At 45.2% G+C, this 100,046-nt stretch carries 93 protein-coding genes, 17 tRNA genes and 1 other RNA gene; 43 read left to right on the top strand and 68 right to left on the bottom strand.

From position 1 onward, the window contains the following. Positions 1 to 267 precede the first annotated feature (267 nt). From rplS to ffh, 5 genes are all read right to left on the bottom strand, one after another. On the bottom strand, positions 268 to 621 hold the full coding sequence (gene rplS, locus AB4154_RS18395) for a 50S ribosomal protein L19 (RefSeq protein WP_004735514.1): 354 nt from the start codon (positions 619 to 621) through the stop codon (positions 268 to 270). Positions 622 to 680: 59 nt separating this feature from the next. Further along, positions 681 to 1,421 (bottom strand): tRNA (guanosine(37)-N1)-methyltransferase TrmD, encoded by a 741-nt coding sequence (trmD, locus tag AB4154_RS18390; RefSeq protein WP_017061056.1) that lies wholly within the window; start codon positions 1,419 to 1,421, stop codon positions 681 to 683. 26 nt (positions 1,422 to 1,447) lie between these two features. Then, entirely contained in the window at positions 1,448 to 2,002 is a 555-nt protein-coding gene (gene rimM, locus AB4154_RS18385; RefSeq protein ID WP_017063236.1) for a ribosome maturation factor RimM, read from the bottom strand. A gap of 24 nt (positions 2,003 to 2,026) precedes the next feature. Then, entirely contained in the window at positions 2,027 to 2,275 is a 249-nt protein-coding gene (gene rpsP / locus AB4154_RS18380) for a 30S ribosomal protein S16 (protein ID WP_004410028.1), read from the bottom strand. Between the two features lie 212 nt (positions 2,276 to 2,487). Continuing rightward, positions 2,488 to 3,882 (bottom strand): signal recognition particle protein, encoded by a 1,395-nt coding sequence (ffh, locus tag AB4154_RS18375; RefSeq protein ID WP_010435884.1) that lies wholly within the window; start codon positions 3,880 to 3,882, stop codon positions 2,488 to 2,490. 200 nt (positions 3,883 to 4,082) lie between these two features. Here ffh and AB4154_RS18370 point away from each other — a divergent pair, with 200 nt between their 5' ends. Then, complete coding sequence (locus AB4154_RS18370; RefSeq protein WP_019825854.1) at positions 4,083 to 4,877, top strand: inner membrane protein YpjD; 795 nt, start codon at positions 4,083 to 4,085, stop codon at positions 4,875 to 4,877. Between the two features lie 127 nt (positions 4,878 to 5,004). Next, positions 5,005 to 6,276 (top strand): HlyC/CorC family transporter, encoded by a 1,272-nt coding sequence (locus AB4154_RS18365; protein WP_017063233.1) that lies wholly within the window; start codon positions 5,005 to 5,007, stop codon positions 6,274 to 6,276. Between the two features lie 115 nt (positions 6,277 to 6,391). Here AB4154_RS18365 and luxS read toward each other — a convergent pair whose 3' ends face one another. The 22 genes from luxS to pncC form a co-directional block, all read right to left on the bottom strand. Further along, positions 6,392 to 6,910 carry an S-ribosylhomocysteine lyase gene (gene luxS / locus AB4154_RS18360; protein ID WP_372123755.1) on the bottom strand — a complete coding sequence of 173 codons (519 nt, stop codon included), beginning with the start codon at positions 6,908 to 6,910 and terminating at the stop codon, positions 6,392 to 6,394. Between the two features lie 24 nt (positions 6,911 to 6,934). After that, the gene (locus tag AB4154_RS18355) at positions 6,935 to 7,585 is read right to left on the bottom strand and encodes a hypothetical protein (protein WP_017629422.1); all 651 of its coding nucleotides are present in this window, start codon (positions 7,583 to 7,585) and stop codon (positions 6,935 to 6,937) included. 10 nt (positions 7,586 to 7,595) lie between these two features. Further along, positions 7,596 to 9,164 carry a glutamate--cysteine ligase gene (gene gshA, locus AB4154_RS18350; protein WP_017068871.1) on the bottom strand — a complete coding sequence of 523 codons (1,569 nt, stop codon included), beginning with the start codon at positions 9,162 to 9,164 and terminating at the stop codon, positions 7,596 to 7,598. 99 nt (positions 9,165 to 9,263) lie between these two features. Next, complete coding sequence (locus tag AB4154_RS18345) at positions 9,264 to 12,122, bottom strand: pitrilysin family protein (RefSeq protein ID WP_017063228.1); 2,859 nt, start codon at positions 12,120 to 12,122, stop codon at positions 9,264 to 9,266. Positions 12,123 to 12,131: 9 nt separating this feature from the next. Then, a complete protein-coding gene (locus AB4154_RS18340; protein WP_017059555.1) occupies positions 12,132 to 12,593 on the bottom strand; it encodes a YqaA family protein in 462 nt (153 codons plus the stop codon). Between the two features lie 6 nt (positions 12,594 to 12,599). Next, positions 12,600 to 13,553 carry an NADP-dependent oxidoreductase gene (locus AB4154_RS18335; RefSeq protein WP_102319878.1) on the bottom strand — a complete coding sequence of 318 codons (954 nt, stop codon included), beginning with the start codon at positions 13,551 to 13,553 and terminating at the stop codon, positions 12,600 to 12,602. 171 nt (positions 13,554 to 13,724) lie between these two features. Then, positions 13,725 to 14,855 (bottom strand): sodium ion-translocating decarboxylase subunit beta, encoded by a 1,131-nt coding sequence (locus AB4154_RS18330; protein WP_019825842.1) that lies wholly within the window; start codon positions 14,853 to 14,855, stop codon positions 13,725 to 13,727. Positions 14,856 to 14,864: 9 nt separating this feature from the next. Continuing rightward, entirely contained in the window at positions 14,865 to 16,640 is a 1,776-nt protein-coding gene (gene oadA, locus AB4154_RS18325) for a sodium-extruding oxaloacetate decarboxylase subunit alpha (protein WP_017059560.1), read from the bottom strand. A 31-nt stretch (positions 16,641 to 16,671) separates the two neighbouring features. Beyond that, on the bottom strand, positions 16,672 to 16,929 hold the full coding sequence (locus AB4154_RS18320) for an oxaloacetate decarboxylase subunit gamma (RefSeq protein ID WP_004741884.1): 258 nt from the start codon (positions 16,927 to 16,929) through the stop codon (positions 16,672 to 16,674). Positions 16,930 to 17,304: 375 nt separating this feature from the next. Continuing rightward, positions 17,305 to 17,381, bottom strand: a tRNA-Arg gene (locus AB4154_RS18315). A gap of 81 nt (positions 17,382 to 17,462) precedes the next feature. Next, positions 17,463 to 17,539, bottom strand: a tRNA-Arg gene (locus AB4154_RS18310). A 57-nt stretch (positions 17,540 to 17,596) separates the two neighbouring features. Beyond that, positions 17,597 to 17,673 (bottom strand) — tRNA-Arg (locus AB4154_RS18305). A 58-nt stretch (positions 17,674 to 17,731) separates the two neighbouring features. Then, a tRNA-Arg gene (locus AB4154_RS18300) sits at positions 17,732 to 17,808 on the bottom strand. A gap of 82 nt (positions 17,809 to 17,890) precedes the next feature. Continuing rightward, positions 17,891 to 17,967 (bottom strand) — tRNA-Arg (locus tag AB4154_RS18295). A gap of 80 nt (positions 17,968 to 18,047) precedes the next feature. Then, positions 18,048 to 18,124: transfer RNA gene (locus AB4154_RS18290), tRNA-Arg, on the bottom strand. A 67-nt stretch (positions 18,125 to 18,191) separates the two neighbouring features. Further along, a tRNA-Arg gene (locus AB4154_RS18285) sits at positions 18,192 to 18,268 on the bottom strand. A gap of 89 nt (positions 18,269 to 18,357) precedes the next feature. Then, positions 18,358 to 18,450 (bottom strand) — tRNA-Ser (locus AB4154_RS18280). Positions 18,451 to 18,924: 474 nt separating this feature from the next. Then, a complete protein-coding gene (gene csrA, locus AB4154_RS18275; protein ID WP_004415691.1) occupies positions 18,925 to 19,122 on the bottom strand; it encodes a carbon storage regulator CsrA in 198 nt (65 codons plus the stop codon). A gap of 92 nt (positions 19,123 to 19,214) precedes the next feature. After that, positions 19,215 to 20,396, bottom strand: a complete 1,182-nt coding sequence (locus tag AB4154_RS18270) for an aspartate kinase (RefSeq protein ID WP_017063224.1) — start codon at positions 20,394 to 20,396, stop codon at positions 19,215 to 19,217. Between the two features lie 220 nt (positions 20,397 to 20,616). Then, entirely contained in the window at positions 20,617 to 23,199 is a 2,583-nt protein-coding gene (gene alaS, locus AB4154_RS18265; RefSeq protein WP_017063223.1) for an alanine--tRNA ligase, read from the bottom strand. A 332-nt stretch (positions 23,200 to 23,531) separates the two neighbouring features. Next, the gene (gene recA / locus AB4154_RS18260; RefSeq protein ID WP_017056586.1) at positions 23,532 to 24,572 is read right to left on the bottom strand and encodes a recombinase RecA; all 1,041 of its coding nucleotides are present in this window, start codon (positions 24,570 to 24,572) and stop codon (positions 23,532 to 23,534) included. A 139-nt stretch (positions 24,573 to 24,711) separates the two neighbouring features. Then, on the bottom strand, positions 24,712 to 25,209 hold the full coding sequence (gene pncC / locus AB4154_RS18255) for a nicotinamide-nucleotide amidase (RefSeq protein WP_372123817.1): 498 nt from the start codon (positions 25,207 to 25,209) through the stop codon (positions 24,712 to 24,714). Between the two features lie 121 nt (positions 25,210 to 25,330). On the opposite strand from pncC, the gene mutS reads away from it, so the two are divergent. Further along, a complete protein-coding gene (gene mutS / locus AB4154_RS18250) occupies positions 25,331 to 27,892 on the top strand; it encodes a DNA mismatch repair protein MutS (protein ID WP_017059026.1) in 2,562 nt (853 codons plus the stop codon). 140 nt (positions 27,893 to 28,032) lie between these two features. Here mutS and rpoS read toward each other — a convergent pair whose 3' ends face one another. The 13 genes from rpoS to rlmD all read right to left on the bottom strand — a co-directional run bounded on the left by rpoS (position 28,033) and on the right by rlmD (position 42,305). After that, positions 28,033 to 29,013: an RNA polymerase sigma factor RpoS gene (rpoS, locus tag AB4154_RS18245; RefSeq protein WP_017059027.1), complete on the bottom strand. Its 981-nt coding sequence runs from the start codon at positions 29,011 to 29,013 to the stop codon at positions 28,033 to 28,035. A gap of 98 nt (positions 29,014 to 29,111) precedes the next feature. Next, a complete protein-coding gene (gene nlpD / locus AB4154_RS18240) occupies positions 29,112 to 30,026 on the bottom strand; it encodes a murein hydrolase activator NlpD (RefSeq protein WP_229648155.1) in 915 nt (304 codons plus the stop codon). A 35-nt stretch (positions 30,027 to 30,061) separates the two neighbouring features. Continuing rightward, positions 30,062 to 30,688, bottom strand: coding sequence for a protein-L-isoaspartate(D-aspartate) O-methyltransferase (locus tag AB4154_RS18235; protein WP_017633213.1), 627 nt, complete (start codon positions 30,686 to 30,688; stop codon positions 30,062 to 30,064). Beyond that, positions 30,689 to 31,432: a 5'/3'-nucleotidase SurE gene (gene surE / locus AB4154_RS18230; protein ID WP_372123751.1), complete on the bottom strand. Its 744-nt coding sequence runs from the start codon at positions 31,430 to 31,432 to the stop codon at positions 30,689 to 30,691. It abuts the gene before it with no gap. Between the two features lie 81 nt (positions 31,433 to 31,513). Then, complete coding sequence (gene truD, locus AB4154_RS18225; RefSeq protein ID WP_372123748.1) at positions 31,514 to 32,560, bottom strand: tRNA pseudouridine(13) synthase TruD; 1,047 nt, start codon at positions 32,558 to 32,560, stop codon at positions 31,514 to 31,516. Positions 32,561 to 32,582: 22 nt separating this feature from the next. Next, positions 32,583 to 33,062, bottom strand: a complete 480-nt coding sequence (gene ispF, locus AB4154_RS18220; RefSeq protein ID WP_004739053.1) for a 2-C-methyl-D-erythritol 2,4-cyclodiphosphate synthase — start codon at positions 33,060 to 33,062, stop codon at positions 32,583 to 32,585. 2 nt (positions 33,063 to 33,064) lie between these two features. Next, positions 33,065 to 33,766 (bottom strand): 2-C-methyl-D-erythritol 4-phosphate cytidylyltransferase, encoded by a 702-nt coding sequence (ispD, locus tag AB4154_RS18215; RefSeq protein WP_017059032.1) that lies wholly within the window; start codon positions 33,764 to 33,766, stop codon positions 33,065 to 33,067. Continuing rightward, complete coding sequence (gene ftsB / locus AB4154_RS18210; RefSeq protein ID WP_010435786.1) at positions 33,766 to 34,047, bottom strand: cell division protein FtsB; 282 nt, start codon at positions 34,045 to 34,047, stop codon at positions 33,766 to 33,768. Before ftsB ends, ispD begins: the two co-directional genes overlap by 1 nt. A gap of 401 nt (positions 34,048 to 34,448) precedes the next feature. After that, on the bottom strand, positions 34,449 to 35,747 hold the full coding sequence (eno, locus tag AB4154_RS18205; protein WP_017059033.1) for a phosphopyruvate hydratase: 1,299 nt from the start codon (positions 35,745 to 35,747) through the stop codon (positions 34,449 to 34,451). An 81-nt stretch (positions 35,748 to 35,828) separates the two neighbouring features. Next, positions 35,829 to 37,469, bottom strand: a complete 1,641-nt coding sequence (locus AB4154_RS18200; RefSeq protein WP_017063214.1) for a CTP synthase — start codon at positions 37,467 to 37,469, stop codon at positions 35,829 to 35,831. Between the two features lie 150 nt (positions 37,470 to 37,619). Then, on the bottom strand, positions 37,620 to 38,417 hold the full coding sequence (gene mazG, locus AB4154_RS18195; RefSeq protein WP_017068693.1) for a nucleoside triphosphate pyrophosphohydrolase: 798 nt from the start codon (positions 38,415 to 38,417) through the stop codon (positions 37,620 to 37,622). Between the two features lie 210 nt (positions 38,418 to 38,627). Next, entirely contained in the window at positions 38,628 to 40,850 is a 2,223-nt protein-coding gene (gene relA, locus AB4154_RS18190) for a GTP diphosphokinase (protein WP_372123745.1), read from the bottom strand. Positions 40,851 to 40,985: 135 nt separating this feature from the next. After that, positions 40,986 to 42,305: a 23S rRNA (uracil(1939)-C(5))-methyltransferase RlmD gene (gene rlmD / locus AB4154_RS18185; RefSeq protein ID WP_372116633.1), complete on the bottom strand. Its 1,320-nt coding sequence runs from the start codon at positions 42,303 to 42,305 to the stop codon at positions 40,986 to 40,988. A gap of 165 nt (positions 42,306 to 42,470) precedes the next feature. Between rlmD and barA the strand changes: the two genes are divergently transcribed. Continuing rightward, positions 42,471 to 45,284 (top strand): two-component sensor histidine kinase BarA, encoded by a 2,814-nt coding sequence (barA, locus tag AB4154_RS18180; RefSeq protein WP_372123742.1) that lies wholly within the window; start codon positions 42,471 to 42,473, stop codon positions 45,282 to 45,284. Between the two features lie 125 nt (positions 45,285 to 45,409). Here the strand turns inward: barA and acpS are convergent, their stop codons facing one another. The 11 genes from acpS to rpoE all read right to left on the bottom strand — a co-directional run bounded on the left by acpS (position 45,410) and on the right by rpoE (position 54,672). Beyond that, on the bottom strand, positions 45,410 to 45,790 hold the full coding sequence (gene acpS, locus AB4154_RS18175) for a holo-ACP synthase (protein ID WP_017059039.1): 381 nt from the start codon (positions 45,788 to 45,790) through the stop codon (positions 45,410 to 45,412). A gap of 69 nt (positions 45,791 to 45,859) precedes the next feature. Next, positions 45,860 to 46,597 carry a pyridoxine 5'-phosphate synthase gene (gene pdxJ, locus AB4154_RS18170; protein WP_017059040.1) on the bottom strand — a complete coding sequence of 246 codons (738 nt, stop codon included), beginning with the start codon at positions 46,595 to 46,597 and terminating at the stop codon, positions 45,860 to 45,862. After that, positions 46,594 to 47,322: a DNA repair protein RecO gene (recO, locus tag AB4154_RS18165; protein ID WP_019826299.1), complete on the bottom strand. Its 729-nt coding sequence runs from the start codon at positions 47,320 to 47,322 to the stop codon at positions 46,594 to 46,596. Before recO ends, pdxJ begins: the two co-directional genes overlap by 4 nt. A 102-nt stretch (positions 47,323 to 47,424) precedes the next feature. Continuing rightward, a complete protein-coding gene (gene era / locus AB4154_RS18160; protein ID WP_017059042.1) occupies positions 47,425 to 48,396 on the bottom strand; it encodes a GTPase Era in 972 nt (323 codons plus the stop codon). Further along, entirely contained in the window at positions 48,389 to 49,066 is a 678-nt protein-coding gene (gene rnc / locus AB4154_RS18155; protein WP_017066012.1) for a ribonuclease III, read from the bottom strand. Before rnc ends, era begins: the two co-directional genes overlap by 8 nt. Positions 49,067 to 49,092: 26 nt before the next feature. Beyond that, positions 49,093 to 49,989 carry a signal peptidase I gene (lepB, locus tag AB4154_RS18150; protein ID WP_017068697.1) on the bottom strand — a complete coding sequence of 299 codons (897 nt, stop codon included), beginning with the start codon at positions 49,987 to 49,989 and terminating at the stop codon, positions 49,093 to 49,095. Positions 49,990 to 50,086: 97 nt separating this feature from the next. Beyond that, positions 50,087 to 51,880 carry a translation elongation factor 4 gene (lepA, locus tag AB4154_RS18145; protein ID WP_017059045.1) on the bottom strand — a complete coding sequence of 598 codons (1,794 nt, stop codon included), beginning with the start codon at positions 51,878 to 51,880 and terminating at the stop codon, positions 50,087 to 50,089. Between the two features lie 137 nt (positions 51,881 to 52,017). Next, positions 52,018 to 52,488, bottom strand: a complete 471-nt coding sequence (locus tag AB4154_RS18140; RefSeq protein WP_372123739.1) for a SoxR reducing system RseC family protein — start codon at positions 52,486 to 52,488, stop codon at positions 52,018 to 52,020. Continuing rightward, positions 52,485 to 53,447 (bottom strand): sigma-E factor regulatory protein RseB, encoded by a 963-nt coding sequence (rseB, locus tag AB4154_RS18135; RefSeq protein ID WP_017059047.1) that lies wholly within the window; start codon positions 53,445 to 53,447, stop codon positions 52,485 to 52,487. Before rseB ends, AB4154_RS18140 begins: the two co-directional genes overlap by 4 nt. After that, a complete protein-coding gene (locus AB4154_RS18130) occupies positions 53,444 to 54,067 on the bottom strand; it encodes a sigma-E factor negative regulatory protein (protein WP_017063205.1) in 624 nt (207 codons plus the stop codon). Before AB4154_RS18130 ends, rseB begins: the two co-directional genes overlap by 4 nt. A 26-nt stretch (positions 54,068 to 54,093) precedes the next feature. Next, a complete protein-coding gene (gene rpoE, locus AB4154_RS18125; RefSeq protein WP_008223963.1) occupies positions 54,094 to 54,672 on the bottom strand; it encodes an RNA polymerase sigma factor RpoE in 579 nt (192 codons plus the stop codon). Positions 54,673 to 55,061: 389 nt separating this feature from the next. Here rpoE and nadB point away from each other — a divergent pair, with 389 nt between their 5' ends. Then, positions 55,062 to 56,678 carry an L-aspartate oxidase gene (gene nadB / locus AB4154_RS18120; protein WP_017059049.1) on the top strand — a complete coding sequence of 539 codons (1,617 nt, stop codon included), beginning with the start codon at positions 55,062 to 55,064 and terminating at the stop codon, positions 56,676 to 56,678. A 135-nt stretch (positions 56,679 to 56,813) separates the two neighbouring features. Here the strand turns inward: nadB and AB4154_RS18115 are convergent, their stop codons facing one another. Further along, on the bottom strand, positions 56,814 to 57,233 hold the full coding sequence (locus AB4154_RS18115; RefSeq protein WP_372123736.1) for a protein YgfX: 420 nt from the start codon (positions 57,231 to 57,233) through the stop codon (positions 56,814 to 56,816). After that, complete coding sequence (locus AB4154_RS18110; RefSeq protein ID WP_004735374.1) at positions 57,181 to 57,441, bottom strand: succinate dehydrogenase assembly factor 2; 261 nt, start codon at positions 57,439 to 57,441, stop codon at positions 57,181 to 57,183. The genes AB4154_RS18115 and AB4154_RS18110 overlap by 53 nt, the downstream gene beginning before the upstream one ends. 167 nt (positions 57,442 to 57,608) lie before the next feature. On the opposite strand from AB4154_RS18110, the gene ygfZ reads away from it, so the two are divergent. The 3 genes from ygfZ (at position 57,609) to AB4154_RS18095 (ending at position 59,810) form a co-directional block, all read left to right on the top strand. Continuing rightward, positions 57,609 to 58,580, top strand: coding sequence for a tRNA-modifying protein YgfZ (gene ygfZ, locus AB4154_RS18105; RefSeq protein ID WP_372123734.1), 972 nt, complete (start codon positions 57,609 to 57,611; stop codon positions 58,578 to 58,580). Between the two features lie 4 nt (positions 58,581 to 58,584). Continuing rightward, complete coding sequence (locus AB4154_RS18100; RefSeq protein ID WP_372123731.1) at positions 58,585 to 59,046, top strand: aminoacyl-tRNA deacylase; 462 nt, start codon at positions 58,585 to 58,587, stop codon at positions 59,044 to 59,046. Positions 59,047 to 59,603: 557 nt separating this feature from the next. Then, a complete protein-coding gene (locus AB4154_RS18095) occupies positions 59,604 to 59,810 on the top strand; it encodes a DUF1107 domain-containing protein (protein ID WP_004735370.1) in 207 nt (68 codons plus the stop codon). Between the two features lie 111 nt (positions 59,811 to 59,921). Here the strand turns inward: AB4154_RS18095 and AB4154_RS18090 are convergent, their stop codons facing one another. The 3 genes from AB4154_RS18090 to AB4154_RS18080 are packed head-to-tail and all read right to left on the bottom strand — an operon-like array spanning position 59,922 to position 62,935. Continuing rightward, entirely contained in the window at positions 59,922 to 61,145 is a 1,224-nt protein-coding gene (locus AB4154_RS18090) for an FAD-dependent 2-octaprenylphenol hydroxylase (protein ID WP_017063203.1), read from the bottom strand. A gap of 11 nt (positions 61,146 to 61,156) precedes the next feature. Next, positions 61,157 to 62,335, bottom strand: a complete 1,179-nt coding sequence (gene ubiH, locus AB4154_RS18085) for a 2-octaprenyl-6-methoxyphenyl hydroxylase (RefSeq protein WP_017059054.1) — start codon at positions 62,333 to 62,335, stop codon at positions 61,157 to 61,159. Positions 62,336 to 62,359: 24 nt separating this feature from the next. Next, complete coding sequence (locus AB4154_RS18080; protein WP_136973763.1) at positions 62,360 to 62,935, bottom strand: YecA family protein; 576 nt, start codon at positions 62,933 to 62,935, stop codon at positions 62,360 to 62,362. Positions 62,936 to 63,243: 308 nt separating this feature from the next. Here AB4154_RS18080 and zapA point away from each other — a divergent pair, with 308 nt between their 5' ends. The 5 genes from zapA to serA all read left to right on the top strand — a co-directional run bounded on the left by zapA (position 63,244) and on the right by serA (position 66,625). Continuing rightward, positions 63,244 to 63,552 carry a cell division protein ZapA gene (gene zapA, locus AB4154_RS18075; RefSeq protein ID WP_004735366.1) on the top strand — a complete coding sequence of 103 codons (309 nt, stop codon included), beginning with the start codon at positions 63,244 to 63,246 and terminating at the stop codon, positions 63,550 to 63,552. A gap of 11 nt (positions 63,553 to 63,563) precedes the next feature. Continuing rightward, positions 63,564 to 63,747: non-coding RNA, 6S RNA (ssrS, locus tag AB4154_RS18070), on the top strand. A gap of 6 nt (positions 63,748 to 63,753) precedes the next feature. Further along, positions 63,754 to 64,353, top strand: a complete 600-nt coding sequence (locus tag AB4154_RS18065; protein ID WP_017059056.1) for a 5-formyltetrahydrofolate cyclo-ligase — start codon at positions 63,754 to 63,756, stop codon at positions 64,351 to 64,353. 124 nt (positions 64,354 to 64,477) lie between these two features. After that, the gene (gene rpiA, locus AB4154_RS18060) at positions 64,478 to 65,134 is read left to right on the top strand and encodes a ribose-5-phosphate isomerase RpiA (RefSeq protein ID WP_017059057.1); all 657 of its coding nucleotides are present in this window, start codon (positions 64,478 to 64,480) and stop codon (positions 65,132 to 65,134) included. 261 nt (positions 65,135 to 65,395) lie between these two features. After that, complete coding sequence (serA, locus tag AB4154_RS18055) at positions 65,396 to 66,625, top strand: phosphoglycerate dehydrogenase (RefSeq protein WP_017059058.1); 1,230 nt, start codon at positions 65,396 to 65,398, stop codon at positions 66,623 to 66,625. A gap of 112 nt (positions 66,626 to 66,737) precedes the next feature. Here the strand turns inward: serA and AB4154_RS18050 are convergent, their stop codons facing one another. Both AB4154_RS18050 and AB4154_RS18045 read right to left on the bottom strand, forming a co-directional pair. Then, positions 66,738 to 67,451, bottom strand: coding sequence for an oxidative stress defense protein (locus AB4154_RS18050; RefSeq protein WP_017059059.1), 714 nt, complete (start codon positions 67,449 to 67,451; stop codon positions 66,738 to 66,740). Positions 67,452 to 67,562: 111 nt separating this feature from the next. Further along, positions 67,563 to 68,459 (bottom strand): LysR family transcriptional regulator ArgP, encoded by an 897-nt coding sequence (locus tag AB4154_RS18045; protein ID WP_017068706.1) that lies wholly within the window; start codon positions 68,457 to 68,459, stop codon positions 67,563 to 67,565. A 142-nt stretch (positions 68,460 to 68,601) separates the two neighbouring features. Here AB4154_RS18045 and AB4154_RS18040 point away from each other — a divergent pair, with 142 nt between their 5' ends. Next, complete coding sequence (locus AB4154_RS18040; protein WP_372123728.1) at positions 68,602 to 69,231, top strand: LysE/ArgO family amino acid transporter; 630 nt, start codon at positions 68,602 to 68,604, stop codon at positions 69,229 to 69,231. A 96-nt stretch (positions 69,232 to 69,327) separates the two neighbouring features. On the opposite strand, the gene mscS is transcribed toward AB4154_RS18040, so the two are convergent. The 5 genes from mscS to tkt form a co-directional block, all read right to left on the bottom strand. Continuing rightward, on the bottom strand, positions 69,328 to 70,194 hold the full coding sequence (mscS, locus tag AB4154_RS18035; RefSeq protein ID WP_017063201.1) for a small-conductance mechanosensitive channel MscS: 867 nt from the start codon (positions 70,192 to 70,194) through the stop codon (positions 69,328 to 69,330). A 377-nt stretch (positions 70,195 to 70,571) separates the two neighbouring features. Next, on the bottom strand, positions 70,572 to 71,648 hold the full coding sequence (gene fbaA / locus AB4154_RS18030) for a class II fructose-bisphosphate aldolase (RefSeq protein ID WP_010435694.1): 1,077 nt from the start codon (positions 71,646 to 71,648) through the stop codon (positions 70,572 to 70,574). Positions 71,649 to 71,803: 155 nt separating this feature from the next. Next, positions 71,804 to 72,967, bottom strand: a complete 1,164-nt coding sequence (locus tag AB4154_RS18025; protein WP_017059064.1) for a phosphoglycerate kinase — start codon at positions 72,965 to 72,967, stop codon at positions 71,804 to 71,806. A 166-nt stretch (positions 72,968 to 73,133) separates the two neighbouring features. Beyond that, positions 73,134 to 74,183 carry an erythrose-4-phosphate dehydrogenase gene (epd, locus tag AB4154_RS18020; RefSeq protein ID WP_032545627.1) on the bottom strand — a complete coding sequence of 350 codons (1,050 nt, stop codon included), beginning with the start codon at positions 74,181 to 74,183 and terminating at the stop codon, positions 73,134 to 73,136. A gap of 213 nt (positions 74,184 to 74,396) precedes the next feature. Then, the gene (tkt, locus tag AB4154_RS18015) at positions 74,397 to 76,391 is read right to left on the bottom strand and encodes a transketolase (RefSeq protein WP_048605833.1); all 1,995 of its coding nucleotides are present in this window, start codon (positions 76,389 to 76,391) and stop codon (positions 74,397 to 74,399) included. Between the two features lie 357 nt (positions 76,392 to 76,748). Here tkt and metK point away from each other — a divergent pair, with 357 nt between their 5' ends. The 9 genes from metK to AB4154_RS17970 all read left to right on the top strand — a co-directional run bounded on the left by metK (position 76,749) and on the right by AB4154_RS17970 (position 83,723). After that, positions 76,749 to 77,903 (top strand): methionine adenosyltransferase, encoded by a 1,155-nt coding sequence (metK, locus tag AB4154_RS18010; protein ID WP_017062234.1) that lies wholly within the window; start codon positions 76,749 to 76,751, stop codon positions 77,901 to 77,903. Positions 77,904 to 78,271: 368 nt separating this feature from the next. Further along, entirely contained in the window at positions 78,272 to 79,069 is a 798-nt protein-coding gene (locus AB4154_RS18005) for a DUF2189 domain-containing protein (RefSeq protein ID WP_017062235.1), read from the top strand. A gap of 80 nt (positions 79,070 to 79,149) precedes the next feature. After that, positions 79,150 to 79,650 carry a SprT family zinc-dependent metalloprotease gene (locus AB4154_RS18000; RefSeq protein WP_017062236.1) on the top strand — a complete coding sequence of 167 codons (501 nt, stop codon included), beginning with the start codon at positions 79,150 to 79,152 and terminating at the stop codon, positions 79,648 to 79,650. A 96-nt stretch (positions 79,651 to 79,746) separates the two neighbouring features. Continuing rightward, a complete protein-coding gene (locus AB4154_RS17995) occupies positions 79,747 to 80,478 on the top strand; it encodes an endonuclease (protein ID WP_017063198.1) in 732 nt (243 codons plus the stop codon). Positions 80,479 to 80,631: 153 nt separating this feature from the next. Continuing rightward, positions 80,632 to 81,363, top strand: a complete 732-nt coding sequence (gene rsmE / locus AB4154_RS17990) for a 16S rRNA (uracil(1498)-N(3))-methyltransferase (protein ID WP_017062238.1) — start codon at positions 80,632 to 80,634, stop codon at positions 81,361 to 81,363. A 9-nt stretch (positions 81,364 to 81,372) separates the two neighbouring features. Continuing rightward, complete coding sequence (gene gshB, locus AB4154_RS17985) at positions 81,373 to 82,323, top strand: glutathione synthase (protein ID WP_004735482.1); 951 nt, start codon at positions 81,373 to 81,375, stop codon at positions 82,321 to 82,323. 116 nt (positions 82,324 to 82,439) lie between these two features. Continuing rightward, positions 82,440 to 83,003: a YqgE/AlgH family protein gene (locus AB4154_RS17980; RefSeq protein ID WP_017062239.1), complete on the top strand. Its 564-nt coding sequence runs from the start codon at positions 82,440 to 82,442 to the stop codon at positions 83,001 to 83,003. Between the two features lie 60 nt (positions 83,004 to 83,063). After that, positions 83,064 to 83,486 (top strand): Holliday junction resolvase RuvX, encoded by a 423-nt coding sequence (gene ruvX, locus AB4154_RS17975; RefSeq protein ID WP_004735480.1) that lies wholly within the window; start codon positions 83,064 to 83,066, stop codon positions 83,484 to 83,486. 99 nt (positions 83,487 to 83,585) lie between these two features. Continuing rightward, entirely contained in the window at positions 83,586 to 83,723 is a 138-nt protein-coding gene (locus tag AB4154_RS17970; protein ID WP_170791814.1) for a hypothetical protein, read from the top strand. A gap of 74 nt (positions 83,724 to 83,797) precedes the next feature. Here the strand turns inward: AB4154_RS17970 and AB4154_RS17965 are convergent, their stop codons facing one another. Continuing rightward, the gene (locus AB4154_RS17965; RefSeq protein WP_372123726.1) at positions 83,798 to 84,907 is read right to left on the bottom strand and encodes a PilT/PilU family type 4a pilus ATPase; all 1,110 of its coding nucleotides are present in this window, start codon (positions 84,905 to 84,907) and stop codon (positions 83,798 to 83,800) included. Between the two features lie 14 nt (positions 84,908 to 84,921). Next, entirely contained in the window at positions 84,922 to 85,959 is a 1,038-nt protein-coding gene (locus tag AB4154_RS17960) for a type IV pilus twitching motility protein PilT (RefSeq protein ID WP_017062242.1), read from the bottom strand. A 26-nt stretch (positions 85,960 to 85,985) separates the two neighbouring features. On the opposite strand from AB4154_RS17960, the gene AB4154_RS17955 reads away from it, so the two are divergent. The 7 genes from AB4154_RS17955 (at position 85,986) to hemW (ending at position 90,836) form a co-directional block, all read left to right on the top strand. After that, positions 85,986 to 86,690, top strand: a complete 705-nt coding sequence (locus AB4154_RS17955) for a YggS family pyridoxal phosphate-dependent enzyme (RefSeq protein WP_017062243.1) — start codon at positions 85,986 to 85,988, stop codon at positions 86,688 to 86,690. A gap of 78 nt (positions 86,691 to 86,768) precedes the next feature. Further along, positions 86,769 to 87,587, top strand: a complete 819-nt coding sequence (proC, locus tag AB4154_RS17950) for a pyrroline-5-carboxylate reductase (protein WP_017063196.1) — start codon at positions 86,769 to 86,771, stop codon at positions 87,585 to 87,587. Between the two features lie 76 nt (positions 87,588 to 87,663). Then, a complete protein-coding gene (locus AB4154_RS17945) occupies positions 87,664 to 88,221 on the top strand; it encodes a YggT family protein (protein WP_017067798.1) in 558 nt (185 codons plus the stop codon). A 29-nt stretch (positions 88,222 to 88,250) separates the two neighbouring features. Further along, positions 88,251 to 88,541 carry a DUF167 family protein YggU gene (gene yggU, locus AB4154_RS17940; protein WP_102427900.1) on the top strand — a complete coding sequence of 97 codons (291 nt, stop codon included), beginning with the start codon at positions 88,251 to 88,253 and terminating at the stop codon, positions 88,539 to 88,541. 28 nt (positions 88,542 to 88,569) lie between these two features. Continuing rightward, positions 88,570 to 89,001 carry a DUF4426 domain-containing protein gene (locus AB4154_RS17935; RefSeq protein WP_017062246.1) on the top strand — a complete coding sequence of 144 codons (432 nt, stop codon included), beginning with the start codon at positions 88,570 to 88,572 and terminating at the stop codon, positions 88,999 to 89,001. Between the two features lie 48 nt (positions 89,002 to 89,049). Beyond that, on the top strand, positions 89,050 to 89,649 hold the full coding sequence (locus tag AB4154_RS17930) for an XTP/dITP diphosphatase (protein WP_017062247.1): 600 nt from the start codon (positions 89,050 to 89,052) through the stop codon (positions 89,647 to 89,649). Then, positions 89,649 to 90,836: a radical SAM family heme chaperone HemW gene (hemW, locus tag AB4154_RS17925; RefSeq protein WP_017062248.1), complete on the top strand. Its 1,188-nt coding sequence runs from the start codon at positions 89,649 to 89,651 to the stop codon at positions 90,834 to 90,836. Before AB4154_RS17930 ends, hemW begins: the two co-directional genes overlap by 1 nt. Before the next feature lie 117 nt (positions 90,837 to 90,953). Here hemW and glsB read toward each other — a convergent pair whose 3' ends face one another. Then, the gene (gene glsB / locus AB4154_RS17920) at positions 90,954 to 91,874 is read right to left on the bottom strand and encodes a glutaminase B (RefSeq protein ID WP_372123725.1); all 921 of its coding nucleotides are present in this window, start codon (positions 91,872 to 91,874) and stop codon (positions 90,954 to 90,956) included. A 349-nt stretch (positions 91,875 to 92,223) separates the two neighbouring features. Then, on the bottom strand, positions 92,224 to 92,943 hold the full coding sequence (trmB, locus tag AB4154_RS17915) for a tRNA (guanosine(46)-N7)-methyltransferase TrmB (protein ID WP_008223608.1): 720 nt from the start codon (positions 92,941 to 92,943) through the stop codon (positions 92,224 to 92,226). 165 nt (positions 92,944 to 93,108) lie between these two features. Here trmB and mutY point away from each other — a divergent pair, with 165 nt between their 5' ends. From mutY to AB4154_RS17850, 13 genes are all read left to right on the top strand, one after another. Further along, positions 93,109 to 94,164, top strand: coding sequence for an A/G-specific adenine glycosylase (gene mutY, locus AB4154_RS17910; protein WP_372054658.1), 1,056 nt, complete (start codon positions 93,109 to 93,111; stop codon positions 94,162 to 94,164). Between the two features lie 28 nt (positions 94,165 to 94,192). Further along, on the top strand, positions 94,193 to 94,465 hold the full coding sequence (locus AB4154_RS17905) for an oxidative damage protection protein (protein ID WP_137001321.1): 273 nt from the start codon (positions 94,193 to 94,195) through the stop codon (positions 94,463 to 94,465). Between the two features lie 69 nt (positions 94,466 to 94,534). Further along, on the top strand, positions 94,535 to 95,668 hold the full coding sequence (gene mltC, locus AB4154_RS17900; RefSeq protein ID WP_372123723.1) for a membrane-bound lytic murein transglycosylase MltC: 1,134 nt from the start codon (positions 94,535 to 94,537) through the stop codon (positions 95,666 to 95,668). A 103-nt stretch (positions 95,669 to 95,771) separates the two neighbouring features. Next, a tRNA-Phe gene (locus tag AB4154_RS17895) sits at positions 95,772 to 95,847 on the top strand. Between the two features lie 74 nt (positions 95,848 to 95,921). Then, positions 95,922 to 95,997, top strand: a tRNA-Thr gene (locus AB4154_RS17890). Positions 95,998 to 96,004: 7 nt separating this feature from the next. Beyond that, a tRNA-Phe gene (locus tag AB4154_RS17885) sits at positions 96,005 to 96,080 on the top strand. Between the two features lie 56 nt (positions 96,081 to 96,136). Further along, positions 96,137 to 96,212: transfer RNA gene (locus AB4154_RS17880), tRNA-Asn, on the top strand. A 382-nt stretch (positions 96,213 to 96,594) separates the two neighbouring features. Further along, positions 96,595 to 98,220 carry a methyl-accepting chemotaxis protein gene (locus tag AB4154_RS17875; RefSeq protein WP_372123721.1) on the top strand — a complete coding sequence of 542 codons (1,626 nt, stop codon included), beginning with the start codon at positions 96,595 to 96,597 and terminating at the stop codon, positions 98,218 to 98,220. 235 nt (positions 98,221 to 98,455) lie between these two features. After that, positions 98,456 to 98,531: transfer RNA gene (locus tag AB4154_RS17870), tRNA-Phe, on the top strand. A 56-nt stretch (positions 98,532 to 98,587) separates the two neighbouring features. Next, a tRNA-Thr gene (locus AB4154_RS17865) sits at positions 98,588 to 98,663 on the top strand. A gap of 24 nt (positions 98,664 to 98,687) precedes the next feature. Beyond that, positions 98,688 to 98,763, top strand: a tRNA-Asn gene (locus AB4154_RS17860). Positions 98,764 to 98,799: 36 nt separating this feature from the next. Further along, a tRNA-Thr gene (locus tag AB4154_RS17855) sits at positions 98,800 to 98,875 on the top strand. A gap of 29 nt (positions 98,876 to 98,904) precedes the next feature. Then, positions 98,905 to 98,980: transfer RNA gene (locus AB4154_RS17850), tRNA-Asn, on the top strand. A gap of 344 nt (positions 98,981 to 99,324) precedes the next feature. Here AB4154_RS17850 and AB4154_RS17845 read toward each other — a convergent pair. Next, complete coding sequence (locus AB4154_RS17845; protein WP_017060180.1) at positions 99,325 to 99,720, bottom strand: DUF2391 family protein; 396 nt, start codon at positions 99,718 to 99,720, stop codon at positions 99,325 to 99,327. Between the last annotated feature and the right edge of the window lie 326 nt (positions 99,721 to 100,046).

Raw genomic sequence — 100,046 nt, 5'->3', positions numbered from 1 at the left:
GAGTAGCGAGTAGCGAGTAAATTTTGAAGGGTTGGCGTTTAACGTCAATCCTTTTTTATTGCCTATAACACGGCGCTAGTAGAGATTCCCTACTCCTTCCTTCGTCAGTCTAGGGAATGACGGTTAAATATGAGTTTCGTCTGGTTTGTCATCCTCAAGAGTGAGGTACGAGCGAATTGGGGATCTCTTACCTGCTAAGCTCCAAATAACAGACACAAAAAAGCGGAGCCAAATGGCTCCGCTTTTATCGATAGAATGCAAAAAGAATTACTTCTTAGTAAGCTTCTCTTTAATACGAGCTGACTTACCAGAACGCTCACGTAGGTAGTACAACTTGGCACGACGTACTGCACCACGGCGTTTAACTTCGATGCTATCAACCATTGGAGAGTGAGTTTGGAACGCACGCTCTACGCCTTCACCGTTCGAGATCTTACGAACTGTGAATGCAGAGTGTAGACCACGGTTACGAATAGCGATTACAACGCCTTCGAAAGCCTGTAGACGCTCACGGTCACCTTCTTTTACCTTAACCTGAACTACAACAGTGTCACCTGGTGCGAATTTAGGAAGGTCTGATTTTAGTTGCTCTTCTTCAAGAGCCTTGATGATGTTGCTCATTTGTATAAATTCCTAGAATAAACTGATACTAAATTTAATAGGTTACTGCTTGCTTTTCGTTAAGAGCGTTGCTCTTTAATGAATTCAGCCAGTAATTGTTCCTGTTCGTCAGTCAGAGCTAGGTTTTCCAGGAGTTCTGGTCTTCTTAGCCAAGTTCGGCCCAACGATTGTTTTAATCGCCAGCGACGAATATCCTTATGGTTTCCAGACTTGAGTACCGATGGCACATCTTTATCGTCTAGCACCTCAGGGCGCGTATAATGGGGACAATCTAGCAAACCATTTGCAAAAGAATCTTCTTCTGCTGAAGCGAAATCTCCAAGTACACCCGGAACAAACCGAGATACTGAATCAATCAGCGTCATGGCTGGCAGTTCGCCACCCGTCATCACAAAATCTCCAATCGACCATTCTTCGTCAACTTCAGATTGAATGATGCGCTCATCTACCCCTTCGTAGCGACCACAAATAAGAAGTAAATTCTCGTTTGTTGCCAGCTCTTCAACACCTTTCTGGTCGAGTTTACGACCTTGAGGTGAAAGATAGATAACTTTCGTCTTTCCCGGTGCTGCTTGCTTGGCCGTTGTGATAGCGTCGCGCAAAGGCTGAACCATCATTAACATGCCAGGACCACCACCGTAAGGTCTGTCATCAACAGTGCGATGTTTATCATGAGTGAAATCACGAGGATTCCATGTCTCAATAGATAAAAGACCTTTTTTAACCGCTTGACCTGTTACTCCAAAATCAGTAACAGAACGGAACATTTCAGGAAAAAGGCTAATAATGCCAACCCACATGTGTTCTCTCGCTCTGTAATTTGGAGTTAGAATCCAGGATCCCAGTCAACTTCGATCCGGCGAGCTTCGCGATCAACTTTCTTGATCACTTGCTCTTCAAGGTACGGTACTAACCGTTCCTTTTGGCCAAAAGCATCTTTAAGATTTGCTTTGATTACTAGAACATCGTTCGAGCCAGTTTCTAATAGGTCAGTGACCTCACCAAGGTCGTAACCTTTAGTGGTAAAAACTTGCATACCGAACAATTCGCGCCAGTAGAATTCATCTTCTGACAATTCAGGTAACGAAGCAGGGTCAATAGCAATTTCAAAGTTAGTCATCAGTTGCGCGTCTTCACGAACATCTAATCCCGCTAGCTTACATACATAACCTTGGCCATGACGTTTCCAGCTCTCAACTTTGTACTCAACCCACTTACCCTTTAGGTTTAAATACCAAGGGCTGTAATCAAATATGCTTTCAGCATTGTCTGTGTAGGAGAACACTTTGAGCCAGCCACGAATACCATAGGTAGACCCAAGTTTACCCATGACAATTCTATTATTTTGCTCGCTCATAGTTTCTTTACCCTTCATCGACATAAGCTATTTCTCTTTAAAAAAGAATTAAGCCGCTTTTTGAGCGTCTTTAACTAGCTTAGCTACACGATCAGATAGAGATGCGCCTTGACCAACCCAGTGGTTAACACGATCTAGGTCTAGACGTAGACCTTCTTCTTGACCTTGAGCTGTAGGGTTAAAGAAACCTACTTTCTCGATGAAACGGCCAGTTGCAGCGTTACGGCTATCCGCAACTACGATTTGATAAAATGGGCGCTTCTTTGCACCGTGACGTGCCAAACGAATGGTTACCATGTCGTCCTCTTTGCTTTCTTAATAAAATAATTAACCCCAAGTATAAGTAAATAGCTTGGGGTCTCGTGCCAAATTAAAGCCCCGGAATTTTACTCTTATTCCGGTGCAATGCAAGGGCTTTAGCTATTTTTTCACCAACATAGCTGCCGTACACTTTCTGTGACACGGCTAACACTATGAAAAGTAACGTAGCTAAAGCTTACATTTGTAGATTATCGACCAAACGGGTTAAAGCCACCACCCATTCCGCCCATACCTCCACCGCCGCCCATCATGCCTTGCATGTTGCGCATCATGCCTTTCATGCCACCTTTCTGCATCTTCTTCATCATCTTCTGCATTTGGGTGAACTGCTTAAGCATACGGTTTACATCTTGTACCTGTGTACCAGAACCAGCGGCAATACGCTTTTTGCGTGAGCCTTTGATTAGGTCAGGGCGTTGACGCTCTTTCATGGTCATAGAGTTGATGATCGCTTCCATCTGCTTGAACATCTTGTCATCAACTTTATCTTTAACGTTATCTGGTAGCTGAGACATGCCTGGAAGCTTATCCATCATGCCCATCATTCCGCCCATGTTTTGCATCTGACCTAGCTGTTCACGGAAGTCTTCAAGGTCAAAGCCTTTCTTCTCTTTGAACTTCTTAGCCAGTTTCTCTGCTTTCTCGGTATCAACGTTTTTCTGTAGGTCTTCAATAAGAGACAGTACGTCGCCCATACCTAAGATACGAGAAGCAACACGATCTGGGTGGAACGGTTCTAGTGCGTCAGTCTTTTCACCAACACCCAAGAATTTAATCGGCTTGCCTGTGATATGACGAACAGACAGAGCAGCACCACCACGCGCATCACCATCAACTTTCGTCAAGATAACACCGGTTAGTGGTAGCGCATCACCAAAAGCTTTTGCAGTGTTCGCAGCATCTTGACCTGTCATTGCATCAACAACGAACAGTGTCTCGACTGGTTTAATTGCAGTATGAAGCTCTTTGATCTCGCCCATCATCTCTTCATCGATAGCCAAACGACCAGCAGTATCGACAAGTAGCACGTCGTAGAATTTCTTCTTCGCGTGGTCGATTGCAGCGTTTGCAATATCAAGAGGCTTTTGATCAGCTGAAGATGGGAAGAAGTCTACGCCAACATCGCTTGCTAACGTTTCAAGCTGTTTGATCGCCGCTGGACGGTAAACGTCGGCAGACACAACCAAGACTTTCTTCTTGTCACGCTCAGTTAGAAGCTTAGATAGCTTACCTACCGATGTGGTTTTACCCGCACCTTGTAGACCCGCCATTAAGATAACGGCTGGCGGCTGCGCTGCTAGGTTAAGAGCCTCGTTAGACTCACCCATCACCGCTTCAAGTTCAGCTTGAACGATCTTAATGAATTCTTGACCAGGCGTTAGAGATTTAGAAACCTCAACACCCACAGCGCCTTCTTTTACGCGCTTAACAAAATCGCGGACAACGGGCAGTGCAACGTCGGCTTCAAGTAGCGCCATACGTACTTCACGCAGCGTCTCTTTAATGTTGTCTTCGGTCAGACGACCTTTACCGCTGATGTTCTTCAGCGTTTTGGATAGACGATCCGTTAAATTATCAAACATAGTTTTCTCTTCGCTCAAAACTGCGACTATTACTGTGAGTATACATTAGCGCGGATTAGAGTCATACCCGTTGTAGAGCGTTAATCATCCGTGCTTGTGATGTGAGACATTATTCACTTGGAATTGAATGAGGTTCGCCATAGCCCCAAAGAGCGATGCGAGGTATAATTCGCCAATTAGTAATCATTAAAATGGATACCATGGACAGTCTTATTGCGATCGCAGCAGCCTTTCTTTATACAATGGCAATTTCCACGATCATTCCAGGTCTCGTGCACCAAACAGGAATCCGTGTAAAAACGGTGTTTATCAGCGCATTACTTGCTCTAGCTTTCCATGCTTGGTTGCTTGGCGATTTGATTTTTAATGCCAGTGGCCAAAACCTCAGTATCTTGAACGTTGCTTCATTAATCAGTTTAATCATATCTGTGGTAATGAGCGGTGCCATGCTCAAAACCCGTCTGTGGTTTATCTTACCCGTCGTCTATAGCTTCGCTGCGCTGAACTTGATGGCTGCCACTTTTCTTCCAAGCACCTTCATCAAACATCTAGAGAATGACCCAAAACTGCTCGTGCACATATCTTTGGCTCTATTCTCATACGCAACGTTAACTATCGGCGCGCTATACGCCCTGCAACTTGCTTGGCTAGATCACAAACTTAAAAAGAAAAAAGCCTTAGTGATAAACCCTAACCTACCTCCTTTAATGATGGTGGAAAGACAGCTTTTCAAGATCATTCTGATTGGTAATGGCTTATTAACGGGTACTTTGTTGACGGGTCTCATCTTCGTGCAAGATATGTTTGCTCAAGGAAAAGCACACAAGGCTGTGTTGTCTTTTATCGCTTGGGTTATCTACTCCATTCTTCTATGGGGTCACTATCAGAAAGGTTGGCGAGGACAGAAAGTCACTTGGTTCGCACTGGCCGGCGCCAGCATGCTCACATTGGCCTACTTCGGTAGCCGCTTCGTCCAGGAAATCATCCTGAACTAGTCTGTAAAATAAAGGCAAGGTCTCACATACCTTGCCTTTAAAATATTGAGTGCAATACATTCAATTGACATCTCGACCATGTTCGGTCATAAATTAATCAAGATACACAAATAGGAAAAGAATAGTTTTGGACGACATATCAACGGGTATCTTATTTGCGCTACTCGCGTGTCTCATTGTAATTTCTGGTTATTTCTCTGGTTCCGAAACGGGCATGATGTCCCTGAACCGCTACCGTTTAAAGCACTTGGCCAATACGGGTCATAAAGGTGCCAAACGTGTAGAAAAACTTCTGAACCGCCCAGACAGATTGATTGGCCTCATCCTCATCGGCAACAATCTCGTCAACATTCTTGCATCTGCGATCGCTACTATTCTTGGTATGCGCATCTACGGGGATATCGGTGTGGCTATCGCTACTGGTACCCTGACTCTCGTGATCCTAGTATTCGCCGAGGTAACCCCAAAGACCATCGCTTCTCTATTTCCTGAACGTGTCTCTTACGCGAGTAGTATCCTTTTGATGATACTGATGAAGGTGCTATCACCATTGGTGATCTTAGTGAACTTCATTACCAACGGCTTCATTCGTATCTTAGGCGTTAAAGCCAGCCATGATGCAACCGACCACTTGAGCTCCGAAGAGCTTAGAACCGTGGTAAATGAAGCCGGTAGCTTAATCCCTCAACGTCACCAAGATATGTTGGTGTCTATTCTGGATTTAGAGCACGTCACCGTGAACGACATCATGGTGCCGCGTAATGAGATTACTGGTATCGACATCAATGACGACTGGAAATCGATCGTTCGTCAACTTACCCACTCGCCTCATGGTCGCGTAGTGCTGTACCGTGACCAAATAGATGAAGTGGTCGGCATGCTTAGGCTGCGTGAAGCTTACCGTCTGATGCTTGAAAAGAACGAATTCAATAAAGAAACCCTGTTGCGTGCCGCGGATGAGATCTACTTTATTCCTGAAGCGACACCACTCAATATTCAACTGCTTAAGTTTCAACGCAATAAGCAGCGCATCGGTTTGATTGTTGATGAGTATGGCGACATCAATGGTTTGGTTACATTAGAAGATATTCTAGAAGAGATCGTAGGTGAGTTTACCACCTCAATCACCCCAAGCTTATCTGAAGAGATTACTCCGCAAAGCGATGGCAGCTTCTTGATTGAAGGCAGTGCCAATATCCGAGATATCAACAAAGGCTTACAGTGGGCACTGCCTACCGATGGCCCAAGAACGCTGAATGGTTTGATACTGGAACATCTTGAAGATATTCCTGAGAGTCACCTGAGTGTTCAGGTTGCCAGCCACCCAATGGAAATTGTTGAGCTTGAAGAGAACCGCATCAAACTGGTTCGCGTGTTCCCACAGATCGTGAACGGCTAACTGAGTTATCACTGAATCTCTGTCTCGCCCTAAAATACGTTGACGAAAAAGGCCCGGTTCATTGAACCGGGCCTTTTAGTATCTAACTCGCCCTATCTAGGGTAGCTATCAATGACTAGTCGGTCTTAAGCTCTTGCAGCATAGACTCTGGCAGTGCCAGTTCATCATTCTTGTTTACAGAGATGCCTGCAGCGATGATCGCATTCGCGATCTCTTTCGCTTCATCCAAAGAGTGCATTGCCGCGGTACCACATTGGTATTCGTTCAGCTCAGGGATCTTATTCTGGTTCTCAACTTTCAGTACGTCTTGCATCGCTGCCAACCAACCGTCAGCCACTTGTTGTTCTGTAGGCGTACCAATCAGGCTCATGTAGAAACCAGTGCGACAGCCCATCGGTGAGATATCGATGATCTCTACATCTGAACCGTTCAATTGATTACGCATGAAACCAGCATATAGGTGCTCTAGAGTATGGATACCTTTCTCAGATAGGATGTCTTTGTTTGGCGCAGTAAAACGCAGGTCAAACACAGTGATGGTATCCCCTTTTGGGGTTTGCATTGTTTTAGCAACACGAACGGCAGGTGCGTTCATGCGTGTGTGATCAACAGTGAAACTATCTAATAAAGGCATTGCTCTTCTCCATGACGGCTGGCTTTAGAAAAACCAGCTTCGATTGTCTTCTAGTTCTTTGCGGCACTGTTTCAGCTGCCATCCATAATCTTTTGCTTGCTGTTCGACTTTGCGCGCCACCTTAATTAGCGATGGCTTGCTGTTGTATGACTTACGCTTATAACCACCACGGCCTTCATGATAAGCCAGGTATTGGTTATATGGGTCCCATAGTGAGATGCCCAATTGACGACGCGTCTCGCTGGTATACCAACCGATGAACATCAATGCATCATCAAAGTTGGTTCTTGAACCACCGTTATTGGTCGCCTTTTGGAAGTCTTCCCAAGCAGGATCTTGAGCTTGTGCATAACCGTAGGCACTGCTTACACGCCCCCACGGTATAAAGCCAAGAATGTAATCTTTAGGTGGGCGCGCATCATGACGATAGCTACTCTCTTGTTTCACAAAAGCCATCGCAACGTTAATCGGCGTTCCCCATTCTTCTTGCATATCCAAGGCATCTTCATACCATGAAGGGTGCTCTCGAAAGATGCTACACAAATTATCTTGCTGCTTTGGCGGTGGCGTTGCACATCCAACCAACAGGCTAGAGACAACACCAACAGTCACTACAGGTAACCATTTACTACTCACTCGAGTAGGCTGACCTAATAAGGCTTGCTTCCTTTCCACCAAAGTCTCGCTATGCTTTTAAATACGAAAAATAATCCGCTAAGAAGCTATCAAAATCTTGAGTGCTTGCTTCTTCACTTTGTTGCTGAGCAATCACAGAACGTTGAACTTCTGCTTCCATCAACTCAGCTGAATATACTTTGTATTGATGAGCTTTGTGTTGCTGAGCGTACGTTTTACCTAACGCGCAACCCACTTTACCTAAGCCGCCCAATTTTTTGGTCTCTTCTAGCAACTGGCCAGAAATAGTTAGCTCAGGGTTATCAATCCAAGCCTCAAGCGTATCGCATGTTTCTTGGTATGCACGACCGCCTTGTTCTGCGTCCATCATTTCGGCAATAGAGCGTAGATCTTTAAATACACGCTTCGCCCAATCTTGCAGAGACAAGCGCTCGCCATGACAACCAATTTGCAGCTCTAGACCAGCTTGACGACCTTCTAAGATCACCTTGTTCCAGTTGTCGCGCCAGCACTCAAGTTCGCAGTTATCCATCTCAGCAGAGTCTGTTAGTACACTCCACGTTAGGAATAGATCCAAGAAGCGAACTTGCTGTTCGGTGATACCGATTGAGCTGAATGGGTTTACATCGAGAGAACGCACCTCGATGTACTCAACACCGCCGCGAGCCAACGCTTCAGATGGCTTCTCACCACTTTTCGCCACACGCTTAGGACGGATTGGAGCGTAAAGCTCATTCTCAATTTGCAGTACGTTGCTATTTAGCTGACGGTATTCACCATCAACCTTAGTGCCAATTTCGGCGAATTCTTCTGATGGCGTACGAATCGCTTGATTCAAACCTTCAAGGTACTGACCCAGGCTGTTGAAGCCAATCTTCAATACACTTTGCGCACTGTTCGTGTAGCCAAGGTCGCTCAGGCGCAGTGCCGTTGCTTTTGGCAGATACAATGTCTCACCAACCTTTTCAAAAGGTAGGTTTGTTTCTCTTCCTTTGATGAAAGAAGAACATAGCGCAGGTGAAGCACCGAAGAAGTATGGGATTAACCAACCAAAGCGGTAGTAGTTACGAATCAAACCGAAGTAAGCATCTGACTTAGATTCACAACGCGCTTCTTCAGTTTGCTCTCCAAACAGGCTATCCCAAAAGCTTTCTGGGAAAGAGAAGTTGAAGTGAACACCAGAGATAATCTGCATCAGGCTACCGTAACGACGTTTTAGGCCTTCACGATATAGGGTCTTCATCTTACCGTTATTCGAGGTGCCGTATTGCGCTAGCTGAATGTAATCTTCACTGCCAACGTAACAAGGCATAGAAAGCGGCCATAGTTTTTCGCCGTCTAACTTGGTTTGCGTGAAGTGGTGGATATCAGACAACTGATTCAAAAGCGTCGGAACGTCGTTAGAAACAGGCGTGATAAATTCCAGTAGCGACTCAGAGAAATCGGTCGTTACCCATTCGTTCATCAACGCAGATCCCAAAGCCTCAGGGTGCGGCCCAGTAGCAAGGTGCCCATCTTCCGTGTAGCGTAATGTTTCCCTTTCAACACCACGACCAAATTGAGAGAAGGTCTTAGGGTTGGTTGCAACTTGCTTTAGTCGCGCAGCAAAATCAGTCAAAATTCAGTTCACTTATCTTATATTGTTCTGATTAGAACTATCATAAATTAGGTTGGAGGAGAAAAGTAGAGTCTCTTCCCTCCCCCTTTAATGTGTACTCTAACGAATGATTTCAAGCTCTTCTATTGGAATATCTAACTTTTCTAATTGCGGGCGAAGCGAAGTCGCGTCACCAACAACGATTATTTGATAATCATTCGGGTCAAACCATTTCTTAGATAGCTCGTTTAAGGTCTCTTTTGAAACCGTTTCAACTATCTGATTACGCTGTTGTAGGTAATCTTCATCAAGGCTCAATGCAACAATATTACTCAACAACCCCGCCTTTTGACTTGGCGTTTCGTATTTAAGTGCATCTTGTTGACCGACGGCAAGGCGCATAAATTTCACCTCTTCGTCAGTTAATCCACTTTGGCTAAACTCATTCAGCTCATTAATAAACTCTTGAATCGATGGAACCGTCGCATTCGCCCTTACCTGCGCGCTAAATACCACTGCGCCAGTTTCACGAGTACTTGCGAAGTAACCGCTTGCACCGTAAGTGTAGGCTTTGTCTTCACGTAGGTTTTGGTTGATACGACTATTGAAGTTGCCCGCTAAATTAAAGTTAGCTAACTGGCTCAAATACAATTCACCCGTTGCATCAAACGGCAGGCCTTTACGAACCAAGCGAACAATGCTTTGCGGCGCACCCGGTTTATCAACTAAGTACAGGTGCTGACCAGAAAGCTCTTTGACGATCTGTGGACGCGTTAATGGTGCCGCATCGCCTTGCCACTCTTCAAAGAATTGTAGCTGTTTCCCTACCTCTTTCTTCGAGATGTCTCCCACAACAACAATATTGGCACCTTCTGGTGTGTAATGTTGCGCATAGAATTTTTTCACATCGTCTAAGGTCAATTTCGATAGAGATTCCTTAGTACCATCACTTGCACGAGCAAAAACAGTGTCACCAAACAGCACTTCACGGGTTGCTTGAGAAGCCATCCAACTTGGCTGCTGATGCTGATACACAACGCCTTCTAGCATCTGTTTCTTAACGCGCTCAAAATCTTGCTCATCGAACTTAGGATCGAATAGAACCTCTTGCACAATCGCTAAGGTTTGAGGCAAGTTTTTCTCTAGCGTCGAGACTGAAATATCTGTGGTGTAGCTGCCCGCACTAATGCTCACGCTGCTACCAAGTTTATCTAAGGTCGCTTGTAACTCTTCAACGGTTCGTTTAGTTGAGCCTTCTTCCATCATCGAAGCCGTTAGGTTCGCTAGGCCTTCTTGCCCTTTGCGAACATAGCGTTCGCCTGCAGGCAATTGAATTTGCAGCTGTACTGTCGGCGTTTCACTGGTCACGGTACCAATTAAGTCAGTGCCATTTGCAAAGTGCATGCGGTACAACTCAGGCATGGTCGCCTCAACACCAAAGTTCACTTCTGGCATCACACTGCGATCAAAGGTATCCGGTGCCTTTCTGAAATCCAGTTGATCTTCCGTCACCTTGCTGTATTCCGGCAACGTACGTGGTGGCGTGGTAAAGGTCGCTTCACGAACCGCCAAATCGAGCTTTTTCTTAGGAACCACACTCAAGGTAACCTTGTGCTTACCTTCGATGAAATCTTGGTATGCCTTGCTCACGCTCTCAGGCGTCACCGCTCGGATTTGATCGAGTTGTGATTCAATGCGATCAGGCTGACCATAGAAGGTTTGGTTCGACGCGAGTTGCGACACCTTACCTTTAACGCTTTGCAATGCAAAAACAGCATTCGCTTCGGCCATGCCAGTGATCTGGTCTAAACGCTCTTGCTCAACGCCCTCTTTCGAGAATTGCTCCAGGGTATCCATCAGCTCTTTATTGAGAACCGTCAAATCGCCTTTTTCACCTGAGTTGCCCATTGCATACACGTACATGGTACACGCCAACTCAGCACAATCATGGAAAGAGCCAGCGCTGACGGCCTTCTGCGTTTTTACGAGGTTTTGATATAGGTAACTGTTGGTACCTGAACCTAACACGTTAGACAATGCATTCAGTGAAGCTTGCGTCTCTTCACCGCGATACGTTGTTGGCCACCCCACCAGCACCATCGGCTGACGAATATTGTCTTCTAAGGTGATGTATTTATCTTCTGTTAGAACAGCAGGTTGCTTCTCTGCCGCCTTCACTTCAGGGCCTTGAGGAATTGAACCAAAGTACTTGTTAACCCATTCTAGCGTGTCATCAACGTCGATATCACCACCAATCGTTAACACGGCATTGTTTGGGCCGTACCAACGCAGGAAGAACGCTTTAAGATCATTCACGTCAACACGGTCAAGATCTTCAACATAGCCGATTGGTTGCCAAGAGTAAGGGTGACCTTCAGGGTAAAGCGCTTCGCCCATGCGTTCCCACATCAAGCCGTAAGGACGATTTTCGTAGCTCTGCGCTCGCTCGTTCTTGACCGTGCCTCTTTGAACCTCAAATTTCTTCTGAGAAACAGCATCCAACAAGAAGCCCATTCGGTCTGATTCTAACCACAACATTTTCTCAAGTTGGTTAGAAGGAACAGTTTCAAAATAGTTGGTGCGGTCACGGTTGGTCGTGCCGTTTAACGAGCCACCCGCTTCGGTAATGATCTTAAAGTGCTGTTGGTCACCAACGTTCTCTGAACCCTGGAACATCATGTGCTCAAAGAAGTGAGCAAATCCCGACTTGCCTATCTCTTCACGTGCTGAACCGACGTGATAAGTTACATCAACATGCACCAACGGATCGGAATCATCAGGGGAAAGAATAACTGTCAGACCGTTTTCAAGCTGATACTTGGTGTAAGGAATCACTACTTTATCTTTAGAGGGCTTAACCTCTTCTAACAGAGTGACACCTTCAGGTAACGAGGAAAAGAAGGGCGTTGAGCTAGGTACATTGTAAGAACAGCCAGCAATGGCGATAAGAGAAAATGTACCAAGTAAAACCTTTTTCATAGGTTCTCCTTAGAAAAAACCGAAGTAGATAGCAGCAAGTAAGCTATAGCGAGCGGCTTTGCCAATCGCTATCAAAATAACGCTAGGGATGAATTTCATTCTTAGCCAACCCGCAGCGAGACACAAAGGGTCACCAATGATCGGTAACCAACTAAATAACAGTGTCCAGTAGCCATAGCGACTCAGCCAAGCCATAGCCTTATGACCATGCTTTTCAGATTGAGTTCGATTAGGCAACCACAAACCAATCCAATAGTTAGTCAGGCCGCCTAAGGTATTGCCTAATGTCGCCACTAGAATGATCGATGAGGTTGAAAACTGATCTAAGCTCAATGCAGCCACAAGGCTAGCTTCTGAACCACCGGGGAGTAACGTGGCACTCAAGAAGCCACTAATGAAGAGTACCCACAGCGCCGAGTCCGAGAACCACAGCGCGATATTTTCAAAAAGGGAGTTAAAAAATTCTAACACTGCCTATCAACTTTCTTGCATTTTAAGTAGCACCTTGCCTCTGGTGTGTCCGGTTTCAACCTGCAGGTGCGCCGACTGCGCCTCGTCTAATTGGTAGATACCTTGAATTTCTGTTTTGAGTAATCCGACACTGACCATGTAAAGCATAGTGTCCATTTGCTCAGGGCTTGGTTCAACCAGCATGCCTGATGCAGTAAAACCTAATAGTGTGGCTTTTTCGCAGATAAGTTCTGCAGATAGAGTCGGCACAGTCACGACTCGCGCGTCATCTTTTAGGCACTTCAATGCATCAAGCGCGGTATCGCCGCCGACCAAGTCAATCAACACATCGACATCAGATACTCTTTCTGATGCTGGTGCAAACTTATAGTTAATCGCGTGAGCACCTAGCGTCGCAAGGTAATCAAGGTTGGCTTCGCTGCAGGTTGTGTAAACCTCTGCTTTTGCTGCCACTGCAATTTGAACCGCAAGGTGACCAACGCCGCCCGCGCCCGCCAAGATAAGCACGCGGTCGCCTTCTTTCACTTCGGCTTTGTTGAGCGCTTGTGCCGCTGTTTGACTCGCGAGTGGTAATGCAGCTGCCGCTTCTAGAGTGACAGAATCAGGAACCATACTTAATGCAGCTTCTGGAACACACACATATTGGCTGTAACCGCCACCTTGCAGTGGAAAACCAATAAAGCCAGCTACGTTATCACCAACAGTAAAGCGTTCAGCCTGTTCGCCTAGCGAGACAATTTGCCCTGAAATATCGTAGCCAGGCACCCAAGGCAGGTTATCTTTGTTTTGTGCTGCCGCCCAACCAAGACCCGCTCGGGTTTTGACATCAATCGGATTAATGCCTGAAAAGGAAACTTTAACCACCACTTCTCCAGCCTTAGGCTCAGGGATCGCACTGGTTTGAATACTTAGGTTTTCGACGCCGCCGAATTGAGTAATCGCAATCTGTTTATTTTCCATTCCACATTTCCTTGATTGATAAAAGCCCTAGTGAGCAAGCACCCTAATTAATAAAAAGAAAGGGATGCGAAAGCATCCCTTTGACTATAAACCATTTAATAAGGCTAAGTTAACCGCTCATTCGTAAATTGACGACCAATTAACGTAACGATACATGACCCAGCAAATCCACTAGCCCACGAGAGCTAATAGAATGCCCGCCGCAACCGCACTACCAAGTACACCGGCTACGTTCGGACCCATTGCATGCATCAATAAGAAGTTCTGAGGGTTTGCCTCAAGACCAACCTTGTTCACAACACGTGCCGCCATTGGAACCGCCGATACGCCAGCTGCGCCAATCAGTGGGTTGATGTCCTCTTTCGAGAATCGGTTCAACACCTTAGCCATCAATACACCACCCGCCGTACCGATACTGAACGCGACCGCACCTAAACCTAGAATACCCAGTGTTTCTAAGTTCAAGAACGTATCCGCTTGAAGCTTAGAACCAACCCCTAGACCTAGGAAAATAGTTACAACGTTAATCAGTTCGTTTTGAGCTGTTTTTGAAAGGCGATCAACCACACCCGCTTCACGCATTAAGTTACCCAAACAGAACATACCAACTAGAGGTGTTGCTGAAGGTAGGAACAAAATCGTCATCAGTAGTACAGCAAGCGGGAAAAGAATCTTCTCGGCTTTGCTAACGTGACGAAGTTGAGCCATCTTAATTTTGCGCTCTTCAGGAGACGTTAACGCTTTCATGATTGGTGGCTGAATGATAGGAACCAAAGCCATGTAGCTATAAGCCGCTACTGCAATGGCACCTAAAAGATCCGGAGATAACTTGCTTGCCAAGAAGATCGCAGTTGGGCCATCGGCACCACCAATGATCGCAATTGACGAAGCATCGGCCATCGAGAACTCCATTCCTGGAACGTAGTTCAGCAAGATCGCGCCAAATAGCGTCGCGAAGATACCAAACTGAGCCGCAGCCCCTAGCCACAACGTTTTAGGGTTCGCAATCAACGCACCGAAGTCCGTCATCGCACCAACACCCATAAAGATCAGCAGTGGGAAAATACCTGTCTCAATACCAATGTAGTAGACGTAGTAGAGCAAACCACCTGGATCAGTAAACCCAGCATTTGGAATGTTTGCTAATACAGCACCAAAACCAATAGGCAGTAGAAGTAACGGTTCAAATCCTTTACGAATTGCCAAAAACAACAGTAAGCAACCAACCAGCATCATACAGATCTGGCCGAACTCAAAGTTCGCAATCCCTGTTTCAGACCATAAGGTCATCAATCCTTCCATGGTACTCCCTTACGCTAAGCTTAGTAGTGGAGCGCCTACAGTAACTGCATCGCCTTCTTTAACATTCAATTCTTGAACGATACCACCACGAGCAGCACGAACTTCCGTTTCCATCTTCATCGCTTCTAGGATTAGTAGAACGTCGCCTTCAGAAACCTCAGTACCCGCCTGAACGTTTACTTTAAAGATGTTACCCGCCAATGGAGCTGGAACCGCTTCAGCGTCAGACGCTGCTACTGGTGCAGCCTGAGCAGGTTTTGCAGATGGCGCCACCGATGTCAGTTCACCTTGTGGGCCAACTTCAACATCGTAAACTTGACCATCAACCTTCACGCTGTAGCTTTCAATACCACCAGAAGCTTGTACAGGAGCTGCAGCAACTGGAGCCGCAACTTCTAGCGTTGGTGCAGGTTCAAATGCTTCAGGATTACGACGGTTCTTAAGGAACTTAAGACCCACTTGTGGGAAGAGCGCGTAAGTCAGTACATCATCAACCGTATCTTCAGCTAGAGAGATACCCTCTGATTTCGCTTTCTCTAACAGATCCGTCGTTAACGTATCCATTTCAGACTTAAGTAAATCAGCAGGACGACAAGTAATCGGCTCTGCACCGTCTAGAACTTTCGCTTGCAGTTCAGCATCCACTTCAGCAGGAGCTTGACCGTATTCACCTTTCAGTAGACCAGCAGTCTCTTTCGTGATGCTCTTATAGCGCTCACCGGTTAAGACGTTAATAACCGCTTGAGTACCGACAATCTGAGAAGTTGGTGTTACTAAAGGAATGTAACCAAGCTCTTTACGTACGCGTGGGATCTCTTCTAGAACTTCATCCATGCGATCGGCGGCGCCTTGCTCTTTAAGCTGGCCTTCCATGTTAGTTAACATTCCGCCAGGAACTTGAGCGATTAAGATGCGAGAATCGACACCTTTTAGCTGACCTTCCCATTTCGCGTACTTTTTACGTACATCACGGAAGTAAGCCGCGATGGGTTCGATTTGGTCTAGTTTAAGATTCGTGTCGCGCTCTGTACCTTCTAACATCGCAACAACCGTTTCGGTTGGCGTATGACCGTAAGTACAGCTCATTGAAGAAATAGCGGTATCTAGAATGTCGATACCCGCTTCAACGGCTTTAACCGCTGTTGCAGTCGATAGACCAGTTGTCGCGTGGCTATGCAGTGCTAGAGGAACGTCACACGATGCTTTGATACGTGTAATCAGCTCTTCTGCTTCATACGGCTTTAATAAACCGGACATATCTTTGATACATAGTGAGTGACAACCTAGGTCCTCTAGGCGCTTAGCCAAATCAACCCAAGTATCTGAATTGTGGACCGGACTGGTTGTGTAAGACAACGTACCTTGAGCGTGGCCACCAACGTCGATCGTTGCTTTCACTGCTTTTTCAAAGTTACGCACGTCATTCATCGCATCAAAGATACGGAATACGTCCATGCCGTTTTTATGGGCACGTTCAACAAATTTTTCTACTACATCATCCGCGTAGTGACGGTAGCCCAATAGGTTTTGACCACGCAGTAGCATCTGCATTGGTGTGTTTGGCATCGCTTTTTTCAGCTCACGCAAACGCTCCCATGGATCCTCGCCAAGAAAACGGATACACGAATCAAACGTCGCGCCGCCCCAAGTCTCAAGTGACCAGTAACCGACTTTATCCAGTTCTGCCGCAATTGGCAGCATATCTTCGATACGCATACGAGTAGCAAATAGTGACTGGTGCGCGTCACGAAGTACCACATCTGTGATAGCTAGTGGTTTAGACATGCTCATAAACTCCTTTTTAATCCTTTAAATACTACTTAGCAGTAGACGCACGGTATTGATGAACCGCGGCCGAAATTGCAGCCACTACCTGTGGACTAACAGCTGAAGGGTTTGATTGTGATTTTTGAATTTTTTTAGGTGCTGCGATCGGCTCTGGTACTTCTTCTGGTACCAGTTTTGACATCAACCGAACGAGGTAAACTAGAATAGTTAGGAAAATAAAGACAACGGACATCCCCGTTATCATTAGAGTCGCCGCATCTCCTAGCAGGCTTCCAATATTAGTCATGTTGCTTCCTTTCTTCGTCATCCTGACATACGTACAGGATTTCAGCGAATAGTGATCCCGACCCATGGATTATCTCGATTGGTAAAAGTTTGTCAATTTTGTTTAAGGTTCTGTTACGGATAACGCACACATAAGGTTAATTATTCGCCTATCAGATCACATAAATCTGTCAAATACGTCATTTTTAGATATTTAAACTGTGACTTAAACGGGGCTTTTCTGGGAATTGATATGAGAAAGGTGGAATAACAAAGAAGCAATCAAGAACTACTTTAAATACAACAAGTTAAACAACGAACAAATTTAACATTGTCGCAACAAATTTGCAGCAGACATAAAAAAAGCCTCGTATAAACGAGGCTTTTTCTAATAATGTGGCGCGCTCTGGAGGATTCGAACCTCCGACCGCCTGGTTCGTAGCCAGGTACTCTATCCAGCTGAGCTAAGAGCGCACGGTTTTAATATCAATTCATTGTTACTAACAAGAGATCAATATAAGGATTTCATTCTTATAAGAAAAAAGCCCTAAATAGTGGCGCGTCCTGGAGGATTCGAACCTCCGACCGCCTGGTTCGTAGCCAGGTACTCTATCCAGCTGAGCTAAGGACGCACGGTTTTCGATATCAGTATTTCCAATATCAGGAGTTCACAAGGAAACCCTAAAGAGTGGCGCGTCCTGGAGGATTCGAACCTCCGACCGCCTGGTTCGTAGCCAGGTACTCTATCCAGCTGAGCTAAGGACGCGCAGTTTTCGATATCGGTATTCCCAATATCAGGGGTTCATAAAAGAAACCCTAAATAGTGGCGCGCTCTGGAGGATTCGAACCTCCGACCGCCTGGTTCGTAGCCAGGTACTCTATCCAGCTGAGCTAAGAGCGCACGGTTTTAGTATCAATTCGTTGTAAACAACAACAACTCAATACAAGGATTTCTGTTCTTATAAGAAAGAAGCCCTAAATAGTGGCGCGTCCTGGAGGATTCGAACCTCCGACCGCCTGGTTCGTAGCCAGGTACTCTATCCAGCTGAGCTAAGGACGCACGGTTTTTGATATTAATTCTCGACGAACGATTTATCAATATCAGGATTCACATTCTTATAAGAACTAAACCCTAAATAGTGGCGCGCTCTGGAGGATTCGAACCTCCGACCGCCTGGTTCGTAGCCAGGTACTCTATCCAGCTGAGCTAAGAGCGCACGGTTTTAGTATCAACTTAGTCAATACAAGGACTTTCATTCTTAAAAGAAATAAACCCTTAAATAGTGGCGCGTCCTGGAGGATTCGAACCTCCGACCGCCTGGTTCGTAGCCAGGTACTCTATCCAGCTGAGCTAAGGACGCACGGTGTTCATTCATTAAGAATGAAGTTGTGAAATATATCACATTCTTCTTGCTACGAAGAAAAAAAAAGGCCATCGGCCTGTAATGAATGGCGGTGAGGGAGGGATTCGAACCCTCGATGCAGCTACAAACCACATACTCCCTTAGCAGGGGAGCGCCTTCGGCCTCTCGGCCACCTCACCGTCTTGCGGAGGCACATATTACGTTTTACCGAAAATATGTCAAACACTTTATTGAAAAAAATTGGACAAAAACACTCAACCGTTTGCTATTTAATCAAAGCGCTTGCAAATTGAACTTATAAGATTCAAATCGCGCTTTTTCCCTTAAAAATTAAGGTGAAAGATTGGCAATAATAAACAGCCGAAAACAATTATCTAATTTCTCCAGCAGCAAGTGCTACCGCTGATGGCACAATACTACGGGATGCGTATTTTCGCCATAGGGGAAGCGAATAAATCTTGAGTTTTGCCAAACAAAATACAGAGCAACAGTTCTGTTCAACCTTGTCTGTATCTCGCAGCATCACAAAGCATTCACTTCACCACTTTGAGACCGATCCGTTATCCAACCCATCTATGTCCCAATCAGTGTTTCGGTTCCCCAAGATCAAAAAAGGCTAGCAACAATGCTAGCCTCTTCTCTACGCAAAAGTATTAGTAGTTGCCAGATGCAACGTTACCATTACCTTTTTCAGCTTGAATGCGCATGTAGATCTCTTCACGGTGAACAGATACTTCTTTAGGTGCGTTAACACCGATACGTACTTGGTTACCTTTAACGCCTAGTACAGTAACTGTTACTTCATCACCAATCATCAGTGTTTCGCCAACGCGGCGAGTCAAAATTAGCATTCTTTGCTCCTTGAGTAATCTCTAAATTTATCTAGCTACGAGAGCATTATCCAACAAAAGTTATATTTTCGTAAACTATCGATTGAGTTTATTTAACCAAAATGCACTTCTTTTTTAGGATAACCCTGTGTTTCACGCGCTACGATGTATGCATTGTGTAATATGTTAGCAGCCATATCGACTTGCGTTGGTGATATCACCAAAGTTAAAGACTGCTGCTGCAATAAGTGATGCTGTACATCAATTTCGCCTTCAGACAACAATCCATGTGAACTGACCACAATTTCTTGTGTTCGGCTTCCTACCACAGTTAACAAACTAACCTGTTCACTATTACGGATTTTCTCAGCAAAAACTAGTTTTAATTTGGCACTTATGTCTTGTTTAATAATGAGTGCTGCCCGTTCTGTTTCCTCGATCACACTACAGACTTCGATCCCCAACAGTTGGCAATGTGAAATGAAAGACGGTAAATCTTCATTCAAACACTCGATACGCACCATATCTCTTTGGATGGCGATGCCAGCAATATCATTCAAACACTGATTACCCGCGATCAATGTGCCCTCGCCTTGTTCAAAGCTTGAAAGCACTCGCAATGACACGTTGTGCTGCCATGCATACTGAACACAAGGAAGGTGCAATACCTTAGCGCCTCGGCGAGCCATCTCTTCCATAGAAGGAAAGTCTAAAGTATCTAATTTCTGAGATTGTTTTACGACTCTAGGGTCACAAGAGTAAACACCATCTACATCAGTATAGATCTGGCATTCTTTCGCCTGCAAGGCACCTGCAAGCGCGACCGCTGTAGTATCTGAACCACCGCGGCCTAATGTCGTGATATCACCTTTCGCATTGAATCCTTGAAAGCCTGCAACAATAACAATCTGGTTGTCATCTAGCAGAGCTTGAATCGGAGCAGTATCAATACGCTCAATCGCCGCATTATTATGATTAGAATCCGTGTGTATCTTGGCTTGATAGCCAGTCATCGATGTCGCTTCATAACCTAACTTGTGTAACGTCATTGCTAACAAGGCCATGGAAACTTGCTCGCCAGCCGTTAACAACACATCCAGTTCTCTAGCGTTTGGTACGCTATCAACTTGCGTGGCTAAATTAACTAACCGATTTGTTTCACCAGACATAGCAGAAACGACAACCACGATCTGGTTCCCTTCATTTTTCGCTTCAATGATTTTTTCTGCTACATGATGGATTCGTTCAATTGAACCCACCGACGTTCCACCAAATTTCTGCACGATAAGAGGCATTTTCACCCGTCCTCACCTTCCCAAGACCAATGTCTATATATGACAAAAAAACACATACTCCGCGTCAGGGCGAAGCAATAAAAAATTAACCAAGGAGTCTAACGCCACCATTAGACTTCTTGGTTAATCTCAATCAAACCTTGTTTAAACACACTTCCAATAGGCAAAATAAAAGATGCCCAATCAACTGATTGGGCATCTTTGTATCAATTACTTAAGCTTAAAGACGCTCTTCTAGCCAAGTACGCACAGATTTAAGCGCTTCTGGCAGTGCTGCAACGTCTGTACCGCCCGCTTGAGCCATATCTGGACGACCGCCGCCTTTACCGCCAACTTGCTCAGCAACCATCTTGACGAGATCACCCGCTTTTACTTTGCCGATTAGGTCTTTGGTTACACCAGCAATCAAGCCAACTTTACCGTCTGCTACGTTCGCGATCAGGATGATGCCGCTACCTACTTGGTTTTTAGCGTTATCAACCATAGTACGTAGGTTCTTGTTGTCTGCGCCTTCAATTGCAGCAACCAAAACTTTAGTACCAGAGATGTCTTCTACTTTGCCCATGATGTTTGCGCTTTCTGCAGCAGCCATCTTTTCTTTAAGCAGTTGGATTTCTTTCTCTAGCGATTTCGCTTTCTTAGCTGACTCAGCCAGTTTCTCTTCGTAAGCGTTAGCTTGAGCTTCTACTGCATCTAGTGCAGCTTCACCTGTTACCGCTTCAATACGACGAATACCCGCAGCAATACCACCTTCAGAAGTGATCTTGAATAGGCCGATATCACCTGTGTTTGAAGCGTGGATACCACCACAAAGTTCAGTAGAGAAGTCGCCCATAGATAGAACGCGAACTTCATCATCGTACTTCTCGCCAAACAGTGCCATTGCACCTTTTTCTTTCGCTGACTCGATGTCCATGATGTTCGTTTCAATCACATGGTTCTTACGAACTTGTGCGTTAACTAGACGCTCTACTTCTTTAATCTGTGCTGGTGTTACCGCTTCAAGGTTAGAGAAGTCAAAACGTAGGTTGTCTGGCTTAACTAAAGAACCTTTCTGAGCAACGTGCTCACCTAGCACTTCGCGCAATGCAGAGTGAAGTAAGTGAGTGGCAGAGTGGTTTAGTGAGATAGCAGCTCGACGCTCAGCGTCAACCGTTGCTTCTACTTTATCGCCCTTAGCAAATACACCTTCAACTAGCTCACCGTGGTGCGCAAATGCGTTACCTAGCTTCTGAGTGTCTTGTACTTTGAAAAGACCCGACGCTGTTTTTAGTGTACCAGCATCACCACATTGACCGCCTGACTCAGCGTAGAATGGTGTCTCTTCAAGGATGATGATTGCTTTGTCGCCAGCCGATAGTGAAGCAACCTCTTCGCCGTCAACGAATAGCGCAGAGATTTCACCAGCACCTTCAGTTGCTGTGTAACCACAGAACTCAGTGTTGGTGTCTACTTTGATTGTCGCGTTGTAATCCGTGCCGAATTGGCCTGCTTCACGTGCACGCTTACGCTGTGCTTCCATCGCCTTCTCAAAGCCTTCTTCATCGATAGTAAAATCGCGTTCGCGAGCTACATCGTTAGTAAGGTCAGCTGGGAAGCCGTATGTATCGTAAAGTTTGAAAACTGTTTCGCCGTCAAGCTCTTTGCCTTCAAGTGCATCTAGTGCGTCATTAAGAATAACCATGCCGCGCTCTAGAGTACGACCAAAGTTCTCTTCCTCAATGCGAAGTACTTTTTCAACAAGCTCTTGCTGTTTCTTAAGTTCATCTGCCGCAGAGCCCATCACTTCAGCCAGCACACCCACAAGTTTGTGGAAGAACACGCCTTGTGCGCCAAGCTTGTTACCGTGACGAACTGCACGACGAATAATACGACGTAGAACGTAGCCACGACCTTCGTTTGAAGGCATAACACCGTCAGCAATTAGGAATGAACAAGAACGGATGTGGTCAGCAATAACGCGTAGCGATTGGTTAGATAGATCGTCATGACCAACAACTTCCGCAGTCGCTTTGATTAGCTTTTGGAATACATCAATTTCGTAGTTAGAGTGAACGCCCTGCATGATTGCAGAAATACGCTCAATACCCATACCTGTATCTACAGCAGGCTTAGGTAGCGGTTCCATTGTGCCGTCAGCGTGACGGTTGAACTGCATGAATACGTTGTTCCAGATCTCGATGAAACGGTCACCATCTTCTTCAGGTGTACCAGGACGGCCGCCCCAGATGTGCTCACCGTGATCGTAGAAGATTTCAGTACATGGACCACAAGGACCTGTGTCACCCATCGTCCAGAAGTTATCAGACTCGAACTGTTTACCGCCTTCTTTGTCGCCAATGCGAACGATACGGTCAGCAGGAACACCTACTTTCTTGTTCCAGATATCGAATGCTTCATCATCTGTCTCGTATACCGTTACCAGCAGGCGGTCTTTTGGCAGTTGAAGAGTTTCAGTCAGGAATTCCCAAGCAAATCCAATCGCTTCTTCTTTGAAGTAGTCGCCAAAGCTGAAGTTGCCTAGCATTTCGAAGAACGTGTGGTGACGAGCCGTGAAACCTACGTTTTCAAGGTCATTGTGTTTACCACCCGCACGTACACAACGCTGAGCCGTAGTTGCTCGAGTGTAGGCACGCTTTTCGGCGCCTAAGAAGCAATCTTTGAATTGATTCATACCTGCGTTAGTAAATAGCAGGGTTGGATCGTTATGTGGAACTAACGATGAACTGTCTACGATTTGGTGTTCTTTGCTCTCAAAGAACTTAAGGAACGCGTTGCGAACCTCATCAGTGCTCATGTACATGCAGCTCTTCCTGAAAATAGTCGAGTTAGAATTTTGCCGTATTGTAGATCATGGTTAAGGCTTCGACTAGTTTTCTTGTAGAAAAGACACCCTTGGGCAGGATTTTAGTGGGAATTCGATAAAATGAAGAATATTCCACTATATCTTGCCGTGGAAAAGCAGAACTAAATTGACGACCTAGTACCGAAGAAACTCAGTCAACGAGAGAGATTTGACCAAAGACATGCTCGACGGAGCAGATCCAATAAAAAAGCCCCGCATAAAATATGCGAGGCTTTAAATTCTTTCAAAGCGGATGCTTCTTTCAAACATCCACTCTATAAAACGTGAGCTTATAGCTCTTCGTTTTCTTCTTCTTTCTCTACGTCTTTCTCTTCAAGAACAGCAGGAGTCAGTAGTAACTCACGAAGTTTAGTATCGATCTCTAGAGCAACTTCTGGGTTTTCACGTAGGTATTTACCAGCGTTAGCTTTACCTTGGCCGATCTTATCGCCTTTGTAGCTGTACCAAGCGCCTGCTTTTTCTACTAGCTTATTCTTAACACCTAAGTCGATAAGCTCACCTTCGCGGTTGAAGCCTTTACCGTAAAGGATTTGAGTCTCAGCTTGTTTGAATGGTGCAGCAATCTTGTTCTTAACGACCTTGATACGAGTTTCGTTACCAACAACTTCATCACCATCTTTAATCGCACCAGTACGGCGAATATCAAGACGAACAGATGCGTAGAACTTAAGTGCGTTACCACCTGTTGTTGTTTCTGGGTTACCGAACATCACACCAATTTTCATACGAATTTGGTTAATGAAGATAGCCATACAGTTAGACTGCTTAAGGTTACCCGTCAGCTTACGCATTGCTTGAGAAAGCATACGAGCCTGAAGACCCATGTGGCTGTCGCCCATTTCGCCTTCGATTTCTGCTTTTGGTGTTAGGGCTGCTACTGAGTCAATAACAAGAACGTCGATTGCACCTGAACGAGCCAGTGCATCACAGATTTCCAGCGCTTGCTCACCAGTATCTGGTTGAGAAACAAGAAGTGCATCGATATCAACACCAAGCTTTTGAGCGTAGATAGGGTCTAGTGCGTGCTCCGCATCAACGAATGCACACGTCTTTCCCACTTTCTGTGCTGCAGCAATAAGCTCAAGCGTTAGCGTTGTTTTACCTGATGATTCTGGACCGTAAACTTCTACGATACGTCCCATCGGTAGGCCACCAGCACCTAGTGCGATATCTAGAGATAGAGAACCTGTAGAAATAGTTTCTACGTCCATTGTGCGGTTATCACCAAGACGCATGATAGAACCTTTACCAAATTGCTTTTCAATCTGACCAAGGGCTGCGGCTAACGCTTTTTGTTTATTCTCGTCCATTTCTATCTCCACATAATCGGTTGTCTCAACAAGCGATCTAGAATCTATTTCTAACCCACATAGGGGTGACTAATTGGCTTTCATTATACTGTTGATTCATACAGTGTCTATACCTGTATGAAAATAATTTGTACAAATGTTACTTACCTTCCATTGATAGGTAATCATAAATAACTTGCAGGGCATGGTGCGTGGCTTGTTGGCGTACTTGTGATCTGTCGCCTGTAAATACATGCGTTTCTACTTTATCCCAGCCATTTAGCGCTTTCCACGCGAAGCATACTGTACCAACAGGCTTATCTTCGGTCGCGCCACCTGGGCCAGCGATGCCACTGATTGATACAGAGATCGTCCCGTTTGAATGTTGCAATGCCCCGCTCGCCATTTCTATTACGACAGGCTCACTCACGGCGCCGAACTCCATTAAGGTTTTAAGCTGTACACCGATCATCTCTTGTTTGGCTTCATTGCTGTACGTAACAAAAGCGCGATCAAACCATCCAGAGCTGCCCGCAATATCGGTGACTGCACTCGCGACACCTCCGCCAGTGCAAGATTCAGCCGTCACTAACACGTGTTTGTGTTTAGCGAGTAAATGTCCAAGCTGCTCACTAAGGTCTTGAGTCATCTGCACCATCTGCTTCCCTTTATTTACTGTCATATCATTTGGATTCGCATCTTTTCGCATCAGCCGCTTTTCGCACGAAACGCTTTCACGTATCCTAAGCCGCAATAGAAATAAACGAAAGAAGTTAACTGTGAAAGCCGATCAAAAACATACTCCCATGATGCAGCAGTATCTAAAACTGAAAGCAGAAAACCCAGAAATTCTGCTGTTCTACCGCATGGGCGATTTCTACGAGCTTTTCTACGATGACGCTAAAAAAGCCTCTCAACTCCTCGATATTTCACTGACTAAGCGTGGCTCATCAAATGGTGAACCGATTCCGATGGCAGGTGTTCCATACCATGCGGTTGAAGGATACCTTGCAAAGTTAGTGCAACTTGGTGAGTCCGTAGCAATTTGTGAACAGATTGGTAATCCAGCACTTTCAAAAGGCCCTGTTGAGCGCGCAGTAGTGCGTATCGTGACACCGGGTACCGTAACCGACGAAGCCTTGCTTTCTGAACGCGTTGATAACCTAATTGCAGCCATTTATCACCACAACGGTAAATTCGGTTATGCGACACTTGATATTACCTCTGGCCGATTCCAACTTTGCGAGCCAGAAACAGAAGAAGCGATGGCCGCTGAGCTACAAAGAACCTCTCCGCGTGAGCTGCTGTTCCCTGAAGATTTCGAACCCGTCGATTTAATGGCAAGCCGTAATGGCAACCGCCGCCGCCCTGTATGGGAATTTGAATTAGACACCGCTAAGCAGCAATTGAATAAGCAGTTTGGTACTCGCGATCTGGTTGGCTTTGGCGTAGAAAGCGCGAAACTGGGTCTATGTGCGGCTGGTTGTTTGATCCAATACGTGAAAGATACCCAACGTACTGCCCTCCCTCATATCCGTTCACTCACGATGGATAAACAAGATCACTCGGTGATCCTTGATGCTGCAACTCGTCGTAATTTGGAGATCACGCAAAATCTTGGGGGTGGTACTGATAACACCCTTGCCGAAGTACTTGATCACACTGCGACAGCAATGGGTAGCCGTATGCTTAAGCGTTGGTTACATCAACCAATGCGCAATATATCTGCACTCGATCAGCGCTTAGATGCAATTGGTGAAATGAAAGATTTGGCTCTATTCACAGAACTACAGCCAACCTTAAAACAGATTGGTGATATCGAACGTATTCTCGCTCGATTAGCACTTCGCTCTGCTCGCCCTCGCGATATGGCGCGTCTTCGTCAAGCAATGGAATATTTGCCAGAGCTTGCTGAAACACTGACGCAACTGAAGCACCCATACCTAACTCAACTTGCTCAATATGCTTCTCCTGTGGATGAGGTTTCTGAGCTGCTTGAACGTGCAATCAAAGAGAACCCACCGGTGGTTATCCGTGACGGTGGTGTGATTGCAGAAGGCTACAATGCCGAGTTAGACGAATGGCGCGACCTTGCAGCAGGCGCAACTGAATTTCTTGATAAGCTTGAGCAAGAAGAGCGTGAACGTCATGGCATCGACACGCTAAAAGTTGGCTACAACAACGTACATGGTTTCTTCATTCAAGTAAGCCGTGGGCAAAGCCATCTTGTGCCGCCACACTATGTTCGTCGTCAAACGCTGAAAAATGCTGAGCGTTACATCATTCCTGAGCTAAAAGAGCACGAAGACAAAGTACTTAACTCTAAGTCGAAAGCACTCGCTATCGAGAAACAGCTGTGGGAAGAGTTGTTTGACTTACTACTGCCGTATCTAGAGCGCCTACAAAATATCGCCTCTTCAGTATCTCAGCTTGATGTTCTACAGAACTTGGCTGAGCGTGCAGATACCCTTGATTACTGTCGTCCAACCATGACAGAGTCTGCTGGCGTACAAATTCAGGCCGGTCGTCACCCTGTTGTTGAACAAGTGATGGACGAACCTTTCATTGCTAACCCTATCGACCTGAATGATCAACGTAAGATGCTGATCATCACGGGTCCCAACATGGGTGGTAAATCGACCTACATGCGCCAAACGGCACTCATCGCATTGATGGCTCATATCGGTTGTTATGTTCCTGCAGAAAGCGCAACCATCGGCTCTATCGACCGTATCTTTACGCGTATTGGCGCATCCGATGATTTGGCTTCTGGCCGTTCAACCTTCATGGTTGAGATGACAGAAACCGCAAATATCCTGCACAATGCAACACCAAACAGCCTTGTGCTAATGGATGAAATCGGTCGTGGTACCAGTACTTACGATGGCCTGTCTCTGGCTTGGGCAAGTGCAGAGTGGCTAGCCAATCAAATCAATGCGATGACACTGTTTGCAACGCACTACTTTGAGCTAACTGAACTACCTAACCAACTTCCAACTTTAGCAAACGTACACTTAGATGCGGTTGAGCATGGTGATAGCATTGCCTTTATGCACGCAGTTCAAGAAGGTGCTGCAAGTAAATCTTATGGTCTAGCGGTTGCAGGTTTAGCTGGCGTACCGAAAGCAGTGATCAAGAATGCTCGTGCGAAGCTGACTCAGTTAGAAGCGTTAAGTATGGAGTCGCCAACATCGAAGCCAAGCGGTGTCGATATCGCAAACCAACTGAGCCTGATCCCAGAACCGAGTGAAGTAGAGCAAGCGCTAGCGAATGTTGATCCTGATGATCTAACTCCTCGCCAAGCATTAGAAGAACTTTACCGCTTGAAGAAGCTGCTTTAGTTTCTTACCAAGTAGCTTGTTATGGCCGTACTGCTATTTTGATTAGACGGCATGAAATACCAAAGCCACAAACAAAAAAACGCTGACTTAAAGTCAGCGTTTTTATTTGTCTTCTATTTAGAGAAGCATCATCCGTTCAATTAGTCGTTTTCTACGTTGAACAGGTTTTCCATATTCAGACCTTGCTTGATAAGAATCTCACGTAGACGGCGAAGACCTTCAACTTGGATTTGACGAACACGTTCACGAGTCAGGCTGATTTCGCGGCCCACTTCTTCTAATGTTGACGGTTCATAACCCAGTAGTCCAAAGCGACGCGCAAGCACCTCTTTCTGCTTAGGATTCAGCTCATCAAGCCAGAAAATCAACGAGTTCTTGATATCGCTATCTTGAGTTGAAACCTCAGGATCTGAATTATTGATGTCTGGAATAATATCCAACAGCGCTTTCTCACCGTCACCACCAATTGGCGTATCAACAGAGCTCACTCTTTCGTTTAGACGAAGCATCTTGCTCACATCACCAACCGGCTTATCTAGCTTAGAAGCAATTTCTTCTGCCGTTGGTTCATGGTCAAGCTTTTGTGATAGCTCTCTTGCAGTACGTAGGTAGATGTTCAGCTCTTTCACAACATGGATTGGCAAACGGATAGTGCGAGTCTGATTCATTAACGCACGTTCAATGGTTTGACGAATCCACCATGTCGCGTAAGTTGAGAAGCGGAAGCCACGCTCTGGATCAAACTTCTCTACGGCGCGAATCAAACCTAGGTTGCCTTCTTCGATTAGATCGAGAAGTGCAAGGCCGCGGTTGCTATAACGACGTGAAATTTTTACCACTAAACGCAGGTTACTTTCGATCATGCGTTTACGTGCTGCTTCATCACCGCGTAGAGCTCGACGTGCATATAGCACTTCTTCTTCAGCGGTTAGTAGTGGTGAGAAACCAATTTCGCCTAAGTAGAGTTGAGTGGCATCTAAACTTTTAGACGTAACTTCAACTTCTTCTTTCGCTTCGGTTTTCTTAGTGACTGTTCGTTTTGCTTTTCCAAGAGCTTCCGGTTCCGTGGTTGCTTGGTCAAGATCGAACTCTTCTTTGGTTACTGCATTGCTTATACTCATAACGCCTCCCCCTGGCGAAATTAGCATGACATTACAACTTCATATGTCGCTAAATGACTATGTCACTCCATACAATACGTAATTTTTGCATATTGTATTTAAGGTAAATATCGTTTTGGATTAACGGACTTACCTTGGTAACGAATCTCAAAGTGCAGCCTAACACTGCTGGCTCCAGAGCTTCCCATTGTTGCAATCTTCTGCCCTGGTTTCACACTTTGCCCTTCAGATACTAATAGTCGGTCGTTGTGCGCGTATGCACTTAAGTAATTATCATTGTGCTTCACAATCACTAGATTGCCGTAGCCTCGTAGTGCATTACCCGAATAAACAACCGTTCCCCCTGCAGTAGATACTATTGGCTGACCTCGCTGTCCTGCTATGTCTATGCCTTTATTTCCTTGTTCGCCTACAGAGAAACTCTTGATTACTCTCCCTTTAGTTGGCCATAACCATTTGGATACTTTATCACTTGTTGGTTTGGTGGGCGGTGTAACATTCTGTTTACCTTTAGAACCAACATACTCCTTTGATTTGGATTGTTCAACCTTCTTTGGTGGATCTTTTTTCACCACTTTGGTGGTAGTTTGAGCTGGAGCCGGTTTAGAGTTTTTGCTCGGTTGCGATGTGGTTTTAGGTTTACTTGCCGCAGATGACGTTGTCGATGCCGCGACAGGCGCAGCAACTGCTGCTGCCGCTACCGTTGATTTACCATACGCTGGCGCATTGTAGCTAGGACGCCACAACTTAAGCTTCTGCCCGGGGTGGATAGTATAAGGCGCAGACAATTTGTTGTAGCTGACGAGGTCATTGACGTCTTTATTGGTCACATAAGCGATGAAATAAAGCGTATCGCCTTTTTTCACTTCATAGTAACTGCCGCGATAACTACCACGATCAATCGATGAGTATTTCTTGTTAAGGCTTGAAACCGGCGCAGGCGAATTCGCTGCACACCCAACAAGGGCACAGCTAAGCAGTAAAGTACTTCCTTTAAACAACTTCGAACGCATCGACTCTCTATCCACCTACACCATTAATCTTGTTATTAAGCTAGTTCACCAGGAACAAGAGGTACAAATCTCACCATTTCGATAACACTCGACAAAAATTCATCGCCGTGACGAACGATCTTCAACAGTTGTTGTTCATCATCCCCAACAGGAATCAGTAAACGACCACCATCTTTCAGCTGTTGCAGAAGCGCTTGAGGAATCGACTCTGCAGCAGCGGTAACAATAATCGCATCAAAAGGCGCCTTTGAAGACCACCCTTGCCAACCATCACCATGCTTAGTTGAAATATTGTAGAAATCGAGTTGCTTCAACCTACGCTTAGCATCCCATTGTAGCGACTTTATTCTTTCAACCGAATAGACATGATCAACAAGCTGAGCCAATACTGCGGTTTGGTAACCAGAACCCGTTCCAATCTCCAAAACGCGGCTATCTTGTTGTAACTCAAGTAACTCTGTCATTTTAGCAACAATATATGGTTGCGAGATGGTTTGCCCCTGTCCGATCGGCAGCGCATTATTATCATAAGCTTGATGGTACATCGCCTGTGATAAAAAGCTCTCTCTCGGCAGTTGGTAAATCGCATCAAGAACCTTTTGGTCTCGGATACCATTTTCAATCAGAAAAGTAACTAAGCGCTCAGCTTGCGGATTACTCACTTACTTCTCCCCTAACCATGCTGCCATCGCACCCAACGACTCATGCGCCGTCAGATCAACCTGCAACGGTGTTACCGACACAAAGCCATGCTCAATCGCGTAAAAATCGGTACCTTCACCGGCATCTTGCTCTTTACCCGGAGGGCCAAGCCAATAGATATCGTGACCACGCGGGTCTTTTTGCTTGATCATATCTTCAGCGTGATGACGAGCACCTAAGCGCGTCACCTGAGTACCAGACAATTGTTCTAAGGCTAAATCAGGAACGTTTACGTTCAACAAGCGGTTGGTCGGGATTGGGTTTGCTAAATGTTGTTCGACAATACGACGAGCAATCGCTGCCGCTGTCTTAAAATGTTTTTTTCCCACCAGAGAAAACGCTACCGATTGAACGCCTAGAAAATGCCCTTCCATTGCTGCAGCCACCGTGCCGGAATAAAGCACGTCATCACCCAGGTTAGCACCGTGATTAATGCCCGTTAATACCAGATCAGGCATGTCATTCTTTAGCAGTTCGTTTAACGCAAAATGCACACAGTCGGTCGGTGTTCCTTGTACCGAATAGGTATTTTCAGTAATCTCTTGAACACGCAGAGGCTGTTCTAAAGTTAATGAATTTGACGCACCCGAGCGATTACGGTCAGGGGCAACAATGATAACGTCAGCAAGATCACGTAGCTCATTTGCCAGCTCATGAATACCTTGAGCGTGCACACCATCATCATTGCTGAGTAAAATCTTCATCTTGTATCCTTTCTTTTGTTCCCATGCTAAGCCAAGTCACTTAAATTCCAATATCAAGTGACTCAGCTCCAAGCAGAATCGTTATTGCTCGTAGGTTCTCTCTACGTGTACTTCTTCAACCAATTCGCGAACGATCGCTGTTGCGAAACAACCCGCATCAAGAGAGAACTTAAGCGTGACATTATCTTCGTTCACTTCCCAAGTTAAGTCTGTTGGTTTCAGTGACGCTTCACGGCGATCATGACGCATACGGTTACCACGAATCAGAGCCATTAGATCCGGTTCAGCATCAAGGTGTTTCTGTTCTAGAGCTTGAGACTCATCAATCGTTGGTAAGGCATTATCGCCAGCCAAAGCAACAGTTATCAAAGCAAAACCGTTCGCAATGTCTTGGTTTACAGCTTCAATGTTGTCTGCTGTTACTGCCAGTTGAGCACCGTCTTTCACCACGATATCGCCAACCAATGCTGATGCAAACGCATCTTGCTCAATACGGTCTGAAAGGATCAGGTTGTAAATCCACGAACGAGCAGCAGAAAGGTACAAGCTGCGCTTATTCTGGTTACGAGTACGAACGTTATCGCGGCCCCAACGACGAGCTTCAGATAGGTTGTTACCTTCATTGCCAAAACGCTGAGCACCAAAGTAGTTTGGCACGCCCACTTGAGCGACTTTTTCCAAACGCTTGACCACATCATCGCAATCCGTTACTTCAGACAAGGTCAACTCAAATTGGTTGCCAACTAAATCGCCTGGACGTAACTTTTTGTTGTGTCGCGCTGTCGCTAAGATTTCAATGCTTGGGTATTGTGCTAAGAACCCTGAAAAGTCAGGCTCACCTTTCGGTAGGTGAACGCTCAACCACTGCTCTGTCACAGCGTGGCGGTCTTTCAAACCCGCCCAGCTCACGTCTTTCGACTTAACACCGCAAGCTTTAGCCAGCTCGTTTGCTACGAAGCTCGTGTTTTCACCCGTTTTACGAATACGAACCATTAGGTGCTCGCCTTCACCAGCAAACTCAAAACCCAAGTCTTCATTAACGACAAAGTGTTCGGCTTTTGCTTTTAGTTTTGCTTTCGCAGTTGGTTTACCGTTTAGATAAGCCAATGAAGATAAAATATCTGACATGCTGTTCTTTTCGTGTTGGTGCTTACGCACTTTTAGTAATTAGGACCACCGCTTCACATGCGATGCCCTCTTTGCGACCTGTAAAACCTAAACGCTCAGTGGTCGTCGCTTTTACATTCACATTGCTAATGCTGGTTTCTAGGTCTTGAGCAATAGCTTGGCACATAGAGTCTATATGAGGCGCCATCTTTGGAGCTTGCGCCATGATAGTAATATCGGCATTACCAATCACGTAACCTTGTTCTTTTACTCGACGGTAAACATCTTTCAGTAGCTCACGGCTATCCGCACCTTTCCATTCGTCATCGGTATCAGGGAAATGACGACCAATATCACCCGCAGCAATCGCACCCAATAGAGCGTCACACAACGCATGAAGGGCAACATCACCGTCTGAGTGTGCAATAAGACCTTGCTCGTAAGGGATGCTTACACCACCAATAATTACCGGGCCTTCACCACCAAACTTATGTACATCAAAGCCATGGCCAATACGAATCATCATTATTCCTTATTCTGACTTAAATAGAACTCAGCAAGCGCTAAATCTTCAGGCTGAGTAATCTTAAAATTATCTGAACGCCCTGCCACTAAAGCGGGCGATAAACCTTTCCATTCAAAGGCTGAGGCTTCATCAGTAATTGAAGCGCCTTGTTGCAACGCCTCACTTAATGCCTTCCACAGAGGCTTTGCTCTGAACATTTGCGGCGTAAGTGCATGCCATAAATCGGCACGCTCAACGGTATGCTCGATCTGCCCTTGGGCACCGCGCTTCATCGTGTCACGAACTGGAGCCGCTAAAATAGCGCCCACATCATGGCTCATCGCGCCGGAAATTAGCTTGTCGATATCACTTAGCTGAACACACGGCCTTGCCGCATCGTGAACCATTACCCAATCACTAAGCTGCTGCTCAGCGATATAGTTTAGCGCAGAGAGTACAGAGTCCGCTCGCTCGCTTCCGCCTGACACTCTGATCACTTGCGGGTTCAGGTTGAGTGCTAGATCAGGGTAGTATGGGTCATCATCGCTGATCGCAACGACAATTTGAGCGACTTGTGGGTGAGACAGTAATTTCTCAATGGTGTGCTCTAAAATTGTTTTGTCGTGAATCTTGAGATATTGCTTAGGGCGGTCTGCCTTCATTCGGCTACCGACGCCCGCCGCAGGTACAACGGCAATCACGCTTTGAAGTTGAGTCGACATTAATGGGATTCCTCACCAATGATGCGATAAAACGTTTCACCTTCTTTGACCATTCCAAGTTCATGACGTGCGCGTTCTTCTATCGCGTCTAAGCCTTGGCGTAGATCGTCAATTTCAGCAAACATTTCTGCATTTCGAATATGCAGCTTTTCATTTACTTGCTGTTGAACTTGGATTTCGTTGTTCACACCGTAGTAATCAGAGATACCATTTTTACCGAGCCACAGTGTGTGTTGTAGCCAGCCAAACACTATGAGCAGTACTAAAGCAAAAATTCGCATAACACCTTTCGCCGGTTGAAAAAGAAGGAACTAGAATAAGGCACATATATACCATAATGAGCTTATTGGTGCGAGATATGTGGTGTCAGGGAATCAATAAGTCGGGGAGTCATTGTCAGGAAAACAATGAGATTCCCTACTCCTTCCTTCGTCAGTCTAGGGAATGACGAACTTTATATGTGACAAGGAGGAGCTTTAGAGCCTAGAGCTTCTTTCATTCAGTTTTCTACAGACAAAAAAATGCCCCGCATAAGCGAGGCATTCAAAAGTATTAGTGCATAATTCTAACTAGTTGGTGCTGTAGCAAGGCAACAAAGAAGATTCAGCTATGGAGCATAGTTTCCTATGTGACTTAGTGAATCTTCTGCAGTTAACGCAGCTACAGTGCCAAATAGGACGAATTATTGACCTTTAACTTCTTTAAGACCGTTGTAAGGAGCTTTAGAACCTAGAGCTTCTTCGATACGGATAAGTTGGTTGTACTTAGCAACACGGTCAGAACGGCTCATAGAACCAGTTTTGATTTGACCTGCAGCTGTACCTACCGCTAGATCAGCGATAGTTGCATCTTCAGTTTCGCCAGAACGGTGAGAGATTACTGCAGTGTAGCCAGCGTCTTTAGCCATCTTGATAGCAGCTAGAGTCTCTGTTAGAGAACCGATTTGGTTGAACTTGATAAGGATAGAGTTAGCTACGCCTTTCTCGATACCTTCAGCAAGAATCTTAGTGTTTGTAACGAACAGATCGTCACCAACGATTTGAAGCTTGTCGCCTAGAAGTTCAGTTTGGTGCTTGAAGCCATCCCAATCTGACTCGTCAAGACCGTCTTCGATAGAAACGATTGGGAAGTTGTTCGCTAGCTCAGCTAGGTAGTGGTTGAACTCTTCAGAAGTGAAAGTTTTACCTTCGCCCTTCATGTTGTAGATGCCAGCTTCTTTGTCGAAGAACTCAGATGCTGCACAGTCCATAGCAAGAGTAACGTCTTTACCTAGTTCGTAACCAGCAGCTGCAACAGCTTCTGCGATAACTTCTAGAGCTTCAGCGTTAGACTTAAGGTTAGGAGCGAAACCACCTTCATCACCAACTGCAGTGCTGTAGCCTTTAGACTTAAGAACTTTAGCTAGGTTGTGGAATACTTCAGCGCCGATACGTAGACCTTCTTTAAGAGTTTTAGCGCCAACTGGTTGGATCATGAACTCTTGGATGTCAACGTTGTTATCTGCGTGCTCACCACCGTTGATGATGTTCATCATTGGTAGAGGCATAGAGAACTGACCAGCAGTACCGTTTAGCTCAGCGATGTGCTCGTATAGAGGCATGCCTTTCGCGGCAGCAGCAGCTTTTGCGTTAGCTAGAGATACAGCTAGGATAGCGTTCGCGCCGAACTTAGACTTGTTATCAGTACCGTCTAGGTCAAGCATGATTTGGTCAACGTCAGCTTGTGCTTTAGCGTCAGTACCAACTAGAGCTTCAGCGATTGGGCCGTTTACAGCTTCAATAGCTTTAAGAACACCTTTACCTAGGAAACGTGATTTGTCGCCGTCACGTAGCTCAAGAGCTTCGCGAGAACCAGTAGATGCGCCAGATGGAGCAGCAGCCATACCTACGAAACCGCCTTCTAGGTGTACTTCAGCTTCTACAGTTGGGTTACCACGTGAATCGATGATTTCACGACCTAGAACTTTAACGATCTTAGACATTGAATGTTTCCTTCTCGTTGAATATATAAATGTCAAATTTAAAGGTAGCAGCACAACTTACGCAGCTACCTGTATTCCTTTTTACTTCTCTAACTCGCCGCGCTGGAACTCACCAGCCGCTTTAACGAAACCTGCAAACAATGGGTGACCATCGCGAGGTGTTGAAGTGAACTCTGGGTGGAATTGAGCAGCAACGAACCATGGGTGGTTCGGGTTCTCAATAACTTCAACCAGTTTCTTGTCCGCAGATAGACCCGATACTTTTAGGCCCGCTTTTTCGATTTGTGGACGAAGATTGTTGTTCACTTCGTAACGGTGACGGTGACGTTCATGGATCGTCGCGCTACCGTATAATTCGTAAGCTTTCGTCCCTTTCGCTAGGTGACAAAGCTGTGAACCAAGACGCATTGTGCCGCCAAGGTCAGATGTTTCTGTACGCTCTTCAACTTTACCTTCGCCATCAGTCCACTCAGTGATAAGACCAACAACTGGGTACTTAGTTTCAGTACAGAATTCAGAAGAGTGTGCCCCTTCCATTTTCGCAACGTTACGAGCGTACTCGATAAGTGCTACTTGCATACCTAGACAGATACCTAAGTACGGTACTTTGTTTTCACGAGCGTATTGAGCAGCAAGAATCTTACCTTCAACACCACGGTCACCAAAGCCACCAGGAACTAGGATTGCATCTAGGCCTTCTAAAACTTCTACGCCACGAGACTCAACGTCTTGTGAATCTACGTATTTAATATTAACGCTTAGGCGATTTTTCAAGCCCGCGTGTTTTAGCGCTTCATTTACTGATTTGTATGCGTCTGGTAGTTCAATGTACTTACCAACCATACCAATCGTCACTTCACCCGTTGGGTTAGCTTCTTCGTAAATTACTTGTTCCCATTCAGACAGGTCTGCTTCTGGAGCTGTGATGCCGAAACGCTTACATACAAGTTCATCAGTACCTTGAGCTTTAATAAGCTGAGGGATCTTGTAGATAGAGTCAACATCGCGCATAGAAATAACTGCATTTTCTTGCACATTACAGAACAGAGCAATTTTCTTACGCTCGTTCGAAGGAATGTTGCGGTCTGAACGACAAACTAGGATGTCTGGCTGAATACCAATAGACAGTAGCTCTTTTACAGAGTGTTGCGTTGGCTTAGTTTTCACTTCGCCCGCAGCTGCTAGGTATGGCACTAGAGTAAGGTGCATGAACATTGCGCGTTCACGGCCTAGTTCTACTGCTAGCTGACGAATCGCTTCCATGAATGGTAGAGATTCGATATCACCAACCGTACCACCAACTTCAACGATCGCAATATCGTGGCCAGCTGCGCCAGAAATTACACGCTCTTTGATAGAGTTAGTGATGTGTGGGATAACCTGAATAGTTGCACCTAGGTAATCACCGCGACGCTCTTTAGCGAGTACGTCTGAGTAAACACGACCTGCAGTGAAGTTGTTACGCTTAGTCATCTTGGTGCGAATGAATCGCTCATAGTGACCAAGGTCAAGGTCTGTTTCAGCGCCATCTTCCGTAACGAACACTTCACCGTGCTGAGTCGGGCTCATAGTGCCTGGATCAACGTTGATGTAAGGGTCAAGCTTCATCATAGTCACTTTAAGACCACGAGCTTCTAAAATAGCCGCAAGAGATGCTGCAGCAATACCTTTACCTAGAGAGGATACAACCCCGCCAGTAACAAAAATGTAATTTGTCGTCATGTTTAACCTGAAATTGGTTGAATGAGGGAAATGGACTACTTCTGGACGGGATGAAAATATACCAGAAGCCCCTTATCGCCACAACGTGAAATCTATCACACTGCTATTTTTTATTTTTTGCTTCAAATCAATTCATGATAAAAGCTTTGGTTATCTTTTCTCCGCCACTTTGACTTCACCCCACATGGAATCAAGCTGTTGTAGTGAAAAATCGGTCAAATTTTTACCTTGCTGACGAACTTTTTGTTCCACCCCTTTAAAGCGACGCGAAAACTTGAGATTGGCTTTATTGAGTGCCGATTCTGGGTTTTTACCTAAATGTCGTACCAAGTTAACGGTCGCGAACAGTAAATCCCCCAGCTCTTCTTCAACCAATTCTTCGTTTGGCGTCACTTGAAGTGCTTCTTCTAGCACCTCGTCCACTTCCTCTAATACCTTATTGGCGACTGGGCCAATTGAGTCCCAATCAAAGCCATATTTCGCGACCTGCTTTTGAATTTTTGTAGCACGCGAAAGTGCAGGTAGAGAGTTTGGTATTGAGTCTAGAATACTTTCTTGAGTTTTGCCTGCTTGTGCTTTTTCTTTGGCTTTTTCCGCTTCCCAATTGGCATTGATTTCTTCATCACTGGCAAACTCAGTATCAGAGAACACATGCGGGTGACGGCGTGTTAGCTTTTCGTTAATGCCATCAACCACATCAGAGAACTCAAACAACCCCTGTTCTTTCGCTAACTGGCTATAGAAGATCACCTGAAACAACAAGTCACCCAACTCTTCTTGTAGGTTCGGCCAATCTTTGTTGTGAATCGCGTCCACCACCTCGTAGGTTTCTTCGATAGTATGCGGCACAATTGTTTCAAAATTTTGTTTCAAATCCCAAGGACAGCCACCTTCTGGATCGCGCAGCTTAGTCATAATCTGTTCAAGTTGTTCAATCGGGTGATTCATCGTTTTCTTCCTATTCACTGTCTTTGATTTTTAAATTTATAACGTCTTCTAAAACTAAAAAAGGCGAGCAGCCAAAACCACTCACCTTTCTATTCTTTCCGTCATCCCCAAGAGCGAAGAATGAGCGAGTTGGGGATCTCAAATCGCTTTACGAGATTCCCTATCACGTTCGTCCCTCACTGTAGGGAATGACGTGGATAGTATTTTGGCCTACCCCAACCTTTTGACTGACATAACATCTTTGATTTGTTCTACTCGGCTGGTAACGCGACTCAGAATTTCAATATTGGTCACTTCCAAATCGAAATCCATTACCGATAGCTGACGCTTGTAGTCGATGCGGCTCTTCATTGTGGTCACGCTGATCTTTTCATTCGAGAACAGTGAGGTGATGTCTTTCAACAAGCCATTACGTTCTAGCGCTTCAACACGCAGCGTTAGGATGTATGAACCGACAAAGCCATTACCCCAAACGGTATCAATGATACGTTCTGGCGCATGCACGCTTAGCTCGCCTAGCTGTTCACAGTCAGCGCGGTGCACTGAGATACCACGACCTTGAGTGATGTAACCTTTAATCACATCACCTGGGATTGGCTGACAGCAACGCGCTAGGTGCGTCATTAGGTTATCAACGCCCTCAACCACTACCGCATCTTTCTTCGGACGACTCTGTTGTGCCGGCTTGTTTTCCGACTCAAGCAGTTTCTCTAGCGCTTTCTTGTCTTCTTCTTCCGCCGTTGGCTTATTCACTAGCGCATTGATGTGATTAACCACTTGGTTAATACGCAAGTCGCCACTACCAATACCTGCATAGAGTTCGTCTGGCGTATTCACGTTAAAGCGTTTTAGTGCGTATTGATCAGCATCTTTTAGGGTTGCGCCTACTTTCGCTAGCTCAACTTCCAGGATATCACGACCCGCTTCTAGGTTTTTCTCACGGCTTTGTGCGCGGAACCAAGCGTTGATTTTCGCTCGAGCTCGACCAGAATGAACAAAACCTGTGGTTGGATTTAACCAGTCACGAGATGGGTTCGGCTCTTTCTGCGTGATGATCTCAACTTGATCGCCCATCGATAGTTTATGAGTGAACGGTACGATACGCCCCGCTACTTTGGCACCGATACAGCGGTGTCCGACCATCGAGTGGATGTGGTAGGCGAAATCCAACGGGGTTGCGCCCATTGGTAAGTCGACCACGTCACCACGTGGAGTAAATGCGTATACACGGTCATCGAAGACTTGGCTACGTACCTCATCCAGCATCTCGCCAGAGTCCGACATCTCTTCTTGCCAGTCGATAAGTTTACGCAACCAAGTGATTTTCTCATCGTAGCCACTACGGCCGCTTGAAGCTCCTTCTTTGTACTTCCAGTGCGCCGCCACACCAAGCTCAGAGTCTTCGTGCATTTGCTTAGTACGGATCTGAATCTCAATGGTCTTGCCTTCAGGGCCAAGTACTACGGTATGAATCGACTGGTAACCATTTGGCTTAGGGTTCGCCACATAATCATCAAATTCGCTCGGGAGGTGCTTGTATTTAGTGTGTACCACCCCAAGGCCGGCGTAACAGTCTTGCAGCTGATCAGCGATAATACGTACTGCTCGTACGTCAAAAAGCTCATCGAAGGCTAAGCCTTTCTTCTGCATTTTGCGCCAGATACTGTAGATGTGTTTTGGTCGGCCACTCACTTCAGCATTGATGTTTGAACGCTGCATTTCTGCGGTTAAATCATCAACGAAATCTGTGATGTATTGTTCACGAACGATACGACGCTCAGACAGCTGTTTTGCAATCTGCTTGTAGGTATCTGGTTGTTGGTAGCGGAATGCGTAATCTTCGATTTCCCACTTAAGTTGGCCGATACCTAAACGGTTAGCCAGTGGTGCATAGATGTTAGAACATTCTTTTGCTGCCGCACGACGCACAGCATCAGGTGCCTTTTTCACCTCAATAAGGTTACAGATTCGCTCCGCTAGCTTGATGACTACGCAACGGAAGTCATCAACCATTGCTAATAGCATGCGACGAACGTTATCGACTTGACCCGAGGCTGCACTGCCTTCAAGGGTCACGTTTAGCTGGCCCAAGGCCGCCATTTCTTCAACGCCGTCAATCAGCTTAACGATTTCTTTGCCGTAGCGTTCTTCGAAGGCTTCGCGTTCAAAAACGCCACTTGATACCACTGGGAAGAGTTGTGCTGCGACTAATGTTGCACGATCCATCGACAGCGTGACCAAGATTTCAATCATCTCGCGTCCACGCCATAGCAAGAGTGATGCTTGCTCGTGATCTTTTAATAGCTCTTCACAGTGACGATAAACTTTGTTCAGTTTATTCGAGGTTTTTGCGTCTTGCTTTAATGACGCAATCCAACTTTCTAGCTCAAACTGTTCGCTTGGGTTTAAATGTGCGCTTCGTACCGCAACCATCGTGCCTTCCTAGTTATTCTGTTTTATACCCAATTCAATATGACTAACTGGTTCCAAGTTAGTTCGACCATATTGATATCAGCGCAGGTGTCCCTGCGCCTTTGTCATTCATTTTTAAGCCTTATTTACGGGCCTTTAAGCCTTGATAAAGAGAGCCATCGATTCTAAATGGCTAGTGTGTGGGAACATATCCAACATACCAAGTTTGGCTAATTGGTAGCCTTGCTTTTCTAAGCTCTCTGAATCTCTAGCTAGAGTAGCAGGATTACACGAAACATAAACCACACGCTTCGCTCCTAACGCTGAAATTTGATCAACAACACCACTCGCTCCAGCACGAGCTGGGTCAAGTAAGATTTTATCAAATTTCTCTTTTGCCCAAGGCTGTGAAGATAAGTCTTCTTCAAGGTTAGCTTGGTAAAATTCCGTATTGCTTAACTGGTTTAACGCTGCATTAGATGCGGCTTGCTGAACCATTTCATCAACGCCTTCTACACCAACCACAAACGCCGATTGTTGCGCGATAGGCAGACTAAAGTTACCGAGACCACAAAACAGGTCTAGCACTCGCTCATCCGCTTGAGGCTCTAGCCACTCAATCGCTTGAGCCACCATCTGCTGATTCACTTTCTGGTTTACTTGGATAAAGTGGTTTGGCTCAAACGGTAACGTCACGCCAGTTTCGCTGTAAGAAGGTGTATCGCCGACTAAGCGAACCAACTTATCGGTTTCAGGCATCGAATACAGCGTAGCGCCTTCTTCTTTTGCTAACGCAATCAGCGCTTGCTCATCTTTTTCAACCAGAGGCTTAAGGTGACGTAGCACCATAACAGGGCCAGTATCGCCCAACACCAATTCAACGTGTCCTAAAGACGTAAGGCTGTTGAAAGTGTTCAGTAAATTTTTCAGTTTTGGCAGCAACACATTAAGGCGAGGATCAAGCACGGCACAGTCGGTGATGTTTTCAATCTGCTTACTCTGCTTCTTACGGAAACCGAATTGAAGCTGTTGTGTCTTCTTATCAACAAATAGGCTGATACGTGCGCGACGTCGATAACCGGTTTCATCACCGACAATAGGTTGTGCAACTTCAGTGTTCGCCGTTTGGTATTGGCTCATCAGGTGCGTCAGAGATTGCGATTTATGCTCAACCTGAGAAGAGTAACCTAGGTGTTGAAGGTGACAGCCACCACACTGATTAAAGTGCTTACAAAACGGCTTTAAACGCTGCTCGCTCGGCTTCAATAACTTGATGAGTTTAGCTCGCGAAAACTTACTTTTGCTCTCAGTAAGTTGAATAACCACCTGCTCACCGGGCAATGCGCCATCAATGAAAACCGGTTTATTCTTTTGATAAGCGATGCCAGCGCCATTGTGATCCATTCGTTCAACCAAAACCGATTGATGCTTGGTCTCGAGTTGAGTTTTCTTTTTTGGTTGGAAAAAACGTGCCATTGCTTGTGCCTAATGTATCTTTTAATAAGTAATTGGTATCCAGGACTCACTATTATGTCTTGGAATCATTGTCGAACGTCACGGCTTTGATTAAGCTTACCGTTCACTTAACCGCCATTGTGTGCGTTATTTTCCCATATCCAGACCTCGATGTAATTAAAGAACATGACCAGATATGGCTTAAGAGCCCGTGTAATTACCTTAACTCTAGCTCCAACCCTGATTATTGGGTTGCTATTGAGTGCATTTTTCTCATTTAACCGCTATCAAGACCTTGAAGGTCAAGTGGTTAACACTGGTACTAGCATCATTGAGCCACTTGCGATTACGAGTGAATCAGGCATGAAGCTCGAAAGTCGAGAGTCTGTTCGTCAGCTTATTAGCTATGCGCATCGAAAGAATTCTAAGCTAGTGCGCAGTATCGCGGTGTTTGATGAGCGTCATGAGTTGTTTGTAACCTCAAACTTCCACCCCGATTTTGAAAGCCTGACCTACCCCAAAGATAAACCGATCCCGCATTTAAGCTCATCGAACCTTCTCGATAATACGCTGATTCTGCGGACACCTATCATCGCCGAAGGCCAGTACATCAATTCAGCCAACGGTCAGTCTCAAGCTAATCAAGCGATCGGCTACATTGCGATTGAATTAGATCTTTCATCACTTCGATTGCAGCAATATCAAGAAGTGTTCTCTGCATTCTTAGTGTTGATTCTCGGGCTTGGTTTATCGGGCGTGTTTGCGTTCCGCTTAATGCACGATGTCACTCAACCGATCACACACATGAAAAACATGGTCGACCGAATTCGTCGAGGTCACCTAGATGTGCGTATCGAAGGTAAGATGCATGGTGAGCTAGACTCGCTGAAAAACGGTATCAATGCGATGGCGGTATCGCTATCAGAGTATCACGTCGAGATGCAGCACAGTATCGACCAGGCCACATCAGATTTGCGTGAAACTCTTGAACAGCTAGAGATTCAAAACGTTGAGTTAGACATCGCGAAGAAACGCGCTCAAGAAGCGGCTCGTGTTAAGTCTGAGTTCTTAGCGAATATGTCTCACGAATTGAGAACGCCGCTGAACGGTGTGATTGGCTTTACTCGTCAAATGCTCAAGACTCACCTATCGAACAGTCAAACCGATTACCTGCAAACCATTGAACGCTCGGCAAACAACCTGCTTAGCATCATCAACGATATCTTGGACTTCTCGAAACTTGAAGCCGGTAAATTAGCCCTAGAGAACATCCCATTTGAATTCCAAGCGAGCCTTGAAGAGGTAGTAAACCTTCAAGCAACCAACGCTCATGAGAAAGGCCTAGAACTGACACTGAAGATCGACCCTAAAGTACCGCCAGGTGTGGTGGGCGATCCACTGCGTATTCAGCAGATCCTAACCAACCTAGTGGGTAACTCAATCAAGTTTACCGAGCGCGGCAATATTGATATCAGCGTTGAGCTGCGTTCACAAAGCGAAGACAACATCGAGCTGCAGTTCATGGTTCGCGATACGGGTATTGGTATCTCGGAGCGTCAACAAGCTCAGCTTTTCCAAGCTTTCAGCCAAGCCGATGCAAGTATCTCTCGTCGCTATGGTGGTACAGGATTAGGTCTGGTTATCACCCAAAAACTGGTCAGCCAAATGGGCGGAGAGATCAGCCTAACCAGTCGTCTTCACCAAGGCTCTACCTTCTGGTTCACCTTGAGACTATCAACGACTGATATGCCGATGACAGAGCTGATTGAGACGCAGTGTCTGCAAGACAAACAACTGCTGCTTATCGAGCCAAACATGCAAGCGGCATCGATTACTCAGCAAATCCTAACCCAAGAAGGCTTAGTGGTAACGTATCGTTCGGTGATGCCAGATGAGACGACCTCGTATGACTACGTTCTGCTTAACCTAGCCGCCAACCAAGAGTATCAATTTGATACTGTGAGTGGTTGGGCGATCGGTGCGAAGAAGATTGCTCAAAACGTGATTATTGGTACACCAAGTACCGAGCTAGCGTTGGGTGAGCAACTAATGAAAGAGGTCGATGTTCAGTGCATCACCAAGCCTCTTTCTCGTAAGAAGTTGCTGCAAACTCTGGTATCGAATCAGGCACCTACCTTGATTGCACCAGCGATTGAAACGCATTCTGAAGAGAAGTTACCGCTTACTGTGATGGCAGTAGACGACAACCCAGCCAACCTTAAGTTGATTACCGCGCTGCTTAAAGAGCGTGTAGAAACCGTCATCAGTTGTACCAGTGGTCAGCAGGCGATAGACAAAGCGACAGAGACGCCATTTGATATCATCTTCATGGATATTCAAATGCCACAGATGGACGGTGTAACCGCTTGTCAGAACATCAAAAAACTGGCGAACAATGCGAACACTCCAGTGATTGCCGTGACCGCACATGCAATGATTGGCGAGCGTGATCGACTGCTTGAAGCGGGCATGGATGACTACCTAACCAAACCGATTGAAGAGCATGTTTTACAGCAGGTTCTGATTCATTGGAGCCCGACCTCTGAGGTTGAGCACATCGAAAAAATAGATCCAGACCACCCAGCGGTCTCCGCTGAAGTCGACAACGGTCCAGTGTCAGAAACTGAAGCCAGCGTACACACAAACATCATCATTGATTGGCAAGCTGCGATGAAACAAGCCGCCAATAAAGAAGACCTCGCACGCGATATGCTGCAAATGCTCGTCGACTTTATTCCAGAGGTGTATGAGGCAGCAGACAAAGCGATAGAAGACAGTGACTATCCAGTTGAAGAGCTGATACACATCATTCACAAGATGCATGGCAGCAGCTCGTACAGCGGCGTACCAAGGCTAAAATCGGTATGTGCGACAATAGAGAAAGAGCTGCGTTCAGGTACTTCTGTTGAAGACATTGAACCTGAGCTTTTCGAGCTTCAGGATGAATTAGATAAGGTTCAAGCAACCGCGATTCACTACTTGAAACAGGCGAAGGCCTAGCGGGTACTTGTTACTCACTAGTATTCTTTAGAGGGTTTACCCGCCAATAAAAAAGCAGAGCTCATGAGCTCTGCTTTTTTCTGTCTAGAGCCAAGAGCACTAGATATAAAGTCGCGATAATCTGTTTACGATTCGAGTAACACCGTTGCCACAGCGTAGTGACGCTCATCCGAGATAGTCAGATGAATCGATGTTGTGCCATTCGCCTCTGCGATTTCACGCGCTTTCTTGTGTAAGCTCAATACTGGCTTACCATGCTCATCGTTTGAAATCTCAAAGTCGTGGAAGGTAACACCCAGCGCAATCCCCGTACCTAACGCCTTAGATGCAGCTTCTTTAGCAGCAAAACGTTTTGCAAGGTAACGGCCTTTTTGCTTCAACTGTTGGAATACTTCAAACTCAGAATCCGTCAAAATACGCTGAGCAAAAGCGTCGCCACTTCGCGACAGCGCCTTCTCGACACGTTCGATTTCTGCGATATCTGTACCTAATCCAACAACTGCCATGTTTCCTCTACTACTTAACTTCTGTCTAATGATTAACTGTACATCGCTTAGTGCCGACGACTTGCCGAACTAAGCGTTGTTACGTGCTGTTTCCATGATTGCTTTCATGTCTGCAACGGCTTTGTTTAAGCCATCAAACACTGCACGTCCCATGATCGAGTGACCGATGTTCAGCTCGTAGATCTCTGGAAGTGCCGCAATCGGTGCTACGTTGTGGTAAGTCAGACCATGACCCGCATTGACTGTGATACCTAAGTCATCTGCATAGCTTGCGCCTGCTGCGATCTTCTTAAGCTCGTCTTGTTGATCTTCTTCTGTCTTAGCATCAGCATAGTGACCCGTGTGCAGTTCAATGAACGGTGCGCCACACGCTTTTGCAGCATCGATTTGCTCACGGTCAGCATCGATAAACAGAGATACCTTGATACCTGCTGCAGACAGTTTTTGTGTCGCCGCTTTGATCTTCTCTAGTTGACCAACTACGTCCAAGCCACCTTCAGTGGTTAGCTCTTCACGTTTTTCAGGAACCAGACAAACAAACTCAGGATTAGTATCGAGTGCAATTTGAACCATCTCGTCCGTTACGGCCATCTCCAAGTTCATGCGAGTTTGAAGTGTTTCAGCCAGAATACGCACATCGCGATCAACGATGTGACGACGGTCTTCACGCAGGTGAATAGTAATGCCATCTGCACCAGCACGTTCAGCGATTTCAGCTGCGTGTACTGGATCTGGGTATTTAGTACCACGTGCATTACGTAGTGTTGCAATATGGTCGATATTAACGCCTAAAAGGATTGAGCTCATTTTCCAATACTCCGTGCTCTGGAGAGGGCTATTGTTGGCATAAATAGCTCTCTACTTTTTAATGGTTTGCCGCCAAGATACGGCTTTAAGGCTATGCGTGTAAAGCGTTTTGCCGCTTTTAACTGCTCTTTAGTGATAAACCTACGTTCGCTGATTGCAATAAGTTCATCGCCCATAAAAGTCAGGTTATCTCGACGTACTGAAGCGATGAAACCTTTCTGCTCTCGATAGCGATAAGTCATGCTCGGATCAATCGCTTCGCCAGTGCCCGCGCAGTGTAAAAAGTCGACGCCGTAACCCATAGCAGATAATAGAGCCAGCTCAAAGCGACGCAGTGCTGGCTCAGGATTATCATTATGCGCCAGCTCTGTTAAAGCATGAAGATAGTCGTGAAAAAGTGCAGGCATCGGTACTTCCGCCATCAATACCCGACCGATAAGCTCGTTCACGTACATGCCTGAATACAGATTAATACCGGCGAGAGGGAGCCCCAAGCTGATGGGTTCAGCTTGGCGTAAGGTTTTCATCGAACCATTACCAGACCACTTAAGCAATAGCGGCGTAAAAGGTTGTAATGCACCTTTCAAATTGGAACGCTTGCTGCGAGCGCCTTTAGACATCAACGTCACCCGACCGAACTCTTCGCTGAAGACGTCCAAGATCAGGCTCGACTCACTGTATGGTCGACGGTGCAACACAAAGCATCGCTGTAACCCTTCGCTCAATCACTTACCCTTATTACAGATACAAAAAGAGAGAGTTCGCACTCTCTCTTGGATTTATCTTCAGTTCAACTTTCTTAATCTCAGAAAGTGACGTTCAATATATTATAGATCGTCGATGTAGCCTAACGAGCGAAGTGCACGCTCATCATCAGCCCAGCCAGATTTAACCTTGACCCAAGTCTCTAGGTAAACCTTACGGCCGAATAGCTCTTCCATATCGATACGCGCTTCACGACCAATCGTTTTGATCTTCTCGCCCGCTTTACCAATCACCATTTTCTTCTGGCCTGTACGCTCAACAAGAATCAGTGCATTGATGTGGAAGCCATCGTTATCTGGGTTGTAATCGAAACGTTCGATTTCAACCGTTACCGAGTAAGGTAGCTCGTCACCCGTAAAGCGCATCAGCTTTTCACGGATAATTTCAGAGGCCATAAAACGTTGCGAGCGATCAGTCACGTATTCTTCAGGGAAGTGGTGTGTCGCTTTAGGTAAATGTTCACGTACGTGCTTACGCAGTACATCAATATTTTTACCTTGCTTCGCTGAGATTGGCACTACATCAATGAAGTCCATCTTCTTAGAGACTTCCATCATGTGCTGCATCACGTTAGTACGGTCTTGAACGTTATCTACTTTGTTGATGCAAAGTACAACTGGGAAGTCAGTCTTCTTCAGTTTGTTCAGAACCATCTCATCGTCGTCAGTCCAGTGAGTACCATCGACAAGGAAGAATACTAGGTTTACATCACTCAATGAGCTGTTCGCCGCACGGTTCATCAAGCGGTTGATGGCACGCTTTTCTTCAATATGAAGTCCAGGAGTATCAACAAAGATCGCTTGGTAATCACCCTCAGTTTCAACGCCCATAATACGGTGACGTGTCGTCTGTGGTTTACGTGATGTAATAGAAATCTTCTGACCCAGAATATGGTTCAGAAGCGTCGACTTACCTACATTTGGGCGACCGACAATAGCGATGAAGCCACAGTGTTGGTTTTCCGGTAGGCCTGTTTTTTTGCTATCAGATGAAAAGAATGCATCGATATCGAAATCTTGGTTGTTATCAGACATTGCTTAGTTGCTCTAATGCTGTTTCAGCAGCCGCTTGTTCTGCCTTGCGGCGGCTAGTGCCTTTACCGATAACAGGTTTATCCACACCTGCCACTTCACACTCAACCGTAAACTCTTGGTTGTGTGCTTCACCTTTAATATTAGTCACTGTGTAGACAGGTAGAGGATTTCTTCGACCTTGCAAAAACTCTTGTAGGCGAGTTTTCGGATCTTTTTGAGATACTCCAGGCTGAATAGCATCTAGGCGAGATTGGTACCAGCTTAAAATAATGCCGCGAACCGTCTCGGTATCACTATCTAAATAGACAGCGCCGATGACCGCTTCAACCGCATCCGCTAGAATAGAATCACGACGGAAACCGCCACTCTTCAACTCACCTGGACCTAATTTTAAGTAATCTCCTAGTTCGAATTCACGACCTAGTTCTGCCAATGTATGACCACGTACTAATGTTGCGCGCATGCGGCTCATATCACCTTCGTTTACCTTAGGAAAACGGTGGTAAAGATCATCAGCGATAACAAAACTTAAAATTGAATCGCCCAGAAACTCAAGACGTTCGTTATGTTTACCTGCGGCGCTGCGGTGAGTCAGCGCCAAGTGGATAAGATCGGCATCATTAAACTGATAGCCAATCTTTCTCTCTAGTTTATCAATTGGAGAATTCATGCTCTCTCGATGTGTTATGTGATCGATTAATGAATCCCACCGATGCGATTAAAACGCACACCAGTAGGAATCCATGTTGGAAGTACACTGTCTGAACCGCGTTCGAATTCGAAGCTGATCCAAATAGCAACGGCCTTACCAACAAGGTTTGCTTCAGGGACAAAGCCCCAGTAACGGCTATCGGCACTGTTGTCACGGTTATCACCCATCACAAAGTACTGGCCTTCTGGAACGACCCATTCGTTAACACCATTGCGAGGCTGATATGCTTGCACACGATCGCGGCGCAATGGGTTAACTAAAATCTGGTGTTCTACGTCTCCAAGCTGTTCGTTCAGCTGAATCAGAGGCACACCATCTTGAATAAATTGGCTCTCTTCAACATTACTTAGTTTCACTGGTTCACAGCTACTTGTACCCTTCGCCTGAATGCAGATCTCTTTACGACTGCTGTAGCGAATGGTGTCACCTGGCATACCAACAACACGCTTGATGTAGTCGATGTTAGGCTGAGGTGGGTACTTAAATACGATTGAATCACCACGCTCTGGCTTGCCCGTTTCTACCAGTTGAGTGCGCCATACTGGGTCTTTTAGACCGTACGCGTACTTCTCTACCAAGATGAAGTCACCAACCAAAAGCGTTGGCATCATCGAGCCAGAAGGGATTTGAAACGGTTCATAAATAAATGAACGCAGAACCAAAACAAATGCAATTACCGGGAAAATGGACACACTGTTCTCAACCCACCAAGGTTGAGCCGTAACTTTTGCGCTAGTTTCAGCGTCTAGGCCATTCGATTGTGCTTCAACGTCAGCAAGCTTTTGCTGGCGCTTCTTCGCCCACACAAACTTTTCCAACGCCCATACAATGCCGGTCACTAGAGTTACGATCACTAAGATAAGCGAAAATGTATTAGCCATTGATATCCCTTAAATTTCATTTCTTTAAAAATAACGAAAGTGAAAGAGTAGCGAGCTACTCTTTCACTTTCAATTATTCGTTTAATGCTGGATAAAGTTAATCTTTGCCAACATGAAGGATTGCAAGGAAAGCTTCTTGAGGCAGTTCAACGTTACCGATCTGCTTCATACGCTTCTTACCTTCTTTTTGTTTCTTAAGAAGTTTCTTCTTACGACTGATATCACCACCGTAACATTTTGCGATTACGTTCTTACGCAGTTGTTTCACTGTAGAACGAGCAATGATGTGGTTACCAATCGCTGCTTGAATCGCGATATCGAACATCTGACGAGGGATGAATTCTTTCATCTTCTCTACCAGTAGACGACCACGAGACTGAGCAATATCTTTGTGCGTAATGATAGCTAGTGCATCAACTGTTTCGCCATTCAGCAGTACGTCTACACGTACCATGTTTGATGGCTCGTAACGTTGGAAGTTGTAATCCAATGATGCATAGCCGCGAGACGTTGACTTCAGACGGTCGAAGAAGTCTAGAACTACTTCTGCCATAGGAAGATCGTACGTCACAGCAACTTGGTTACCGTGGTAGACCATGTCTACTTGTACGCCACGCTTCTCAACACACAGTGTGATTACGTTACCTAGGTAATCCGAAGGTACCAGAATATTACAGCGTGCAATTGGCTCACGAATTTCTTCTAGGTCATTAACCGCTGGCAGTTTAGCCGGGCTATCAACGTAAAGAACCGTTTTATCTGTTTTTACAACTTCATACACTACTGTTGGAGCAGTTGTGATTAGGTCTAGGTCGTATTCACGCTCTAGACGCTCTTGGATGATCTCCATGTGAAGCATTCCTAAGAAGCCACAACGGAAACCAAAACCAAGTGCTGCTGAACTTTCTGGTTCAAAGAACAGTGATGCATCGTTCAGGCTTAATTTGCCTAACGCGTCACGGAAGTTTTCGTAGTCATCAGATGATACAGGGAATAGACCAGCGTATACCTGAGGCTTCACTTTTTGGAAACCAGGTAGACGTTCAGTGCTGCCGCCTTTTGCAAGCGTCAACGTATCACCAACCGGTGCACCTAGGATGTCTTTAATACCACAAACAACCCAACCTACTTCGCCAGTATTTAGCTCTGTAGTATCGATTTGCTTAGGCGTGAAGATACCTAGACGGTCAACACCCCATACTTGGTCTGTCGACATTACTTTGATCTTATCGTTCTTCTTCAGCTTACCGTTTTTGATACGAACCAAAGAAACTACGCCAAGGTAGTTATCGAACCAAGAGTCAATGATCAACGCTTGTAGAGGCGCTTCAGGATCACCTTCCGGTGGCGGGATTGCCGTCACGATGTTTTCTAGAACATCATCAACACCCAAACCTGTTTTCGCAGAACAGCGAGTCGCTTCCATCGCATCGATGCCAACGATCTCTTCGATTTCTTCAGCAACACGTTCTGGTTCAGCAGCTGGTAGGTCAATCTTGTTCAAGATTGGCACTACTTCCAGTTCCATTTCGATTGCTGTGTAACAGTTTGCTAGAGTTTGTGCTTCAACACCTTGGCCAGCATCCACTACAAGTAGTGCGCCTTCACAAGCCGCTAGAGAACGAGATACTTCGTAAGAGAAGTCTACGTGTCCAGGAGTGTCGATAAAGTTAAGTTGGTAAGTTTCACCATCTTTAGCTTTGTAATCTAAAGTCACACTCTGCGCTTTAATTGTAATACCACGCTCGCGTTCTATATCCATAGAATCGAGGACTTGAGCTGCCATCTCACGTTCACTTAATCCTCCACAAACTTGGATTAAGCGGTCAGAAAGGGTCGACTTACCGTGGTCGATGTGGGCGATAATCGAAAAATTACGAATGTGCTTCATAGGCTTGGTGTGACTAAACTCTTTGAATAGGGATAATAAGAAAGCCGCGACGCGTCCAATCTACAGTCAGCATTGGTGGCGGCATTTCAATCAAGTTGGCAGATTCTACCCAATTTAAGGGCAAGAAGCATCATAAATTAGACGAGAGACTCACCTAGGATTCGAATCAAGACGACTTCTTGCTTGGATTTGTCTTCCATGGGTTTGGCTAACCGCTTCGCTAAGGCAATCCCACCAGCAGTAAACAGTGCTGCACTTAAGATAACAATGCCCTCGCCCCTCTGGAGTAAGGGTTGTAACAAGAGTTGCCCAAAACCAGCACCAATCATCAACATGAAAAGTGGGATGAGATAAACAATCGCCGCCGACTGAAGTAGGCTTTTTTCTGGAAAGCCAATTTCTACGATTTGTCCAGCTTTGACTAAGCTTTTGGTTTTAAGCTGCCAAAACAAAGATTTATTGCCAACAGCCTTGGTCACAATACCCGTACCGCAGTTTTTTTGAGAAGAACAGCTGCTACAACTGGTTTGTTGTTCGCAGCTCAATTGAACAAAGTATTGCTTACCTTTTTGTTCAACCGAGCTAACGGTCGCCAGCGCGGTCATCATTGCGCTTGTACCGATTTATTAAATGTAACTGACTGAGCAATACGTTTTGCAGTTGCCGGCGGAATGTCACCAACCACAGAGATCTCTTTATCGCCAATCACTAAGCTGTGCAAGGTTCTACGCCCTTGACGCACCAGCTGCCCTTTCAATGAATGCTCATCTTTTTCCGCGATATAAACCGAAAAGTTAAACAGTCCATCACTGAAAAGCTGACTTTCAACCATTTTATCGGTCGCAGCCATTTGATAGCGGCTAAGCTCTTTTGATTTAAACCCTTCAGGAATCCACGACGCTTGCCAGTTAGTTTCACTCACTAAGCCTTCCGGTAATGATAAAACTTTCGGCAATTGAGCTTGGCTCAAGCCACCCATAGCCTCAGCAATCTTATCGTTCACCACGTAAGAGATAGTGCGGTACTGTTCAAGCACTTCGCCATCACGATCCAAAAGGTCGGCACGCAAAGGAAGATTCGTTTTTTCGTCTACCCAAACCACGTAAGAGTAGCGAAGGCCATCTTTCGGCACGACACGCAGCACTTGAGTGGTGCTACCTGCTTCACGAGAGCGACCAACTTTCACAAAGTCGTAGTACTGATTCAGAGATTCGATATCTCGATTAATCATCGGAATAACAGGCGCAACCATGCTGCCTGACTGAATAGTAAATGGCTCTGTACCCGGCTCGATGTAGCTAACTTCGTTGCCACGTCGAATGACTTCACGAACAGGGCCGCTTAGATAAACAAGGTGTGCAAGTTGTTGGTCGTCGTTAACCGCATGGCGATAAACAAGAGGCTCAATACTGCTCTTCTTTATCAAAATGTAGGAGAGTTCGTAATTTAGATGCTGACTGGCCTCGTTCATTTGATGCAACAAGGCCTTTGCAGTGGTTTCCTCTGCAAAGGCTGTTGGAGACATCAAGCTGAACAGTGTCAGTGCACTGACCAGGATTTTCTTCATTCAATGTCCGATTCTAGATGTGCATCTTGCATTGGCGATGCATCACTGTTTAATCTTAGCTGCAGCTCATAATCTTCTAACAATGCATGAACGCGTTTGCGCTGCTCTTGCAAGTTAGCTTCAGATGCTGGTTTCTCAACAGAGTCACGCGTTAAACTTACTGGTTCCGCAGAACCGGCAAATGGAATCGTCTGGAGTACAGGCAACTGCTCTGGTGCTGCAGGGTCGCTACCACCATATTGTTGAACACCTAATACAACGGCTAATGAAACACACGCTGCCACGGCAACTTGTCCAAACTGTTGTAACCACGCCGGAAGCTGACGCTTCGCTTGCTGAGGTTTAGGTTGCTCTTCAATTGGAGCAACAGTAGGTTCAACATTCACTTGGTGCAGGTTCGACATTGAACCATGTGCAGGCTCGTTCTCAAGCGCTGCCGCTACACTATTAGCAATGTTCCACTCTGGAGTTTCTGGCGAATCCCCACGCATAACATCACCAATTAAATGGTAACTCTGCCAAGTATCCATGCTTTCTTGATCAGATTCTAGATCTACAATGAGAGCTTTATCGATCGTTTCACCATCCATGAGTGCCGAAAGCTTTTCTTTATCAGCCATTATTTTCACCATAATTATTACAAGTTCTAGCGTTGCAAAAGAGGTTTGATTTTCTTTTCCACCGCTTCACGAGCTCGGAAAATACGCGAACGTACGGTTCCTACAGGGCAATCCATTACTTCTGCAATCTCTTCGTAGCTCAAACCTTCGAGCTCTCGCAACGTCATTGCAGTTTTTAAGTCTTCTGGTAGCGCTTCAATCGCTCCAAAAACAACTTGTTTCAATTCTTTAGACAGCGTTAAGTTCTCAGGGTTCGATATTTCTTTTAACGCGCTGCCTGTTTCGTAATATTCTGCATCTTCTGCATCTACATCGGTTGCTGGCGGCCTACGGCTTTGGGCAACGATATGATTTTTAGCGGTGTTCACGGCAATTCGGTATAACCATGTATAGAAGGCACTCTCGCCACGAAAGTTAGGTATCGCGCGGTAAGCTTTAATAAAAGCTTCTTGTGCTACATCAGGTACATCACCGGAATTATTCACGTATCGAGAGATAAGATTACAAACTTTGTTTTGATACTTAACCACTAGTAAGTTAAATGCCTGCTTATCTCCACTCTGAACTCGCTCAATCAACACTTGATCGGTTAGCTGCTCGTTCATTCGAGCGGGTACTCCTATTGTTATAACCCTCACCTTCACAGATATGGGTACTAATTATGCGAAATGTAGTATTGACACCACCGTCTACAAGAGCACTATTGTGACTAAGCCAAATACCGAAAGTTCCAACTTTCTTAAAATTATTTGCCATTATTGTTTCACAATGTGATGTAATAAAAATAGCTATCCCTATCAATTTGGGGAAACTTGAGCAAAAGCAATGGTATTGAGCAATTAAATATTTCTAGATAGCTGTCTATATATTGATTTTGCATAGCGTTTAAGGATGACTCCGGAGAGATTATAACAGTCTTAGCCAAACTCCTAAAACAAGACAAAGTCAATTGAGAGTGGACAACTCGACTATAGCCCGGGATTTAATAAGTTTTATGAACGCAAACCGTGAACATCAGTGTGATGTATTAGTGGTAGGAAGTGGTGCGGCAGGCTTGTCATTAGCCTTACGCGTAGCAGAACATGCAAAAGTAATTGTATTAAGCAAAGGACCACGCAGCGAAGGATCGACGTATTACGCACAAGGTGGTATCGCCGCGGTGTTCGATGAGTCGGACAGTATTGAGTCTCATGTAGAGGATACTCAAATCGCTGGGGCTGGGTTATGCGAAGAAGATACAGTTCAATTCATTGCTGAAAATGCGAAAGAGTGTGTGCAATGGCTGATTGATGGTGGTGTTCCATTTGATAAAGATGAGAACAGCACAGAAGGCCAACCAAAATATCACCTCACTCGTGAGGGTGGCCACAGTCACCGCAGAATTCTGCACGCTGCCGATGCAACTGGCATGGCGATGCAAACCTCACTACAAGATAACGTCAACAACCACCCAAATATCGAGATCTTCGAGCGCCACAATGCGCTGGATTTGATCACGGAAGATAAGATTGGTGGTTCAAAAGACAAGGTGATCGGTGCCTACATTTGGAACCGTAACCAAGAACATGTTGAAACCGTGCGCGCTAAGTTTGTTGTATTAGCAACAGGCGGCGCTTCAAAGGTTTACCAATACACCTCTAACCCAGATGTTTCTTCAGGTGATGGTATTGCTATCGCTTGGCGTGCGGGTTGTCGTGTGGCAAACCTTGAGTTCAACCAGTTCCACCCAACTTGTTTATTCCACCCAGAAGCGCGTAACTTCCTACTAACGGAAGCACTGCGTGGTGAAGGTGCTTACTTGCGTCGTCCAGATGGTTCTCGCTTTATGAAGGACTTCGATGAGCGCGGTGAACTGGCGCCACGTGATGTGGTTGCTCGTGCAATTGACTTCGAAATGAAGCGCTTAGGTGCCGACTGTATGTATGTTGATATCAGCCACAAGCCTGAAGAATTCATCACAGCGCACTTCCCGATGATCCATACTCGCTTGATGGACTTGGGCATCGACATGACCAAAGAGCCGATCCCTATCGTACCAGCCGCTCACTACACGTGTGGTGGTGTCATGGTGAATAAGCAGGGTCAAACCGACCTAACGAACTTGTATGCGATTGGCGAAGTGAGCTACACCGGCTTACACGGTGCAAACCGAATGGCTTCTAACTCACTGCTTGAGTGTGTGGTTTACGCATGGGCAGCAGCAAAAGATATCGTTGAGAACATCGACCAATCTCAACTGTGCGCTGAACTGCCAGCATGGGATGAAAGCCAGGTCACCAACAGTGATGAAGAAGTTATCATTCAACACAACTGGCACGAACTGCGCCTATTCATGTGGGATTACATGGGCATTGTTCGAACGGATAAACGACTAGAGCGAGCATTGCGTCGCATTCAGATGCTGCAACAAGAAACTCATGAGTACTACAGCTACTTCAAGGTTTCGAATAACCTATTAGAACTGCGTAACTTGCTACAAGTGGCAGAGCTAATGGTTCGTTGTGCAATGCAACGTAAAGAGAGCCGCGGCCTCCACTACACGTTGGATTACCCTGAACTTGCAGAAGACAGTGGCCCAACGATTCTGACGCCAGAGAAACGCCAATCATAATAATTGGTTAAACGTGCTTAGCGAATTAGCCGTCAGCGGAAAATGATTAAACGAAAGGGAGCCGAGTGCTCCCTTTTCTTTTGTCTAACGCTTTCTTTTATCTAATACTTTCTTTCATCGAATAGTTTGGCTTCTCTAGCGCGCTCGTTGTAAGTTCGCCAGAAAATAGCGATATTCTCGCTCGCAACAGCTGTCCCGCCAAAGCAGTACCGAGTGCCCACATTCAAACTGCAATTTAACGAAGAACTGCGCCCAGATCTTATCAACGGACTTGAGTCGGTAAGTTCGGTCATTGAGTCGAATATCACCATCCTCTCTGTAATCAAAACGCCCATAGACACTATTTAGAATCACATGATTGTTTCTGAACAAGCGGATCATTAAAGCTAAGCAATAAAGGCTGGCGGCAAGTGGAATAGAAGACAGGACGATGAAAAACAAAAGGCACCCAAAAATAGTGCCTTTTGCAAATAATGCGGAATACGAAGGGTTAAGCTGAAGCTTAACGAACCTTGCTGAGGTTGTGTGCGACAATTTTATCAACCATTGATGCATGGCCTAGGTTTTCACTGCGTCCGTGGCCCATTACCCAAGTAAACAAATCTGGATCATCACACTCTAATAGAGAAACAAACTCGCGCTGTTCCTGCTCTTGCAATGAATCAAAACACTCTTCGAAAAATGGCATGATGACTACATCAAGTTCTAACATGCCGCGACGGCAACCCCATTTAATTCGTGCTTTCTGCTCTGCAGTGTACATTGGCTATCCTCACCTATAATTTTTCTTTCTCGGAGTGTAACAAGTCATACGCCCTGTAACTACTATGTGAGTCACAGTCCCTATCTAAGCTCACAAAAAAACCTAGGCTGACAAAGAAACAGAACCGGATTAACATAGAGCCAAGTAAAATTCTTAGGAAAGATAAAATGGATTGGAAAAACACATTTCAGCCACTCGCTCATACGCAAAATGAATCGCTTCCAGAACTGATGATGACACACGTGTCAGACTGGAGCGCAATCACCATGATAGGCGATGACAAAAAGTCGTACCTACAGGGTCAAGTAACGTGCGATGTCGTCACTCTTCCTAATGATGAATCCACGTTAGGCGCGCACTGTGATGCAAAAGGAAAGGTATGGAGCATCTTCCGCCTGTTCCATCACAATGGCGGTTACGCACTCATGCAGCCTAAATCTGCGATTGAAGTAGAGCTGGTCGAAATCAAAAAATACGCCGTGTTCTCTAAGGTTGATATCGAGCAAACGACAGATGTTGTTATCGGTGTGATGGGCGCGTCTGCGGATCAATATATTGATTCAATTTCAGAAGGCCAAGGTAACGTGCGTGCTATCTCTGGTGGCACAGCGGTTAAAGTCTCAGACAATCGCTGGGCGTTGCTTATTACGGAAGAAGTTGCTGCAACTTTAGTCTCAAGTAGTTCAGCAGAAAAAGTATCAGAAGCACTTTGGCAGTATTATGAAATTCTTGATGCTCAGCCTAACCTATCGAAAGCAGAGCAAAACGAGCACATCCCTCAAGCGCTTAACCTGCAAGCGATTGGCGGTATCAGCTTTTCAAAAGGCTGTTACACAGGTCAAGAAACGGTTGCTCGTGCTAAGTACCGTGGCATGAACAAGCGTGAGATGCGCATTGTGTCGGGCACAACTGCGGACGTGCTGTCGTTAGAAAACCCTATTGAACTGGAACGTAGTGTGGGTGAGAACTGGCGTGGCGCAGGCCGACTATTAAACGTCTATCAATTTGCTGATAACCGAGCGATTGGTTTGATGGTACTGCCAAACAACCTTGATGACGATGTTCAGCTGCGACTGACCGCGCAGCCTGATCAAACATGGAATATCCTGCCACTGCCGTACAGCCTTGACGACGAGTAACCACGTGGAAACGCAGATTACACAATGGCTGGATCAACAGCAGGTGAATTATCGCCTGCTGATGCAAAGCAAGCCAACCACCAGCATTGAAGAAACTGCACAAGAGCGAGGCATCGACGCCTCTCTAATGGTGAAGTGCATCCTGCTCAAGGATATGGGCAACCAGTATGCGTTAGCCTGTACTGCTGGCGATCGCTCTGTCGACCCCAAGAAAGTACGCTCGGTACTGAATTGCCGTCGAATGACCTGCGTGTCGCTCGCTGATGTTGAAGCGATCACCGGTTTTAAAGTGGGTTGTGTTGGTCCGCTCGCTCTCAAGAGACACATGCCGATCATTTTTGATCCTTCCATCCAAAACAACTCGACCGTAACCATTAGCTCCGGCGACCGAATGGCTGGCGTTGCGCTGGATCTCAATGATCTTATGGCGCTATGTGCACCGACCGTCGCGGACATCAGTCGATGATCGTTTAGATCATGCTTCGCAAACTTCATTTTAATATTTCATTGAGTACATTTTTAGTGTGAACCTCGTCATAAGAAGAACACACCATTAATAAATAGTTACTCAAAATAAAAGCATAAGTAGTCACAAAGTTAAATTTGCGTTATTGTAAATTTACTGACTAGCTATTAAGCAAATCAGTGCAAGTGAATCCACTGAGTAACATCAGTATCCACTTTTGTGTAATGCATCTGTGACTATTCGCCCGTTTTAGACGGGCTTTTTTTTGTCCGAAATTTACAATTTGATTACACAAACAAAAAAATCCCGCCTATTCTTATACTTGTAACATTATCACTGCTTAATACTGAACAGAAAAGTTCACGGCAGTTCACTACTCAGTATTATTTTGGGGAGGAGCTCACGTAAAAATAGATATTTACTGAAGAAAGTGCTTAGAACAGCACAAATATCTAATTAACGTCAACGCTACTGCATATAACTCCATGCTTATCACAATTATTATCTCGGAGTTTTTCTATAATATGCAGGCTAGGTAAATATAAGGATAATTAAGAATGAGACTGTTTAAGCGCTATACACCGAGTATGATTGCTAAACATGTAAGTCGACTTTTCAAAGGACGAATCTACATTTACGGCGTAGGAAAATTTGAGTTTGATAACGGTAAACTCGTGCTGCCAGACCGAGCAGAAAGGCGTCACTTTCAAACGGTAAAAGAAATAAATAGTGAAATCATGAAACTGCGCTGCGCATACGCATGACCTGATTATCTACAGAATTAAAAACAAAAAGGGTTGGCATTATGCCAACCCTTTTTTCGTACCAATTTTCGTATCAATGATGATTCGATATACCACCAGAACACTATGTCATTATCGATGAGTCACTGGACGCTTAGCTAAGTCAGGAAGATTGCCAGACAAACCCAGTGCGCGCTTCATGATCTCATCTTTCGCACCCGGTAATTGGCCCGCAAGCTTCATACCAATGCCACGAATCAGCTTCTTAGCTGGGTTATCGCCTTCAAACAGATCTTTAAAGCCCTGCATTGAAGCAATCATTTTCGCCGCCTCTGCTTTTCTCCAGCGCTCGTAGCCGCGAAGATTACGCTTGGTGCCAATGTCTTCACCCGCAGACCATAGCTTTAACAGCTCTTGCGCTAGGCTTGCTGCGTCTAATAGGCCAAGGTTCACGCCCTGCCCTGCTAATGGGTGAATGGTATGAGCAGCATCACCAACCAAAGCCACACGCTCTACCGCAAAGTCACGCGCATAACGCATGCGCAGTGGGAAGGCAAAACGGTCACCAACCACTTCACATAAGCCCAGCTTTGCATCGAACTCAGCTGTTAACTGCTTGTTGAATTCAGCATCCGACATTGATACGAGGTTCTCGGCACGATTTGGTTCCGTAGACCAAACAATCGAGCTCATGTTGCTTGGTTGCATTGGTAGGAATGCCAATGGGCCTTGAGGCGTGAAGATTTGACGAGCAACGCTGTGGTGCGGCTCTGTGGTTTTGATGTTCGCGACAATCGCACTGTGTCCGTAATCCCAATGTGTTAATGGGATATCTTGCTGCTTACGAACCCAAGAGTTTGCGCCGTCTGCTCCAACAACTAACTTAGCTGTCAGTGCTTGACCATTGTCCAATGTTAACCAAGCTTCACTTTCACCAATCGCCATCGTTTTACACGTTGCGGGCATATACAGGCTGACGTTGTCTTGTTTCTTAACCTGATCAAGCAGCGCTAATTGAATCACACGGTTTTCAACGATATGACCAAGATTAGGCTGAGCCAAGCGTGTCGAGTCAAACTCAATACGAGCGAAACTGTCTTGTTCCCACACTTCCATCGCTTGATACGGTGCAGCGCGTCTTTGTTCGATACCTTGCCATGCACCTAGGTTACGAAGAATCACTTCACTAGAACGACTCAACGCGGATACACGCACATCAGGCAGCTCACTCAGCCCTTCACTAGGCGCTCTGCCTTCAATGACAGCGATTCTTAGGTCACTGTCTTTTAGGGCAGCAGCAAGCGCTAGGCCAACCATGCCACCACCAACAATCGCGATATCAACACTTTGCATCATTATTTATTACCTTATCTTTCTACTAGGCCAAGCGTATGACGCAAAAGTGGACCTTTAAGTGGTGGAAGGTTATCTATTACGGCTAACCCAAGATTACGCCCAATGCGAGCGGTCATATAATCGTTTGAGAACAGGTGAACTAGGCTTGAAGTCAACGTGATCGTTGCGTCTCGGTCTTGTTCTCTACGCTTTCTAAAGTTAACAAGACCACGGTAACGACCTACATCATCTAACTGGGTACACAACTCTTCTGCCAAGGAAGCCACATCTCGGATGCCTAGGTTAAAGCCTTGCCCCGCAATTGGGTGAAGCGTTTGAGCAGCATTACCAACAATGGCAAATCGATGAGAGATATTTTGCTGTCGGTGACGAAGAATCAGAGGGTAACTCGCGCGCTTGCCGACCTTCTCTAATCGGCCAAGTCGCCAGCCAAAGTCATTCTGCAATTGCTCAAGAAATTCATTGTCGTTTAGCGTCATCACTTTTTGTGCTTGCTCTGGTGTTAAACACCAAACCAGCGATAAACGGTTGTCACTCATCGGTAATAGAGCAACTGGCCCATGATGGGTAAAACGCTCAAATGCGCGACCTTGGTGAGGTTCACTCGCCACAATATTGGCAATCACAGCGACTTGCTCAAAGTCATGCTCACTCAATGAGATATTGAGCTGTTGGCAACAGGTTGAGATTGCACCGTCAGCAGCAACCAGTAACTTAGTGGTTACTGTTTGCCCACTTGTCAGTTCAATCGTCGTCAACGCTTCTTCACGTTCAACTTTACTAACAGACTCAGGACAAAGCATGGTAATTGCCGCTTCTGATTCAAGTTTCTGCTGATAGATTCGACCCACATCTGCTAACTCGACCACGTAGCCAAGCGCATCTACAGCAAGCTCTTCACTGTAGATGTCTGTCATTCCGGCATGCCCGCGATCCGAAACATGGATATCTTTAATCGGGGTCGCGACCGGAGCGATAGATTGCCATAAGCGCAAAGAATCCAGGATCTGCACTGTGCCATAGGACAAAGCAATCGAACGAGAATCAAACCCAGGGTGAGCTTGATGATCAACCTGATAAGGCTCCACTACCGCAATCGACAGTGAACCTTGGCTTAGGTGATTCAAAGCAAGGGCTAAGGTTGCCCCTGCCATTGCGCCACCAGCAATTACAACATCATACTGAGCCATCATAACCTCAAACCGGCCAACGAATTAATGAATGGTAGGCGCCGCATCTTCAGATGGGCGAGCACCAAATTCAGCATGAATCGTTAGTGCACACGCTTTTACGTGCTCAATAACGTGCTCTAGAAGCTGCGCTTGCTCTTCCAGATCATCATCTTCGTCAATGCCTAGCTTGGCCATCTCTTCTAGATCAACTAATGCTTCTTTTGTACTGTCAGACGCTTTGTTCAATTGAGCGCCAACCAAGCCTAGACCAGAAATGAAATGGTTAATCCAATCAGACACACCATCAGCCAAGTCAAATAGGCTTGCGCTTGCGTCTTCGTCCGGCAGCAGCATAGACAGTTCCATGCCTGAGCCTGTGATTTCACTGGTTGTGACTTTCAGTGTTGCTTCCGCAAGCGTTAGCGCGCGATCTGGCCAGCCCATACCTTCATTGGTGTAATCGAAGATCAGTGGTTGCCAGCTTTTATCTGCAAGGTTTAAGCCTCCGCTTAACATACCCGTTAATAAACCATGCATCTCAGCAGGGGTTACGGCTAGACTTGCCGATTGAAGTTCAGTCGCAACCGTTAGGTAGTCAGGTAAAGTAGTTTCGCTCATCAGATAGCTCGCTCAGTTATTCTTTATATCGATAGTATAATCGTACCACTTCACCCCAATTCTGGTAAGCATCGATCCCCAGCAATTGAAGGATGACTGACTACCAATTGTTCAATTTGCTGAATTACTGTGTGCTCAAGCTCTCATTTACAAACAGTCACTCTGAAAAGCTTGAATCTTAATAGCGGTTTACCTATAGTTTCTCCCTCAGAGGAGATTGCTTCCTCATCGGTACTTGCACTTTTTCTTTCTCAAAAAATGGCGAAGGGCAACAGCCTTAAAATAGCGCGTTAAAGAGTTCATCCATCATGAGTAATCAAGCGGTAGACGTTGAAATATTAGGAAAACTGACTCGAGTGAATTGTCCACCAGGGCAAGAAGAGTCATTGATTGCAGCGGCGGCCGATCTTGATAATCGATTGAAAGAGATGGCTGAACGTACTAAGGTAACCAATGAAGTGAAGCTGCTGACTATCGCAGCTCTGAATATTTGCTACGAATTACAAACCAAGAAGTTTGAAGCAAATGATGAACAAAACGCACTGACCGAGCGAATGGAACAGCTCACGACATCACTTTCAGATGTCCTCAGTAAAGTTAAGCACGGACAGCAATAGCGTACACAAAATTTACCCTGGAGTGTTTGTCAGAGGATTCACGTCCCCGAGCCGATAAGCAATCCCTAAGGGTTAGTACTTGAGTGCTATTGAGCATGCTCGGCCCGACCGAGAAGCCTACGGTAATCATTGCTGATCCGCCTTGAACTCGCTGGTTCAAGGGCCATCTATTCTCAACGGCACTTTGGGGTATCCCTTCTTATGAAGACGCTCACACGCAGCGAATTTCGCAAACAGATCCGTATCAAACGCAATGCCTTATCTGGCGACCAACAAACTCAATCCGGTATCGACTTAGTTAAGCAGTGCATGCAGCTTGATGAAATTCAGTCTGCTCAGCATATTGCCCTCTATATCTCTATCGATGGCGAACTCGATACTCAGCCTTTAATCGAATGGTTATGGGCGCAAGGTAAGCAAACTTATTTACCAGTATTGCACCCCTTCTCTGCCGGGCACCTGCTGTTTTTACACTACTCGCCAACCACACCGACGGTCTTGAATAAGTACGGTATTGTCGAACCTCAGCTCAATCAAATGCTGGTTAAACCTTGTCAGCAACTCGACCTTATTCTTACGCCCCTTGTCGGCTTTGACTCCCATGGCCATCGTTTAGGTATGGGCGGCGGATATTACGATCGCACCTTGGCAAAGTGGTTCGAGACGGGCGAAGGTGCAGCTCCTATTGGTTTGGCTCATGATTGCCAACATGTTGATACGCTACCGATTGAAGAATGGGACATTCCGTTACCTAAAATCGTGACTCCGAGTAAAACTTGGCAATGGGAAAACAACCATTAAAGCGCTATAATCGCGCCGCAAACGTTAACCTCGATATAGAAACGTTAACTCAATATCTAAACGTTAACTTCATCATTACGCAAACGATCAATTCAAAGCGCAAGACCTTATTCAGGAGAATGGCATGACTCAAGATGAAATGAAAAAAGCAGCTGGCTGGGCAGCACTTCAATATGTTGAAGAAGGCAGCATTGTAGGTGTAGGTACTGGCTCTACAGTAAATCACTTCATCGACGCACTAGGCACAATGAAAGACAAAATCAAAGGTGCGGTTTCAAGCTCTGTTGCTTCAACGCAGCGACTAGAAGAGCTAGAGATCAAAGTGTATGAGTGTAACGATGTCGCTAAGCTAGACATCTATGTTGATGGCGCAGATGAAATCAACCCAACTCGCGATATGATCAAAGGCGGCGGCGCTGCTTTGACTCGTGAAAAAATCGTAGCGGCTATCTCTGATAAGTTTGTGTGTATTGTTGACGGTACTAAAGCAGTTGATGTGTTGGGTAAATTCCCACTGCCTGTTGAAGTAATCCCAATGGCACGTTCATACGTGGCACGTGAGTTGGTTAAGCTTGGTGGTGACCCAGTTTACCGCGAAGGCTGCACAACCGATAACGGCAACGTGATCCTAGATGTGTACGGCATGGCGATCGAAAACCCGAAACAACTAGAAGATATCATCAATGGTATAGCTGGTGTGGTGACGGTTGGTCTGTTCGCTCACCGTGGTGCTGATGTGGTTATCACCGGCACGCCTGAAGGTGCAAAAATCGAAGAATAAATAATAGAAGATTGAGTTTTTCTGTTACTTCATTACATACGGTGCCCTAGGGCGCCGTTTTTTTTGCTTTATTGCTGTAAAATTATGTCTTATTCCGTAATTTTCTTACCCAAAACATTTTTTTTTTGTTACTTTATTGTTCAGAAGACGCACAGGGAAAACGTTTGTCTCCTAACAAAGTGGTGAATTTGTTCCCCTTTCAGCCATTTTGTAGCACGTGCGCCGCATTTGCCCAACCTTTCCATTTTAAGGACGAGAACAATGGCCAAAGTTTCACTGGAAAAAGAAAAAATTAAAATTCTACTTCTAGAAGGTCTTCACCCTTCTTCTGTAGAAGTACTGCAAGCCGCTGGTTACACAAACATTGAGTACCACAAAGGCTCGCTACCGGAAGATGAACTTCTTGAAGCAGTAAAAGATGCTCATTTCATTGGTATTCGTTCTCGCACTAATATCTCCCAAGAAGTTATTGATGCAGCTGAAAAGCTGGTTGCCGTCGGTTGTTTCTGTATTGGTACTAACCAAGTCAACCTTCAAGCAGCAGCAAAACGCGGTATCCCTGTGTTCAACGCACCGTTCTCAAACACTCGAAGCGTTGCTGAGCTCGTTCTTGGTCAGGTTCTATTGCTACTACGTGGCATTCCAGAAAAGAACGCGCTTGCACACCGTGGCATCTGGAAAAAGAGTGCCGACAACTCTTACGAAGCCCGTGGTAAGCGTTTAGGTATTATTGGCTACGGTCACATCGGTACTCAACTGGGTATTATTGCTGAAAACCTTGGCATGCGTGTTTACTTCTACGACATTGAAAACAAACTGTCTCTGGGTAACGCAACGCAAGTTCATACCATGACGGAATTACTGAACAAGTGTGACGTAATCTCTTTGCATGTACCTGAAACCAACGAAACAAAAGACATGATGGGTAAAGAAGAGTTCGAGCGCATGAAGCCTGGTTCTATCTTTATCAACGCAGCTCGTGGCACGGTAGTCGATATTCCTGCTCTGTGTGGCGCTCTGGAGTCTGGACACCTTGCAGGTGCGGCTATTGATGTTTTCCCAACAGAACCAAAAACCAATGCAGACCCGTTTGAGTCTCCATTAATGCAGTTCGATAACGTGATCCTAACGCCTCACGTGGGTGGTTCAACTCAAGAAGCACAAGAGAACATTGGTGTTGAAGTTGCTGGTAAGCTAGCGAAATACTCTGATAACGGCTCTACGCTATCAAGTGTTAACTTCCCTGAGGTATCACTACCACTGCATACTGGAACGTCTCGTTTATTACACATTCACGAAAACCGCCCAGGCATCCTAACTCAGATCAACACCATCTTCGCTGAGGAAGGGATCAACATCGCGGGTCAATACCTACAGACTGCGGCTGATATGGGTTATGTCGTTATCGATGTAGAAGCCGATCGCTCTGAAGAAGCACTGCTTAAACTGAAAGAGATCGAAGGCACAATCCGTGCTCGTCTTCTTCACTAATCATCGCACTCAAAATGCATAAAAAAGGCTCTCATCATGAGAGCCTTTTTAGCATTTGGCCTATCGTAGGTAATTAGGTCGTCATGATCCAAAACCTTCTATAGCACTGTCATTACTCTTCGATCTGGTAGATCACATTCACGCGATCACGAATGGTGATCGTTGAGTCTTCATAAGAGTTCGATTCTGTTCTTGCATCCATCGCCATTGAACGCATGAGTACTGGCTGAGAAGATTGGGCGTTGTAATCCACGCGCCATACATCACCTAACTCGCGCTCAAAACCACTCGCCAATGATTTAGCTTTTGATGTCGCATCTTTAATGGCTTCTAAGCGCGCTTGCTCTTGATACTTAGCTTGGTCGCGAACTTGCAGTTGGATGTTGTCGATCTGATTAATGCCTTCTCCAATCGCAATATCCATGTACTCATTAAGATTAGCTAGCTCAGTCACTTGAACGGTCACATTACGTGAGGCGCGGTAGCCAACCAGTTCCGGTTTGCCATCTTTCGGGTAATGATATTGAGGAGATAAATACAGGTTAGAGCTGTGTACACTCGCCTCATCAACACCAGCTTGATGTAGCTTGTTTAGAAAGCCTGTCACGACTTTATCAACGGTATTTTTAGCCTGTTCAGCAGTCATCGTCGATTCCACGACTCTCACAGAGAATGTCGCCATATCAGGTGTAGCGATCACTTCACCATAGCCTGTCGTTGAAATATGAGGAAAGGATGGAGAGTCAGCCAATGATGGAAAACTCACAGCACTCAACGCCGCAGTAAGAGTAAGAGACGTTGCTAACATCTTTGGTACAAGCTTCATTAGGTATGACCTATGCTAAACAAATGTCCTTTCATCATAGAGCAATTTATCGTTTAGCCAATCCAGAGCACACACTTCTAACAGAACTTTGACGCTGAAAAAACCAACAGTTTACTGAGGTAAGTGATTGTGAGCAAAACTCAATATTGCTTGGGATACCTCTTTTAATACTCCGCTCTCAAGCTGCCAATGGTGCCAATAGATGCGATAAGAGAGCAGAAAGCCAGGGGTAATATCAATCAGAGCACCAGACTCGAGCTCATCGATAATCTGTAATCGGGGGATCAAGCAATAGGCTACACCCGATAATGCCAAGCGCACAAATGCTTCTGAACTGCCGACTGTATGATTGATCACACTGTCTCTCGGGACGTTAAAATGATCATGCAGAAACTTCTTATGCAGATCATCGTATTGATCATAGGAAACCGCAGGTGCTTTGCTTAAGGTGGCGTAGTTTACGCCCTCTGCAAAGTAACGCTGATGAAAGTCAGGGCTAGCCACGCACACATAATCCATCCTACCGAGATAGTCAGCACTGCAGCCAGGAATCGCTTGAGACTCCAAACTGATTGCACCGGCCACCTCGCCACTTTTAATCTTTTCAATGGTTCTCGACTCACCATGAATCGCGAGGTTCAACTCGACTTGGCGAGACTTAATCACATCCGACAAAGCTGGTAGCAACCATGTCGCCAAACTATCAGCGTTGGTGGCTATGGATATCGATAGTGGTTGATTACCCTCTTCATTCATCAACTCAGGCACAAGCTCGTGCTCTAACAAACGAACACGGCGATATAAGCCCAGTAGTTTTTTACCCGCAGGCGTTGGCCTAGGCGGGCTTTCTCTCACCAAGGCTGGCTGAGCCAACCACTTTTCCAGCTGTTTGATGCGTTGAGATACCGCCGACTGGGAGATATATAACTGCTCAGCAGCCCTTTCGAAGCTACGTTGTTTTACTACAGCATCCAGTGCTTCAATCCATTTATAATCCAATCCGCGCATCAATTTGCTTCCTTTTTAAGCTAACTCATCACCACATTAGCAACTCTAATAATGGATTAAAATCATTAATTATACTTATTTAAAGGGTCAGAGTATCTTCGCCATATAGCACGTAAATATCGTTAAATAAGTGGAGGTTAAAATGAGTTTTTGGGGTTTATTACAAGGTTTTGGTCTAGGGGCAAGTATGATTATCCCTATTGGCGCTCAGAATGCGTACGTCCTAAATCAAGGGATAAAACGCAATCATCATTTAACGACCGCAACGATTTGTAGCCTGCTCGATACTCTGTTTATCTCATTAGGCATTTTTGGCGGCGGAGCGATCTTGTCGCAAAATGAATTACTGCTTACCTCAGTGACACTAGGTGGCATCGCTTTTCTGACTGTGTATGGTTTGCTCTCACTACGCAGTGCATTCAAAGTGCGCACCAGTGATGAGTCGAAAGGTGAGATATTAGCGCGTGGCAAGCGCACCGTTATTTTAGGGGCATTGGCAGTAACAGTATTAAACCCACATCTCTATTTGGATACCGTGGTAATTCTTGGATCCATTGGTGGGCAATTTGAAGGCAACGACAGAATTGCATTTGCTATGGGGACTATATTGGCTTCGTTCGTCTGGTTCTATTCTTTGTCATTAGGCGCTGCAAAACTAGGCCCGACGCTATCTAAACCTAAGGTTAAGAAAGGCATTGATATCGCAGTCGCAACCATGATGTTCGCCATAGCAACGGTGCTTACCGATGGACTTATTGAGCAATACTGGTAAATCTATTTAGCTTCATGAAACCAACAAAAAAGGCGGATAACCTAAGTTATCCGCCTTTCCTTATAAAAGCTTATAGTTATAAAAACTAACTAGGAATTAAGCTTCTACTTTATTCATGTGTACATCCATTTGCGGGAATGGAATTTCGATACCCTCGTTATCCAAGCCTTCTTTGATTGCTTGCATCAGGTCGAAATAAACATTCCAGTAGTCAGCAGTGCTAACCCATGGACGAACAACGAAGTTAACTGAAGAATCAGCAAGCGTATGAACACCAACTTGAACGCCAGGTTCTTTCAGTACACGCTCATCAGATTCACAGATCTTAGTCAGTAGCGCTTTTGTCTTCTGAAGATCAGCGTTGTAAGAAACACCAATCATTAGATCAATACGGCGCGTCGCATGACGAGAATAGTTTGTGATTGGGCTGCCGATAACGCTACCGTTAGGTACTACAACCATTTTGTTGTCTGGCGTTGTTAGAACCGTTTGGAAGATTTGAATAGAATCAACTGAACCTGCCACACCACCAATTTCCACATAGTCACCAGACTTAAATGGACGGAATGCAACGATAAGTACACCAGCAGCAAAGTTAGATAGTGAGCCTTGTAGTGCAAGACCAACGGCTAAACCAGCCGCACCAATAACAGCAACTACAGATGCCGTTTGAACACCTAAACGACCAAGTGCAGCAATTAAAACAATCACAAACAACAAGTAACGAACTAAACCATGGACGAACTCCACAACTGCTCGGTCCATTTTCTTCTTCTGAAGAACCTTAGACACGCTATTCGCTACTGCTTTAACAATAAGGTTACCAATAAATAGAATTATCAGTGCTGAAATGATATTTACGCCATATTGGATAAATAAATCTGAATTATTTGTTAACCACTGCTCTGCTTGAGACAAACCATCCACAAGTGGAGTCTCAATCGCTGTCGAACTATCAGCCATAATGTGCATCCTCTATATAATATGCTATGGGCTAAACTGCCTTAAGCCTCATTTACTCTGCAATATAATAAACAGTGTAATTACCGTTAAGTCATTGTGTTAAAAGTAAATTAAAGCCAAGTCCTTTTTATAAACTGAACCAAGTTCAGTTTTTCGGCACGATATCCTATCTTTGACAGATTGCAAAGTCATATTTATGTAAGCTTTTGAATTATTAAAACTTACCGATAAACACAAATACCGATAACTAAAAGACTACGAAATTTATTCACCGCACGCTAGGTTTTTCACATATTTAGTACAAGTTTTTATCAGATATAAAAAAACCCGCTCAATGAGCGGGTTTTTAAAACTTAAAGAGTACTTAATTCAAAGAATTATAGTACGTCTACAGCGTTAAGGTCAGCAAATGCTTTCTCTAGACGAGCAACCATTGAAGCTTGACCAGCACGTAGCCATACGCGTGGATCGTAGTACTTCTTGTTTGGAGCAGCTTCGCCAGTTGGGTTGCCGATTTGACCTTGTAGGAAATCGAAGTTGTCAGCAGAGTACTGACGGATACCGTCCCAAGTTGCCCACTGTGTATCAGTATCGATGTTCATTTTGATAACACCGTAGCCGATAGACTCTTGGATTTCTGCTTCAGAAGAACCAGAACCACCGTGGAATACGAAGTTTAGAGCGTTAGGTGCGATACCGAACTTCTCTGCACAGTATGCTTGAGAGTCACGTAGGATAGTTGGAGTAAGTACAACGTTACCAGCTTGGTAAACACCGTGTACGTTACCGAAAGATGCAGCGATAGTGAAACGTGGGCTAACAGCCATTAGTTTCTCGTAAGCGTATGCTACGTCTTCTGGAGAAGTGTAAAGCTCAGATGCGTCCATATCAGAGTTATCAACGCCGTCTTCTTCACCACCAGTACAACCAAGTTCGATCTCGATTGTCATGTTCATTTTAGCCATGCGCTCTAGGTACTTAGCACATGTTTCGATGTTCTCTTCTAGAGACTCTTCAGAAAGGTCTAGCATGTGAGAAGAGAATAGAGGCTTACCAGTTTGTGCGAAGAACTCTTCACCAGCGTCTAGTAGACCGTCGATCCATGGAAGAAGTTTCTTAGCAGCGTGGTCAGTGTGCAGGATAACTGGAACACCGTAAGCTTCAGCTACAGCGTGTACGTATTTTGCACCAGCTACAGCGCCAAGAACTTGTGCGCCTTGACCTTCAAGTTTAACGCCTTTACCTGCGAAGAATGCAGCGCCGCCGTTAGAGAACTGAACAACTACTGGAGCTTTAACTTTAGCAGCTGCTTCTAGTACTGCGTTTACAGAGTCAGTACCAACAACGTTTACAGCAGGAAGAGCAAATTTGTTTTCTTTTGCTACTTCAAATACTTTCTGTACGTCATCGCCAGAAATCACACCAGGTTTTACAAAATCGAAGATCTTAGACATGGAAATAGTCCTATTTATTCTATCGTTTTAAGATTAAAAAACTTAAGTTTAAAAACTTGCAATCGTTTGCTCACAACTTATGCCATTCTAGCAAAAAAGTGTGATATGCAGCAAACGTTAAAAGGCGAGATTCACATCTCGCCTTTCTAAATCAATTATGCTTTAGCACGCTCTTCAAGCATTGCTACTGCAGGAAGTACTTTACCTTCAACGAATTCAAGGAAAGCGCCACCGCCAGTAGAGATGTAAGAAACGTCAGCTTTGATACCGAACTTATCGATAGCTGCTAGCGTGTCACCACCACCTGCTACAGAGAAACCTGCAGACTCAGCGATTGCTTTAGAGATACCAGCTGTACCCGCTTCGAAGTTCTTGAATTCGAATACGCCTACAGGGCCGTTCCAAAGGATTGTTTTCGCGTTGCCGATGATTTCAGCTAGTGCCGCAGTTGAATCTGGACCAAGGTCGAAGATCATGTCGTCGTCTTGAACTTCAGAAACGTGCTTGATTTCAGCTTCTGCGTTTTCGTCGAATGCTTTAGCACATGCAACGTCAGTTGCTACTGGGATAGCACACTCTTTCATTAGCTTTTGAGCCGTTTCAACTAGGTCAGCTTCGTATAGAGACTTACCTACGTTGTGGCCTTCAGCAGCGATGAATGTGTTCGCGATACCACCACCAACAACAAGCTGGTCAGCAATTTTAGAAAGAGATTCTAGAACGGTTAGTTTAGTAGAAACTTTAGAACCACCAACAATAGCCACTAGTGGGCGAGCTGGGTTGTCCATTGCTTTACCAAGCGCTTCAAGCTCAGCAGCTAGAAGAGGGCCAGCACATGCTACAGGAGCGTAAGTACCAACGCCGTGTGTAGAAGCTTGAGCACGGTGAGCTGTACCGAATGCATCCATTACAAAGATGTCACATAGTGCAGCGTATTGCTTAGAAAGTGCTTCTTCGTTCTTCTTCTCGCCTTTGTTGAAACGAACGTTTTCAAGAACAACAAGTTCACCAGCGTTTAGCTCTAGGCCGTTTACGTAATCTTTAGCTAGTTTAACTTCGCAGTCTAGTGCGTCGTTTAGGTAGTTAACTACAGGAGCTAGAGAGAACTCTTCGTTGTATTCGCCTTCAGTAGGACGACCAAGGTGAGAAGTAACCATTACCTTTGCGCCAGCTTCTAGGCAAAGTTTGATAGTTGGTAGAGATGCAAGGATACGTGCATCTGAAGTTACTTTACCGTCTTTTACTGGTACGTTTAGGTCAGCACGGATAAATACGCGTTTACCTGCAAGTTCCAGGTCAGTCATCTTGATCACAGACATGATTTGTCCTCTCAAATTTAAATAAATATAAAGTTTTGGAAACTCAGCAACCCTGCTAAGCCTATAAATTATTCAACTGGTAATTCTTTCACTACTAATAATATGTGGACTCTTAGTATTTATTTCAAGCTAAAAAATAAATAATCCGCACATTTGCTTCTAGGTCTTACTTCTTGCCTTCAGAAGCTTGCATTGCAAGAACCGTATCCAGCATTCGGTTCGCAAAGCCCCATTCATTATCACACCACACTAGCATTTTAACTAAGTGGCCGTTGCTCACTCGCGTTTGTGAACCATCAACGATTGCGCTATGGGGATCGTGATTAAAGTCGATGGAAACGAGCGGCGCTTCAGTATAGTCAACTATATTGTGTAATGTACACTGGGATGCATTAACAATGGTTTGATTTACGTCATTAACTTTCACATTTGCATTAATTGTGACACTTAAATCCATCGCTGTTACGTTTACCGTCGGCACACGCACAGATATAGCTTCAAATTTGTTGGAAAATTTCGGGAAGATTCTTTCAATACCTTTATGCAACTTGGTATCGACAGGAATGATCGATTGGCTTGCTGCTCGAGTACGACGCAAATCGCTGTGGTACGCATCGATAACTTGTTGATCATTCATTGAAGAGTGAATAGTCGTAATCGTACCGGACTCGATACCAAAGGCGTCATCAAGAACCTTAATGATAGGGACAATACAGTTGGTGGTGCACGAACCATTGGAAACGATTTGGTGGTCCGCTTCGATGGTATCGTGGTTCACACCATAGATAATGGTGTTATCGAGGTCATTGGCACCGGGGTGAGAAAACAGTACCTTTTTCGCCCCTGCAGCAATGTGCGCGAGGCCGTCATCTCGGCAACCATAAACACCGGTACAATCGAGAACGATATCCACCTCAAGGTCACGCCAAGGCAACAGCTCAATATCAGCAAGATGTAAGATACGAATGGTATCAAACTCACCCTTGTCTTCAGCACCAATGCCATGATGGACATAAATGTGCTCTTGATCGTTAGAGATTTTCTTACCGAAGCGGCCGTGACTGGTGTCGTACTGCAATAGGTGAGCCATAGCGTCAGGCTGAGCAAGCTCATTGACCGCTACTACTTTGATTTGTTGGCTTTTGCCACTTTCATAGACAGCGCGCAATACATTACGCCCTATTCGTCCAAATCCATTTATCGCGACTTTTAGCATAGTTCCGTACATCTAACCAAAATTTCGTGCAACAGATGATAACTGAATCCTACCCAAAAGGCATTACTTGAATAACCCCGTTTAGTTAGGACAGATTGATCTGTTGCTTATAGAGATGAGTCTAGGAGAAACAAATCCCAGAGACAAAAAACCGAGCTCAGCGCTCGGTTTTTTTATTCATTTCATTGTTAGCACTAAGCTAGCAATCAATGATTAAGCAAGAAGCTCTTTCGCGGTGTTTACTACGTTTTCAGTAGTGAAACCGAACATCTTGAATAGCTCGCCTGCTGGTGCAGATTCGCCGAACGTTGTCATACCGATGATCTTGCCACCGAAACCAACGTACTTGTACCAGAAGTCAGCGATGCCAGCTTCTACTGCGATACGAGCAGTAACGTCAGATGGAAGTACAGACTCACGGTATTCAGCATCTTGCTTGTCGAACGCGTCAGTTGCAGGCATAGATACTACGCGTACTGCTTTACCTTCAGCGGTTAACTGTGCAGCAGCTTCAACAGCAAGCTCAACTTCAGAACCTGTTGCAATGATGATTAGCTCAGGCTTGCCTTCACAATCTTTCAGGATGTAACCACCCTTAGCGATGTTAGCTACTTGCTCAGCATTACGATCTTGTTGTGCAAGGTTTTGACGAGAGAAGATTAAAGATGAAGGACCATCTTTACGCTCAATAGCCAGTTTCCAAGCAACAGCAGACTCAACTTGGTCACATGGGCGCCATGTGCTCATGTTTGGCGTTAGACGTAGAGAAGCGATCTGTTCAACCGGTTGGTGAGTAGGACCATCTTCGCCTAAGCCGATAGAGTCGTGCGTGTAAACTTGGATGTTCTGAACTTTCATCAGAGCAGCCATACGCATTGCGTTACGCGCGTATTCCATGAACATTAGGAACGTTGCGCCGTATGGTACGAAACCACCGTGCAGAGCGATGCCGTTCATGATAGCCGTCATACCGAATTCACGTACACCGTAATGGATGTAGTTACCAGAAAAGTCAGTTGCTTCAAGAGACTTAGAACCAGACCACATAGTCAGGTTAGAAGGCGCAAGGTCAGCAGAGCCGCCCATGAATTCTGGAAGCATTTGACCAAACGCTTCTAGTGCGTTTTGAGATGCTTTACGTGAAGCGATGTTTGCTGGGTTAGCTTGAAGATCAGCAATGATTGCGTTTGCTTTCTCTTCCCACTCAGCGGGTAGCTCGCCGTTAGTACGACGTTTGAATTCAGCTGCTAGCTCTGGGTAAGCCGCTGCGTATGCGTCAAACTTCGCGTTCCACGCTGCTTCTTTCGCTGCGCCTGCTTCTTTCGCATTCCACTCAGCTGCGATATCTGCTGGGATTTCGAAAGGACCGTGTTCCCAACCCAATGCTGCTTTAGTTGCTGTGATTTCATCAGCGCCTAGTGGAGCGCCATGGCAGTCGTGCGTACCCGCTTTGTTTGGAGAACCAAAACCGATGATAGTTTTAGTACAGATAAGCGTTGGACGAGGATCCGCTTTAGCCGCTTCAATCGCTGCGTTGATAGCATCAGAGTCGTGACCATCTACTGCTGGGATTACGTGCCAACCGTATGCTTCAAAACGCTTAGGTGTATCGTCAGAGAACCAACCTTCAACTTCACCATCGATAGAGATGCCGTTGTCATCCCAGAAAGCAACCAGCTTACCAAGACCTAGCGTACCTGCTAGAGAACATGCTTCGTGAGAGATACCTTCCATCAGACAGCCATCACCCATGAATGCATAAGTGTAGTGGTCTACGATGTCGTGGCCTTCTTTGTTGAACTGTGCCGCCAGTGCTTTCTCAGCCATTGCCATACCAACAGCGTTAGTGATGCCTTGACCTAGAGGACCAGTCGTTGTCTCGATACCAGGAGCGTAACCGTACTCAGGGTGACCTGGAGTCTTAGAGTGCAGTTGACGGAAGTTTTTCAGGTCTTCAATTGAAAGCTCGTAACCTGCAAGGTGAAGCAGAGAATAAATCAACATTGAACCATGGCCGTTAGACAGGATAAAACGGTCGCGGTCAGCCCATTCTGGGTTTGCTGGGTTGTGGTTCAAGTGGCCACGCCAAAGAACCTCAGCGATGTCAGCCATGCCCATAGGTGCGCCTGGGTGGCCTGAATTTGCTTGTTGAACACCGTCCATGCTAAGTGCGCGGATTGCATTGGCTAGATCTTTACGAGAAGGCATGTCTGCTCCTGGATACATAAGCGATTTAAAAAAGAGATAATTGCTAAAGTTTTCATTTTTATTAGCGCGGGTATTCTCTCAAACGACTATTGCGACTGCAAACGTTTTACTGGCATTTTAACGGTCATTTTTCGCAATTTTCGAACATTTACATCACTTGGCAGTGGCTTATCTCGATCGATACGCAAACGATTAGTTATGACATATCATAAAAAAGAGCTTGTAATTCGACCGCTGGAATTTAGAATAGCCGTCTAGATGTAGAAACACCTACAAAATATACTGTATTTAATGGCGGCGCTTCCTAGCTTGCGACGCCATAAACTATTTACACCAAAAACTAAAAGTGGAGCTCTCATGGCTAAGCACCTATTCACTTCTGAATCTGTTTCAGAAGGCCATCCAGATAAAATTGCAGACCAAATCTCTGATGCTGTTCTTGATGCCATCTTGGAACAAGATCCAAAAGCACGTGTTGCTTGTGAGACTTACGTTAAAACCGGCATGGTTATGGTTGGCGGTGAAGTAACAACGTCTGCATGGGTTGATATCGAAGAAATCACTCGTGAAACAGTACGTGAAATTGGTTACGTTCATTCTGACATGGGCTTTGACGCTGACTCTTGTGCTGTTTTAAACACAATTGGTAAGCAGTCTCCAGACATCAACCAAGGTGTTGATAAAGAAGACCCTAAAGAGCAAGGCGCAGGCGACCAAGGCATCATGTTTGGTTACGCGACTAACGAAACACCAATCCTAATGCCGGCTCCAATTACTTACTCTCACCTTCTTGTTAAGAAGCAAGCTGAAGTACGTAAGAGCGGTAAACTTGACTTCCTTCGCCCTGATGCGAAATCTCAAGTTACGTTCCAATACGACCAAGGTAAAATCGTTGGTATCGACGCTGTTGTTCTTTCGACTCAACACTGCGATTCAGTAACAACACCGGATCTACGTGAAGCAGTAATGGAAGAGATCATCAAACCAGTACTTCCTGCTGAGTGGATCAACAAAGACACTAACTTCTTCATCAACCCAACAGGCCGTTTCGTAATCGGTGGCCCAATGGGTGACTGTGGTCTAACAGGTCGTAAGATCATCGTTGATACCTACGGCGGCGCAGCTCGTCACGGTGGCGGTGCATTCTCTGGTAAAGATCCATCAAAAGTTGACCGTTCTGCAGCTTACGCGGCTCGTTACGTTGCGAAAAACATCGTTGCTGCTGGCATGGCTGACCGTTGTGAGATTCAACTGTCTTACGCTATCGGTGTTGCTGATCCAACATCTATCATGGTTGAAACGTTTGGTACTGAAAAAGTAGCTCACGAAATTATCATTGAAGCAGTTCGTCAAAACTTCGACCTACGTCCATACGGTCTTCAAGAGATGTTGAACCTTCTTCAGCCTATCTACAAGCAGACTGCTGCATACGGCCACTTCGGTCGTGAAGAGTTCCCTTGGGAAGCGACTGACAAAGCAGCAATCCTTGCGGACTTCGCTGGCCTAAAATAATTTAGCCACTGCGATTTGTTTCTTTAAAGCCCTTACTTCTTAGTAAGGGCTTTATTTTTATGTACTTACCTTACTTTCACTCGCCATTCTCTTCTCTAATGCCCTTCTTTACCGTTAACCACTTAGTATAAAAAACCGCTGATAATTTGTGTTTTCTAACACTACTGACAATAGTTAAGGTAACTCCTAAGAGATCAAGCTCACATTTAACTTAAATTAATTCAGCCTGATAACGCTCGTTAAATGCACGCTAGAACAAAAACTGGGATGACAAAGAGCAATTTAGCTCAACACCATAACTCTCACACAAGCCACATCGATGAGCCTTATGGAATTATAACTAGGACGTTATTTAACTAGGGGGATCTATGCCTCGTACCGCGCACCCATCCGAACTGAACGATAAAAAACACAAGGTCAGCGATAAGGATTACGCTCGCACCATTCCTTGTAACCAAATCAGTATTTCCGCACCCTTTCATTGGTTGTCGCTTGCTCTGCATGACTTAGTAAGAATGCCATTAATCAGCGCATTCTACGGTTTGTGCTTTATGGGAGCGGCAATCGCCATTGTTCAGCTTGTCCAATGGCAAGGAACACACTTGGTCGTAATGCCAAGCCTGATCGTGTACATGCTAATAGGGCCGTTTCTTGCTCTGGGCTTGTATGACGCAGCTTGGGAAAGAGAAAAAGGCCATAACGCAAGCCTACTGCACTCGATGAAAGCCATCACTCGCAACTCCACCCACCAATGGGCCTTTGCGATCGTATTGATGGTTGCGATGATATTCTGGATGCGTATCGCTGCGTTATTGCACGCGCTCTACCCTTCAGTGCAAGGCGCACCACTGGCTGAGTTCGCTCCCTTCTTAATTACGGGTTCTGTGATTGGTTTTGTCATCGCAAGCCTCATATTTAGCATCTCAGCATTTTCAATTCCGTTAATGATGGAGAGACGCGTTGATGTGATGAGTGCAATTTTCACTAGCTTTAATGCCGTGAAATCGAACATTCCTGCAATGGTGGTTTGGGCAAGTATTATTTGTGCCGGTATTCTGGTGGGTTTTGCCACCTACGGCATCGGAATGATCGTCACCATGCCGCTACTTGGCTATGCTACATGGCACGCTTATCACGAGATCATTAAGAAAAAACATCACGTGTAAAGCATCGCTAGATCAACAAGCAATGTTATGATTAGGCCTTGGTTTAAACGCTGAGGCCTTTTATTTGGAGTTAACAACGTTTGTCTTACACCCCGCAACAACACCGAGCAAATAAGAAATTGGCCGAATGCCTAGCTATCGCAAATCAACATTTCTCTCGTGAATTTCCACACCCAACTATCACCTTCAAGTTAAGAGGCAAAGCGGCGGGAAAGGCCTACCTTCAGCTCAACGAAATTAAGCTCAACCACGTACTATTTTCTGAAAATGAAGATGCCTTCATCAACGAGGTTGTGCCACATGAACTCGCACACCTGATCACGCATCAGGTTTTCGGACGTGTTAGGCCTCACGGAAACGAGTGGAAATACGTGATGGAAAAAGTATTCAACGTGCCAGCCAGAACAACTCACAGCTTTGAAATCGCGTCAGTTCAAGGGAAAACCTTTGAATATCGATGTGAGTGCACCACTTACCCATTATCAATCAGACGACACAACAAAGTACTTCGGAATCAATCGACCTACCGCTGCCAATTGTGCCAGCAAACCTTAGCTTTCACGGGAACTCAACTAAGCTAGTGACAGGTTGATTTACTCGGTAGAACAAATCTAATAGAGAGATCTAACATTTGAGTGCTAGACTGATGTTTATCATACTTTTATCAGTCTTTTTCTATGCAAAAACTCACCTTCAAAGCATTTGGCCTACCTGTATCTTTTTACTTAACAATAGTATTTGGCCTACTGGTAACCCAAAGCGTTCTCGCCGCACCACCGAGCTCATTTTCCAAAGCAAAAAGAGAAGCGGTGAAGATTTACCTCGACCATCCGACTTCATTTTATTGCGGCTGTGACATTACTTGGAAGGACAAAAAGAAAGGCATTCCCGACCTTGATGGCTGTGGCTATCAAGTCCGAAAACAACAAAAGCGGGCGAGTCGAATTGAGTGGGAACACGTGGTTCCAGCTTGGCAATTTGGCCACCAGCGTCAGTGTTGGCAAGATGGTGGGCGCAAGAACTGCACTCGCAATGACAAAATATTCAAATCCATGGAAGCCGACCTTCACAACCTAACGCCAGCTATCGGTGAAGTAAATGGTGACCGTTCGAACTACAACTTCAGCCAGTGGAATGGAATGGATGGCGTGAGCTATGGTCAGTGCGAAATGCAGGTCAACTTCAAGCAGCGTAAAGTTATGCCGCCAGACAGAGCAAAAGGCTCTATCGCGCGTACTTACCTTTACATGAGCCAAGAGTATGGTTTCAAACTATCTAAGCAACAAACCAACCTAATGATGGCGTGGAACAAGCAATTTCCTGTCGACAAGTGGGAATGTACTCGTGATGAGCGAATCTATGCCATCCAAGGTAATCACAACCCATTTGTTTACCCTGCTTGTAAATAACGTCGCTCGTACAATCAACATTCCTAACTATCTCAAACAAGAGTTTCAGAATTGCCCCTGAAACTCTTGCTCTACCCTTGTTTTTTCAACTAAAAGCATCCATGTTAAGCAGAGACAAAATACCCAAATGAACATATTTATAGGTTTACCAGCATGAGAATCCCTCGTATTCATCACCCAGAACGCATTCATCAGTTAGGTTCACTCGCTTTAGGCGAAGATGCCGCGGGTCATGTTGGTCGTGTCCTTCGCATGAAAGAAGGCCAAGAAGTCCTTCTATTTGATGGCAGTGGCGCTGAATTCCCTGCGACGATAGCCGAAGTATCAAAGAAAAATGTCACCGTTAATGTTTCTGAACGCATCGAACGCAGCAGCGAATCTCCGTTAGACTTACATTTAGGCCAAGTGATTTCACGTGGCGACAAAATGGAGTTCACGATTCAGAAATCGGTTGAGCTTGGTGTGAACACCATTACCCCTTTAATTTCAGAGCGCTGTGGCGTTAAGCTTGATACAAAACGCTTCGAGAAAAAACTCGCACAGTGGCAAAAGATTGCTATCGCGGCGTGTGAACAGTGTGGCCGCAATACGGTTCCAGTCATTCGCCCTATCATGCAACTTGAAGAGTGGTGTAGCGAACCGAGTGAAGCATTAAAGCTGAACTTACATCCTCGTGCAAAATACTCAATTAATACCCTTCCAGAACCTATCAGTAAGGTACGCCTATTGATCGGCCCTGAAGGTGGCTTGTCGGCTGAAGAAATCGGCATGACAGAACAATACAAATTTGAAGAGACGCTACTCGGCCCACGTGTACTTCGTACCGAAACAGCAGCTCTAACCGCAATTACTGCCTTACAAGTCCGTTTTGGCGATCTAGGCTAGGAGAAAAAAATGATCAAACTTGGCATCGTAATGGATCCAATTTCATCCATTAACATCAAAAAAGACTCTAGCTTTGCCATGATGCTTGAAGCTCAGCGTCGTGGTTACGAAATCCATTACATGGAAATGGATGATCTACATTTAGATCAAGGCGTAGCCATTGCTGACACTAAGGTTGTTGAACTAAAAGAAGATCCAAACGGTTGGTACGAGTTCAAATCAGAACAGACTATCGCGCTATCCGATTTAGATGCGGTACTAATGCGTAAAGATCCTCCGTTTGATACTGAGTACATCTACGCAACTTACATTCTTGAGCGTGCTGAAGAGAACGGCGCACTGATCGTCAACAAACCACAAAGCCTACGTGACTGTAACGAGAAGTTGTTCACGGCATGGTTCCCTGAACTGACACCGACCACCATCGTGACTCGTAAAGCTGAAAAAATTAAAGCGTTCCGAGAAGAACACGGCGACGTGATTCTAAAACCACTTGATGGCATGGGCGGCGCGTCTATCTTCCGTGTGAAAGAAGGCGATCCAAACGTATCAGTTATTATTGAAACCTTGACCAACCACGGTCAGAACTACGCAATGGCACAAACTTTTGTTCCAGACATCAGCAATGGTGATAAGCGTATTCTTGTGGTTGACGGTGAGCCAATGCCTTACTGTCTAGCGCGTATTCCTGCAAAAGGGGAAACTCGAGGTAACCTTGCTGCTGGCGGTACAGGTGAAGCTCGTCCTCTAAGTGAAACAGACTGGGCTATCGCAAGAGCAGTTGCTCCAGCACTGAAAGAGAAAGGCTTAATCTTTGTTGGGCTTGATGTTATCGGCGACAAGCTGACTGAAATTAACGTGACTAGCCCTACTTGTATCCGTGAAATTGAAGCCGCTTTTGATATTTCAGTTACAGGTAAATTAATGGATGCAATTGAGCGTCGCGTTAACGCTAAATAGCCTAAACTAAAGAAAGCCTTAGCTATTCGAAAACACAGAAATATCTAGGCAAAGAACAATGAGCGGCTTTACGCCGCTCTTTTTCCTTTACTGGGAACACACTGGCAGGAGGCTCTATGAATTTAACGAACCACTTTCTGGTTGCTATGCCCGGAATGAAAGACCCATACTTTCAAAATTCGGTGATTTACCTTTGTGAGCACAATGACGAAGGCGCGATGGGTTTGATGATCAACGCCCCTATTGATGTCACTGTCGGTAGCATGCTTAAGCAAGTTGAGGTTGATTCTGATCAGCCAAAACCCAACCAAGCAAGTCTTGATAAGCCTGTATTGAATGGTGGACCGGTCGCAGAAGACCGTGGGTTTATTTTGCACAAACCTAAAGGCAACTATCAATCCAGTATCAGCATGACGGATCAAATCTCAGTGACAACCTCAAAAGATATCTTGATGGTGTTGGGCACAGAAGATGAGCCGATGAATTATTTAGTCGCACTTGGGTATGCAGGATGGGAACCCGGACAACTGGAAACAGAACTGACCGAGAACTCATGGTTAACCGTTGAAGCCGATCCGAAGGTCATCTTCGATACACCGATTTCTGACCGCTGGAAAGTCGCTGTACAGATGTTAGGCATTAATGCAGCTCAGCTTTCAGCAGACGCTGGTCACGCCTAGCTCAAATCAACTAAGTAAAATAAACAGACACTCTCAAACACAGATAAATTTGGAAACCCCATGTCACGAACAATTATGGCATTTGACTACGGTACAAAAAGTATCGGTAGTGCGATAGGACAAGAAATCACGGGCACCGCAAGCCCTCTAAAAGCTTTTAAAGCCAAAGATGGCATCCCAAATTGGGACGATATCGAAAAGCAAATTAAGGAGTGGCAGCCGAATCTTATCGTGGTTGGTCTTCCTACCGATCTTCATGGTAAAGATCTAGCCGCGATTACACCAAGGGCGAAGAAGTTTGCCAATCGCCTAAAAGGGCGCTTTGGTGTCGATGTTGAACTGCATGATGAAAGACTTTCTACGACAGAAGCAAGGGCCGACCTTTTTGAAATGGGCGGCTATAAAGCGCTAAGCAAAGGCAATGTCGATAACCAGTCTGCAGTCGTCATTTTAGAGAGCTGGTTTGAAGCACAATATTCATAACGAAAATTAAGAGCTCAAAGATTAAACTCCTTTGTGATCCTATAATGATATTACGACGTAATGTCGAAGCAATTCATTATTAGGTAAGTGGGAGTTCACATGAAAATTTTTCTAGCAATCTTCGTAGCTCTAGCAATATCAGCATGCAGTTCGACAAGCTCCAATAATGCAGGTTATATGAATCATACTTCGACTGACGCAGACGTAATCAGCGAGCCTAAGAACAAGAAGCGTTGATAATACAGACGCAGTCGAACGATGAATATGATGAACGCCTGATTTTAACCTAGAATCAAATCAGGCGTTTTTTATCACCCCATATCTATCTTCACACCAGCCAACGCCCCAGTTCCGTAGTCGTCATCACCACGTCTAGTTTTGAGCATTAAGCGCAAGTCATTAGCAGAATCGGCACTGTGGAACGCATCCTCTTCGCTGATCTTGCCTGCTATCACTAAATCATACAAAGCTTGGTCAAAGGTCTGCATACCTATCTCTTTCGATTTAGCCATGGTTGCTTTCAGTTCGTGCAGTTCACCACGACGAATCAAGTCAGAAACACGAGGGCTATTCAGCAGAATCTCGAATACACCATGACGCCCGCTGCCATTCTTGTCGCGAATGAGTTGCTGAGCGACGACACCACGCAGGTTCATCGATAGGTCAAACAAGAACTGTTCTTTCTGCTCTTTCGGCACCAAATGAAGAATACGCTCTAGCGCTTGGTTAGCGTTATTGGCGTGCAAGGTTGCCATACACAAGTGACCCGTTTCAGCAAAGGTCATCGCGTATTCCATGGTCTCACGGCTACGGATTTCGCCAATCAAGATCATGTCTGGTGCTTGGCGTAGCGAGTTCTTAAGCGCGACTTCATAGCTCTCGGTGTCGAGTCCAACTTCACGCTGTGTCATGATGCACTTTTTATGTTCATGCACAAATTCAATCGGGTCTTCAACCGTCAAGATATGTCCCGAGCGATTGGTGTTGCGATAGCCTGTCATTGCAGCCATTGAGGTCGACTTACCAGAGCCTGTCGCACCAACCACCAGCACAAGTCCGCGCTTAGCTATTGATAGGTCCTGTAGTACATCAGGAAGCTTTAGTTGCTCAAAGGTTGGGATGTTAGTCTCGATACGTCGAATGACCGCTCCAGGTAGCTCTCGCTGAAAGAATGCACTGACACGAAAACGACCAAAGTCACGCACAATCGCAAAATTAGCCTCACGCGTTTGCTGATATTCATCACGTCGGTCTTGTTCCATCATCGCATCAAGTAATTGAGCAACTTGAGCCGCATTCAGCTTCTCTCCTTGGGGGCGTAATTCACCATCCACACGAAACAGGATTGTCGCATCGACAGTGATATAGAGATCCGATGCCTTTTGAGAAAGCATTCCCTCAAGGATTTGATTCAATTCCATTATGTACACCTTAATTAAAACATTGAGGTTTCAATTTCGATCTTTTTCTCGACCTCTTCCGAATCAACCAAGCCCTGCGCCATCAGCTGCTTCGCATTTTGTTCCATGGTCTGCATGCCGTGCGCTGCGCCCGTTTGAATGATCGAGTACATCTGCGCAACCTTATCTTCACGAATCAAGTTTCTGATCGCAGGTGTTGCCATCATGATTTCATGACACGCCACACGACCACCACCAACACGCTTTAGCAGCTTCTGGGCTATCACCGAGCGCAGTGATTCAGACAACATCGAACGAACCATATCTTTATCGCTACCTGGGAACACATCGATAATACGGTCGATCGTTTTAGCCGCAGAACTGGTGTGCAGAGTACCAAAGACCAAGTGACCCGTTTCTGCTGCGGTTAACGCTAAGCTAATCGTCTCTTGGTCACGAAGTTCACCAACCAGAATCACGTCTGGGTCTTCACGTAAGGCACTGCGCAGTGCCGCTTTAAAACTGTGAGTATCACGGTGAACTTCACGCTGGTTGACTAGGCATTTATTATTGGTGTGAACGAATTCAATCGGGTCTTCAATCGTCAGAATATGCTTATTGTGGTTGCGATTTACGTAATCAACCATCGCCGCAAGAGTCGTTGATTTACCAGAGCCAGTTGGACCAGTGACGAGCACTAACCCTTTTTCGTAGTTAGCAATCCTTTCGAAGATCTCAGGTGCACCTAACTGATCTAAAGTCGGGATTTCGACAGGGATAGTTCGAAAGACAGCTGAGCAGCCACGGGCTTGGTTAAACGCATTAACACGAAAGCGACCAACATTGGGTAATTCAAAAGAGAAGTCGACTTCCAGTTTTTCTTCAAACTCGCCGCGTTGTGAATCGCTCATGATCTCAAAAACCAAACGATGCACATCAGCATGACTCAAAGCTGGGATTCCAAGCTTCCTTACTTCACCATCTATACGTACCATTGGAGATACACCCGCAGAAAGATGTAGATCTGACGCGTTATGCTTTACACTAAAATCTAGTAACTCAGTGATATCCATTTATTTTCCCTTAAGTAAAGTCAGCTATGAGTAGTATTCAACAAAATATCGAACAAATCACCTCACAGATTCGTAGTGCTGAGCAAAAGTGCGGACGAGCTCCAGAGTCCGTGCAACTTTTAGCCGTCAGCAAAACTAAACCTATTGATGCGATTCTAGAAGCCGCACTCGGAGGCCAAGTTGCCTTTGGTGAAAACTATGTTCAAGAAGGTGTAGATAAAGTAAAACACTTTTCAGAACAACATTCTAACCTAAATTTAGAGTGGCATTTTATTGGTCCAATTCAATCCAATAAAACCCGCCCAATCGCGGAAAGCTTTCAATGGGTGCATTCCGTCGATCGCGATAAGATCGCACAAAGGCTTAATGATCAACGACCAAGCGAACTTCCACCTTTACAAGTGTTGATTCAGGTAAACACCAGTGGTGAAGAGTCCAAATCTGGAACCTCAGAAGAGACAGTTTTTGCACTCGCGGAGTTGATTTCATCGCTCCCCAACCTCACCTTAAGAGGATTGATGTCGATTCCTGCAAACGTATCTGACTATCAATCTCAGCTTAATGCATTTTCTCAACTGGCAGAGCTTAAAGACAAGCTAGCCGCGAAGTATTCAGACATTGATACCCTTTCGATGGGGATGAGTGGTGATATGGATGCAGCAGTTGAGGCTGGCAGCACAATGGTTCGTATTGGAACAGCTATTTTCGGCGCTCGTGATTACGCGAAATAGCCGTAGTAAGTAACGACAAGTACAAGTATTGATACCGCTTCGCCTTATCCGCGCAGCGACACGCTCAGGATTTTATATATGGTACATAAGAACATCGCCTTTATTGGGGCGGGAAACATGGTTCGCTCAATTGTAGCTGGCTTAGTTGCTAGTGGTTACCCAGCGCAAAAGATTACTGCGACAGCACCTTCAGAAACCAGAAGGCTGCCGTTAGAACAAGAATACGGCATCAATACCACCAGCGATAATATTGCAGCAGCTGAAAAAGCAGACGTTGTTGTGTTATCCGTGAAGCCACAAATGATGGCTGATGTATGTAAACCCTTACAAGATATCGACTTCAGCAACAAACTGGTTATCTCAATTGCCGCGGGTATTAATGCGAATCGACTTAATGAGATGTTAAACTGCCAACTGAACCTTGTTCGTGTGATGCCAAACACGCCATCACTGCTTGGTAAAGGGATGAGTGGTCTTTATGCCGATGCAACTGTCAGCCAAGATGATAAAGACTTTGCTTCTCAGCTGATGCAAGCTGTTGGTGAAGTAAGTTGGGTTGAACAAGAGTCTGGAATCAACAACATCATTGCGGCGGCGGGTAGCGCTCCGGCTTACTTCTTCCTGTTTATGGAAGCGATGCAAGCTGAAGCAATCAAGCAAGGTTTTGACCAAGAAACCGCTCGTAAGCTAGTGCAGCAGTCTGCATTAGGCGCGGCAGAGATGGTGGTAGCAAACCAAGATACTGAATTATCAACACTGCGTGAACAAGTGACATCCAAAGGCGGCACGACCGCAGAAGCACTACGCACGTTTAACGAACATCAACTATCAGACATCGTAGCAAAAGCCATGCAAGCGGCGGTTGCTCGAGCTGAAGAGATGGAAAAACTGTTTTAGTACCAATCAAGGTAAACAAGCATTTTGCCGCTCTGGTTATATCTAAGCGACAAGTAAATCCGAAAAAGGAAACAATATGAACTCGATGAGCTTTCTGATCTCGACCGTTTTTGATCTTTACATCATGGTTGTGATCTTGCGTATCTGGCTACAAGCATCACGTGCAGATTTCTACAACCCATTCTCACAATTCATCGTAAAAGCGACACAACCGGTTGTTGCCCCACTACGCCGAGTTATTCCATCAATCGGCAGCCTAGATCTTGCGACCGTTGTTTTCGCTTATGTGCTGTGTGTACTTAAGTTCGTTGCTCTAAACCTGATTATCTCTGGCGGCGCTGCCGTTTTCGATATTAGCTTCCTTATCTTTGGTGCACTGTCTCTGCTCAAAGCGGCTGGTGGTTTGATCTTCTGGGTTCTACTTATCCGTGCAATCCTAAGCTGGGTAAGCCAAGGTCGTAGTCCAATCGAGTACGTATTCCATCAACTGACTGAACCAATGCTAGTGCCTATCCGCCGTATCCTTCCGGACATGGGTGGTTTCGACCTAAGCGTACTGGTTCTGTTCATTGTTCTGCAATTTGCGAACTTCCTAATGGGCGACATGATTGGCCCTATTTGGTATCAGCTATAATTCAAGTACAAACATCAGGTACTTTGACGATGCCAAAAGCGGTTTGGGCCGAGGAAGACGATATTCTTCTTAGGCTCTATATCCAACCCAAAGCAAGCCGAGACAAGATTGTTGGCTTGCATGGTGAGGAACTCAAAATTGCCATAACTGCTCCACCAGTAGATGGCAAAGCCAACGCCCACTTAGCGAAATACCTTGCGAAACAGTTTAAGGTCGCAAAAGGGCAAATTAAGATAGAAAAGGGAGATCTCGGTAGGCACAAGCAAGTTCGAATATGCTCGCCAAGCCAAATCCCAACTGAAGTCAAAGCCATCCTATGATGGCTTTTTGCTATTTATTGGAGTCATTATGCGTTTATGGATAACAGCACTACTCACCGCTCTTGTTGCCTTACCAAGCTCAGCAGGGCAATTTAAGAACATTAAGGATGTCGAGGTTCATTACTCGGCTTTTAATTCCACGTTCTTAACTTCGCAAGTCGCTAAGCAATACAAACTTAAGCGAAATGGATACTCAGCAATCCTCAACATCAGCGTGTTAGACAAGGCTTCTCTAGGCAAGCCTGCGACAACGGCTAAAATTACGGGAACAGCGAAGAACCTCGTTGGAAACACCCGTACTTTGAAGTTTCGAGAAATCAAAGAAGGCGATGCGATTTATTACCTTGCTGAGTTCCCCGTAACTCACGAAGAAAACATCACCTTCGACATCGATGTGAACGCAGGCCTAAAAGGCACTGGTCCACTGCGTTTCACACAGAAATTCTATATAGAAGAGTAAGCTCAAACCTTACTTTTCATTTATTAACTTATTTAGAGCTACATTCCCATGAGTAAGATTGTTTTAGCAACAGGCAACCAAGGTAAAGTTCGCGAGATGGCAGATATTCTGTCTGAGTTTGGTTTTGACGTTGTCGCGCAAAGTGAATTTAACGTTTCAGAAGTCGCTGAAACAGGAACGACTTTCATTGAAAATGCCATCATCAAAGCTCGCCACGCAGCGAAAGAAACAGGGCTGCCAGCCATTGCTGACGACTCAGGTTTAGAGGTTGATTACTTAAATGGTGCGCCAGGTATCTATTCAGCGCGTTACTCAGGTGAAGGGGCAACCGATAAGCAGAACATCAAAAAACTATTAGATGCGATGCAAGGTGTCGAAACTGAAAAGCGTACTGCGCGTTTCCACTGTGTGTTGGTGCTAATGCGTCACGAGAATGATCCAACACCTCTAGTGTGTCACGGTAAATGGGAAGGTCGTATTCTTACTGAAGAACACGGTGAGAATGGCTTTGGCTACGATCCTGTGTTCTTTGTACCAGAAGATAACTGCGCCTCAGCAGAGCTTGAATCTTCGCGTAAGAAGCAACTATCACACCGTGGTAAAGCGCTTGCGTCACTATTCAAGACTCTCAAGGAGCAAGCTCTGTAATGCACAATGCAGCGCTAATACCACCCGCACTTAGCCTCTATGTACACATCCCATGGTGTGTACAAAAGTGTCCGTATTGTGATTTTAACTCTCACGCTCTGAAAGCCGAGATCCCTGAAAAAGAGTACATCGATGCACTGCTTGAGGATCTCGATACTGATATCGAAAAATATCAGCTCAATGGTATGCCTCGCCCACTGCATTCGATCTTTATTGGTGGCGGTACCCCAAGCCTGTTTTCTCCTGAAGGAATTGGCCGATTGTTACAAGGCATTGAACAGCGCATCCCGTTCAAACCTGAAATAGAAATCACCATGGAAGCCAACCCGGGAACTATCGAAGCTGAGCGTTTTGCAGGTTACCAAAAGGCAGGCATTACTCGAATCTCGGTGGGTGTGCAAAGTTTTGAGCAAGAGAAACTGGAAAGACTTGGGCGTATTCATGGTCAAGATGAAGCGGTAAATGCCGCTCATTTAGCGCATAAGATTGGATTGAATAGTTTCAACTTAGACTTAATGCACGGCTTACCCGATCAGAGTATTGAACAAGCGTTGGCTGATTTGGATAAAGCGATAGAACTCGACCCTCCGCACTTATCTTGGTATCAGCTAACAATAGAACCTAACACCATGTTCTATTACAAAACACCAACGCTGCCTGATGATGATGACCTTTGGGATATCTTCGACCTAGGCCATAAGAAGCTCGCAGACGCAGGGTATGTGCAGTACGAAATTTCAGGCTACAGCAAGCCGGGATATCAGTGCCAACATAACCTCAACTACTGGCGCTTTGGTGACTATCTAGGTATTGGCTGTGGCTCTCATGGCAAGCTGAGCTTTACAGATGGACGCATTGTTCGTACCACTAAGGTTAAGCACCCTAGAGGCTATCTAGCTGCGTACCAAAACATGGTAAAACCTTATCTATCAGATGAATTTGAAGTGCCGAATGAAGACCGCCCTTTTGAATTTTTCATGAACCGTTTTAGGTTAATGGAAGCATGTCCAAAGCAGGATTTCATTGATACGACAGGGCTTGGTTTTGACTCGATTCAAAAAACGATTGAATGGGCAAAAGAGCTAGGCTACTTGAAGGAAACCGACACTCACTGGCAGATCACTGAAAAAGGAAAGCTGTTTCTCAATGATCTGTTAGAAGCCTTTATGGCAGAAGAAGACGAGTAGTTCGAGATTCGAGAAGCATTGCGTAAGGGTTGGCTTTAGGGTCAACCCTTTTTGTTTTATAGCCCTCTCTCGGAGCGAAGCGTTCTATAGGACAACGTCCGTGCTCGAATCTTTCTCTTAGAAAATAGAACGACCAATTCGCTCTGAAAGCAACTCTAGAGCCTTAGTACCTGCGAGCGAGTTGCCAGAAGGATCAAGCTCTGGAGACCACACCGCAATCGTCATTTCGCCAGGAACGATAGCAATAATACCGCCACCAACGCCCGATTTTCCTGGCATACCAACACGGTAGGCAAACTCACCAGCCCCATCGTACAAGCCACACGTCGCAAGCAAAGCATTCAACTGCTTGGTTTGAACTGGCGTGATGATCTCTTTCTTGGTTTGAACCGACACGCCTTTGTTTGCTAAATAGCTAAAGGTTTTTGCCAAATCCACACACGTCATTTTAAGCGCACAAGCGTGGAAGTAGTTATTCAGAACTGGGATAACATCATTCTCAAAATTACCAAATGAACGCATCAAATAAGCAATGGCAGCATTACGATCGCTGTGCATCATTTCTGAAGCCGCTACCACCTTGTCATACACAATATGAGTATCACCCGATAACTGACGCACAAACTCTAACAAGCGGTGCCTAGGCGCAGACAAGCGGCTTTGTAGTAGGTCTGCAACGACAATTGCCCCCGCATTGATGAACGGGTTGCGGGGAATACCATACTCCATCTCAAGCTGAATCATCGAGTTAAAGGCTTGACCAGAAGGCTCTTTGCCTACTCTTTGCCAAATCTCTTCCGGCTTATAGAGCACCATTGCTAACGTCAAACTCAAAGCCTTAGAGATAGATTGTACAGAGAAGGCTTCCTCTGCATCACCAGCTTGAATCACTTCTCCTTCATTGGTGTACACCGCAATCGCCAGTTTCTGGTTCGATATACGCGCTAATGCAGGAATATAATCAGCGACCTTTCCCTGACCAATTAAAGGGCTAACTTCTTCTAAGATCTCGGCCAAAATAGCTTGAGTTGGTTTCATGTGTGCTTACTTCTATATTGTTATTTTTGTAGGGATGTAACATATACCAATCGTAGTAAATAACAGCTCACTCTAGCTTGTTAAAATGCTCGATAACTGCGTTAGAGTTTTTGATTGTAGAGTAACTACTTATCGAAAAATGCTGCCTTGTTCTCAAGCCTTTTTCCTACGCTATTTCTGATCACTTACTTACTGTGATTGGTATTACTTTCTGTCGTTAAGCCTTTACTGAAATAAAAGCCTAAGGACAAAAAAGCCAACACTACAATAATGTTGGCTTTTATCAATCCCACAAAGTGTAAGGTTAAGATCCTAATCAAACCTCACCTTCATTTGTTTAGGTTCAGAATTACTTAGTACGCTTGTACTTAATATCCCAAACGCCGTGACCTAAACGATGGCCACGAGCTTCAAACTTAGTTAGCGGGCGCTCATCCGGGCGAGGAATGTAATCACCATCTTCAGCGATATTCTCAAAACCTGGAGCAACGTTCATTACTTCAATCATGTGCTCTGCGTAGTTTTCCCAGTCAGTTGCCATGTGGAAAATACCAGTTTCAAGGTGTAGCTTAGCACGAACCATTTCAGCGAATTCAGCTTTAACGATACGACGCTTGTGGTGGCGAGCCTTGTGCCATGGGTCAGGGAAAAACAGTTGCAGTGTATGCAGGCTGCTATCTGGAATCATGTGTTCAAATACTTCTACAGCATCGTGACACATTACACGCAGGTTAGTTACGCCAGCATCGCGCGCAGTACCCAAACAAGCACCAACACCTGGGCTGTGAACTTCAATACCTAAGAAGTTCTTCTCAGGTGCGTTCTTTGCCATTTCAACCAGTGATGCACCCATACCGAAGCCAATCTCTAGTACAACTGGGTTATCGTTGCCAAATACTTCTTTCCAGTTAAGAAGCTCTGGGTTGTAGTCGATACCCATTGTTGGCCAACATTCATTCATCGCGTTCTCTTGGCCTTTTGTTAAGCGGCCTTCGCGGCGAACAAAACTACGGATCTTACGAACCAGTTTGCCGTCTTCAGTATATTCGTTAGTGGTCACTTCACTCATTGATTTTTGCCTGCACATTGATTAATCAAAGCGGGGATTATCCAAAGAATTGCCTTCGGTGCAAGTCTTTCCGTGGATAAATTCCCACACAATTTGTCTGTTTTACATCCAACGTTAAGTGTGGTGCAATTTCGCTTCTAATAATAGCAAAGCATAGAGCATGTCGTGACTCCTTTCGCAACCGCCATATTAAAGTGGTATGACGCCTACGGGCGTAAAGAATTACCTTGGCAACAAAACAAAACCGCCTACACCGTTTGGCTATCTGAAATCATGCTTCAGCAGACTCAGGTCACCACGGTGATTCCATACTACCAACGCTTCTTGGAACGTTTTCCAACAGTTATCGATCTAGCAAACGCCGAGCAAGATGAAGTGCTCCATCTATGGACAGGGCTTGGTTACTACGCACGAGCTCGTAACCTACACAAAGCTGCCAAGATCGTCGCAGAGCAATATGGTGGGGAGTTTCCACTTTCCCTCGAAGAAATGAATGCGCTTCCAGGCATTGGCCGCTCAACAGCGGCAGCCGTTCTGTCCTCTGTTTACAAGCTCCCCCATGCGATCCTTGATGGTAACGTGAAGCGAACGCTTGCAAGAAGCTTTGCTGTCGAGGGCTGGCCTGGTCAAAAGAAGGTTGAAAACCAACTCTGGGAACACGCAGAGGCACACACCCCAAAGCAAGATGTCGATAAATACAATCAAGCTATGATGGATATGGGAGCAATGGTTTGTACTCGTAGCAAGCCTAAATGTACTCTGTGCCCAATTGAAAACATGTGTGAAGCTAAAAAACTCGATAGACAACTCGACTTCCCTGGCAAAAAGCCAAAGAAAGAGAAACCAGTAAAAGAGACATGGTTTGTAATCCTGTATCACGATAACCAAGTGTGGCTTGAGCAGCGCCCTCAATCAGGTATCTGGGGAGGCTTATTCTGTTTCCCTCAAAATGAGAACGCAGAAATCGAACACCAATTGGATCTTCGTTCAATCACAAACACAGATTCAATCAAGACCATGATTGCGTTTAGACACACTTTCAGCCACTACCACTTAGATATCACGCCAGTATTAGTGAAATTAGATAAACAACCAGATTTGATAATGGAAGGGGCTAAAGGTCTCTGGTATAACTTATCAAAACCGGAAGAAATTGGCCTAGCCGCTCCTGTAAAGCAGCTTATTGAGAGCCTACCCTTTGAACTGAACGACGACGTTTGAATCAACGAACGCGATAAGAGGAACCACTATGAGCCGCACTGTATTTTGTACTCGCCTTCAAAAAGATGCTGAAGGCCTAGATTTTCAACTTTACCCAGGTGACTTAGGTAAGCGTATCTTTGACAACGTGTCTAAAGAAGCTTGGGGACAATGGCAAAGCAAGCAAACTATGCTTATCAATGAAAAGAAGCTAAACATGATGGATCCTGAGCATCGTAAACTTCTTGAAACTGAGATGGTTAACTTCCTTTTTGAAGGTAAAGATGTCGTAATTGATGGCTATACTCCACCAAGCGAATAAGACATTTATTTAAGCAATTTTTAATGACATCATGGTTAACGCTGCGATGTCATTTTTGTATGAGGAACTATGAAAAAGCTAAGTTACTTCCTAACAGCCATGTTATTAACTGGCTGCAGCCGTGAATTTGTCGAAAGCATTTATGATGTCAATTACGAGCCAACCAACCGGTTTGTGAAGAATTTAGCTGAGCTACCCGGACAATTTGAAAAAGATACCGGGGCGCTAGATTCATTAATAGATAGCTTTTCAGGCAACATTCAAAAACGTTGGGGTAGCAGTGAAATCAAGATGGCAGGTAAGAGTAACTATGTGAAATACATAGATAATTACTTAAGTCGTTCAGAAGTGAATTTTAGCCAAGGCCTGGTAACGGTGGAAACGGTTTCCTCTACCGAACCGAAAAAACACCTCAAAAATGCGATCATGACGACCCTTTTGACGCCAGATGATCCGGCGCATGTCGATCTATTCTCTTCTAAAAGCATCAAGCTAGAAGGCAAACCTTTCCTCTATAATCAGGTCGTAGACCAAGAAAAAAAGCCCATTCAATGGACTTGGCGAGCGAACCAGTTTGCGGATTACCTGATCGCGAATAACCTAAAAACCAAAGAAGTCGACTTTAAAAAAGCCTACTACGTTGAAATCCCAATGGTGGCCGACCACGCTAGCCAGCGTAGTTATCAATATGCCGACATCGTTCGACGAGCGTCTCAGCGTTATGACATCCCTGAAGATTTAATCTACGCTATCATCAAGACAGAGAGTAGCTTCAACCCGTACGCCGTAAGCTGGGCTAATGCTTATGGTCTTATGCAGGTGGTACCTAAAACCGCTGGTCGAGATGTATTTGAACACGTCAAAAAGAAACCTGGTGAACCAAGCCCTGAGTACTTATTCAATCCAGAAAACAACATTGATGCTGGCACCGCATACTTTTACATCCTTAAAAATCGTTATTTGAAAGACGTAAAAAACCCATTAACGCTTGAATACAGTATGATTTCAGCCTATAACGGCGGTACTGGTGGCGTACTCAATACCTTCAGTAAGGACAGAAAGCGAGCAATGCAAGACTTAAACTCGCTGCAACCGAGCCAAGCCTACTGGGCGCTTACCAAGAAGCATCCAAATAAAGAGTCGCGCCGATACCTCGAAAAAGTAACGCAATTCAAAAAAGAATTTAACCAAGGTAAAACATAACCCTCACTTTTGAATAAAAAAACAACGAACGAACGGTTTTTTTAGTTATTTTCAAAAAAGGAGTTGACGGTTATGCAGAAAATCCGTTTAATAGCGCTCCGTTGCCCGGATAGCTCAGTCGGTAGAGCAGAGGATTGAAAATCCTCGTGTCGGTGGTTCGATTCCGCCTCCGGGCACCACAATTTGATTTGTTGGTGTCAACACTCTTTAACAGGGAGTAACAACACGGACAAAAGCATAAAGAATTTAGTGTGCCGACTTAGCTCAGTAGGTAGAGCAACTGACTTGTAATCAGTAGGTCACCAGTTCGACTCCGGTAGTCGGCACCATTCTTTTGCCTCGATAGCTCAGTCGGTAGAGCAGCGGATTGAAAATCCGCGTGTCGGTGGTTCGATTCCGCCTCGAGGCACCATTATTTGGTGCTTAACAAATAATGGTCTTTATAGACCTGATGTTGACACAAATAATTCCCCTTTAGTTCAGTTGGTAGAACGGCGGACTGTTAATCCGTATGTCGCAAGTTCAAGTCTTGCAAGGGGAGCCACATTCAAGAAAGCCAAGTCGAAAGACTTGGCTTTTTTTCGTTTGAACAAAAACAAACTCTATTCAATATACACATCAGCTCCTCACTAACTCTTAATCAGTCTCGATAAATTGAGTTATCTCCTTTTAGTACTCTTACTACAGCAGTTGATTCTAAGTTCTATAAAGCATATCCACTACAACAGAACCAACGCCTTATAAAGTTCATGACCCGCTAATATTCACATTAAAACAAATAGAACCAAGTCCTGTTACTTTTTTTTCTTCGAAAATTTAATCTCTATCATACTTTGATGTCTTTCTAATATCTGCCTTACACCACTTAGATTAAGATTCGATGAATTATACCTAATACTAATTATTGAATCGCTGCGCGGGGAAATATGAAACTAAAAACGCAAGCTTACTTATTATCGGGCATCATCTTGATCGCCCTGCTAGCACTGACGGCTACAGGCTTATGGACCTTAAGAGTTGCTAGCAACATGGACAACAAAGCTCGCGTAACAGAGCTGTTTAAGAGCGCATACAGCATTCTTACTGAAGTCGAAAAAATGGCGATTGATGGCACACTAGAAGAAGAGCAAGCCAAGCAACTAGCTACTCGCCTTCTACGCAACAACATCTATAAAGATAATGAATATGTTTACGTAGCCGATGAGAACATGACGTTTATCGCGACACCATTAGATCCTCAACTGCACGGAACCAGTTTTAACGACTTTAAAGATGGCGACGGCAATAGTGTTGGGCAGCTAATCCAAAGAGTACTTGGTAATCGCATTGGCGAGATCATTGAGTACACCTGGACACAAAAACTGCCAGATGGAACGATTGAAGAAAAACTGTCTATTGCAGAGAAAACGCCACATTGGGGTTGGGTTGTCGGCACTGGTATCGGGTTCAATGAAGTTAACGCTCGTTTTTGGTCTACTGCTCAATGGCAGCTATTCCTTTGTGTCGTGATTGCTGGTCTTATTCTGGCGAGCCTAATTGTATCCATTAAACGCATGCTAGCGCTTCTTGGCGGCGAACCTAAAGACGTACGAGAAGCAGTACAAGCCGTAGCACAAGGTCGAATTCAAACCTCTTTCGAAACTCAGGCAATTGACGGCAGTATCTATCACGCCGTACAACAAATGAGTAAGTCATTGGCTGAGCTAGTATCAAACCTTGACGCTTCAATGCTGGCATTAAGAGGCGAACTGCAGCGCGTAGAAGATCGCGCTGGGTCAATTGGTCAACTGACAGACACCCAACAGCAATCAACAGAGATGATCGCGACAGCAATGACCGAGATGGCCTCTTCAGCCAATAACGTAGCTGCTTCAGCTAGCGATACCGCGCGCAACACCGACGAGGCCGACAAACAGAGCCAGCATACCCAACAACTCATTCACAACACAGTAGATAACATTCAAGGCTTAGCAGGCCAACTAGGCACAGCAAGCGAAGCTGTCGCTAACCTAGATAACGATGTAAACAACATTGCAAAAGTATTAGATGTGATTGGTGATATAGCGGAGCAAACTAACCTATTGGCACTAAATGCAGCCATTGAAGCAGCTCGAGCTGGCGAACAAGGTCGTGGATTTGCTGTTGTAGCAGATGAGGTTCGTAACCTTGCAGGCAGAACACAATCGAGCACAAAAGAAATCCAATTAATGATTAATAACCTTCAAGAGGGATCTCGCAACGCAATTCAAACCATGGAAGTGTGTGCCGCGACCAGTGAAAGCACCGTAACAGAGTCTCAAAACGCCTCTGAAGCACTACAACAGATTGTTGTCGCATTAGAGTCCATTTCATCAATGAGTCATCAAATCGCAACAGCGGCCGCTGAGCAGACTCAGGTGAGCGATGATATATCGAAGCGTATCAATATGATCGAAGAGAGCGGTAACCAACTGAGCAATGTCGTAACAGAAAGTCATAACAGCACCCAAACTCTTGCCTCTCTTTCCAACGAATTAGAAGCTTGGGTTAATAGGTTTGAAGTAAAACACTAAACTCCCTAGAAAATTTTCAAATAAAAAAGCACGTTTTCATACGTGCTTTTTTTATTTCGGCGCCCATTCAGTGTAGTTAACCGTAGTTTTACTATCTTTTAGGGCATGCTAGACCTAGGTTTTTCACCCCAAATGAGCAAAAACAACCCACTAAGTATAGAAAAACATCAAACGATACTTTTTTTGCAATTTAATGTTGACCCAGAACGCGAAAACACGTTTAATACACCTCGTCGCCCGGATAGCTCAGTCGGTAGAGCAGAGGATTGAAAATCCTCGTGTCGGTGGTTCGATTCCGCCTCCGGGCACCACAATTTATTTGTTGGTGTCTTAGACAACAACAGTAAAGCACAAAGAAATATTATGTGCCGACTTAGCTCAGTAGGTAGAGCAACTGACTTGTAATCAGTAGGTCACCAGTTCGACTCCGGTAGTCGGCACCATTTCTTTAAAGCTTTAAGAATAATTCCCCTTTAGTTCAGTTGGTAGAACGGCGGACTGTTAATCCGTATGTCGCAAGTTCAAGTCTTGCAAGGGGAGCCAAGTTAATCATCAAGCATAAGCTTTTTGATTCATGATGCCGACTTAGCTCAGTAGGTAGAGCAACTGACTTGTAATCAGTAGGTCACCAGTTCGATTCCGGTAGTCGGCACCATTCTCTTGATTAGAGACTAAACAATCAATTCCCCTTTAGTTCAGTTGGTAGAACGGCGGACTGTTAATCCGTATGTCGCAAGTTCAAGTCTTGCAAGGGGAGCCAATTAAAAGAAGCCGCATCATTGATGCGGCTTTTTTGCATCTAAAGATCCTAACTTATTAATACAACTACCCTCACCTTTCAAATACCATATTCAATTCAGAAACCAACCGTTTTTATATCCTTCCAAAGCTACAAATCTTCGCTACTTAATGCTCTTCAAAATCTCCCAACAACAAACGACACATTCACGTAAGAGTCAGTCACAGTACGTTGCTACTCATTTTATTGACTAGGAGATCGGTTGAAAAAATCAATACTAAGTTTGGAGGTAAGAAAGCTAAATAACGAATCAAGTAAGCGCTGAAAAGCTCTGTAAGACACTTCAATCCAAATTGATACACAGATTACTCTTTATCAAAACTATCCACTACAATAGCACCCATAGAGGCTGGCATTGAAATAACAATCACTCTTTTGATCGATACGACGGGATCACTCAATAGAGGTAATTTGTCCAGGCAAGTCAGTACCAAAGCAACGACCAATGCCGTCATAACATAAGCAATCACTATTCTGAAAATAAACACCGGCAACCGAGCAACAACATCTTTTTGAAAGACACTCTCATACGTATAGAAGCCTAAGAACACCGCAGACAGTAAAAATAGCAGCAATAGATTAGCGGTAGGTAAAGTCTCCCCTAACTTCCAAGCCTCTTCAGAAAAAGAAATCGGCACGGCCAAGGCAAAAGATCCCACAAAGATCTGGCTCGCATCTTCAAAGTTAAAACTCAATTTCATAATTCGACCCATTAGGTTTAAGGCTTTATCTAATTCTGAAAAGAATCACAAAACTATCCGCCGATGATTTGGGGGATTTTTATTTCTACTAAGCAAACAGTAGTGACCTTCTAGCTTCATCTTAGTCGCAATAACCAAAACATAGCTTGAACTAACCAGCAAGAAATCAATATGCTCAGAGCAAAACGGTCAACACGACTGATTAATATCGAGTCAACAAACACATCAAAATCGAAGACAGAGTGGTAACCCCTAATATACCAGCACCTAGAACCAAAGAATCTAAATCCGCAGGGTGATAAACGTCACTGTGTAGTGGTACGCTG

The sequence above is a fragment of the Vibrio sp. 10N.286.51.B11 genome (assembly GCF_041469245.1).
In the GTDB taxonomy this organism is placed as follows: Bacteria; Pseudomonadota; Gammaproteobacteria; order Enterobacterales; family Vibrionaceae; genus Vibrio; species Vibrio crassostreae_C.
Note: the sequence above shows the minus strand (reverse complement) of the source record. Positions and strands in the feature narration are given on the sequence as shown.

Coding starts and splice junctions, on each gene's coding strand:
- rplS (WP_004735514.1), bottom strand. CDS start 621: ATGAGCAACATCATCAAGGCTCTTGAAGAAGAGCAACTAAAATCAGAC.
- trmD (WP_017061056.1), bottom strand. CDS start 1,421: ATGTGGGTTGGCATTATTAGCCTTTTTCCTGAAATGTTCCGTTCTGTT.
- rimM (WP_017063236.1), bottom strand. CDS start 2,002: ATGTCGATGAAGGGTAAAGAAACTATGAGCGAGCAAAATAATAGAATT.
- rpsP (WP_004410028.1), bottom strand. CDS start 2,275: ATGGTAACCATTCGTTTGGCACGTCACGGTGCAAAGAAGCGCCCATTT.
- ffh (WP_010435884.1), bottom strand. CDS start 3,882: ATGTTTGATAATTTAACGGATCGTCTATCCAAAACGCTGAAGAACATC.
- AB4154_RS18370 (WP_019825854.1), top strand. CDS start 4,083: ATGGACAGTCTTATTGCGATCGCAGCAGCCTTTCTTTATACAATGGCA.
- luxS (WP_372123755.1), bottom strand. CDS start 6,910: ATGCCTTTATTAGATAGTTTCACTGTTGATCACACACGCATGAACGCA.
- AB4154_RS18345 (WP_017063228.1), bottom strand. CDS start 12,122: ATGAAAAAGGTTTTACTTGGTACATTTTCTCTTATCGCCATTGCTGGC.
- AB4154_RS18335 (WP_102319878.1), bottom strand. CDS start 13,553: ATGGAAAATAAACAGATTGCGATTACTCAATTCGGCGGCGTCGAAAAC.
- AB4154_RS18330 (WP_019825842.1), bottom strand. CDS start 14,855: ATGGAAGGATTGATGACCTTATGGTCTGAAACAGGGATTGCGAACTTT.
- oadA (WP_017059560.1), bottom strand. CDS start 16,640: ATGTCTAAACCACTAGCTATCACAGATGTGGTACTTCGTGACGCGCAC.
- AB4154_RS18320 (WP_004741884.1), bottom strand. CDS start 16,929: ATGACTAATATTGGAAGCCTGCTAGGAGATGCGGCGACTCTAATGATA.
- csrA (WP_004415691.1), bottom strand. CDS start 19,122: ATGCTAATTTTGACTCGCCGCGTTGGCGAAACACTGATGATTGGTGAT.
- AB4154_RS18270 (WP_017063224.1), bottom strand. CDS start 20,396: ATGCCTCTTATCGTGCAGAAATTTGGTGGAACGTCGGTGGGTTCAATT.
- alaS (WP_017063223.1), bottom strand. CDS start 23,199: ATGTACATGAGCACTGATGAGGTTCGCAACGCGTTCCTTAAGTTCTTT.
- recA (WP_017056586.1), bottom strand. CDS start 24,572: ATGGACGAGAATAAACAAAAAGCGTTAGCCGCAGCCCTTGGTCAGATT.
- pncC (WP_372123817.1), bottom strand. CDS start 25,209: ATGGTGCAGATGACTCAAGACCTTAGTGAGCAGCTTGGACATTTACTC.
- rpoS (WP_017059027.1), bottom strand. CDS start 29,013: ATGAGTATAAGCAATGCAGTAACCAAAGAAGAGTTCGATCTTGACCAA.
- nlpD (WP_229648155.1), bottom strand. CDS start 30,026: ATGCGTTCGAAGTTGTTTAAAGGAAGTACTTTACTGCTTAGCTGTGCC.
- surE (WP_372123751.1), bottom strand. CDS start 31,432: ATGAAGATTTTACTCAGCAATGATGATGGTGTGCACGCTCAAGGTATT.
- truD (WP_372123748.1), bottom strand. CDS start 32,560: ATGTCAGATATTTTATCTTCATTGGCTTATCTAAACGGTAAACCAACT.
- ispF (WP_004739053.1), bottom strand. CDS start 33,062: ATGATTCGTATTGGCCATGGCTTTGATGTACATAAGTTTGGTGGTGAA.
- ispD (WP_017059032.1), bottom strand. CDS start 33,766: ATGTCGACTCAACTTCAAAGCGTGATTGCCGTTGTACCTGCGGCGGGC.
- ftsB (WP_010435786.1), bottom strand. CDS start 34,047: ATGCGAATTTTTGCTTTAGTACTGCTCATAGTGTTTGGCTGGCTACAA.
- eno (WP_017059033.1), bottom strand. CDS start 35,747: ATGTCTAAGATCGTTAAAGTTCTAGGTCGTGAAATCATCGATTCACGT.
- AB4154_RS18200 (WP_017063214.1), bottom strand. CDS start 37,469: ATGACGACAAATTACATTTTTGTTACTGGCGGGGTTGTATCCTCTCTA.
- mazG (WP_017068693.1), bottom strand. CDS start 38,417: ATGAATCACCCGATTGAACAACTTGAACAGATTATGACTAAGCTGCGC.
- relA (WP_372123745.1), bottom strand. CDS start 40,850: ATGGTTGCGGTACGAAGCGCACATTTAAACCCAAGCGAACAGTTTGAG.
- rlmD (WP_372116633.1), bottom strand. CDS start 42,305: ATGGCACGTTTTTTCCAACCAAAAAAGAAAACTCAACTCGAGACCAAG.
- barA (WP_372123742.1), top strand. CDS start 42,471: ATGACCAGATATGGCTTAAGAGCCCGTGTAATTACCTTAACTCTAGCT.
- acpS (WP_017059039.1), bottom strand. CDS start 45,790: ATGGCAGTTGTTGGATTAGGTACAGATATCGCAGAAATCGAACGTGTC.
- pdxJ (WP_017059040.1), bottom strand. CDS start 46,597: ATGAGCTCAATCCTTTTAGGCGTTAATATCGACCATATTGCAACACTA.
- era (WP_017059042.1), bottom strand. CDS start 48,396: ATGTCTGATAACAACCAAGATTTCGATATCGATGCATTCTTTTCATCT.
- rnc (WP_017066012.1), bottom strand. CDS start 49,066: ATGAATTCTCCAATTGATAAACTAGAGAGAAAGATTGGCTATCAGTTT.
- lepB (WP_017068697.1), bottom strand. CDS start 49,989: ATGGCTAATACATTTTCGCTTATCTTAGTGATCGTAACTCTAGTGACC.
- lepA (WP_017059045.1), bottom strand. CDS start 51,880: ATGAAGCACATTCGTAATTTTTCGATTATCGCCCACATCGACCACGGT.
- AB4154_RS18140 (WP_372123739.1), bottom strand. CDS start 52,488: ATGATGACCGCGCTGGCGACCGTTAGCTCGGTTGAACAAAAAGGTAAG.
- rseB (WP_017059047.1), bottom strand. CDS start 53,447: ATGAAGAAAATCCTGGTCAGTGCACTGACACTGTTCAGCTTGATGTCT.
- AB4154_RS18130 (WP_017063205.1), bottom strand. CDS start 54,067: ATGGCTGATAAAGAAAAGCTTTCGGCACTCATGGATGGTGAAACGATC.
- rpoE (WP_008223963.1), bottom strand. CDS start 54,672: ATGAACGAGCAGCTAACCGATCAAGTGTTGATTGAGCGAGTTCAGAGT.
- nadB (WP_017059049.1), top strand. CDS start 55,062: ATGAACGCAAACCGTGAACATCAGTGTGATGTATTAGTGGTAGGAAGT.
- AB4154_RS18115 (WP_372123736.1), bottom strand. CDS start 57,233: ATGCATCAATGGTTGATAAAATTGTCGCACACAACCTCAGCAAGGTTC.
- AB4154_RS18110 (WP_004735374.1), bottom strand. CDS start 57,441: ATGTACACTGCAGAGCAGAAAGCACGAATTAAATGGGGTTGCCGTCGC.
- ygfZ (WP_372123734.1), top strand. CDS start 57,609: ATGGATTGGAAAAACACATTTCAGCCACTCGCTCATACGCAAAATGAA.
- AB4154_RS18095 (WP_004735370.1), top strand. CDS start 59,604: ATGAGACTGTTTAAGCGCTATACACCGAGTATGATTGCTAAACATGTA.
- AB4154_RS18090 (WP_017063203.1), bottom strand. CDS start 61,145: ATGATGCAAAGTGTTGATATCGCGATTGTTGGTGGTGGCATGGTTGGC.
- ubiH (WP_017059054.1), bottom strand. CDS start 62,335: ATGGCTCAGTATGATGTTGTAATTGCTGGTGGCGCAATGGCAGGGGCA.
- AB4154_RS18080 (WP_136973763.1), bottom strand. CDS start 62,935: ATGAGCGAAACTACTTTACCTGACTACCTAACGGTTGCGACTGAACTT.
- zapA (WP_004735366.1), top strand. CDS start 63,244: ATGAGTAATCAAGCGGTAGACGTTGAAATATTAGGAAAACTGACTCGA.
- AB4154_RS18065 (WP_017059056.1), top strand. CDS start 63,754: ATGAAGACGCTCACACGCAGCGAATTTCGCAAACAGATCCGTATCAAA.
- rpiA (WP_017059057.1), top strand. CDS start 64,478: ATGACTCAAGATGAAATGAAAAAAGCAGCTGGCTGGGCAGCACTTCAA.
- serA (WP_017059058.1), top strand. CDS start 65,396: ATGGCCAAAGTTTCACTGGAAAAAGAAAAAATTAAAATTCTACTTCTA.
- AB4154_RS18050 (WP_017059059.1), bottom strand. CDS start 67,451: ATGAAGCTTGTACCAAAGATGTTAGCAACGTCTCTTACTCTTACTGCG.
- AB4154_RS18045 (WP_017068706.1), bottom strand. CDS start 68,459: ATGCGCGGATTGGATTATAAATGGATTGAAGCACTGGATGCTGTAGTA.
- AB4154_RS18040 (WP_372123728.1), top strand. CDS start 68,602: ATGAGTTTTTGGGGTTTATTACAAGGTTTTGGTCTAGGGGCAAGTATG.
- mscS (WP_017063201.1), bottom strand. CDS start 70,194: ATGGCTGATAGTTCGACAGCGATTGAGACTCCACTTGTGGATGGTTTG.
- fbaA (WP_010435694.1), bottom strand. CDS start 71,648: ATGTCTAAGATCTTCGATTTTGTAAAACCTGGTGTGATTTCTGGCGAT.
- AB4154_RS18025 (WP_017059064.1), bottom strand. CDS start 72,967: ATGTCTGTGATCAAGATGACTGACCTGGAACTTGCAGGTAAACGCGTA.
- epd (WP_032545627.1), bottom strand. CDS start 74,183: ATGCTAAAAGTCGCGATAAATGGATTTGGACGAATAGGGCGTAATGTA.
- tkt (WP_048605833.1), bottom strand. CDS start 76,391: ATGCCTTCTCGTAAAGATCTAGCCAATGCAATCCGCGCACTTAGCATG.
- metK (WP_017062234.1), top strand. CDS start 76,749: ATGGCTAAGCACCTATTCACTTCTGAATCTGTTTCAGAAGGCCATCCA.
- AB4154_RS18005 (WP_017062235.1), top strand. CDS start 78,272: ATGCCTCGTACCGCGCACCCATCCGAACTGAACGATAAAAAACACAAG.
- AB4154_RS17995 (WP_017063198.1), top strand. CDS start 79,747: ATGCAAAAACTCACCTTCAAAGCATTTGGCCTACCTGTATCTTTTTAC.
- rsmE (WP_017062238.1), top strand. CDS start 80,632: ATGAGAATCCCTCGTATTCATCACCCAGAACGCATTCATCAGTTAGGT.
- gshB (WP_004735482.1), top strand. CDS start 81,373: ATGATCAAACTTGGCATCGTAATGGATCCAATTTCATCCATTAACATC.
- AB4154_RS17980 (WP_017062239.1), top strand. CDS start 82,440: ATGAATTTAACGAACCACTTTCTGGTTGCTATGCCCGGAATGAAAGAC.
- ruvX (WP_004735480.1), top strand. CDS start 83,064: ATGTCACGAACAATTATGGCATTTGACTACGGTACAAAAAGTATCGGT.
- AB4154_RS17970 (WP_170791814.1), top strand. CDS start 83,586: ATGAAAATTTTTCTAGCAATCTTCGTAGCTCTAGCAATATCAGCATGC.
- AB4154_RS17965 (WP_372123726.1), bottom strand. CDS start 84,907: ATGGAATTGAATCAAATCCTTGAGGGAATGCTTTCTCAAAAGGCATCG.
- AB4154_RS17960 (WP_017062242.1), bottom strand. CDS start 85,959: ATGGATATCACTGAGTTACTAGATTTTAGTGTAAAGCATAACGCGTCA.
- AB4154_RS17955 (WP_017062243.1), top strand. CDS start 85,986: ATGAGTAGTATTCAACAAAATATCGAACAAATCACCTCACAGATTCGT.
- proC (WP_017063196.1), top strand. CDS start 86,769: ATGGTACATAAGAACATCGCCTTTATTGGGGCGGGAAACATGGTTCGC.
- AB4154_RS17945 (WP_017067798.1), top strand. CDS start 87,664: ATGAACTCGATGAGCTTTCTGATCTCGACCGTTTTTGATCTTTACATC.
- yggU (WP_102427900.1), top strand. CDS start 88,251: ATGCCAAAAGCGGTTTGGGCCGAGGAAGACGATATTCTTCTTAGGCTC.
- AB4154_RS17935 (WP_017062246.1), top strand. CDS start 88,570: ATGCGTTTATGGATAACAGCACTACTCACCGCTCTTGTTGCCTTACCA.
- AB4154_RS17930 (WP_017062247.1), top strand. CDS start 89,050: ATGAGTAAGATTGTTTTAGCAACAGGCAACCAAGGTAAAGTTCGCGAG.
- hemW (WP_017062248.1), top strand. CDS start 89,649: ATGCACAATGCAGCGCTAATACCACCCGCACTTAGCCTCTATGTACAC.
- glsB (WP_372123725.1), bottom strand. CDS start 91,874: ATGAAACCAACTCAAGCTATTTTGGCCGAGATCTTAGAAGAAGTTAGC.
- trmB (WP_008223608.1), bottom strand. CDS start 92,943: ATGAGTGAAGTGACCACTAACGAATATACTGAAGACGGCAAACTGGTT.
- AB4154_RS17905 (WP_137001321.1), top strand. CDS start 94,193: ATGAGCCGCACTGTATTTTGTACTCGCCTTCAAAAAGATGCTGAAGGC.
- mltC (WP_372123723.1), top strand. CDS start 94,535: ATGAAAAAGCTAAGTTACTTCCTAACAGCCATGTTATTAACTGGCTGC.
- AB4154_RS17875 (WP_372123721.1), top strand. CDS start 96,595: ATGAAACTAAAAACGCAAGCTTACTTATTATCGGGCATCATCTTGATC.
- AB4154_RS17845 (WP_017060180.1), bottom strand. CDS start 99,720: ATGAAATTGAGTTTTAACTTTGAAGATGCGAGCCAGATCTTTGTGGGA.